The 115,343-nt window shown below is 39.6% G+C and carries 111 protein-coding genes and 2 riboswitches (1 of these 113 running past the window's edge); of the genes, 11 read left to right on the forward strand and 100 right to left on the reverse strand.

The genetic code is table 11. The annotated features are described in order from the left end of the window. Positions 1-70: 70 nt before the first annotated feature. From QSJ81_RS21375 to QSJ81_RS21460, 18 genes are all read right to left on the reverse strand, one after another. The gene (locus tag QSJ81_RS21375; RefSeq protein ID WP_285719380.1) at positions 71-1,804 is read right to left on the reverse strand and encodes an ABC transporter ATP-binding protein/permease; all 1,734 of its coding nucleotides are present in this window, start codon (positions 1,802-1,804) and stop codon (positions 71-73) included. A 167-nt stretch (positions 1,805-1,971) separates the two neighbouring features. After that, entirely contained in the window at positions 1,972-2,688 is a 717-nt protein-coding gene (locus QSJ81_RS21380) for a zinc dependent phospholipase C family protein (RefSeq protein WP_285719381.1), read from the reverse strand. Beyond that, positions 2,682-3,869, reverse strand: coding sequence for an MGDG synthase family glycosyltransferase (locus QSJ81_RS21385; RefSeq protein WP_285719382.1), 1,188 nt, complete (start codon positions 3,867-3,869; stop codon positions 2,682-2,684). The genes QSJ81_RS21380 and QSJ81_RS21385 overlap by 7 nt, the downstream gene beginning before the upstream one ends. A 152-nt stretch (positions 3,870-4,021) precedes the next feature. Next, positions 4,022-4,756, reverse strand: coding sequence for a nucleotidyltransferase family protein (locus QSJ81_RS21390; RefSeq protein ID WP_285719383.1), 735 nt, complete (start codon positions 4,754-4,756; stop codon positions 4,022-4,024). Further along, positions 4,753-5,952, reverse strand: coding sequence for a glycosyltransferase (locus QSJ81_RS21395; RefSeq protein ID WP_285719384.1), 1,200 nt, complete (start codon positions 5,950-5,952; stop codon positions 4,753-4,755). Before QSJ81_RS21395 ends, QSJ81_RS21390 begins: the two co-directional genes overlap by 4 nt. Then, the gene (locus QSJ81_RS21400) at positions 5,846-6,964 is read right to left on the reverse strand and encodes a carbohydrate kinase family protein (RefSeq protein WP_285719385.1); all 1,119 of its coding nucleotides are present in this window, start codon (positions 6,962-6,964) and stop codon (positions 5,846-5,848) included. The genes QSJ81_RS21395 and QSJ81_RS21400 overlap by 107 nt, the downstream gene beginning before the upstream one ends. A 184-nt stretch (positions 6,965-7,148) precedes the next feature. Then, the gene (locus QSJ81_RS21405) at positions 7,149-8,360 is read right to left on the reverse strand and encodes an ABC transporter permease (RefSeq protein WP_285719386.1); all 1,212 of its coding nucleotides are present in this window, start codon (positions 8,358-8,360) and stop codon (positions 7,149-7,151) included. A gap of 4 nt (positions 8,361-8,364) precedes the next feature. Continuing rightward, positions 8,365-9,048, reverse strand: coding sequence for an ABC transporter ATP-binding protein (locus tag QSJ81_RS21410; protein ID WP_285719387.1), 684 nt, complete (start codon positions 9,046-9,048; stop codon positions 8,365-8,367). A 14-nt stretch (positions 9,049-9,062) separates the two neighbouring features. Then, the gene (locus QSJ81_RS21415) at positions 9,063-10,157 is read right to left on the reverse strand and encodes an efflux RND transporter periplasmic adaptor subunit (protein ID WP_285719388.1); all 1,095 of its coding nucleotides are present in this window, start codon (positions 10,155-10,157) and stop codon (positions 9,063-9,065) included. Between the two features lie 22 nt (positions 10,158-10,179). Then, entirely contained in the window at positions 10,180-11,460 is a 1,281-nt protein-coding gene (locus QSJ81_RS21420; protein ID WP_285719389.1) for a TolC family protein, read from the reverse strand. 186 nt (positions 11,461-11,646) lie between these two features. Then, positions 11,647-12,915, reverse strand: coding sequence for a sensor histidine kinase (locus QSJ81_RS21425; RefSeq protein WP_285719390.1), 1,269 nt, complete (start codon positions 12,913-12,915; stop codon positions 11,647-11,649). Between the two features lie 2 nt (positions 12,916-12,917). Beyond that, positions 12,918-13,643 carry a response regulator transcription factor gene (locus QSJ81_RS21430; protein WP_502929677.1) on the reverse strand — a complete coding sequence of 242 codons (726 nt, stop codon included), beginning with the start codon at positions 13,641-13,643 and terminating at the stop codon, positions 12,918-12,920. An 88-nt stretch (positions 13,644-13,731) separates the two neighbouring features. Then, positions 13,732-14,982 (reverse strand): SGNH/GDSL hydrolase family protein, encoded by a 1,251-nt coding sequence (locus QSJ81_RS21435; RefSeq protein WP_285719391.1) that lies wholly within the window; start codon positions 14,980-14,982, stop codon positions 13,732-13,734. An 85-nt stretch (positions 14,983-15,067) separates the two neighbouring features. Further along, positions 15,068-15,385: a pyrimidine/purine nucleoside phosphorylase gene (gene ppnP, locus QSJ81_RS21440; RefSeq protein ID WP_285719392.1), complete on the reverse strand. Its 318-nt coding sequence runs from the start codon at positions 15,383-15,385 to the stop codon at positions 15,068-15,070. A gap of 90 nt (positions 15,386-15,475) precedes the next feature. Beyond that, positions 15,476-16,192 (reverse strand): aspartate/glutamate racemase family protein, encoded by a 717-nt coding sequence (locus QSJ81_RS21445; protein ID WP_285719393.1) that lies wholly within the window; start codon positions 16,190-16,192, stop codon positions 15,476-15,478. A gap of 36 nt (positions 16,193-16,228) precedes the next feature. Beyond that, a complete protein-coding gene (locus QSJ81_RS21450; RefSeq protein WP_285719394.1) occupies positions 16,229-16,921 on the reverse strand; it encodes a GNAT family N-acetyltransferase in 693 nt (230 codons plus the stop codon). Next, positions 16,918-18,786 (reverse strand): ATP-binding protein, encoded by a 1,869-nt coding sequence (locus tag QSJ81_RS21455; protein WP_285719395.1) that lies wholly within the window; start codon positions 18,784-18,786, stop codon positions 16,918-16,920. Before QSJ81_RS21455 ends, QSJ81_RS21450 begins: the two co-directional genes overlap by 4 nt. 304 nt (positions 18,787-19,090) lie before the next feature. Beyond that, entirely contained in the window at positions 19,091-21,283 is a 2,193-nt protein-coding gene (locus QSJ81_RS21460) for a DNA topoisomerase III (protein WP_285719396.1), read from the reverse strand. A 160-nt stretch (positions 21,284-21,443) separates the two neighbouring features. Here QSJ81_RS21460 and QSJ81_RS21465 point away from each other — a divergent pair, with 160 nt between their 5' ends. Together QSJ81_RS21465 and QSJ81_RS21470 are read left to right on the forward strand one after the other, a co-directional pair. Further along, a complete protein-coding gene (locus QSJ81_RS21465; protein ID WP_285719397.1) occupies positions 21,444-21,950 on the forward strand; it encodes a hypothetical protein in 507 nt (168 codons plus the stop codon). Between the two features lie 117 nt (positions 21,951-22,067). After that, a complete protein-coding gene (locus QSJ81_RS21470) occupies positions 22,068-22,298 on the forward strand; it encodes a (2Fe-2S)-binding protein (protein WP_285719398.1) in 231 nt (76 codons plus the stop codon). A 210-nt stretch (positions 22,299-22,508) separates the two neighbouring features. Here the strand turns inward: QSJ81_RS21470 and QSJ81_RS21475 are convergent, their stop codons facing one another. From QSJ81_RS21475 to QSJ81_RS21490, 4 genes are all read right to left on the reverse strand, one after another. Beyond that, the gene (locus tag QSJ81_RS21475; protein WP_285719399.1) at positions 22,509-23,420 is read right to left on the reverse strand and encodes a TIGR01777 family oxidoreductase; all 912 of its coding nucleotides are present in this window, start codon (positions 23,418-23,420) and stop codon (positions 22,509-22,511) included. Positions 23,421-23,477: 57 nt separating this feature from the next. After that, a complete protein-coding gene (locus QSJ81_RS21480; RefSeq protein ID WP_285719400.1) occupies positions 23,478-23,762 on the reverse strand; it encodes a CC/Se motif family (seleno)protein in 285 nt (94 codons plus the stop codon). A gap of 484 nt (positions 23,763-24,246) precedes the next feature. Then, positions 24,247-24,399 (reverse strand): hypothetical protein, encoded by a 153-nt coding sequence (locus QSJ81_RS21485; protein ID WP_285719401.1) that lies wholly within the window; start codon positions 24,397-24,399, stop codon positions 24,247-24,249. A gap of 133 nt (positions 24,400-24,532) precedes the next feature. Next, a complete protein-coding gene (locus QSJ81_RS21490) occupies positions 24,533-25,156 on the reverse strand; it encodes a TetR/AcrR family transcriptional regulator (RefSeq protein WP_285719402.1) in 624 nt (207 codons plus the stop codon). A gap of 206 nt (positions 25,157-25,362) precedes the next feature. Between QSJ81_RS21490 and QSJ81_RS21495 the strand changes: the two genes are divergently transcribed. The 4 genes from QSJ81_RS21495 (at position 25,363) to QSJ81_RS21510 (ending at position 29,222) form a co-directional block, all read left to right on the forward strand. Next, positions 25,363-25,974: a hypothetical protein gene (locus QSJ81_RS21495; protein WP_285719403.1), complete on the forward strand. Its 612-nt coding sequence runs from the start codon at positions 25,363-25,365 to the stop codon at positions 25,972-25,974. A gap of 310 nt (positions 25,975-26,284) precedes the next feature. Continuing rightward, positions 26,285-27,052, forward strand: coding sequence for a hypothetical protein (locus tag QSJ81_RS21500; protein WP_285719404.1), 768 nt, complete (start codon positions 26,285-26,287; stop codon positions 27,050-27,052). 130 nt (positions 27,053-27,182) lie between these two features. After that, positions 27,183-28,244 carry an AbrB family transcriptional regulator gene (locus tag QSJ81_RS21505; RefSeq protein ID WP_285719405.1) on the forward strand — a complete coding sequence of 354 codons (1,062 nt, stop codon included), beginning with the start codon at positions 27,183-27,185 and terminating at the stop codon, positions 28,242-28,244. A 30-nt stretch (positions 28,245-28,274) separates the two neighbouring features. Continuing rightward, positions 28,275-29,222, forward strand: coding sequence for a DMT family transporter (locus QSJ81_RS21510; protein WP_285719538.1), 948 nt, complete (start codon positions 28,275-28,277; stop codon positions 29,220-29,222). Between the two features lie 151 nt (positions 29,223-29,373). Here QSJ81_RS21510 and QSJ81_RS21515 read toward each other — a convergent pair whose 3' ends face one another. From QSJ81_RS21515 to QSJ81_RS21570, 12 genes are all read right to left on the reverse strand, one after another. Beyond that, on the reverse strand, positions 29,374-30,120 hold the full coding sequence (locus QSJ81_RS21515; RefSeq protein WP_285719406.1) for an SDR family NAD(P)-dependent oxidoreductase: 747 nt from the start codon (positions 30,118-30,120) through the stop codon (positions 29,374-29,376). 26 nt (positions 30,121-30,146) lie between these two features. After that, the gene (locus QSJ81_RS21520) at positions 30,147-30,620 is read right to left on the reverse strand and encodes a NanQ anomerase/TabA/YiaL family protein (RefSeq protein ID WP_285719407.1); all 474 of its coding nucleotides are present in this window, start codon (positions 30,618-30,620) and stop codon (positions 30,147-30,149) included. A gap of 114 nt (positions 30,621-30,734) precedes the next feature. Continuing rightward, positions 30,735-31,943: a sialidase family protein gene (locus QSJ81_RS21525; protein ID WP_285719408.1), complete on the reverse strand. Its 1,209-nt coding sequence runs from the start codon at positions 31,941-31,943 to the stop codon at positions 30,735-30,737. A 54-nt stretch (positions 31,944-31,997) separates the two neighbouring features. Beyond that, positions 31,998-33,395 (reverse strand): sodium:solute symporter family protein, encoded by a 1,398-nt coding sequence (locus QSJ81_RS21530; RefSeq protein WP_285719409.1) that lies wholly within the window; start codon positions 33,393-33,395, stop codon positions 31,998-32,000. Between the two features lie 133 nt (positions 33,396-33,528). Continuing rightward, positions 33,529-34,689 (reverse strand): iron-containing alcohol dehydrogenase, encoded by a 1,161-nt coding sequence (locus QSJ81_RS21535; RefSeq protein ID WP_285719410.1) that lies wholly within the window; start codon positions 34,687-34,689, stop codon positions 33,529-33,531. A 66-nt stretch (positions 34,690-34,755) separates the two neighbouring features. Further along, positions 34,756-35,631, reverse strand: a complete 876-nt coding sequence (dapA, locus tag QSJ81_RS21540; protein ID WP_285719411.1) for a 4-hydroxy-tetrahydrodipicolinate synthase — start codon at positions 35,629-35,631, stop codon at positions 34,756-34,758. 43 nt (positions 35,632-35,674) lie between these two features. After that, positions 35,675-36,676, reverse strand: a complete 1,002-nt coding sequence (gene pdxA / locus QSJ81_RS21545; protein WP_285719412.1) for a 4-hydroxythreonine-4-phosphate dehydrogenase PdxA — start codon at positions 36,674-36,676, stop codon at positions 35,675-35,677. Positions 36,677-36,702: 26 nt separating this feature from the next. Further along, positions 36,703-38,028 (reverse strand): four-carbon acid sugar kinase family protein, encoded by a 1,326-nt coding sequence (locus tag QSJ81_RS21550; protein WP_285719413.1) that lies wholly within the window; start codon positions 38,026-38,028, stop codon positions 36,703-36,705. Between the two features lie 147 nt (positions 38,029-38,175). Beyond that, positions 38,176-40,080 (reverse strand): sigma 54-interacting transcriptional regulator, encoded by a 1,905-nt coding sequence (locus QSJ81_RS21555; protein WP_285719414.1) that lies wholly within the window; start codon positions 40,078-40,080, stop codon positions 38,176-38,178. A gap of 301 nt (positions 40,081-40,381) precedes the next feature. Beyond that, complete coding sequence (locus tag QSJ81_RS21560) at positions 40,382-41,866, reverse strand: phosphoglucose isomerase-related protein (protein ID WP_285719415.1); 1,485 nt, start codon at positions 41,864-41,866, stop codon at positions 40,382-40,384. Positions 41,867-41,973: 107 nt separating this feature from the next. Further along, entirely contained in the window at positions 41,974-42,903 is a 930-nt protein-coding gene (fba, locus tag QSJ81_RS21565) for a class II fructose-1,6-bisphosphate aldolase (RefSeq protein ID WP_285719416.1), read from the reverse strand. 381 nt (positions 42,904-43,284) lie between these two features. Further along, entirely contained in the window at positions 43,285-44,034 is a 750-nt protein-coding gene (locus QSJ81_RS21570) for a sulfite exporter TauE/SafE family protein (protein WP_285719417.1), read from the reverse strand. Positions 44,035-44,379: 345 nt separating this feature from the next. On the opposite strand from QSJ81_RS21570, the gene QSJ81_RS21575 reads away from it, so the two are divergent. Continuing rightward, positions 44,380-45,123: a 3D domain-containing protein gene (locus QSJ81_RS21575; protein WP_285719418.1), complete on the forward strand. Its 744-nt coding sequence runs from the start codon at positions 44,380-44,382 to the stop codon at positions 45,121-45,123. Between the two features lie 134 nt (positions 45,124-45,257). On the opposite strand, the gene QSJ81_RS21580 is transcribed toward QSJ81_RS21575, so the two are convergent. The 11 genes from QSJ81_RS21580 to galE all read right to left on the reverse strand — a co-directional run bounded on the left by QSJ81_RS21580 (position 45,258) and on the right by galE (position 59,871). Continuing rightward, a complete protein-coding gene (locus QSJ81_RS21580; RefSeq protein WP_285719419.1) occupies positions 45,258-45,794 on the reverse strand; it encodes an ECF transporter S component in 537 nt (178 codons plus the stop codon). 31 nt (positions 45,795-45,825) lie between these two features. Further along, entirely contained in the window at positions 45,826-46,680 is an 855-nt protein-coding gene (locus tag QSJ81_RS21585) for a pyridoxamine kinase (protein ID WP_285719420.1), read from the reverse strand. Positions 46,681-47,091: 411 nt separating this feature from the next. Next, on the reverse strand, positions 47,092-47,337 hold the full coding sequence (locus tag QSJ81_RS21590; RefSeq protein WP_285719421.1) for a hypothetical protein: 246 nt from the start codon (positions 47,335-47,337) through the stop codon (positions 47,092-47,094). An 11-nt stretch (positions 47,338-47,348) separates the two neighbouring features. Continuing rightward, positions 47,349-50,441, reverse strand: a complete 3,093-nt coding sequence (locus tag QSJ81_RS21595) for an efflux RND transporter permease subunit (RefSeq protein WP_285719422.1) — start codon at positions 50,439-50,441, stop codon at positions 47,349-47,351. Next, positions 50,438-51,550, reverse strand: a complete 1,113-nt coding sequence (locus QSJ81_RS21600; RefSeq protein WP_285719423.1) for an efflux RND transporter periplasmic adaptor subunit — start codon at positions 51,548-51,550, stop codon at positions 50,438-50,440. The genes QSJ81_RS21595 and QSJ81_RS21600 overlap by 4 nt, the downstream gene beginning before the upstream one ends. 440 nt (positions 51,551-51,990) lie before the next feature. Beyond that, positions 51,991-53,496, reverse strand: coding sequence for an L-arabinose isomerase (gene araA, locus QSJ81_RS21605; RefSeq protein ID WP_285719424.1), 1,506 nt, complete (start codon positions 53,494-53,496; stop codon positions 51,991-51,993). A 57-nt stretch (positions 53,497-53,553) separates the two neighbouring features. Next, complete coding sequence (locus QSJ81_RS21610) at positions 53,554-55,230, reverse strand: ribulokinase (protein ID WP_285719425.1); 1,677 nt, start codon at positions 55,228-55,230, stop codon at positions 53,554-53,556. A 313-nt stretch (positions 55,231-55,543) separates the two neighbouring features. Continuing rightward, positions 55,544-56,746 carry an ROK family protein gene (locus QSJ81_RS21615; protein ID WP_285719426.1) on the reverse strand — a complete coding sequence of 401 codons (1,203 nt, stop codon included), beginning with the start codon at positions 56,744-56,746 and terminating at the stop codon, positions 55,544-55,546. 243 nt (positions 56,747-56,989) lie between these two features. Beyond that, a complete protein-coding gene (locus QSJ81_RS21620; protein ID WP_285719427.1) occupies positions 56,990-57,199 on the reverse strand; it encodes a 3D domain-containing protein in 210 nt (69 codons plus the stop codon). 173 nt (positions 57,200-57,372) lie between these two features. Continuing rightward, on the reverse strand, positions 57,373-58,866 hold the full coding sequence (gene galT / locus QSJ81_RS21625; RefSeq protein WP_285719428.1) for a UDP-glucose--hexose-1-phosphate uridylyltransferase: 1,494 nt from the start codon (positions 58,864-58,866) through the stop codon (positions 57,373-57,375). A gap of 12 nt (positions 58,867-58,878) precedes the next feature. Then, complete coding sequence (galE, locus tag QSJ81_RS21630; RefSeq protein WP_285719429.1) at positions 58,879-59,871, reverse strand: UDP-glucose 4-epimerase GalE; 993 nt, start codon at positions 59,869-59,871, stop codon at positions 58,879-58,881. Between the two features lie 234 nt (positions 59,872-60,105). Here galE and QSJ81_RS21635 point away from each other — a divergent pair, with 234 nt between their 5' ends. Next, complete coding sequence (locus QSJ81_RS21635) at positions 60,106-60,450, forward strand: DUF4870 domain-containing protein (RefSeq protein ID WP_285719430.1); 345 nt, start codon at positions 60,106-60,108, stop codon at positions 60,448-60,450. A 75-nt stretch (positions 60,451-60,525) separates the two neighbouring features. On the opposite strand, the gene QSJ81_RS21640 is transcribed toward QSJ81_RS21635, so the two are convergent. Continuing rightward, positions 60,526-60,876, reverse strand: a complete 351-nt coding sequence (locus QSJ81_RS21640) for an ASCH domain-containing protein (protein ID WP_285719431.1) — start codon at positions 60,874-60,876, stop codon at positions 60,526-60,528. A gap of 548 nt (positions 60,877-61,424) precedes the next feature. On the opposite strand from QSJ81_RS21640, the gene lepB reads away from it, so the two are divergent. Together lepB and QSJ81_RS21650 are read left to right on the forward strand one after the other, a co-directional pair. Further along, positions 61,425-61,994, forward strand: a complete 570-nt coding sequence (gene lepB, locus QSJ81_RS21645) for a signal peptidase I (protein WP_285719432.1) — start codon at positions 61,425-61,427, stop codon at positions 61,992-61,994. 330 nt (positions 61,995-62,324) lie between these two features. Next, positions 62,325-62,957, forward strand: a complete 633-nt coding sequence (locus tag QSJ81_RS21650) for a hypothetical protein (protein ID WP_285719433.1) — start codon at positions 62,325-62,327, stop codon at positions 62,955-62,957. Positions 62,958-63,190: 233 nt separating this feature from the next. On the opposite strand, the gene QSJ81_RS21655 is transcribed toward QSJ81_RS21650, so the two are convergent. From QSJ81_RS21655 to QSJ81_RS21920, 54 genes are all read right to left on the reverse strand, one after another. After that, positions 63,191-63,754: a C40 family peptidase gene (locus QSJ81_RS21655; protein WP_285719434.1), complete on the reverse strand. Its 564-nt coding sequence runs from the start codon at positions 63,752-63,754 to the stop codon at positions 63,191-63,193. Between the two features lie 27 nt (positions 63,755-63,781). Next, a complete protein-coding gene (locus QSJ81_RS21660) occupies positions 63,782-64,261 on the reverse strand; it encodes a hypothetical protein (protein ID WP_285719435.1) in 480 nt (159 codons plus the stop codon). Positions 64,262-64,287: 26 nt separating this feature from the next. Continuing rightward, entirely contained in the window at positions 64,288-67,464 is a 3,177-nt protein-coding gene (locus QSJ81_RS21665; protein ID WP_285719436.1) for an efflux RND transporter permease subunit, read from the reverse strand. Between the two features lie 10 nt (positions 67,465-67,474). Continuing rightward, positions 67,475-68,644 (reverse strand): efflux RND transporter periplasmic adaptor subunit, encoded by a 1,170-nt coding sequence (locus QSJ81_RS21670; RefSeq protein ID WP_285719437.1) that lies wholly within the window; start codon positions 68,642-68,644, stop codon positions 67,475-67,477. Positions 68,645-68,674: 30 nt separating this feature from the next. Then, positions 68,675-69,973 carry a TolC family protein gene (locus tag QSJ81_RS21675; RefSeq protein ID WP_285719438.1) on the reverse strand — a complete coding sequence of 433 codons (1,299 nt, stop codon included), beginning with the start codon at positions 69,971-69,973 and terminating at the stop codon, positions 68,675-68,677. A gap of 608 nt (positions 69,974-70,581) precedes the next feature. Further along, a complete protein-coding gene (locus QSJ81_RS21680; RefSeq protein WP_285719439.1) occupies positions 70,582-71,754 on the reverse strand; it encodes a sensor histidine kinase in 1,173 nt (390 codons plus the stop codon). Beyond that, complete coding sequence (locus QSJ81_RS21685) at positions 71,747-72,442, reverse strand: response regulator (RefSeq protein ID WP_285719440.1); 696 nt, start codon at positions 72,440-72,442, stop codon at positions 71,747-71,749. The genes QSJ81_RS21680 and QSJ81_RS21685 overlap by 8 nt, the downstream gene beginning before the upstream one ends. An 85-nt stretch (positions 72,443-72,527) precedes the next feature. Then, positions 72,528-73,082, reverse strand: coding sequence for a LemA family protein (locus QSJ81_RS21690; RefSeq protein ID WP_352230924.1), 555 nt, complete (start codon positions 73,080-73,082; stop codon positions 72,528-72,530). Positions 73,083-73,233: 151 nt separating this feature from the next. Further along, complete coding sequence (locus QSJ81_RS21695; protein ID WP_236639251.1) at positions 73,234-73,434, reverse strand: hypothetical protein; 201 nt, start codon at positions 73,432-73,434, stop codon at positions 73,234-73,236. Positions 73,435-73,722: 288 nt separating this feature from the next. Next, positions 73,723-74,400, reverse strand: coding sequence for a TVP38/TMEM64 family protein (locus QSJ81_RS21700; RefSeq protein ID WP_285719442.1), 678 nt, complete (start codon positions 74,398-74,400; stop codon positions 73,723-73,725). Between the two features lie 135 nt (positions 74,401-74,535). Further along, positions 74,536-74,835: a YncE family protein gene (locus QSJ81_RS21705; protein ID WP_285719443.1), complete on the reverse strand. Its 300-nt coding sequence runs from the start codon at positions 74,833-74,835 to the stop codon at positions 74,536-74,538. A gap of 23 nt (positions 74,836-74,858) precedes the next feature. Next, a complete protein-coding gene (locus QSJ81_RS21710; RefSeq protein WP_285719444.1) occupies positions 74,859-75,158 on the reverse strand; it encodes a CC/Se motif family (seleno)protein in 300 nt (99 codons plus the stop codon). Between the two features lie 183 nt (positions 75,159-75,341). Continuing rightward, the gene (locus QSJ81_RS21715; protein WP_285719445.1) at positions 75,342-76,784 is read right to left on the reverse strand and encodes a multicopper oxidase family protein; all 1,443 of its coding nucleotides are present in this window, start codon (positions 76,782-76,784) and stop codon (positions 75,342-75,344) included. 513 nt (positions 76,785-77,297) lie between these two features. After that, positions 77,298-77,987 carry a C40 family peptidase gene (locus QSJ81_RS21720; RefSeq protein WP_285719446.1) on the reverse strand — a complete coding sequence of 230 codons (690 nt, stop codon included), beginning with the start codon at positions 77,985-77,987 and terminating at the stop codon, positions 77,298-77,300. 3 nt (positions 77,988-77,990) lie between these two features. Further along, positions 77,991-78,119, reverse strand: a riboswitch (cyclic di-AMP (ydaO/yuaA leader). Positions 78,120-79,037: 918 nt separating this feature from the next. Further along, positions 79,038-80,180, reverse strand: a complete 1,143-nt coding sequence (locus QSJ81_RS21725) for an S-layer homology domain-containing protein (RefSeq protein ID WP_285719447.1) — start codon at positions 80,178-80,180, stop codon at positions 79,038-79,040. A gap of 401 nt (positions 80,181-80,581) precedes the next feature. Beyond that, the gene (gene cysK / locus QSJ81_RS21730; protein WP_285719448.1) at positions 80,582-81,514 is read right to left on the reverse strand and encodes a cysteine synthase A; all 933 of its coding nucleotides are present in this window, start codon (positions 81,512-81,514) and stop codon (positions 80,582-80,584) included. 410 nt (positions 81,515-81,924) lie between these two features. After that, a complete protein-coding gene (locus tag QSJ81_RS21735; RefSeq protein WP_285719449.1) occupies positions 81,925-82,092 on the reverse strand; it encodes a hypothetical protein in 168 nt (55 codons plus the stop codon). 183 nt (positions 82,093-82,275) lie between these two features. Then, positions 82,276-83,958 (reverse strand): ABC1 kinase family protein, encoded by a 1,683-nt coding sequence (locus QSJ81_RS21740; protein WP_285719450.1) that lies wholly within the window; start codon positions 83,956-83,958, stop codon positions 82,276-82,278. 159 nt (positions 83,959-84,117) lie between these two features. Continuing rightward, positions 84,118-84,843 (reverse strand): TPM domain-containing protein, encoded by a 726-nt coding sequence (locus QSJ81_RS21745; RefSeq protein ID WP_285719451.1) that lies wholly within the window; start codon positions 84,841-84,843, stop codon positions 84,118-84,120. Positions 84,844-85,194: 351 nt separating this feature from the next. Beyond that, the gene (locus QSJ81_RS21750; RefSeq protein WP_285719452.1) at positions 85,195-86,088 is read right to left on the reverse strand and encodes a multicopper oxidase family protein; all 894 of its coding nucleotides are present in this window, start codon (positions 86,086-86,088) and stop codon (positions 85,195-85,197) included. 130 nt (positions 86,089-86,218) lie between these two features. Beyond that, on the reverse strand, positions 86,219-86,461 hold the full coding sequence (locus QSJ81_RS21755) for an SHOCT domain-containing protein (protein WP_285719453.1): 243 nt from the start codon (positions 86,459-86,461) through the stop codon (positions 86,219-86,221). Positions 86,462-86,515: 54 nt separating this feature from the next. Beyond that, positions 86,516-86,725, reverse strand: a complete 210-nt coding sequence (locus tag QSJ81_RS21760; RefSeq protein WP_285719454.1) for an N-acetylmuramoyl-L-alanine amidase family protein — start codon at positions 86,723-86,725, stop codon at positions 86,516-86,518. A 54-nt stretch (positions 86,726-86,779) separates the two neighbouring features. Further along, complete coding sequence (locus QSJ81_RS21765; RefSeq protein ID WP_038673386.1) at positions 86,780-87,289, reverse strand: DUF6803 family protein; 510 nt, start codon at positions 87,287-87,289, stop codon at positions 86,780-86,782. Positions 87,290-87,556: 267 nt separating this feature from the next. After that, positions 87,557-87,766 carry a CopZ family metallochaperone gene (locus QSJ81_RS21770; RefSeq protein ID WP_038673389.1) on the reverse strand — a complete coding sequence of 70 codons (210 nt, stop codon included), beginning with the start codon at positions 87,764-87,766 and terminating at the stop codon, positions 87,557-87,559. Between the two features lie 31 nt (positions 87,767-87,797). After that, on the reverse strand, positions 87,798-88,547 hold the full coding sequence (locus QSJ81_RS21775) for a HoxN/HupN/NixA family nickel/cobalt transporter (protein ID WP_285719455.1): 750 nt from the start codon (positions 88,545-88,547) through the stop codon (positions 87,798-87,800). Between the two features lie 74 nt (positions 88,548-88,621). Next, a complete protein-coding gene (locus tag QSJ81_RS21780; RefSeq protein ID WP_285719456.1) occupies positions 88,622-89,488 on the reverse strand; it encodes a sirohydrochlorin cobaltochelatase in 867 nt (288 codons plus the stop codon). Positions 89,489-89,745: 257 nt separating this feature from the next. Further along, positions 89,746-89,924: riboswitch (cobalamin riboswitch) on the reverse strand. A gap of 81 nt (positions 89,925-90,005) precedes the next feature. Next, the gene (locus QSJ81_RS21785) at positions 90,006-90,659 is read right to left on the reverse strand and encodes a methyltransferase family protein (protein WP_285719457.1); all 654 of its coding nucleotides are present in this window, start codon (positions 90,657-90,659) and stop codon (positions 90,006-90,008) included. Position 90,660: 1 nt separating this feature from the next. Further along, positions 90,661-91,422: a prolipoprotein diacylglyceryl transferase gene (gene lgt / locus QSJ81_RS21790; protein WP_285719458.1), complete on the reverse strand. Its 762-nt coding sequence runs from the start codon at positions 91,420-91,422 to the stop codon at positions 90,661-90,663. Between the two features lie 242 nt (positions 91,423-91,664). Next, positions 91,665-92,096: a hypothetical protein gene (locus tag QSJ81_RS21795; RefSeq protein ID WP_285719459.1), complete on the reverse strand. Its 432-nt coding sequence runs from the start codon at positions 92,094-92,096 to the stop codon at positions 91,665-91,667. A 77-nt stretch (positions 92,097-92,173) separates the two neighbouring features. After that, on the reverse strand, positions 92,174-92,368 hold the full coding sequence (locus QSJ81_RS21800; protein ID WP_285719460.1) for a hypothetical protein: 195 nt from the start codon (positions 92,366-92,368) through the stop codon (positions 92,174-92,176). Between the two features lie 49 nt (positions 92,369-92,417). Next, positions 92,418-92,678 carry a DUF2933 domain-containing protein gene (locus QSJ81_RS21805; protein ID WP_285719461.1) on the reverse strand — a complete coding sequence of 87 codons (261 nt, stop codon included), beginning with the start codon at positions 92,676-92,678 and terminating at the stop codon, positions 92,418-92,420. An 18-nt stretch (positions 92,679-92,696) separates the two neighbouring features. Beyond that, positions 92,697-92,837, reverse strand: a complete 141-nt coding sequence (locus tag QSJ81_RS21810) for a hypothetical protein (protein WP_285719462.1) — start codon at positions 92,835-92,837, stop codon at positions 92,697-92,699. A 227-nt stretch (positions 92,838-93,064) separates the two neighbouring features. After that, positions 93,065-94,843 carry an urease accessory protein UreH domain-containing protein gene (locus tag QSJ81_RS21815; RefSeq protein WP_285719463.1) on the reverse strand — a complete coding sequence of 593 codons (1,779 nt, stop codon included), beginning with the start codon at positions 94,841-94,843 and terminating at the stop codon, positions 93,065-93,067. A 342-nt stretch (positions 94,844-95,185) separates the two neighbouring features. Continuing rightward, the gene (locus tag QSJ81_RS21820; protein ID WP_285719464.1) at positions 95,186-95,944 is read right to left on the reverse strand and encodes a hypothetical protein; all 759 of its coding nucleotides are present in this window, start codon (positions 95,942-95,944) and stop codon (positions 95,186-95,188) included. Positions 95,945-95,979: 35 nt separating this feature from the next. Further along, positions 95,980-97,449 (reverse strand): FTR1 family iron permease, encoded by a 1,470-nt coding sequence (locus QSJ81_RS21825; protein ID WP_285719465.1) that lies wholly within the window; start codon positions 97,447-97,449, stop codon positions 95,980-95,982. A 461-nt stretch (positions 97,450-97,910) separates the two neighbouring features. Further along, positions 97,911-98,027: a hypothetical protein gene (locus QSJ81_RS21830; protein ID WP_071842035.1), complete on the reverse strand. Its 117-nt coding sequence runs from the start codon at positions 98,025-98,027 to the stop codon at positions 97,911-97,913. Between the two features lie 31 nt (positions 98,028-98,058). Continuing rightward, positions 98,059-98,475, reverse strand: a complete 417-nt coding sequence (locus QSJ81_RS21835; RefSeq protein ID WP_285719466.1) for a DoxX family protein — start codon at positions 98,473-98,475, stop codon at positions 98,059-98,061. A gap of 78 nt (positions 98,476-98,553) precedes the next feature. After that, positions 98,554-99,195 (reverse strand): RNA polymerase sigma factor, encoded by a 642-nt coding sequence (locus QSJ81_RS21840; protein WP_285719467.1) that lies wholly within the window; start codon positions 99,193-99,195, stop codon positions 98,554-98,556. Between the two features lie 21 nt (positions 99,196-99,216). Next, positions 99,217-100,062: a DODA-type extradiol aromatic ring-opening family dioxygenase gene (locus tag QSJ81_RS21845; protein ID WP_285719468.1), complete on the reverse strand. Its 846-nt coding sequence runs from the start codon at positions 100,060-100,062 to the stop codon at positions 99,217-99,219. Between the two features lie 215 nt (positions 100,063-100,277). Continuing rightward, positions 100,278-101,012, reverse strand: a complete 735-nt coding sequence (locus QSJ81_RS21850) for a HesA/MoeB/ThiF family protein (RefSeq protein ID WP_285719469.1) — start codon at positions 101,010-101,012, stop codon at positions 100,278-100,280. Further along, positions 101,013-101,249 (reverse strand): MoaD/ThiS family protein, encoded by a 237-nt coding sequence (locus QSJ81_RS21855; RefSeq protein ID WP_285719470.1) that lies wholly within the window; start codon positions 101,247-101,249, stop codon positions 101,013-101,015. Positions 101,250-101,266: 17 nt separating this feature from the next. Continuing rightward, complete coding sequence (locus QSJ81_RS21860) at positions 101,267-101,551, reverse strand: ubiquitin family protein (RefSeq protein WP_285719471.1); 285 nt, start codon at positions 101,549-101,551, stop codon at positions 101,267-101,269. A 179-nt stretch (positions 101,552-101,730) separates the two neighbouring features. Then, positions 101,731-103,452 (reverse strand): aldehyde ferredoxin oxidoreductase family protein, encoded by a 1,722-nt coding sequence (locus QSJ81_RS21865; RefSeq protein ID WP_285719472.1) that lies wholly within the window; start codon positions 103,450-103,452, stop codon positions 101,731-101,733. Positions 103,453-103,778: 326 nt separating this feature from the next. Continuing rightward, a complete protein-coding gene (locus QSJ81_RS21870) occupies positions 103,779-105,779 on the reverse strand; it encodes a sigma-54-dependent Fis family transcriptional regulator (protein ID WP_285719473.1) in 2,001 nt (666 codons plus the stop codon). Positions 105,780-106,057: 278 nt separating this feature from the next. After that, positions 106,058-106,825, reverse strand: coding sequence for an IclR family transcriptional regulator (locus QSJ81_RS21875; protein ID WP_285719474.1), 768 nt, complete (start codon positions 106,823-106,825; stop codon positions 106,058-106,060). A gap of 139 nt (positions 106,826-106,964) precedes the next feature. Continuing rightward, positions 106,965-107,615, reverse strand: coding sequence for a bifunctional 2-keto-4-hydroxyglutarate aldolase/2-keto-3-deoxy-6-phosphogluconate aldolase (locus QSJ81_RS21880; protein WP_285719475.1), 651 nt, complete (start codon positions 107,613-107,615; stop codon positions 106,965-106,967). An 18-nt stretch (positions 107,616-107,633) separates the two neighbouring features. Next, positions 107,634-108,572 carry a sugar kinase gene (locus QSJ81_RS21885; protein WP_285719476.1) on the reverse strand — a complete coding sequence of 313 codons (939 nt, stop codon included), beginning with the start codon at positions 108,570-108,572 and terminating at the stop codon, positions 107,634-107,636. A 28-nt stretch (positions 108,573-108,600) separates the two neighbouring features. Then, positions 108,601-109,359 (reverse strand): sugar phosphate isomerase/epimerase family protein, encoded by a 759-nt coding sequence (locus QSJ81_RS21890; protein ID WP_285719477.1) that lies wholly within the window; start codon positions 109,357-109,359, stop codon positions 108,601-108,603. A gap of 91 nt (positions 109,360-109,450) precedes the next feature. Then, the gene (gene kdgT / locus QSJ81_RS21895) at positions 109,451-110,422 is read right to left on the reverse strand and encodes a 2-keto-3-deoxygluconate transporter (protein WP_285719478.1); all 972 of its coding nucleotides are present in this window, start codon (positions 110,420-110,422) and stop codon (positions 109,451-109,453) included. 150 nt (positions 110,423-110,572) lie between these two features. Beyond that, positions 110,573-111,328 carry a 2-dehydro-3-deoxy-D-gluconate 5-dehydrogenase KduD gene (kduD, locus tag QSJ81_RS21900; protein ID WP_285719479.1) on the reverse strand — a complete coding sequence of 252 codons (756 nt, stop codon included), beginning with the start codon at positions 111,326-111,328 and terminating at the stop codon, positions 110,573-110,575. A 54-nt stretch (positions 111,329-111,382) separates the two neighbouring features. Continuing rightward, a complete protein-coding gene (kduI, locus tag QSJ81_RS21905; protein ID WP_285719480.1) occupies positions 111,383-112,210 on the reverse strand; it encodes a 5-dehydro-4-deoxy-D-glucuronate isomerase in 828 nt (275 codons plus the stop codon). A gap of 390 nt (positions 112,211-112,600) precedes the next feature. Then, positions 112,601-112,843 (reverse strand): hypothetical protein, encoded by a 243-nt coding sequence (locus tag QSJ81_RS21910; RefSeq protein ID WP_285719481.1) that lies wholly within the window; start codon positions 112,841-112,843, stop codon positions 112,601-112,603. Between the two features lie 187 nt (positions 112,844-113,030). Further along, the gene (locus QSJ81_RS21915) at positions 113,031-113,456 is read right to left on the reverse strand and encodes a HutP family protein (protein WP_285719482.1); all 426 of its coding nucleotides are present in this window, start codon (positions 113,454-113,456) and stop codon (positions 113,031-113,033) included. Beyond that, positions 113,457-114,863 (reverse strand): sodium:solute symporter family protein, encoded by a 1,407-nt coding sequence (locus QSJ81_RS21920; RefSeq protein WP_285719483.1) that lies wholly within the window; start codon positions 114,861-114,863, stop codon positions 113,457-113,459. A gap of 320 nt (positions 114,864-115,183) precedes the next feature. Between QSJ81_RS21920 and QSJ81_RS21925 the strand changes: the two genes are divergently transcribed. Further along, positions 115,184-115,343, forward strand: the 5' end (the start) of a protein-coding gene (locus QSJ81_RS21925; protein ID WP_285719484.1) for an RluA family pseudouridine synthase. Its footprint extends 746 nt past the window's final position; only the first 160 of its 906 coding nucleotides appear in the window; it begins with the start codon at positions 115,184-115,186; the stop codon falls past the right edge of the window.

Here is a 115,343-nt window from a genome sequence, read left to right on the forward strand (position 1 = left end):
GTAACACAAGTATATTGTGTTACCTCTTTTGACAAATTATTCAAAGTAAAAATAGGTAATTGGTCTATTTTTACCTATTAATTTTTTTTACTGCCCAATTGCCTGCCCCATTTAGTTCTATTTTCATCTGATGGTATTTCATAAGTGTACTACGGTGTCCTACGCTGACAATAGCTGTATTTGTCATTTTATCGACAATCATTTGATAAATTGCTTGTTCTGTTTCTTCATCTAATGCAGAAGTGGCTTCATCAAGAAATAGCCAACTGGGCCTTTGTAATAACACTCGTGCAAAAGCAACCCGCTGTTGTTCCCCCAAAGATAGGGTCTGCCCCCAATCAGTTACTTTATTCAGTTTATCAACTAAATGAGGCAATTTGCACATCACCAAAATCTCTTGTATCTTTTTGTCATTATCCCCTTTAACAATCTCGGGATAAAATAAAGTTTCTCGCAAAGAACTAAAAGACAGGTAAGACTTTTGAGGAACAAACATCACTTTCTGTCCCTCGGGGACGATTATTGTTCCTGAAGCATAAGGCCAAATGCCGGCAAAGGTGCGCAACAGTGTACTTTTACCACAACCAGATGCCCCCATAATAAGTAATTTTTCAGAAGGTTTGATGGACAAAGAAAAGTCCTTTATTAAGTTTGACCCATCAGGTAAAAGAACCTGCAAATTTTTTGCCGAATAGGTAGAAAAACTTTTCCGGGAAATATCTAATTTAGATACTTTTGGTGGTTGGCTTCGCACCATTTCCATACTAAGTAAAAAGTTATTTAACCGATTCACTACTGCCCGCCACTGAGCAAGACGAGTAAAACTATCAACAACAAAAGAGAATCCTGTCTGAACATGGTTATAGGCGTCGACAATCTGAAACATTTGTCCTAAGTGAATTTGACTACTAAAATAACGAGGCGCTGCAGCGATCGATGCAAAGATTGCAGATATTTGCGTATAAGCAGATGTCAACCATGTTATGTGTTTACGTACTACCATAATATTTTGGTAAGTCGCAACTACTTTACTAAAACCTTGCCCAAAACTCCATGTTTCTTGTTTTTCTCCTCCATACAGGGCAATACTCTCTGCATTTTCCCTGAGTCGCATTAAACTAAAACGAAAATCGGCTTCATACCGTTGTAAATCAAAATCCAGTTTAACTAAGGGGCGTCCAGTCTTTACCGTCCAATAGGTACCAAAACCTGCATATAAGATTGCTACCCACACTAAATAGCCATAAATAGAAACTAGGTACCCACCAACAGAAAAGGTAACAACACCTGAAAGGTTCCATAAAATCATAATGAATGATAAAACCGTAACAAGATCCTGTAGTAAATCCAAGGAAAGTCTAAGTGTCAGCCATACAAATAATTCAATATCCTCACTAATCCTTTGATCAGGGTTATCCGTATCATGATCGGGAGATAGCTGTAATAAATAATAGGTTTTATTATATAACCAATCGGACAAATACCTCTCAGTCATCCAACGACGCCATCGGATGTGAAGCAGCATACGGGAATAGATTTGGTAGCCTCTTACCACAACCAAGCAGCCGGCTAATATACTATACTTCCCAATGGCCTCCATAAAGCCTCCATAGTCGTGACTTTGGATCACTTCATAAAAATTAACTTGCCAGGTATTAATCAACACTAAAATATATACAATTCCCAGATTCAAAGAAATTACCGTAAGTAATAATCTCCAAGCGGACCACTTTTCCTCCGAGAACCAATAAGCCCTAGCAATTTTCCAACTCGTTAATAGTAGGGCTGCTTTCCCTTTCCTCATTTTACTCTATCACCTCTCTACGTTATATTCAATTACTACAAATTGCATAACAAAAAACAAAAAAACAAGACACAGCCTGTCAATTTAGGCTTAATCTTGTTACTTTTACAATTAAATATATAGATAAATTAAAGAATTATCTTCTTATTAGAAATTCTTCATAAGCTTTATTTAAACTCCTCCAAAGAGGACACACCCATAATCTTTTTTACCCTAGCAAAAAAATAACAAAATTGATTGGCGGTACTCTGATTGGCTAGGGGTAATAATATCTCAGTCGCCTTCTGATATTGATCATTTCTAGCATCTGCATTTACATAATTATATAATTCTAGGGCAGTCTCGGCATTCTTTAATAACACTCCCACAGGATTTACCATAGGTATATTAGCATATTGCGTAAATGATAGTTCACGCAAGTGCCTCTCCACCCATATTTCATATTTTTTATGCCCATCAAATAACTGGCACTTTGCATGATGAGGTACACACATATCTTGCACTAAGTGAGCCGCAGCACCTAAATAAAAAATTGCTTCCTTCATACTGCCCTGTCTTACAAATTTTATAGCCGTATTAAAAAATTCTAAATAATCACCAGCTGCATTTGAAAAATGCCAAAATCCACGACGAGTTTTTGGATGCAAAAAATGGTGGATGTTCTTCCAATTTAAATCCGCCCAGATGACACCATCTTGAAGCTGCTTATAATAGTTTCTTAATAATACAGTCTCTTGCATAAAGCCATTGTATTGCAAAATGTTCAATGCCTGCTCATTGCAATATTGATGAGTAGTGCAACAAGATGAGTCAATGCTTTGTAATAGTGGATTTTCAAGCAAAGCAACTGCTTTCAAGCTAGTTCCAACAACCCCTTTTAGCATGATTGCCCACCTACTCCTTGCCAATATCCTGAATCAAAGAATGCTTCTTTCTTATTCACATCAGCAAGCGAACTAATTTTTTCAACGATATGACAAGTAGCAAATTCTGGGCTAATTGCAGCACACTTTACTTGCATCTCCTGCAGCCATTTTTGATTTCCAAACAAAAGTGCCGCGGTTTTTCCTGCAATTTCCCATTCATCTTGAATCCAAATAGCAGAGCCTTGTTCGTTAAGATAATAGGCATTTTCTTCTTCTTGCCCTGGTAAAGGATTCAATAAAATCATAGGTAAATTTACAGCTAACGCTTCACTACAAGTAATGCCTCCAGGTTTAGTAATTAATAAATCTGCCTGTTTCATCATTGTTGCAATGTGGGGAGAAAAAGGTAATACGGTAACTTTGTTGTGTAATGTTCTTGCTAAAATCCTAGCTCGCTCTTCGAATTCTTGATTTTTCCCAGCTACAACTGTCACTTCTATAGGACTTGGTAATTTCTCTAATTCTTGAAGCGTTGACTCCATTCGGCCAAATCCTAATCCCCCACCCATTACCAAAACATGGGGAACCTGCTTTCTAGCTTTCTTACCAACTGGTGTAAAGCTTTTCCCTACGGGAATACCTGCGCAGGTGATCTGACTAGCAGAAATAGCATGTTCTTGTAATTCGCTAGCCATAACTTCATTGGCAACAAAATAATGATCCACTCCATCTCCAAGCCACCAGGAATGTACCGCAAAATCAGTAATCACACCCACAAGGGTGAAATCTCTTTTTTTCTTACACCGCAACTCAGATGCAGCTCCGAGAGGAAAAGGATGCGTACAGATTACAATATGAGGACGATAACTAGCAATAAGATTAGCCATCGTTTTTTGATTCGCTGCATTAATAAAATCAATCACTTTGCGTGTGTGCTGTTTTTCCGTTATTTTGTAAATTTCCTTATACACATGAGGCGCAACCTTCAATATTCCATAATAAGATGATTTCATTAGATTCATCAATTCTATTTGCAGCCGGTTTAATTTTGAATAACGAAATTGTCCAACTTGTAAAAAATCAACTATTTCTAAATTACAACTAGTACTTTCCCTCAGCTTATCACATATAGCGGAGGCTGCCTGCATATGCCCATTTCCAATTGATGCTGAGACAATGAGAATCCTCTTTGATTTCATAGCCGCACCTCTTATTATTTAATATCTGTACCTTGACAATACCACATCGGTTGTAAAAATAAATTAGGATTACATTAACATTTTGTTAATTATACGTCCTGTTCCATAAAAAAACTGCCCAATATCGGCAGTTTTTAGTGTTATCCTTCCTTCTATTTCATCACAAGTATCTCAAGTGCTCTTTCTTTGGGCATTTTCACTAATTTTTCATAATCAGCAAGACGCCCTACATCCCACCAAGGGAAATCTTGAACGAAACCATAAATAGGAACGCCTTGTTCTAATAAAAAAGGAAAGACTTCCCCTGGTAAATCCACTTCATTGTCTTCAGGGTCAAACTTCTCGATATAAGGGAAAATACCTTCATCTAAAACATAAGAACCCATACTAACTGGTTCATTGAGATTTGTTTTTTCAAGAAACTTTATAATTCTTTGCTTTTTGTCCACCTCTGCTAATCCCACTTCTAAACGATATTGAGTGGAAAATACCACAGAAGACCCTCCATTATGTTTCTGGTGAAAGGCAAATACATCTTGATATTTTAGATGGCAAAGGGTATCACCTGGCACAACCAAAAAGCTTTCTTTATCAATTTCTAACAAGCTTCGAGCCCGCCATATTTCTCCAGCCTTGCCAGCAGGCAAAGCTCCATAACTATACTTGATTTTCACGCCCCATTTTTCTCCCCGGCCAAAATAATTTTCGATCTGTTCAGCTAAGTAACTTACAGCGACAACAAATTCTTCTACCCCACAGGAGATTAGATGAAGTAATACCCATTCCATTAACGGTTTTCCCTGTAAAGGAATCATAGGTTTCGGTATATAATCTGTGATCGGTCGTAGCCTAGTTCCTTTTCCAGCAGCCAAAATTAAGGCTTTCACAATTGCACCTCTCTTTTAGTAACTAAATTCTCAATCATGGATGCTGCTGCCCCTGCACCTCCATATACCCTACATAAATCTCTAAGATTCTCAGCCTTCTCCTGATAAGTAATGCTGGATAAGATTTTTTCTATAGCTTGCGCTAAGATAATCGGTGTTAAAATAGCCTTTTCTAAAACAATTCCTGCTCCATGCTTAGATAAAACAGCACCATTATCTTCTTGCTCTCCCATGGAGGGAATAACGACGGCTGGTTTACCACAGGCGAGACAATTCATAAGGGTAGAAGACCCGCCATGAAAAACCGTCACATCACTTGCTCGTATCATTTCAGTTCCTGGTACAAAATTAAAAATAGAAACGTGATCTGGTGGATTATACGATGAAAACTCCTCTGCTGAAAGCTCTAAACCAGCAGAAATTACCCCTCTTACGTTTGGCATCAACTGAAAAGTTTCTAGTACTAACTTTAAAAACTCCTCACCAATGAGTTTCGAGCCGCCACCAATGGTTACATATACCATTTTAGAATGACTTCCACCAATATGTTTCCTCTTCAGCTCCTCCTGCCCTGGTAACAATTCAGGATCTTCTAATAATAGGGGACCTGTATAGCGAACTTTCTCTTTTATAATGGATGCCCACTCCAACCCTTTTGCTAACTTTGCTTCTACCCCTAATTCTGGTATGCCCTCAAGTAAAATAAGATCAGCTGCCTCTAGTACTTCACGAAAAATTACCTTTATACTAGAATTATCTTTTACACCTTTTGAAAACATAGCAAGGGTTTTTTCTCCATGGGGTTGCAAGCAGGTAAATACAGAAGGAATACCAAGTATTTGCGCTGCCTGTACTCCTGTAAGGGTTCCACAGAGCATAATATCTGGGCGTTCCGTATTACCAACTTCAACCTCTTTTGTTTTTATCTTATCGATTACTTCCTTAATTTTTTTCATTTTTTCTTCTTGATTGTTTTTGTCCTCTCTTAATGCATCCGAAAAAGCTTCTATCTGAGGCATATCTTTAAACTCAATGACCTCTAAACCATAGCCACGAATCACCGGAATTAACTTACCACCTGCCAAAAACTTAATGTCGTGACCCCGGTGTTGAAGTTCCTTGGCGATTGCTACCACTCTCATGGTTTGTCCCATTATCGTACCAGTGCCCATCTGGGTGGAACACAAAACTTTCATCTTCAGTACCCTCCTTACTCTCGTGAATCATAACTTGACTTTTGGAAAGAAAATCATCTAGTAAATTATGAAGATAGTCTCGATAGTGCTGATGAATAATGCCTCTCACCTCAGGCTGAGAGGGAAATCCATTCAAACCTTGAAACGAAGCCTTTAAAGAACCAAAGGTATTTCCCAGTATGACCCCTAATAAGGGATTTTTAATTTTTGCATAGGAATACAAAAAACCTGCAGATGCCGAGTCACCACATCCAGTCGTATCGACTACTGGACCAAAATCCTTAACCACAGGTACATTTGCCCATAAGATACGCTCATCCCTTTTCCAAGCAACAAGAGAAGATTGATCCCCAAAGGTGATCCAACAGGCAGTTAGTCCCTCTTTCACTACGCTAGTGGCATACTCCACATATTCTTTGTAATGACCCATTTCATGACCAGCAACCCATTGGGCTTCTTTCGCATTCATCTTCAGAATATCGATACACCCTAACCATTCCCTTGGGTTCTCCCAATATTTATTAAATCGTTTCCCTTCTTTAGTGACACCTGTTACTAAACCATGAACATCAAGAAAAATGGTACCATGGGAAACACGCCGCCATTCTTTAGCACAAGCTAAGGGTATATCTGTTTCATTTAAAGGCATGAGCAAAATACACTGACAATCAGCAAGTAGCTTTACTTCCTTTAGAGCAATCGGGGACATTGATCGAATCTGCTGACTTACCCGCTCCTGTGAATTCAGATAAGTTAATTGGATTTCGGTGCCTTCTTCTCTTCCGACGTGCATATGTGACAATATGATATTAGGATCATTTAATAAGGCATAAATACTCGGTGCATCAGCCAAAGAGATATGAGATAAACAGACAACCTCATCCTTTGTACCTTCGAAAAGTTTAGCTAAGGCCAATACACTATAAGCCACAGCACCATATTTCTCAACCTTATCCCCTGTTGGTAAGGTTACATGGTCTTTTGAAATCGGTCCAACTACACCAACCTTCATCGCTTTACCTCCTTCCTAGGCATATCGTTCCTCTAACTTAACAATCTACATTCAATATGTAGTGTGACCCATATTAGTATCTACTATGAACATAAAAAAAGAGTTAGCACTAATGAAAGGTAGTAAAAGTATCCAGCAGTAATGAAAAAAGGCAGCTTCCATCAAGGAAGTTGCCTTTTTTTTGTTATTCATATCGTAATGCTTCAATTGGATCTAACAATGCAGCTTTGCGAGCCGGATATATCCCAAAAAACAAGCCGATCATAACCGAGAATCCAAATGCTGCAATTATTGAAAGTGACGAAATAATGGTTTTCCAACCAGCAACTGTTGATACAGCATAAGAGGAAACTATACCTAGTCCAATCCCTAGTACACCACCAGCCACACTAATTACCACTGCTTCTATCAGAAATTGTAATAAAATATTGTGATATCTGGCTCCTAAGGCTTTGCGGATACCAATTTCCCTAGTTCGCTCAGTAACCGATACCAGCATAATATTCATGATACCAATACCACCGACCAAAAGAGATAATCCGGCAACAACGCCTAACAATAATGTGATCATACTTGTTGTTGCATCCGCGGTAGCCATTACGGCAACCATATTACGCACCGTAAAATCATCGGGTGTAGTAGGTGCTAATTTATGACGTGCCCTTAGGAGAGCCTGAACATCTTCTTGGGCCTGATTAATGACATCTGTACCCGATGCTTGTATATTAATGCTTTGGACATATGTTATCCCCATCAAACGTTCCTGAGCTGTCTTTAAAGGAATGATAATGGTATCATCTTGATTTCCCCCAACAGACTCGCCTTTGGCTTCTAATACACCAATTACTTGAAATGGTGCATTATTAATCCGAATGGTTTGTCCAATAGGAGTTCCACCGTTAAACAAGTTCTCTGCCACTGTTTTTCCCAGCACGGCTACCCGTGCCCTAGTTTCAACATCCTGATTGGTAAAAAAGGTACCTTCCTCCATAGTATAACTACGTACTCCAAGGATATCAGGTGTTGTTCCCTGAACGCTTGTCGTCCAGTTTTGGTTACCGAATACAACTTGATAAGAGCGACTTACTGCAGGCGCAACTAGATTGACACCTCCAATTTCCTGAGCAATGGCTACGGCATCCTTCTCATTTAGGGTAATACCTGACCCAGCGGCTTGGCGAGAACCACCAGAAGAAGCAGCTCCAGGGGTGACGACAAGTAGATTACTACCTAATCCAGCAATGGAACTTTCTACTTTATCTCGGACGCCCATACCGATAGACACCATAGCAATTACTGCGCCAACGCCAATAATAATTCCTAACATGGTAAGCATTGCCCTTAATTTATTCGCTTTAAGCCCTGCGAAGGCAATTAGAATACTTTCGCTGAACATAGACTCACCTCACTTTCCATTCGTCTCGCTCAATAAGTCCGTCCCGGACATGTACAACTCGTCCGGCATAATCAGCGATTTCAGGTTCATGAGTAACCAAAATAATGGTCCGGCCATGGGAATTGAGTTCGGAGAAAATCGCCATAACTTCGTCACCTGATTTCGTATCAAGATTGCCCGTCGGTTCATCGGCCATGATAATAGTTGGATCATTTACTAGTGCCCGCGCAATGGCAACCCGTTGCCGCTGCCCACCAGAAAGTTCATTTGGTTGATGATTCATCCGCTCTTCTAGTCCAACCATTGTTAAGACTTCTCTTGCTCGTGCTAGACGAGCCTTTTTTTCTACCCCAGCATACACCATAGGTAGTGCCACATTTTCTAATGTAGACATTCTTGGTAACAAATTAAAGCTTTGAAAGACAAAACCTATTTTTTTATTCCTTGTAATGGCCAGTTGGTCATCATTTAAGGTAGCTACCTCTTGACCATCTAGCATATAAGAGCCGCTGTTTGGCCGATCAAGGCAGCCTAGTATATTCATCAACGTGGATTTACCGGAACCAGAAGGTCCCATAATAGCGGTAAATTCGCCTGGACTGATACTCAGTGTTAGTCCCGCAAGGGCATGCACGGTTTCGCCACCTAGCTTGTACACTTTCGTGACTTCAGATAGTAAGATTGACAACCTAACCCTCTCCTTTACATCCCTCGTGGGCCACCAGGAATTATACCACCGCCGCCCTTGGTATTATTTGTTGATTGTGTTTTAGCCGAACTGGCTAACACTTGGTCACCTTCTGCTAATCCGCTCAATATTTCGACTTTGGAGTCACTAGTGATTCCAGTTGTAACTGGTGTATTTTGTGTTTTGCCATTTTTTACAACAACCACGTACTGTTCACCGTTATTTGATTTAACAGCAGCCAAAGGTACGACCAAAGTATTATTACTATCTGCCACATGAATCGAAACTCTAGCCGTCATGGTAGGTTTTAATAAATTCTCTGCAGCGTCTACATCAACTAGCACTTTATAATAAACGACATTGGATACGACCGTGGCTTTTTGAGAAACGTTTGCTACAACACCACTAAAAGTCTTCGTTGGATATGCATCCACTGTAAACGTCACTTTCTGTCCTACTTGCATTTTCCCAATGTCCGACTCATCAACTTGTGTTTCAATCTGCATTTTGGACATGTCAGCGATTGTCAGCAAGACCATTGGTGTGGATACACCTGGCGCTACTGCTTGGCCAGCTGGCGTTGGTTTACCAATAACCCGCCCATTGATAGGAGAACGAATCACCGTGTCATTTAATTGAGAGATTGCATCATCATAGGATGCCTGCGCTACACTGTAGTCACTGCGACTTGTATCAAGCTGCTGCGCTGTTACTGCCCCAACTGCTTCTAAGCGCTGAGTACGTTCATAGATACTGGCAGTATTGGCTAACCTAGCCTTTGCTTGGTTTACAAGTGCCTGTAGATGGGTATCGTCTAATACTAACAATACTTGTCCCACTGTAACTTGGTCATTTTCCTTCACCTTTACTTCTTCAATCAAACCAGAAATTTTTGAACTTACGTCAACTAGATTAACAGGTGAAATCGTTCCTGTGGCGGAAACCGCGGAAACAATATTGCCACGCTCAACCTGTACCGTCGCCCCCACTGGAGTGGGCACCGTTCTCCCTTTGTATAAATACATCGCAACTCCAGCCACTATCAATAGAATCACCAGAGTAATAATCCATATTTTATAACGTACTATTTTTCCCCATACTAAGGACATACCTTTACCTCCTGCTGCTCTATTATTCCACGCCGATACCTACAGCTTTTTCTAGCTTGGCTTTATTCACATTGTAGTCATATAGTGCCTGAATTGAATTGGTATCAGCTTGCGTTAGAGACATCTGAGCATCAATAACATCCAAGTTTGTTCCTACACCAGCATAATATTTTGCTTGAGAAGCTTTTAGATCTTCTGTTGCTTTACCTACTGCCACTTTGGAAGTTTCAATACGAGCTTCTGCTTCCTTCATGCTGGAATAAGCTTGACGAACTTCTAACTCTACTCCTGTGCGAGTTTGAAGGTCCCCTTCATTTACCTTATCCATAGCTGCTTTGGCCTGTTTAATTTTAGAATTGGTAACTCCGGCATCAAATACATTCCAGTTGGCTGAAACCCCAACAGACCAATTACTCTTGTCGCCTGGGAAATTAGAGCCATTCCAGCCTTGCGTCCCACTAACAGCTACTGTTGGCATTTTTCCACTATCGGCAACTTTCATGCCTGCTTTGGCTGCATCTATCGTCTCCTGAGATTGAATAATTTCAGGTCTCTTTTGTAATGCCATTTGAATACTATCATCTAGAGTCATTCCATATTGAACATAAGCGAGATCATCTTTCATCGTGTTTTGGCTATCAAGTGGCATACCGATTATATTGTTAAAACTTGCAACAGATACATCATAGGCATTCTGTGCTTTGGTTAAGTTCTGCTGAGCGTTCGCCAGTTCTACTTCAGAACGCAGCACATCGGACTTTGCAACGGTTCCGACTTCAAATTGTGCTCTCACATTTTTTAAATGCTCTGTCAGGCTGTTCACTGTTTCTTGATTTACTTTTATCAAATTATTATTTTGCAACACACTAAAATAAGCAGTTGTTGTATCTAACTTTACCTGTTCCTTTACCTTCTCTACACCAACACTGGCTATGTTGGCATTGGATTTCGCTTGATCAACTAAGCCTTCCACTCTTCCTCCCGTATATAAAGGCCAGTTTACCTTGAGAGACGTATTAAAACTATCGTTGGATGCTGCTCCCTCTGCACCAGAACGGTTGCCGCTACTGCCTAAAGATACGGTTGGCAAATTCCCTGCTTCTGTTTCTTTTATGCCCCAGAAGGCTTTATCCTTATCAGCAAGGGCCATCTTAATGGAAGGGTTATTTTGTAATGCCAACGCAATACTTTCATCTAATGATAGTTCTGACGTAGCAGCGAAGGATATTGCTGTATTTAACACCAGCAATCCAGTTGCTAGTAACGAAACAACAGGTTTTACTCGAATTTTCTTTTGTAACATGTAATGTATCCTCCTTAATTTTTTGCCTATACAATAGTCCTAACTATTGATTTCATTCTACGTTCTTATTTTTTGATTTTCTTTAGATTCTAATTGGTAAGTACTGTATGATATCAGCATTTATCTCAAAGTAATTGCCATGTATATAAAAAAAGAAAGGCACCTTTTGAAGGCGTCTTTCCATTCTTATGACTTTTCTATTGGTAATGAAACATAAACTTCTGTACCCATTCCAATTTCGCTTTTTATCCAAATTTTTCCACAATGTTTTTCCACAATCCATTGGGCGATAGCTAGCCCTAACCCAACCCCTCCTTTTTCTCGGGTACGAACTTTATCAGCACGAAAAAAGCGATTAAAAACATAAGGTAAATCTTTTGACTCAATTCCAATCCCTGTATCTATCACTTTGATCACAACCTGACTCGATTGCTTGCGGCAACTAATACTGATACAACCAAACTCGGAAGTATATTTGATCGCATTATCCATTAGAATAACAAAAAGTTGCTGCAGACGTTCTTTATCAGCTACTAAAGATATCAATTCACTACAATCAACCTTTAACTTCATTTTTTGCATTTGTACTAATGGCTCAAATTGCTCCACAACATTTTGTATTACTTCATTTAAAATAACAGGCACGGCTTGAATCTCTATTTCATCAGCATCGGCCCTAGCTAAGGTAAGCAGGGTTGAAACCAGTTTACTCATGCGTATCGTTTCTCGAATAACATTTCTGATACGAATCGTTTCTAGTTCAATTGTGTGCTCTGGGTAACGCAATAATAGCTCCGCATTGCTTTTAATTACGGTGAGAGGAGTACGTAATTCATGAGATGCGTCTGCCACAAATTGATATTGCTTTTCCCAGGCAGCCTGAATTGGCACCAAGGCCCGACGAGCTAAAAAGTATCCTGCTAATATAATTGCAGTCATACCAATGATCTGCCCCGTTACGATGACTAATAAAAAACGGTGTAACATAGTTACCTCAAAGTCAACAATACTAACACCTAGCAATTCTTTAATTCGATATTCCTTCCTGTCTTTTATCAAGACATTATCCTGATTAGAATAGGGAAAGGTTCGCAGTCGATAAGCGTGATCTTGTATTTTCCTTGTTTGCCATTGACTTCCCCCATCAGCTAGAGAAGTAAGAATCTCCGAGGAAATTCCTTCAATCGGAAAGGGGTATGGATTTATAACATTCCCTTCTACATCCTGTAAAAAAATTAGAATCCGAGAGTCAAATAATGGAGTTTGCGCTCCCCCTAACCTTGGGCGTCCATTTACAAGACGAAAAGCCTCCACTTTTTCTTCCATTGACTCATCAATATCATCAAATAACTGCCGTGCTATATATCCATAGAGCATTCCACCAAAAACAATGAATATTAATAAAAATACTATGGAATTTAAAACAGTCAATTTTCGCAGAGTTTTTTGGAACATATTTATTTCTCCCTCATCATAAAACCCGCTCCCCGAATTGTCTGAATTAGATTTTCTCCTCCATGAGATGCCATTTTTTTGCGAAGATAATGAATATATAAATCAACAATTCCAATTGTAGTTTCCGACTCAAAGCCCCATATGCGATCAAAGATTTGTTCCCTTGTTAAAATATGTCCTTGGTTTAATATAAGATATTCTAATAGTTCATACTCCTTACTGGTTAATTGCAAAGCCTGCTTTCCTATAAAACCGTCTTTTAGCTTCGGATTTATTGAAACATCGCCATAACCTAGCTCCCCTTCCTTGCTCCCCATGCCTGTCCTTCTTAATAGAGCATGAATTCTCGCTAATAATTCTGGAATGGCAAAGGGTTTTATCAAATAATCATCGGCACCGCTATTTAAACCCACTACTCTATCTTGCACACTATCTTTGGCTGTAAATAACAAAATAGGTACAGCATTACCTTGTGACCGTAAATTTTTCACAATTTCTAATCCATTAATCTCCGGCAACATAATATCAAGTAGTAGCAGATCATAGACACCTTGCAATGCTAAATATAATCCTTCTTCACCGCTGCCTGTTTCATCAATCAGATACTTTTCTTCTTTGAGAACGTCAACAACTACCTCTCTGAGCATCTGATCATCTTCCACAACTAAAATTCTCACCATGACCTCCCCAATACCACATTCATTACCATTTACAGATAGTTTATCCAAGTAAAGCATCGCCTATAAAAAAATTTTACAACATAGAAAATACCGCTAGCACGTCTTATTTGACGTACTAGCGGCATCAATGTGTATATTATTTAAAAGAGGGGTGGTTTTTTAGAAATTCTTGAATGGAGCGAGCCATGATTTTTTTACCCGAAATATCTGGATGCAGTCCATCTTGTCCATATTTTACAGGTAGATTTCCCGCTTCATTTGCTAACAATGCATAGGTTTCAATGGCATAAGGTTGATTCCTAACAAAATTATTGACCTTTTCTATTTCTACTTGCCAGTTATCAGCTGTAGGTTGGCCAAATACTCGTTGTATTCTTTCTGGATTAATCGGAGGAAGTGTTAAAAAGATAGGGGTGATTCCGTTCTCTTCACATTTCTGACGAATTGTTTCTAAGTTTGCAATAACTGCCTCCCCTGAGGTACCACCACGAATGCTGTTTGAACCACCTAAAATAAACATATATTGAGGCTGAAAAGGAAGTACGTCCTCTTCAAAACGCTCTACCATCATCTCACTGGTATCGCCACTTCTGCCTAAATTCTTCACTGGGAAAGGCAAATAAGACACATATTCAAAGCGTTCATCTGATGGAGGATTAGAGATAGCTCCACCACCATGGGTAATACTATCACCAAACACGGCCCATTTTGTTCTGCCTGTTTTCACAGTAAAGGAAGTGACATCCGAATATTTTCCGATTGCTCTTCCTTTCTCATCACGGGCGAGGACACGATAATAATATGTTCCGGGTTCCACATAAGAATGAGTATCATAACAATCAAATCCAGATCCGCCATCTATTGTATAAGAACGTATTCTATACTGGGATGCTTCGGTTCCATTTGGGTTTTCTGGGCGATTGTTGAGAATTTCCACTTCATAAGAAGCAGCCCCTAACACAGGAATCCAGGAATACACCGGGTACAGCGGGACAGGATGATTCTTCTTTAATACGGAAGTAATCGTAGGTTTGTCTACATTAAGAGCGCCCTTATTGATAGGAACTGGAGCAGAAAAAGCCGCAATGGGATTTTTATCTAAATCCAAAGGGCGAACCCGATAATATAGCTTATTTAATTTTTCTCCATTAAAAGAAGATAAATTCAACTCCACACCAGGAGTCGAAATGTTGGTTTTAGTAAAAACAGTTTGCTTACTTGATGCCTTTTGATTATTTTTGATCGGCGCATTGGCAACTTCTAATTCGTACATAACGGCATCTTCTGCATTCCGCCAAGTTAATTGTATTTTGCCTTCTTGAGCATACCCAATTCCAGTTATGAGTAAAATTGTTAAAACAATCGTCATAATTTTAAATTTCTTCAACAATCCAATCCTCCTATATACAAAAATAATTGTCACAAGCCAAGCCTGTGACAACTGTCAGCCTATCTTATTCTCTATTGAGAGTTTACTTCTCTTCGTAAGAACAACAGTAATCGACTACGGTAGTTACCTTGAGCTTAAATTTAGAATTAGCATCTACGCTAAAGCTGTCTCCACCCTTATAAGTATGCCATTTTTCGTCGCCAGAAAACTGAACCTCCATATCACCTGCTACAATTTCCATTATTTCAGCAGCAGCCGTACCAAATTCGTATTCACCAGGCAGCATAATTCCCAGGGTCTTTTTACTTCCATCAGCAAAAATGACAGTCCGGCTAGTTACTTTTCCCTCAAAATATACATTTGCCTGCTTTACGATTGAAACATTTTCAAATTGTTCCATATATTTCTCCTTATTTTATATTCAAATACAATTATCGCATTTACTTTAATTTTATCATAACAACGTAAAAATGCCAAAAAATAATATCGCTTATGCAGTACTTAATGTATTGCTAACATTATATTCACCGATTATTGCATTTTTAGCGACTTCCGCTAATATATCCATGGTATCAATCAGGGGAAAGCTAGTATCACTTTGGGAAAGCAAAATAGGTAAATCCGTACAGGCTAATATTACACATTCAGCATCCATTTGTTTTAGGTTCTCAATAATAGCAAGTAATGCCATTTTATCAGATTCCAATTTTTCTCCCTTTACCAGTCGGCATATTATTTCTGATACTACAGCTTGCTGATAAGTCGAAGGTAATATAGATGCTATATTATTTTCATATAATGGTCTTGTATATAAATGGCTCTCGATAGTTGCCGCTGTGGCTAAAATTCCTACTTTTTTTATTTTATGGGCTGCTAGATGCCTGCACGTCTCCTCTACAATGCTAAAAAGCGGAACTTTAGAAACTTCGCGTATTTCATGAATATAAATATGAGCTGTATTACAAGGAATTACACAAAAATCAACCTTATTTTGTATAATTTGAATGCCTTCCAGAACAAGTTCTCGCAGTAAGTGTCCGCCCTGATTACATTGTAAGAAACTATCAGCAACTTGAAAGGGCTCAGGGACACTATACATGAGAATGGGAGGATATCCTTTGGTATGCGTAAATTGCTTAATAAGCTTCATATAAAATAATGCGGTAGCTTCTGGCCCCATACCACCAACAACGCCACAAATTTTCAAAATAGCTCCTCCTCCTATCAAAATTAATTAGTACAATTATGCTTTGATTTCATCATAACCAAAAATAAGGTCAAATCCATTATCATTTTTTACAACATCATAGCCATAAAATCCTAAGCTCATAATAAATTTTTGAGAATCAATATCAAAATTTGTTACTCTCACACTATACTGGGGCTGTATCAGGCCTTTGTCAAAGTCTAAATGTAATATATAGCGAAGTACATTGTTATATTTTAATTTCAACTGTTTAATGAAAAAACCATGATTCGTGAAAACTTTTATAGTAGGATAATTATTAGGGGCAACTGTAAGATAGACGTGCCTATATCCCATTTCTTTAATAACTTGAATATGCCTTTTTGCAACCTGGTCCAAAATCCCTTTCTTTCTATGTTCTGGGTGAACAGCAGCTGGTCCAATTTGAGCAACTTTCAAAAGTTCATCGTCTGGAAGGTCAAATTCCACACCTAGGTTATCTTCACCTAAACCTGGAAATGTAACCATGTTAAAACCTAATAATTGATCCTTATTAAAAAGACCTATTGCACTTTTTTCAATAGCAAGCTGCTTACAAAAAAATTCAGCTGGCTCCACATAATAAATTGTAGGATCTACTAAAGTTTTTGCAATAATATCTTGTAAACAGAGGACTTGTTCTAAGTGAGTAGCATTTAAGAACTTAATCTTATATTCAGAGGTAACGTCAATTTCTTCTAGATTTATCATGACTGCATCCCCTCATTTTTTGAATTATTTTGAACTATTGCAAACTTAACAAAAAACTCCGTTCCACCAGATCCTGTTTCCACACTGATTTTGGCATTATGTCTAGCGGCAATACTATAACAAACGGGTAAGCCTAATCCTGTACCATTATCCTTTGTCGTTTGAAATGGGATACCAATATTCTCTAAAATCTCAGCTTTAATACCTGTACCTTGATCGGCAATTGCCATAATCACTAAGTTGTCTTCGCAATAAGTCCTTATTCTTACCTCCCCTTTTTCTTTCATTGCTTCTAGCCCATTTCGTACCATATTGAGAATAATTTGTCTGATCTCTTTTTCATCAATAAACAACTCAGGAATCTCACTTAATTCTAGTACTATCTTCTTATTACTTACTGTTGCATCTGCTTGAAGGAGAGGTAAAAGAGCTGTTATTATATCATTTAAATTAGCATATTTAGGATTGACAGCCTTATTTTTTGCCAAGGATAAAAACTCGGATATAATCCCATTGGCCCGATCTAATTCTTCCATCATAATGCCGTAAAAAGACGCATGGGGAGAATCATGCTCTTTTTTAGCAAGTATTTGCAAAAAACCCCGGACCGTTGTCATGGGATTGCGAACTTCATGAGCAATCCCTGCTGCCATTTCTCCAATTATATTTAATTGATCCAGCCTGGCAATTTGTTTTTCGATTTCTTTTTGTTTTATGGTATTCCATAAAATCATTTCATTTTGCTGTTGAATTTTTTTAAAATTTTCTTTTAATTTCCTTGCCATTTCATTGAAGGCTTCAGCTAAGATGCCAAACTCATTCTTGTCCTCAATGGCTACTCGATACTCTAAATCACCATTAGCTAGAGCTGCAACTCCCTCTGTTAGTCCACTAATTGGTTTTATCACATATTTTTTTGTTATTAAAAATATAGAACTTAAAATTAACGTTAACATAATAAAGCATGCAATAAAGATTGGCGTCATTATTTGATTCCCTTTTTGTGTTAATTCTTTTTCATCTATAATTGCAATTGCCTTCCATCCAGATATATTAGAAGTATTAACGGACGCTAATTTTTCTTTGCCTTCAATAGTAATGTGTTGGATTTTCCCATCATCTGTTAAATCCATTAATTGAGGAATTCCAATTTCTTGTGGAGTCTTCATTAACCATTCACTATGCTTAGGGCAAACAATAATTTTATTATTTTGGCTTAACATGATTACATAGCCGCTTGTTCCAATTTTGAATTCTTCTATTTCTTTTTCCAGTTCTTGTACATTCCAGCCCGCAACTACAACACCCAGTATTTTATCATCACGTTCAACTGTGCGTGCAACTGCTACAACCAGTTCTTCCGTTGTTTGCATAAAATAAGGATCTGTCAAATAAGCCTTTCCCCTATGATTTAGCGCTTCTTGATACCATATTCGTGATCTTGGTTCATATCCTTCTGTTGAGAAAAAACTGGGATACTCAAAATATCCGCCTTGATCTGTTCCTATCGCAATAGCCATCATGCGAGGGAATATGTTTTGAGAGTTAGTAAAAAATCGATATATCTTAGAATCAATCATTTCTGGCATTGTTATTTGTCGATCTCCAACACTATTGGCTAGTTCTGCTGTTCGATCATCCATGGCTAAAAGTGATATGGCTTCATATGCTGGTTTAATCGACCCATCATTAATCTTATTATGTATTTTGCTTAATATCTCATAGGTGTAATATTCGAAATTCTCCTGTACCTGTTTCGTAATCACTTTCTCAATATACAATCCGCCAAAAACAAAAGGCAGCACACACACTAATAACGTCCATATTATAAATTGATTTCCAATCGATTGTTTTTTTACATTCATAATGATCTCAAAACAAATATAGGAATCATTTGTCGCCTCTTTCATCTAAATATCGTTATATGTAACTTTTTGTAATCTTCTCCATTAAAACTTATTTTCCTTGTTTAGAAGGCCAACAAAAAATCAAGATGTAAGCGACTATTAAAAAGCAGTCTCCATACAAGGAAAGACTTCAGTACTTACTTTGCATTTGAAAAATAAGAAAAAGGAAAGTCAGTACCTTTGCAGGATCCGACCTTCCTTTTCTGTGACTTACTCTAATTCATCTATTTCTGTAGGATTTATAAGAATCTCATAATAAAGTCTACTTCAACTGCAATTTTGACAGAGCTTCCGCCATAGCAGAGTTAAAAGGTCCATCATCTGCCTGTTTCTGTTCCCTCAAAAATTTGGCAACTTCTCCCTTCGAACTCTTAGTACTTTCTTTCTTTTTTCGCTCATTAAAGGCAGAAAGTTTTTCTCGATAACCACAGCTGCAGACAAAGATTTGCCCTTCTCCTTCACCCCGCAGTTCTAACTTTTTATGACAAGTAGAACATCTGGCGTTGGTCAATATAGAAAGGTTTTTGCGATGACCACATTCTCGATCTTGGCAAACCAGCATTTTACCTTTCTTTCCATTGACCTCCAACATAAATTTTCCGCATTCAGGACATTTCGTTCTAGTAAGATTATCATGCCTGAACTTATCTTGACTATTTTTAATGTCAGTCACTACGGCTTGGGCATACTTCTTCATATCATTAATAAAAAGATTTTTGTTAAGGGAGCCTTTAGAGATATAGCCTAACTTTTGCTCCCATTGGGCAGTAAGAGCAGGGGATTTTAACTCCTCAGGAACTAAGGACAGCAATTGTTTCCCCTTAGCTGTAATAAAAATATTTTTACCATTCTTTTCGATTAAGAAACTGTTAAACAATTTCTCAATTACGTCGGCCCTGGTAGCGACTGTGCCAAGTCCTCCTGTTTCGCCAATTGTTTTTTTCAAAGCTTCGCTTTCATTGCTCATATATCTGACCGGGTTCTCCATCGCCGATAATAAGGTTCCTTCATTAAATGGTGCTGGCGGTTTCGTTTCCCCCTTAGTCAGAACGACACTAGAAATAGGTAATACATCACCCTTTTGAATGCTGGGTAATAGTTGTTCTACCATGTCTTCTTTCCCATCTTCCTCTTCTATAGCATGCTCATACACTTCTTTCCAACCTTGCGCCAGGATCGTTTTGCCTGTAGCAACAAAGAATTCACTCCCAATTTGCGCTTTTAAGGTAATTTGCTCATATTCAAAGGGTGGATATAAGGCTGCTAAAAAACGTTTTACTACTAAATCATATATTTTTCTTTCCATATCATTCATGGAACTCAGCATTGGCATCTGTTCGGTAGGAATGATGGCGTGGTGATCTGACACTTTACTATTATCAACGAAAGATGAATTGCCTTTAATCGGTTTTCGTAAAATAGCAGCAGCCATTTTGGAATAAGGGCCAACAGCACAAGCCTTTACTCTATCTTTTAACGTATCGACGATATCGGTAGAAATGTACCTTGAATCGGTTCTAGGATAAGTTAATACTTTATAGTTCTCATAGAGCCTTTGCATGATTGAGGTGGTTTCTTTTGGTGAATAACCGAATAAGCGGTTACCATCTCTTTGCAGCTCTGTTAAGTCATATAAGGAGGGCGAAAATTTCTTTTTATAAGCTTTATCAACTTCGATGACTTCCGCATTTTTGTTTTTGACTGTGGCGAGAAGTTTTTCACAACTCTCTTTATCGAAGGTTCGCGTATTTTTTGTTTTTTTATCTTGCCACATTAGCTTTAAATTGTTAGCCCCATTGGCTGTTATTCCATAAAACTCTCTTGGTTTAAAGGTCTTAATTTCTTCTTCTCTGGCTGCAATGATCGCCAAGGTTGGTGTCTGTACCCTACCACAAGAAAGTTGGGCATTGTATTTACAAGTTAGAGCCCGAGTGGCATTTATACCAACAAGCCAATCCACTTCGGCCCTAGCAACGGCGGAGGCATAAAGGTTTTCATATTCTTTACCTGGTCTTAGTTTACTAAACCCTTCCTTAATTGCTTTATCGGTAACGGAAGAAATCCATAAGCGTTTGATTGGCTTATTTACATTCGCCTTCTCAATGATCCATCTAGCAACAAGCTCCCCTTCTCGCCCCGCATCCGTAGCGATCACAATCTCACTTACATCTTTTCGCGCCAATTGTGCTTTTACTGTATGAAATTGCTTCCCGGTTTGCTTAATGATAACAAGCTTTAACTGGGGAGGCAGCATAGGTAAATCTTCTAATTTCCAAGTTTTATATTTCTCATCATATATTTCAGGATCTGCCAAGGTTACTAAATGACCTAATGCCCAAGTAACAATGTGCCTATCCCCTTCAAAATAACCGTTTTCTTTGCGATTACAATGTAAAACCCTCGCTAAATCTCTACCAACGGAAGGTTTTTCTGCTAACACTACTACTTTACTCATAATACAATCCCTTTCAAGTAAATATTTTTATTAAAAATAATTTAGTTTTTAATAACATTTACAATTATCATTTATTTTGCAGGATTTTATTCCCATTTCATCCAATATACTCTTTACATACTCCATAATAACACTAAACAATCACAAGGAGATGTCGTCTTTGAAAATTGCGACTTTATTTTTCACTTTATTTTCTATCCCTATGCTGGCCTTTGCTGCATCGCAAAAACCAGGAAATTTATCCCTTTCCAAAATAGTTGGTGGACTCTCGGGAAACATTATACTAATCTTAATAGGTGCTACTCTGTTACGTTTTGGGGCTAAAAGATATCTTAAAGCATTTCATGACCGCCAGCATTCGTCTTTAAAAGAAGTGGCCCAAAAAGTTATACGCTATCATCAATATCTTGCCCTTTCTGCTCTAGTCCTAATTTCCATTCATGGTATTGCTATGTATATTTCTAGAAACTTCTGGAATACGCAAATGCTACTAGGCGTCATTTCTATCTCCTTATTTGCGTTAACTTCTTATTTTGGTTTCCTAATAAATAAAAGAAGACAACATCGTCAATTATTCTACACCTTACATATGAGCACTATCGTACTAGCCATTTGCGTAGGAGTAATTCATATACAATACAAACCATTTATCCGCTTATTTCTATAAAAAAAATAATCTTCTTATTATTACTGACTTGCCAAGCTTTCACTGTCAATAGACCCTAATTATACCTTTATCATTGAAAATAAGTCAACAAATGGAAACTTTGTAAAGTGAGGTGATATGATGAGCGACAATGTAAGTCAAGAAATTTTGGATAAATTGACGAAAGTATGCCTGTGCAAAGCTATCAGTAAAGCTTCCATAAAAAAAATCATTGCCAGCGGTGCTAACACTCTTGAAAAAGTACAGCAGGAATGTGGTGCGGGATCAGGTCCTTGTGGTGGCAAGCGGTGTACACCAAAAATAATCGAACTATTAGAGAACCAAGAAAAACGCTACACGCCCTTTTAAAAGATAGAAGTTTTGAAAGCCGCCTTGCGGACACGGAGAACACAAAGGGGTAGAATAACAATATCTCTGTGTTTAACGTACTCTTTTGTGTGCTGCATCGTGGCATTGTGTCTTTAATCTTTTTAAGTAGAACTTATAAATTCTGATACCACAAGCATAATAATAAGATAAGACTCCTACTTGAGAAGGTGGGAGTCTTATCTTATTAATTTATCGGTAAATATCTGCTAAGGCTTCTGAAAGTTGACTATATCGAAAACGATAACCTTGTTGTAATAAACGTTTAGGGTATACCTTTTGCCCTTTTAATAAAACTTCTTCTGCCATTTCACCAAACAGTATTCTTGCTAGAAATGCAGGGATACAAATGCGACTTTTACTCCCTAGAGTTGTCCCTAACACTTCCATAAAGTCTTTCATTGTCACAGCATAGGGCGTGCAGGCATTATAGACTCCCTGCCAAGCCTCATTGTCTAGTGCCTGGATAATTATATCGACAAGGTCTTTACGATGAATCCAGGACATCCATTGCTGACCATCACCAAGATAACCACCCATACCAAAAGAAAAAGGCATAGCCACTCTAGGCAGCATACCACCATCCCCTTCTAGGACATGCCCTAGTCGCAGACGAACAACACGTATTCCTAGACTTTCCCCCTTTACAGCTTCTAATTCCCAAGCTCGGCATACATCCGCTAAAAAACCATAGCCACTTCCACTACGCTCTGTGAATCTCTGCTGCGGATGAGTACCATAATAACCGATAGCAGAAGCATTCACCAATACTTTAGGGAAGGGTAAGCCTCGTTCCTGATTCCGGCGAATACTGTCTACAATACAGGAAGTGGCTGCAACCCGGCTATTTAGAATTCTTTGGCGTATGGTAGCATCCCAGCGACTGCCAGCAATACTTTCACCAGCTAAATTAATAATGCCATCTAAACTAGCAATCACCTTTTCTGAGAACAATGCACCTGCTGCAGGCATTTGAACCAAGCTCGCCTCTTGCTTTTTCCTAGTGTTACGAGAAACGATCTGTATACAATCGCCTCGCTGAAGAAGTTGCTCAGCCACTGCACTGCCAACAAAGCCCGTCCCTCCTACGATTAGTAGATTCACAGAAACGCCCTCCCCTACCAGTCCTCTTTTCTCCTTCTGTCTCTAATGTAAAACCTGTTACATTAGCTTCCATCCTTCTATATATAAGCTTTTTATTCCCAAGAAACTTCCTACGTGAATCATTAGGGGTATTCTAAGATAAAAATTATTAGGTACATATACAGCAATTTTGTTAATCTCTTTTATACAATACTCTGTATCATTTGGCGGTTTACCTAGATACACAGAGGGTCCTAAATCAAAATTGCCACAGCATGCCCCTGCTCTCCCATTATCAATTACGTGTATAGTTCCTTTCTTGCTTAGAATATAATCTCTGGCTTCATTACTCACAGTTAGCACAATATCCCTCCCATTCTACGAAAAACATCCGATATCGCCCGCTAAAATTTTCTTTTTCTTCGACAAGAAAAGACGAAAAACCTTTATCCGATGACTAAACCGCTCTAAGACTCCCATCTTCATCTCGTTAACAGCCTATAATATCCTGCCCTCTGGTCCGGATAACAGTCTGTAAACTCGAAGTAAGTTCGCTCTAAGGATTTTCGAATCCAAGGCTCACTTATCTCGTTAACATCCTGTAATATCCTACCCTCTGGTTAGGATAACAGTCTGTAAAACTCGAAGTAAGTTCGCTCTAAGGATTTTCGAATCCAAGGCTCACTTATATAAGTGGGAGTTGAGAGCGGCTAAGTCCCTGGATAAGTGCGACTAAGATTCAGATGGAGTTAAAACTCCATCTGAATCAAGTCTTCTTTATCTATTTTAAATCCCCGCCCATGCTTCCTTAGCAACGGTACGGGGATTTAGTCATGCAATCACTCCTCTAAAGATTTACAACCGTGGGCCCAATAAACCAAAGAGCAAAACTAATAATTACAATCCATACTATATTCCCAAAATTAAAAAACAATAAGAGTAATACTAACAAAATAATCGTGATTATATAGTGTTCTAAGGCCAAATTTATCCAATCCATACCATCCCTCCTCTACACTATTCTTACTGTACTATATGCTTAGTAATCTTATTATGTTATTCTAGGACAAAATAACGCGTTAGTCGACTCCCAAGAGGCAACTAACGCGTTTAATAAGAACTCTTTCTATTTTTTAAAGATTACTTGGAACCAATACTCCATGCAAATAGGTCTCAACAGCCTGATTAATATAATATTCTGCCTGATTTTCCCTAGGCGGCAAAATTTCTTTAGATAGATTCTGTGTAAAAAAGTAGAAATTCACAATACCCGATAGAGATAACGCTGCATATTCTGGATCTAAATCCGCGCGAAATTGCCCTACCTTAATTGCCTCTCGAATACAGTCACTAAGAAAATTATTTAATTGGGAGAGCTCCTTTTTCACAATGGTATCAAAGGATGCTGTCGGATTAATAAATTCCCCATAGACCAGATGACTTGTATAGGGACATTTAACATGAGACTGGGCTACTAATTGTCCAAAGAGGCGTATTTTTTCCGCAGGATTCAAGTGATCTTTCTTACGAATCACATCAATCGTTTCTGCAATAACTACAAATTGAGTTTGCAAGACGGCGGCATATAGATTTTCCTTGCCACCAAAATAATAAGAAATTAAAGCAATGTTTACACCAGCAGCTTCCGCTAGCTCTTTGACGGATACGGCCGCGTAACCTTTCATAGCAAACAATGGGATGGCCGCATCCAAGATTTTGTCCATTGTGGACTTTTCTGTTACGTTTTCTTTTTTCATTTGCGTACCCCTTATTATATTAGCTGTGACTTGTGATTTACAGCTAAACTAAAATACCTATTTAAATATAGCATATGGCAACTTTGCCTATTTGTCCACAGAAAATAGCTCAATCTATCCCCTTACACTCTTTGTTATTTGTCTAGATTTATCACCACCCTTTGTGCTATCCTATATTTGGAAGAAACTTTATCGGAGGTGTTATTATGATTCTCTTAAAAAAAATTTGCATCTTGTTTGTCCTGTTACAATTCTCATCCTTACTAATCCCGCTGCCTGCTTTTGCTTTTAAAACTTATCATGTTGCCGTTCTGCCATTGATCAATAGTGCACACTGTTCAGATCAAGAAGTACTACAGTTAGTGCAGACTAAAATTAACGATAAGTTTAAGTATCCTTTTTACGAAATCATACCCCTATCGGCAGACATGCAGAAAAGCATATCTGAAAAGACAAGGAATAAAGCCAATATGATACAACTTACCGATGCCCTTTCTGCTGACATTGTGATTGCTGTAGAACTTGTTCGTACCGAATCTGTAATAGTACATCCTTCTATATGGAATTTCTCTTCTAATAATGATGATACTTATGTTGACACGAATGTATTACTTAAATGTTATACTTATTCTGCAGCGGATGATCGCTATCTATCTTTTAAGGCCTCTACATATGGTGTAGAACCTATGACAGCTGATACAGACCTATATCACTCTGTAGAAAAAACCATGGATCAGCTTACTAGCAAATTACCCTACAAAAGAGTTCCTCAGGATGCCGTAACAACTAGTAATAACAATTTTTCAGAAAAACAGTAACAAACATTAAGAAAAACAGTAACAAACATTAAGAAAAACGCTACGCGTCCTTTTTGAACCACAAAGACACAAAGGTCACAAAGGGGTTCTATCCATTTCATTCCCATCTTTTTTGTGTGCCGCGATAGCGGCATTGTGTCTTTGTGGTTCAATCTTTTTAACTAGAAACTTATAAATTCTGATACCATAAGAAAAGACTTGGCTTAGGCCAAGTCCTCAGACGCAGGCAGAGAAGCCTTAGTCGTTCTCTCGGAATCAAGGAAGTGTTATACTTTCTGATTCCGTAAAAAAACAATAATCGAGGTGCTATATGAATACTATTATGAAACAATATTTATCTTTACTTATCCTAGTAATTACTCTATTTACCCCAAATGTATGGGCTGCTGAAAACCCTTCTAACCCCAAAATATCGAATACCTTTCATCTCACAGGACAGGTCGTATTCTCTAATTTAGAAGGAGGTTTCTATGGCATTACTGGTGATGATGGTAAAAAATATCAACCCACCAACTTACCAAGGAAGCTCAAAAAAGACGGGATAGCCATACAGTTTGATGCAAAAATCAAAGACAACGGCATGAGTACCTTTCAGTGGGGCACTATTGTTGAGCTTTCTAATGTTGCACCAATTACAACTGCCATTTCAGCAGAAGAACGCCGGGCTATTTATGTGTTACTCAAACGAATGGATGCCTTTAATACGAAGGATCTAAATAAACTCCAACAAATAGATACTGTTGCACGAAAGTTGACGAAGGAGCAATTCGATAACTGGGTTAATAAATATAATAATTTTACCCTCCAATATGTAGATATCTCTTACAGCGATTCCACTTCCATTACTGGTTCCTGCTACTATACCCGAGAACTTGTAAATGGTATGACTCTGCATGGTAATACGGATTTAACGGGTATGACTTTTACCCTCTCACAAACGCAAAATGGCTGGAAACTCACCGAATCCGGAGCTCTTACCAATCCTATCAACCCCTACAATCCAGATGTTCTTGCCGAACTCAAACAAAAAGCCCGTGAAAAGTATAAGACCGATTCTTTGGCATCTCTTTGGCAGTAATATAAAGTTATACATACCCTTAAGCAAATAAATTACCATGAAATAGTTGACCACGCAACTATCTCATGGTAATTTATACTTATATAGAAATGGATCGATCTTTATTGACTCCATTAGAAAGGGTAAACTTATGAAAGATAACATTCTTATTTTCCTTCTAGCCGCTATGGGAGGCTTTCTCTTTTTTACAATACATTCTCCTCTTCCCTGGACCTTAGGACCGCTAGTCATCACTCTGCTATGGAAGTCATTTAGAAAAAAATCAGTCCATTGGCCAAGGTCTATCCGAAATACGGGGCTTATTTTCCTCGGCTACGCCATGGGCAGTCCCTTTACCATTCAGGTAGGCCAGCAAATCCTCGGACAGCTTCCTGGAATGCTTATGGCTACCTTTGCCACTATGACCATAAGTCTTTTAGTCGGATGGTTTACCAGCCGTCGTACTGGAGTCGGAATGATTAATGGACTGATTGGCAGCGTACCTGGAGGACTTTCCCAAATGGCAGTGATCTGCGAAGAAATTGATGGCGCCGATGTAGCAGTCGTTACTCTTATGCAAATTACTAGAGTACTAACAGTTGTTTTCATTGTACCAATGCTGGCAATATACGGCCTTTCAAATAATTCTACCCCCATTCCCCTCTTCGCTGCCGGTGCCCCCCTTAATTACGTAGCATTTTTACCCTTTGCAGTCGTATGCGTCCTTTCCCCTCAGTTGGCCAAATTGCTAAAAGTCCCCACCCCCTACCTAATGGGCCCTACCCTTGGAACTATTTCACTGATTATTGGAGGATACGATGCACCTCATCTTCCTCAATATCTCACCGCATTAGCCCAAATCGCCATTGGGATACGGATGGGAGCTGACATTACTTTTGATGGCTTAAAAAATTGGAAATCTATTGTTTTATATACCTTTGGAGGCGTTCTCCTTGTAATTACTATGTCCTTAGGTGTTGACTATGCATTAACCAAATTCTATTCCATTTCTTTTCTAACGGCTTTTATCAGTACGGCTCCAGGAGGAATCACAGAAATGGGACTTACAGCAATGACAGTTCACGCTGATGTCTCCCTCGTTGTTGCCTACCAGCTTTTCAGGCTTTTATCTATGCTTATCCTTGGAATACCTGTGATAAGATGGTGGCTAATGAGAAAAACAGTTAGAAATGTAGTGGAAACGAATATCTAATTTAAACTGGAGGTACCAAGCCCTGTGGAAATGGTTTTAAAGAAAAGCAACTCAAAATCTATACTCTCAACCAAAGTCTTAGCCAATTTGGCTATGCTAATCACTGTAACCTTATGGGGCATGTCCTTTGTTAGCATAAAGTTAGCAGTCAGTGAAGTACCACCTGTTACATTGGCCCTTTTACGGTTTCTAATCGCAAGTACAATCCTCTTTCTTATCTTGAAAAAGGTTGAACCTACTGCCAAATTGCAACGAAGTGATTTGAAGAAAATGATGCTAACGGGCTTCTTAGGAATCACATTGTATTTCTTCTTTGAAAATACGGGAGTTAGGTTAACTACGGCTTCTAGTGCCTCCCTTATCACGTCTATCATTCCGATTATCGCAATTACAATGGATATTATCGTGTTTAAAACCAAAGTCCCCCTGATTCAAATCATTGGGATTTTAGTAGCGATGTGTGGCGCTTACTTATCTATCACAGCCAATGGACAAATTAATTTCTCATCGGAAACTTTTATTGGCAACCTTTACGTCGTTGGTGCCATGCTTTCCTGGACAGCCTATACCTTACTTAATAAATCCTTTAAGGGCAAATATTCTGGTCTTTTTTTAACAACCTATCAAACCTTATTTGGGACACTTTTTTTACTCCCTCTTTCCTTCTTTGAACATAACCAATGGCATATTTTTTCACTACATGCTTTCGGAAATATACTATACCTGGCAATTTGTTGTTCTGCTCTCGGATACTTTTTATACATCTATGCATTAAGTCATTTGGACGTTACCATAACTACCTTATATTTAAATCTTATGTCTATTGTTGGGGTTATCGGTGGCTGTATTATTCTTTCAGAAACAGTGTTTCCTGCTCAACTTTTAGGCGGTATTATGATTATTATCAGTATAGTTATGATTAATTTTGCACCTTCTCTTAAAAACATGTTTGCGTCCCCTCGAACAGACGCGAAATAGAAAAAAATAACGCAACAATTTAAGCAAAGGGATTTATTAATCATGTTGCCATGCAAAAAGGCCCACGGATCGTGGGCCTTTTTGCATGGCAGTTTTGAACAAATTCAGGGTAGAGCTTCCGTTCAGATCAAAATAATAAACTTAGTATCTTTTAATTCATATATGTTCCACCATTAATATTAATTGTCTCGCCGGTTATAAAATCAGACATACTTGAAGCCAAAAATAAAACTGCATCAGCCACGTTCTGAGATTGTCCTAGCTTACCTAAGGGTATTCTCGACAGTACTTGTTGGCGATATTCATCAGTCCACTGCGTACTCATATCAGTTTCGATCGGACCAGGACAAACTCCATTCACATAAATATTATACTTAGCCATTTCTAAAGCTAGATGCTGTGTAAGGTAATTCACACCTGCTTTTGATGCGCCATAAGAAGGAGATGCATTTCTATGAGGAGTTTTGGCAGTAGAAGAAGATACATTTACAATTTTACCGTATTTCTGTTGTATCATAAATGGTAAAACAGCCATGCAACAATACAGTGTCCCGTTTAAATTAACATTGATCACTTTTTGCCAATCATCTAATTTCATCTCTAATGTTGGAGTACGCATATTAATCCCCGCATTATTTACAAGAACATCAATATTACCAAAATGATCAATGGCTGTTTTTACAATCTTAGTGGCAATAACAGGATCTGAAATATCTCCTACCTCCACTAAACATCTTTTTCCAAGTTTCTCAATCTCTAGAGCCAATTGGTTTAATAAGTCTGCATTATTGCCATTGATCACCAACGAAGCTCCTTGTTTCGCTAAGGTTAAAGCAATTGATTTTCCAATGCCTCTGGTTGCACCGGTTACAATTGCTACTTTCTTTTCCAAAAGCATTTTCTTATCTCCTTATGATTTCAGAATCATAAAACATCTATTCTTATTTTCACCACTACTTTTCGGACCTTACATGGTTTTTCCCCCACACTGCAATTCGGTCTATGAGCATCCCACGGAAAATACACTGCGAACATTCCTTGCGATAGAACTATTTCTGTCTCTGCTGCAATACCTTTGTAAAATATAACATCCCGTGCTTTAAGACAATCTTCATCGATTTCAGAAACTGCCGCTAATGGACCAGAGCCTATCATCTCTTGTCCTGAACAAATATATTGTATGTCTAAATATTTTTCATGAGCTTCAGGTCTACGTTGTTCTTTCGGCTGAGTCTCATATTCTGCAACCATGGCGTAAATTTTGTTATCTTGAACCTCATGCCGCCCCAATGCTAATAGTGAAAGATCTGTTTCTAATAGAAACTTTAATCCTTGTTGTAATGCTACTGGATACAAACTCATTTCATTTTTCATGTTTAATAAATGTCCAACAATCATTTTAATCAACCATCCTTTTAATAACATAATTGATCCTATATCGTTAGTTGTTCAGAAAATGCCTTTGCTGATAGCAAAGGCATTTTCTTTCAATTAATTGATAATGACAAATTCTTAACCCTTAACCCACTTTTCTGTAACTTGTACATATTTTATTGTCTGTCTGAAATACGTAAAAGTAATATGGATTTTTCCGTCAGAGGTTTGTTTAATTGAGGGATAAGAATATTCTCTGTTTAATTTTTCCTTAGAATTATTCGTCATGCAATAGCCATCGCCGACTTCAATATCTCTCCTATAAGGCCATGTTTTTCCGTTATTTTCTGAAATGGCAATGGTCATGGGAGCCCTCGGCGTTCCCCAAAATGCTGTCTTTTTATTCGGATCTATCTCTTCAACAACAGCTGTGTTTTCTTCCGTCGTTATTTCACTATCATCCTCGTCCTCAATTTCATCATACAGAGAAAGTCTACGTTCTTTGGAACTTGCAGCACTTATATTATTGAATACAATTGCCAAATGTCCGTTATTCAGTTTTGTAAACTGAATGGACGAATTATTGTTGGGAAGTTCTGTCGGAACCGGTTCTGTCCATGTCCTACCATTATCTAGCGAGCGACTCATGTAAATATTGTCTGCCCAGCGACTTCTGTACAGGGCCAACAGTGTTCCATCCTCAAGTTTTTCAATATTCATGTGGACACATCCAGTACTGTTGGGCACTTGATACTCTGTCCATGTCCTTCCACTATCAGCTGAAATTTTCACTGCACTAGTATCGTCATCACCAACCCACTTCTTACCTGGTGTAACACGACAATAGAAGATAGGAATAATCCATTCTCCGTTATCTAAAACGACAATTGGTTGACGAATGAAAGTACCAGGAGTATCAAATAAAGTTTGGATTTCTCCCCAAGTATAGCCATTATCTGCAGATATACGATATCTAACAATGGCTGTATCTTGATTTCCTGATTTTTGAGCCGTATATAATAACCATAGTTTCCCATCTGGGGCAGGAAATAGTATAGGGTTTTGTTCGGATCTTGTAGAATCATCAGAAATTTTTACTGGTTCTGTCCACTCAGATTCCCCTTTGTTTAGTCTAGATATATAAATGGAGATATCTGCAATTCCTTCTTGACTTCCTGCAAACCAAACACATAAAAAATCTCCATTTTCTAGTGGCATAATATTCGATGCGTGACTCTGCACGCAATGATTTGGCAATAATGCCTCAATTCTTTCAGAATCATTTGCTACTTGATATAGTTTACCTTGGGTGGTCACAAAACTTGTTTTTCCTATATTACTCAACATCATCGCCTCCGTTTTTTAATTTACATTAACTCTTCTTAGATAATCCTTACTAAACTATTTACGATCTGCTGTATGAACATTATTATTCCAATGGAACATTTTTTCAATAAACATGACGATTGCTGGAGAAATTAAAGCAATATAAATATTGTCTACGCCATATGGATCGCCCATTAGATACCAAGCACTAGTAGTTACGGCTGCACCTAACAGTCCTAGATTCGCACCGCGGGTACTATTAAAGAAAGGTAAATAAAAGGCAATCATTGCCACTACTGAAATTGATAAACGGATGGCACGAGTAAAGAAAGACAACTTCAAAATTTCCGGCACGAAGAAAACGAAGATTAAAGGTATAACCCCAATAATTACAGAGAAGATACGAGTCATTTGAAATTCTTTTTCTGGAGTCGGTTTATACAAAGGCACATAGAAATCTTTGACTGCTAATGAGGCAATAGCCAAAGCGACGGTACTTACGCTGACAAATACGGAAGCCACAAGAGAGGTCGCCACCATTCCAGCTAAATATGGATTCATACTTTGCATAAAGATTGGCAATGCGTAAAGGGCGTTCATCTCTGGATATAGATATTTAGCGGCTACACCGATAAGAGCCAACGCAAAACCCAAAGGCAAGCAGAACAGGGCTGCATACAGGGTTGATTTCTTTGCTTCTTCAGCACTTTTATTTGAAGAAATAGCTTGCACTACAAACTGGGTGGAGAAAATAGCACCTACTGTACCGATGACCCAAGCAAGAATGGTCGTTACACCAATTTTACCATCCCAAGTAAAGTAGAATGCTGGCATTTTTTCTACCATGGGACTAATTCCACCAGTCAAAGATAAGGCAGTTACTAACACAGCCGCTATTCCCACATACTTAAAGAAACTGTGTAAGACAGTCACATAGGCGACCCCCTTAAGACCACCATACACAAAATAAAAGGTACTGACTACTGCAATAATACACATGGAGATTGGTAAACTCATTTTTAGCACAGTCGACAAGGCTGCTGCACCACTAATGTAGTTACCAACATTTACGAGAAGTAAGGCATACATCATAACAATGGATACAGCATACTTAGTTGATTTACCATATTTTTGAGCGATAGCCCCAGAAATAGTAAACTCCCCTGATCCATATAATCGTTTAACCATGAAAAGGCTATACAACCAATAACCAATAGATGCTCCAAGAACAGACCACGCTGCCGCCATACCATATTTAAAAGCGGACTCGGCTGTTCCCACTGTTGACTTAGCACCAATAAATTCTGACATTAGCAGAACACCAACAACAAGGGCTGGCATAGCCCGAGATGCGACCATAAACTGCTCGGAATTCTTACTACGTAACTTCATGGTCAACCAAGAAGTACCAATAATATACAAAACCATCATGGCTACAATAATAAAGGTATCTGCTGAACTAAATTCTTTCATGATAACACTCCTCTTATTTAGATATAAAAACAAGATGATTCCAAATGATTACAACACTCTGACAATTTCACTTAGTCTCGATTGTTTCTAGAATCTTTATTCCAGAAACAATCGATAACTATTTTTCAAACTCTTATAATAGTTTCTTATATATCTCGCGAATATCATCTTTAGTCATTACTTTAGGATTATTATCTAAAAGTCTTGTTACTTTCGAAGCTGATTCCACCATCAAATCTAAGTCATCTTCCGTTATCCCTTTATCGCGCAAATTAGCGTGAATGTCTAGATCACTGATTAATGAGTATAGATTATCAATCATTTTTTCAGCAGCTTCTCTTGTTGAAATTCCAACAACATTGATACCCATGGCAATGGCAATATCTTTGAACTTTTCTTCGGTAGCATCCAGGTTAAATTTCATAACATGAGCTAATAAGATGGCATTTGATAATCCATGGGGAATTCTGTACTTTCCACCAAGAGGATAAGCCAGCGCATGTACGGCAGTCGTACTTGATGTTGCAATAGAAATACCACCAAACATTGCTCCTAAAAGCATATCTTCACGTGCCGCTAAATTCTGCCCCTCATTATATGCAATGCGAATACTACGAGAAATCAGGGTAATTGCTTTTAATGCAAACGTATCACTAAATGGATTTGCCTTTTTAGAAATGTAACATTCAATTGCATGACATAACGCATCCATACCCGTATTTGCCGTAATATGCTTTGGCAAATTAATTGTCATAGTTGGGTCTAAAATAACACAATCTGGTACCATTTTATCGCTGACAATGCCCACTTTTAATTCTTCTTCTGGCACTAAAACAATAGCATTTGGTGTTGCTTCGGCACCAGTACCTGCCGTAGTTGGAATCATAAGTGTTGGAACACCGCGGTGTATTATTTGCACTTTTCCTTTGACCAAGTCTCGTAAATTTACATGATTAGTAAGCAGCAAAGAAACAATTTTTGCTGTGTCGATTGAACTACCGCCACCGATGCCAATAATCATTTCACATGCAAACTCGTTTGCAGCTTGAAATATATCATTTACCTGGTCTACCGTTGGCTCAGGTGGTGTGTCATTGATTATATGGACATTAACACCTGCTCCTTCAAGCAATGTTTTTGGTTTTTCTACTAGCCCAGAATTCCAGACCCCCTGGTCAGTAATGATAACTACATTTTTAGCTTGATAATCAGCTACAATATCTTTTATCTGTTCAATGCAACCTGCTCCCGCTACAATTTTCCCAATATTTAATAATGAATATGCTTTACTCATAAAAATCTCCGATCTTGTTTATTTAAGTCACATGCTATAGCTAAAAATTCCACCATCCACCGTTTGTTATTTGTACAATTCAAAAACTTTGAGTAATGCTGCATCAATTTCAGGCTTATTGCAATTTGAAGGCTCACGACCGGGACCAACTGGGTGACCAAGTAAATTGACCGCACGTTTGACAACGGAATTTGGATTTCCCATTTGCATCACATTACGAAATGGTCTAATTTTCTTTTGTGCTTCATTCGCCGCTTCGATGTTACCTTGTGACCATAATTCATAGATACTTACCATTAATTCAGGAAATACATTGGAACAACCAGAAATTGCACCAGTACCGCCTGCCATTAATGTCCATAAGATCAATGAATCGCTGCCAGCTAATACACTTAAACGTGGATCAGTATTTTCGATATATTTTAATGTATTATCAAAATTACCACTGCTGTCTTTAATACCGATAATGTTTTGGTATTTTGCTAACTTTTTCACCGTGGTGTAGTCAATGTTATTGCCTGTTCTTGCTGGGATGTTATACAGTAAGATGGGTAAATCAACTGCTTCTGCTACACTGCTAAAATGACGATATAAATCATCTTGTGAAAGACCAGCAAAGTATGGCGATATAATAGATAATACATCTACACCTAAATCTTCAGCAATTTTTGATAACTCAATTGTTTCTTGAGTTGTTATACAACCAGTACCAGCATAAACAGGCACTCTTCCTTTTACTTCATCAACAGTAACCTTAATGATTTCAATCTTTTCTTCTTGAGAAAATGCGTAAAATTCACCATTTGTTCCTAAAGCAAAAATACCACTAACTCCTGCCTTAATTAAGCGATTAATTTGACTGCGCATTTCCTTTTCATTGAATTTTTCCTCTGCTGTCAATGGGGTAAGAATTGGAGCAATAATTCCTTGTGGTTTAAACATAATAATCATCCTTTCCGCTTGCCTATTTTCGAGATAATGTATTTTAGCGATCGGCAAATTTCACTTTTGCCATCTGCGCACCAAGTAATAATGATTCTGTCATACTTTTGCTGTCTGCAATCCCTTTTCCAGCAATATTAAATGCTGTACCATGATCAACAGATGTTCTAATGCAAGGCAAGCCAACTGTGACATTAACGCCTGTTTCAAATCCTAATACTTTGATTGGAATATGCCCTTGATCATGATACATAACCACTACAATATCAAACTCTTTTTTAATGGCCGCTTGATAAAATACGGTATCTGGCGGAACTGGTCCAGTTACGTTCATTCCCATTGCTTTTGCTTCATTAACCGCTGGTGTAATTTCTAATTCATCTTCGGTACCAAACAAGCCGTGTTCACCAGAATGTGGATTAAGTCCAGCTACTGCAATTCGTGGCTCTAGAATTCCCATCATTTTTAGCGTATCATCTGCTAAGCGAATTACGCGAAGTACCCGATCTTTTTTGACAAGATCGCAAGCTTGTCTCAGGGGTACATGAGTTGTTACATGTATGACTTTCAGGGCGCCACTAACTAGCATCATGGAATAATCTTTTTGTCCGGATAAAGCACCGAGTATCTCTGTATGTCCTGGATAATGATTACCCCCAAGATTTAATGCTTCTTTATTCAAAGGAGCAGTAACAATTGCGTGGATTTCGTTTTTTAACGCATAGTCAACCGCTTTTTCAATATACTCATACGCTGCTTTACCAGCTCTTCCATCTACTTGTGCAAAAGGCAAATCTAGAGGCAAATTATCCAAATCAATGATATCAATCGTTCCATGATTTTTACCTGCTTGACTCGGATCTTGGACAGCCTGGCATTTTAAATCAGTACCAATAATTTCGATTGCACGTTCCATTATTTTTTTATCGCCAAAAACTACAGGCCTTGCAATTTCATATATGTTTTTTTCTGCTAATGCTTTGACAATAATCTCTGGGCCAATTCCCGCTGCATCCCCCATTGTAATTCCTAATATCGGTTTCATTCGTGCTTCCTCCTTATCTTGTTTATTTAAGACACAACTCTCTTTGCATCATTTAAGTTTATTTCTTTATTGATTTGCCGCATTGCCTGTATCGATAGAACAAACGCATCATCTTGACCAAAAGCACCGGCTTTGGTTACCACTTGTAATCCGTTACAACGTCCGCCGACCAATCGTCCCAGGGGAATTCCAACTGCAACTTCTTCCAATACTTCAATGGCTTCCGCACCTAAAGATCGGCACACATGAATTGCTGTATCACCGCCAGTAAGCACCATACCAGCCAATTGAAAATCTGTTAACTGAGCGACAATATCACCTAAAGCAACTGCCGTTCCTTCGCTGACTTCCGTAATACTAAGCCCGCAATTTTCTCCCGCTGCCACCGCAGCTAAAACGTCACAATCATCGACTGCACTGGCAATTAATATATCTTTTCCCTGCTCCAATAAAATTTCCGCTTGCTTAGTACATCGTGTTATTTCTAGCTCTTTATCCTGGATGAGATTGGCTACATCCATTTTTACCAATTGAATATTCGGTAATTTTAACGCTGCACTGATCTGTGCTTGGGTGACCTTACTCACACTGCCGGCAACCACTAACACAGCTCCTTTTGCTGAGATTACGATGTTTTCTTGTTTGGCTGACCATTGATAAAGATCAGCTAACTGCTCTGCTAATCCCGCCGACCCTACCCACAAGACTTTCTGGTAGTCTTGGGTAGCCTTGACAATAAGCTCTAAATGCTCATCTAGTACCGCATCAAAGACAATCCATCTTTCACTACGCTCTATACAATGTTTGACTGCTTGCTTCACCGCTTCTAGCCCTGACATAATAACACTTAGTGAAATTAAACCAATTTTAACATCAGTTTGTTTATTTAATAATTCCACGATACGCGATTCATTCACCGGACTTTTTGGTGCACGAGCAATTTCCGTTAATTCGATTGGTATATGATTTAATAAATGATACCCTCCAACCGTAATACGATTATTACTAGGAAAAGCAGGTGCTATTACAACTATCTCTGGTTTGAAGACCACTGCCGTCGCTTCAATTTCAGCACCAAGATTTCCTCTAAGGGTTGAATCAACTTTTTTGTAGATATTTTTCACACCACTATTTTGTAACGTTTCGCAAACTTCATTGACCCTAGCATAAGCTGCCGCTGGTGCAATATCCCTGCTATCCGTATCTATAACCACAACATCAGCTGTTTCCTTCAATAATTTTTTTTGATCAAAATCAATTCTGACACAGCTACTTATATTATGTTTAGAAAATTGTACCGCTGTATCATTTGCACCTGTTATGTCATCTGCAATAACTGCTAATTTTATCATCTGTATCACCTTCTCTCTATTGCACCTCGCTAATATATATTGCAAATTCCATGCCAACCTCTTTTTTCTTGTTAATACTGCATTCTTATGTTACTAAAAAAAGAATACGTTGCATAATGCAACGTATTCGGTGCGTAATGCAGCGTATTATTTCTTAGCTACCTTGCTATTTAATTTTCGCCATAGGGTAGTTCGATGAATACCAAGCCTTGCTGCTGCGCGACTATAATTAAATTCTTCTTCGCCCAACACACGTAATAATGTATCATATTCCACCATAGCCAAGCTATCTTTCGTCTTTCCTTTTACTTTGCTACTTTCTCCTATTGATTCACCTTCTTCATCATAGGCCTCGATAATATCTTGTTTAGTAATGGTTGGTCCGTTAGCTAAAAGCATAGCTCGTTCCATCGTATTTGCCAATTGTCTAATATTTCCCGGCCAGTCGCGCTGTTTTAAATATTCCCTGGCATCTATATGAATCCCCGCAATTTTCCCATTGATATGATTCATTTTCTTGATCATTTCTTTTGCTAACAGCGGGATATCTTCGATCCTTTCACGTAATGTCGGCATATGGATACGCAATATATTAAGTCGATAATAAAGATCTTGGCGAAAATTCTTTTCTTCTATTAATTGTGCTAAATTTTGATTCGTTGCAGCAACAATGCGCACATCTACTGGAATAACACTCTCACCACCCAAATGCATTATGGCTTTCTCCTGTAAGACACGTAGTAATCTTGATTGCAAGGATAAAGGCATTTCACCAATTTCATCTAAAAAAAGCGTTCCACCATGGGCCAATTCAAATAAGCCTTGTCGTCCACCTTTTTTTGCTCCAGTAAATGCACCTTCTGCGTAACCAAACAATTCGCTTTCCAGTAAACTTTCTGGGAATGCCGCACAATTTACGGCAACAAAGGGACCATTAGCACGTATACTCACATTATGAATACTTTGCACCAGCATTTCCTTGCCTGTACCAGATTCGCCTGTAATCAAAATAGTTGATTGAGTTAATGCATATTTAGTGGCCTTGCGCTTTAATGCATTACAAGCTGGCGATGAGCCCACGATATCAGTCATTTTTATTTTCGCTACCAAACCTTTAGCATGCAATTTTTTACGAACATTTTGTTCTAATTCTTGCAATTGTGACACATGTTGCAAATTATAAATACTGCCAATAACTTCATCTTTCACTTTGATTTCACTATGTTTAATCGTGAGTGTCTTATCACCAATGCGTTGTACATCTGCAACCTTTTCACTGGAATCATCATTTCCGGGCAGCGAGAATTGCGGAATAACGGTTTGCAAATGATTGCCGATAGCTTCTAAGTGCGATACTTGAAAAATCTTTTCTGCCATGGGATTAAAAATAGTAATTCTATCATTAATATCCGTTGCGATAATGCCTTCCACCGATGTGTCAATCACAGTACATAACAACTCAGATTTTTCCTGTTCTTCACGCCTTATACGCGCAATTAATTCCGCCTCATTGATTGCTTTATAAATCGCTTCTTTACCAGATTGAATCAAAGCTCCCTGCACACCAACACGTGCCGCTAATTTTGTCGAGATTGCATCACCAATGATGAGTTCTACACCATCTTGGACTGCAGCAGTAATTTTTTCTAGGGCCTCACCTTCATTTTTTAAAGTAATTTCTACAAAAGTTATACCTAGCAGTGTTGCTAAGTCCTCACAACCATAAATCACATTTTCAAATCCTGCTATACCAATTTTCTCAGGATATTCACCACAATTTCGTAATGCACGTAAAACATCCATTACAGTAACTTGAATATGCACAGTGGGTATATTTACACTATTTTTAATCAACGTTGCCGTACCACCGCGGCTGATGATAACTTCAACACCGTCCTCAACAGCTTGCTTAACAATAGCAATGCATTCTTGTAAATCTCCTTTTACCACCTTAATGAGATGTGCAGAATCAGCAAATCTTTCAACTACCACTTCCTCTGCTAATCTTGCTAAACTTGCAAATGGTGCTACAAATAAGATTCTTGCTTCCACGATTGGTCACCTCGCCCTTAAATCCAGTAGATTAAATATGAATTAATTATGTAAAATGAACTAATAATCATAGCGATACTTATAAATACTTTATTTAGCCTGTATCACTTTTAGAAATATCATCTAATTTTTATAAAAGCATTATACCATTATGAAACTATAAATACGTTTTTTTCTACAAAATCATATAATTTTTATTCACTGTATCTGCTAATACTAGAAAATGAGCCCTTGCGAAAAGCAAGGGCTCATTTTCTAGTATTAATCTATTTCCAACTAAACCTCAGAAATAACGAACAATTTATTTTTCTCTGAGCGTCTTTAGTCTTGGTCCCATCAACCGTTTATAAGCTTCCACACCAGGCTGATCAAAGGCATCTACATTGGCTAATTCCCCTTCGTAGGCTATAGACAATGCTAACAGATACAGCAGCTCACCCAAATGATAGGCATTAAGCTTTGGCAAGACAAAGTTTGCATTAAAACGATCATCACTCAAAAGAGCGTCAGCATTCGCAGCCCGGGCCACCTCTAATGCCTGACTCAAATGCAAGGTGGATATTTCCGAAAGTTTAGGAGCACTAGGAAATACATCAGGAATAACAGCATCCTTATCCCACTCGGCAACCTGTAAAAACTGTACTACCTTATTTCTTTTACCATCTTGATGCTGCTGGGTCTGGGCATGCATATCAGTTGTCCCTACTGCCACAATAGGTGTCCTACCATAAAACACTTCTTTGCCTTCCCTGTCTGTCCGTTTACCAAGAGATTCTGCTAATAATTGCACATACCACTCCGCCACCGATTTCAGATAATCAGCATAGGGCATAAACACTTCAATATCACGACCATATTTTTCTGCCGCAATAAACTTTAGCACTGCATTTAGCATCGCTGGATTTTCATATATATCTGGATTTTGGCAAACTACATCCATGTCTCGTGCGCCTGATAAGAATTCATCAATATCTAACCCTACACAAGCAGCCGTTACTAGACCCACCTCGGAAAAAATACTGAATCGCCCGCCCACACCATCCGGTACACTAAAGGTAGGCCAGCCCTTTTCATCAGCCAGTTTTTTTAGCAATGTACTTTTTTCGCCCTCTGCTGGGTCAGTGACAGCCACTACTTCCACTTCAAGTTTAGGTGCATGTTGGCACAATGCCTCATAAATTACCATAAACGTAGACATGGTATCCAGAGTTCCACCTGATTTTGAAATAACCACTAATGCCACTTTATATGGATCATTTTGTCCATCAATCGCTTTCAACTGAACTTCTGCTAACAAATGTTCAATTAGTTCAGCAGTGCGACGGGGATCAATATTATTACCACTAAAATATAATTTAGGATAACCTTCCCTCTCAATTTTCGTCTTCGAATTCCAAAACTCGCCGCAGTGGACATCAAATAATACCTTGTTACCAAGATAAGAGCCACCGATTCCAAAGGATATCACGGTATCTACTCGATTTTGCAAAGACTTGCCAAAATCCTTAAGTTTAGCAATAGAATTGGGAGAATTCAGATTTCCTTCCTCCACATAAGGCAGTTGAGTAAACAATACCCTCTCTGGCGTCGCGTCTTTCGATAAATGACCACGTACCTCGCCAGTGGTACGCATATGTTCTACCGCCTGATGAGCAAGTGCGACCTGCTCAGCCAAATCACTAACGTCTCTCTCAGTCACTCGGCTCTCTCCATACAGATTGCCATACTCAAAACAAAATCCAGATTTAAGAGTAATGGACGATTGTTTCTTCTTAATATTACTCATCCCTTTCTTCTCCAATGCAATTTAACATCTAAACTACATAAAGAGTCCAAGTTATTATAAATGGGTTATCACCGCCGCGACTCTTACCCAATTACGATTTCTGCTTTTTATAAACGGTTGCTACAATTTAGCACATTTTTCATTTTATGCTGCACCATATTTTTAATGGCATCACGGGCTGGTGCTAAATATTGACGCGGGTCAAAATCCCCAGGATTTTTTGTAAAATGTTCACGGATTGAAGCCGTCATCGCCAATCGTAAGTCAGTATCAATGTTAATTTTACATACCCCGAATTTACTAGCTTTAAGCAACATGTCTTCAGGTACACCTTGGGCTCCTGGAATGTGTCCACCATATTCATTGCATTTTGCCACAAATTCAGGTAATACAGTCGAGGCGCCGTGCAGTACTAGCGGGAAACCAGGTAATAGATTAGAAATCTTTTCTAATCTTTCATAATCAAGGCTAGGATCACCTTTGAACTTGTAAGCACCGTGGCTAGTTCCAATCGCAATAGCCAAGGAGTCACATCCTGTGCGCTCCACAAATTCTACTGCTTCATCAGGATCCGTATATGTAGCATCTTTAGCACTTACTTTTACAGCATCTTCAACACCAGCTAATTTGCCTAACTCAGCTTCGACAACTACACCATGAGCGTGGGCATATTCTACAACTTTTTTAGTCAAAGCAATGTTTTCTTCAAAAGAATACTTTGATCCATCAATCATGACAGAGCTAAAACCACCATCAATACAAGACTTACAAATTTCAAAATCATCACCATGATCAAGGTGTAGGACAATAGGCAGACCAGAGTCTTCGATTGCCGCCTCTACTAATTTAGTAAGATAAATATGTTTTGCATATTTACGAGCACCCGCAGATACCTGCAGAATAAGTGGAGCTTGTTCTAATTTGGCAGCATCAACAATCCCTTGAATAATTTCCATGTTGTTAACATTAAAAGCACCAACTGCATATTGTCCTTCATAGGCTTTTTTAAACATTTCTTTCGAACTGACTAGTGACATGATAATTCCTCCTCAATAATTTTAATAATATGTAAGTTTTACGTTTGGATCAATTGAAATAACATTTTTTTACCTAGTGAATTTATAATGCAAATTTCATGCCAATACACATCGAAAACAGGTTCTTCATTTTGTAGTGAGTAGATACTAGGATACATAGGACACGCAAGGAGTATATTTCAGTATTATTCCACTTGTTTAAAACTAAAATAAAACAACTCATCGGTCAATCCGATGAGTTGTTTTATTTTTCTCTTAAACCACTGCTGTCTTGTATCGATCTCCATAACCTATCGGTAAAATCATATTAATGAGTATTTATTTATTCTTCAATTAATACTCATTGCTTTCCCTCTATTCTAGTGGAGCTGGAATGAACAGCTAAGACCCATGTGCTTTCAAGAAAAGTCCAATTGCCAATCCAAAACCAAGGATAATAATACAAATACGCAATCGCTTTTCATTCACCCGTTTTAGCGCATAAGCTCCTACTTGCCCACCTGCAATAGAAGCAATGGAAGCCACCATAACTTGCGTCCAGGCAACATCACTCGAAAAAAGAAAAATCAGAACAGCAGAAGCATTCATCACTCCACCCAATACATTTTTGGTCGCTCCTGCCGTGCGTACATCTAACCCCGCAATGGTCAAGGCCGCTAACATTAAGATGCCAATGCCACCACCAAAATAACCTCCATAGATAGAGATAGCAAACTGTGCCATTATAGCCTTTAAAGGCCCTAATGGCTTAGGGTTTTCATGGATTTTACGAAAAAAACTCCCCCACAAGAATACAAGTGTGGCAAATAAAACTAACCAGGGTACTAGGAATTCAAAGACGGAAACAGGCGTTATTAATAGAAGAATAGCCCCCAAAACTCCACCAATCAGGCTAATAATAAACAAAGCCTTAAAGGATAATTGGGGTAAATCTGAAATATTTTTTCGTCCGGCAAAACCTGTTGTAATCTGCCCGGGGAAAAGTGCGACAGTAGAAGTAATATTTGCGGCCCGTGCATCCAATCCTGTAAGCATCAATGCAGGAAAAGTAAGAAACGATCCTCCACCTGCTAAGGCATTTTGTACACCAGCACAAAATGCTGCAATAAAAAGAACAGCGAATGTTATCATATTTTAAAGTACCACCTTACCTATTTGTTTTAACAAGTCCACACTTTATAACGTTCATAAGACTAGTATTGGTTTGAACTAGTCAACTTTTTTTACTTTCATTAGACCATTATACATAACTCTTAATGGAATTACATTATTACTATAATTTACCTCCTTAAATTTGTCAAAATAGGATATTAGTACTATTAGTTCTTATGTTAATTAGCACGATAAGATTATGGTAGAACTTAGTCTTCTCAATTTTCTATTTTTTCTAGAAAGGAGCTATGTGTAACTTATTAAAACAGCTAGTTCATTGTTTCTAAATACGCACTAATTTCTTTAGCAAAGGAAGTATCATTCATGCAAAATAAAATTCTGATTACAGTCCTTCTACTATTCACTATTACTGTGTTTCAACCCATTTCCGCTCATGCAAGTTTCTTTTTATTCAACATTGTTCGTGATATCTTCGGCGGTGGTAAGCACCATGATTCACCTACCTCTAAACCCAATTCTTCAAATAACAGCAACAGTTCTCTTATTAAGTTCGGCATGCAAAATAGCCAAGTCGCGGAAATACAGCAATATCTAATCAAAGGTAAATATCTCAGCGGTAAATCAGATGGAATATTTGGCTATCAAACACTGCAAGCAGTTAAAATGTTTCAAAGAGATTCTGGGCTATCTGATGATGGTGTCGTCGGATCCAGAACAATGAATGCGTTAAAAAACTTTAAAAGTACTAAACCTAAGCGTACCTCACCACCGTCTCAGAAACCATCCTATCATCCTCCACATGACAATGGCGTCCCCCACTACTTGTATGCCACCCCCATGCTCGCAACTGCTTATACCCGTTACGACGAAGGTTGCACTGATTATACATACCGGGGCACATACCTTCGCAGAGGATTAGCTGCCGTTGATCCAGACGTAATCCCCCTTGGCACAAAACTTTACATACCTGGATATGGAGAAGCAATTGCAGACGATATCGGAGGAGCAATTATCGGAAATCATGTTGATTTAGCAATGGACACATTAGATGAAGCGTTTTCTTGGGGGAAACGTGATGTTACCGTGTACGTTTTACCTAAAGGCTAGTACTCCTTTTTATCATCTACAAGTTTAACAATAAACGAATAATCTGGAATTGGATGAGGTGAATAAAAACAGCTTTGATCTTACGAGCAAAGCTGTTTTTTATAAATATCTATTACGCTCAATAGGCCTTAGCCTTATTGACCTAGTATTTTGCGAAGTTTTGGCCCTAGGATCAAGGCAACGATAAGACCGGCGCTTGACGTCATCAAGGAGCTAGGTATATTAGCAATCGCAGTAGTCAAGCTGCCAGTCACATACCACCACGCTAAAATATAACCTGCTAATGTCCATAATGCGGCTAAAACACAAGCAAAAAAAGCACGGATCATTAATTGAGTACCTGTCATTTTACTATTTCTACTTGCTTCAGGCCAAAGTCCTTTAGCAACAAGGCCAACAATCAATCCAGCAATTCCCTTAATAGCAAAGGACCATAACGTGTAAGGAGAAAAACCCATGACTATGTCATAAAAGGCCGAACCAATGGCTCCCGCCAGTCCTGCATATACCCCGCCAAAAATGATTCCTGTTGTATATAAAAACGCAGAACCGAGATGCACCATAGCGCCCACACCAAAGGGAACTTTAATGGTTGTGGCAATAGTACACATGGCAGCCAACATACCGACAAATACAATGTCTCTCACATTTAGTTTCCGTACTACATTCATTCTAAAACCTCCATATTTTATAATAGCTATCTTATTTTTCCCAAACCTCTCGGCAAAGCCAGGGCAATACTCTTTCCACTACTACTCCTTCACGAGTAGGAGTATCGGCTTGAAAGGTAGTTTTAATTGCAAGCCCAACAAAATTCACAGCTCGCTCCATAGCTACTGGCAAAGAATCTTTATGTAATAATGAACCAATCAGGACGCTAGAAAAAATATCTCCCGTTCCTGGATATTTCGCGGGTATGTGATCAGTTACAATATCAAAAAATATATCCTCTTTCTGATCATATCCGAAGGTAAGAATCTTCCCATGTTCAAAGGGAATTCCAGTCATAACTACAGTGGTAGGGCCAAACTCAGCTAATCGCAGCAGCCATTTTTTCATTTGTGCTACATCACAAACTTGCCCTTGATAGGTTTCTCCTAATAAAAAACAGGCTTCTGTGTAATTAGGTGTCAGAATATCTGCCCTTTTTACTAATTTTTTCATTTGTTCCTGCATTTGTGGTGTATAAATAGAATATAACTTCCCATCATCACCCATTACTGGGTCTACCACTACAAGTGGATGATTTGAAGAAAACTCATCAATAAATTGCTGTACCACATCGATTTGTTCCTCGGAAGCAAGAAAGCCACTATAAATACAATCAAAAGCTATGCCTTCTCTCTTCCAGTGATGAAAGAAATCAGGCATATGACTCGTAAAGTCATGGAATGCTAAGTCTGTAAAACCACCTAAATGAGTACTTAATACAGCAGTTGGCAGAGGGCATACTTGAACCCCCATAGCAGATAATATAGGCATAATCACCGTTAAGGAGCAACGTCCAAAACAGGAAATATCATGAATAGCCGCTACCCTCGGCACAAAATTTTTCATATTGCTACTCCTCTCAAAAGCTACTATGCTTTATTACTTATTAACTTTATAGAACTATATCCTTATATTACTAAACTTTACACTAAAAAACAGTATATCTTATTGAAAAGGGCTAGTCAACGAATGCTGCTTTATTGAGACGTACGAATATAACGTATATTGACCATCCTATTCTAGACGTTATACTAACGACAAATGCCGAAAGTTAATAAAATACAACCACTTTATTACAATAGAATACGCAGAAGTGTATCTTTTGGTCACGTGAATATTACGTTTATCAAGAAACACCCTTAATCTAAAAAAACTTTTCTTATCTAAGCAGATAAGAAAAGACTTGGTTGCAGTATTGCAGCCAAGTCTTTTGGTGTAATAATTACCTTACCTATACATTTTTATGGTGACGCACTGTTATCGCTGAAACTGGATACAATACCCTAACTTCTCCATAATTAGATAAGCATCAAGCATAGTTACTTCCATCATAGATAATCCCGTTGCGGCTATGATTGGCTGCTTTAGAGGAAAAAACTTTCCATTAATTTTGACCATATACATATTTCTAGGTCGTTTTTGCGGTTCAATATTCCTCATGTTTTCTTCAATATCATTCATCGTAATATCAAACTCTTGGCTTTTTATTATAAATTTTGGCATAATCTACCTCATTACTTTACTAACGTTTGTTGCAATTTTTCATCTTGTAAAATAGAATTGGGTTCTACCTTATACCAAGCTGCATACATAGTTGGTAAAACTAATAATGTCAAAATTGTAGCACCAAATAAACCAGCAGCAATAGCTACTGCCATAGGTCCCCAAAACACGCTTGATACCAAAGGAATCATCGCCAAGATTGCAGCTGCTGCCGTTAATAAAATTGGCCGAAAGCGAATAATAGTTGCATTAATAATGGCATTCCACATAGATTCTCCGCTCAAAAGCAGTTGTTCAATTTGGTCTATCAAGATAACAGAATTACGCATAATAATCCCTGATAAAGCTAAGATACCCATCTGTACGACAAAACCCATAGGACTTCCCGTAAGTAATAAACCAACTACTACCCCAATGATACCAAGAGGTGCTGTTAATAAGGTTAATACCATCTTGGGCACATTTTGTAGTTGAATCATCAAGAGAATCATAATAGCCCCTATCATCATGGGTACAGGCTCCGTCATGAATTTAGCAGCTTTTATACTATCTTCTAGTGATCCATCTAATTCAATGGTATAACCAAAAGGCAAATCACCACGTAACTCTTTCAGATTCTCATAAACCTCTTGCGCAACATTGTTACCCATATAGCCTGGATTTACTTCACCTTGCACAATAACCATGGACTTTAGACCTCGTCTCCAGAGAAGTCCATCTTCCGCATCATAACTTATCTTTGCAATCTGATCTACAGGAAGGTATTTTCCATTGCCAATGTGTACATTTAAATCTTTAATGTGGGTTATGTCATTTCTATCTTGTGGCGCAACCCGAAATAACATACTGATGGTTCTATCTTGCACACGAAAATCTGCAATGGTCGCACCCGATAATTGAGTTTGTAGGGACGTTGCTAATGAGTTGGTATCTATCCCCAACGTTCTTGCCTTGTCTTGATCAATCTCAAAATGCATGACTTTACTCTTCTCATCCCAATTAAGGTTTACATTCTTTGCCCCTGGATGGGCAGCCATGGTGTCTCGCATCTTTTGCGCAATTTCTCTTACTTTTTCAGGATCATAACCTCGAACTCTTAGCATAATAGGATAATCCGCAGAAGGACCATTGGCAATGACCTTGGTATGACCCCTTACGCTGCTAAATTCTTCATTTATTATCTTATTAACTTTTTGCGCTAAAGCCTCGCGAGCCTTTGCATCTTTCGCAACTATAATAAACTCTGTAAAGTTTGATTTATTAAAAGTTGGTTCAAAACTTAAAACAAAGCGAGGGGCCCCTTCCCCTACATGATAAGTGTAATACTCAATATCAGAATCACCTTCGATGCTTTTGGCAAATTGGTCTGCAATGTCTTGTGTGGCTTGTAATGAAGCCCCCTCAGGCAACTTCATTTGCACAATTAATTCTGGCCGTGTTGAAGAGGGAAAGAATTCCTGCTTTACTAGGCCCATTAATAATACAGCACCAACAAAGCATGCTACCGTCCCAGATAACACCTGCTTCTTATGACTTAAGCACCAAATTAAAACGTTCTTAAATAATCGATAAAATTTAGTGTCATGTACATTATGCTCTTGTCCTTCAACGCCTTTCGATTCCACTTTAATGAATATAAACCCTAATAAAGGGGTAACCGTACCGGCAGCGATCCAAGATAATAATAAAGACATAGCCACTACTGTGAAAATACTGCCGCAAAACTCAGCGGCACTTCCTTTTGCAAAACCAACAGGAATAAACCCAGCGCAAGTTACTAAGGCACCAGTCAAACGAGGATAAGCCGTTGCCGTATAGGCATAACAGGCAGCATTAAAACGGGTCCAGCCTTGTTCCATTTTGACGACCATCATTTCAATCGTGATAATGGCATCATCTACCAAGAGACCTAAAGCAATAATAAGTGCACCTAAAGAGATTTTATGTAAATCAATCCCCATAAAATTCATAAAAGTAAAAACAGCAGCAATGACTAACGGAATACATAGAGCCACAATGATCCCTGAACGCATTCCTAAGCTAAGGAAGCTTACCAATAATACAATGACAACTGCTTCTCCTAAAGATTCTACAAATTCGTCGATGGATGTTTCTACTACTTTGGGCTGGTTAACAGTCTGATTCAGTTCTAGACCTAGAGGCAATTCTTTTTTAACTTGTTCTATCGTACTCTTTAGATTTTCACCGAGAGTCAGTATATTGCCGCCAGGTTCCATCGCTAAGGCAATACCTATAGCTGGCTTACCATTAAAAAACATTTTCGGATCAGCAGGTTCAGCATACCCTCTGCTTACTTTAGCAATGTCCCCTAACCGAAAGGTACGTCCATTCGCCTGAATCGGTACATTACGAACTGCCTCTATATCTTCAAACATCCCTGTAACCCTTACATAAACATTATCAGAAGTTGTTTCAAGCATCCCTCCAGAGGCCATAGCATTTTGCCCTTGTAACGTAGTGGCGATGATACTAGGATCAATTCCGAGTTGAGATAGTTTGCTATTTTCCACTTCAATATAAATTTTCTCTGTTTGCACCCCAAGGAGGGTAACCTTTTTAACACTAGGAATATCCAAGAGCAGACGGCGAATTTTTTCCGCTTTTTCCCGCATTTCCTCATAAGAAAATCCATCACCAGTAAGGGTATACACAACACCATATACCTCATCAAATCGATCATTAAAATTGGGATCTAAGGCACCTTGCGGAAGAGTGCCTTTCATATCATTAATCATATTGCGAGCTTCTAACCAGGTGGACCTAACATCCTTTTTGAGAACTGTGTCTTTTAAAATTACGTAGGTAATGGTTTGCCCTGGAGTTGAATAACTTTTTACATAATCAAGCCCAGGCAAATCCTGAAGCTTTTTTTCAATCTTATCTGTGACCTGTTCTTCCATTTGACGGGCTGTAGCTCCTGGCCAGGAAACTTGAACAATCATTTGCTTTATTGTAAAATCGGGATCCTCCATACGACCCAGCTTATGGTATGATACAATCCCCATAATAAAAAACAATACGATAAAGAAATAAATAAATTGCTTATGGTTTAAAGACCATTCGGTAAGATTAAACTGTTTCATAAGGCACCACTAGCAATTCGAACTTTTTGTCCTTCTTTTAGCTTGTGCACTCCTGCTGTGACAATCTGATCCCCATTTTGAAGACCTTCAAGGACTTGTATTTTCCCATCACCAAACGCTCCTACTTTAACAGCACGTAGCGTTACAGTATCATTATCAATCACCCACACTCCTGGAGTATTACCATTTTGATAAATCGCCGCTAACGGAATGTAAGTAGCCATTTGTTGATTGCTGCCTTTATTGATTACCGTTACCGTAGAAGTCATCCCAAGCTTTACTTCTTGAGGAGGATTCATCAAACTTACTCGTACTTTGTAAGTGCGAGAGACTTTATCGGCCATAGGAGCTATTTCTCGAATCATAGCATCCAAAGAAATCGTGGGCAATGCCCAGAAAGTAACCTTAAGCTGCTGGGCGTTGCGCAGTTCATCAATACGATTTTCTGGAACATTGATTTCAACTTCTCGTTCCCCATCTTGTACGACCGTAATAACTGTTATTCCAGAACTAATCACTTGCCCTACTTCCGCTGTAATACTAGAGACAACACCTGGTTTATCTGCATATAACATACTATAATCCAGTTGATTCGAACCTTGGGAATATTGGGCTGAAGCCTGATGAGTAGCAGCTACTGCCACATCATAAGCATTTTCGTATTGATCTAACGTAGCACGGCTAACCGCATTTTGTTCATATAACTGACGATAGCGATTCAGGTTACTTTCTGCTAGGCGTAATTGAGACCCGGCAGAGTAAACTTGGGCTGAATTGCTGTAAACCGTTTGTTGAATATCCTTTGCATCAATTTGCATCAATACATCACCTGGTTTGACAGTGCTTCCTAACTCAACGTTCCTTTTAACAATTTTCCCATTGACTTGAAAAGCTAATTGACTTTCATATCTTCCACGGACTTCTCCAGAATATAGAAATGTTTGTTGTGCTCCAGTGGTTCCTACAACCGCTGTTTTAACGAAAGGAATCTCTTCTGCAACAAATTTCGTCTGAGCATGGCTTTTCCAGATGAATCCTACCATAACACTTACTAATACGGCGCCTGCAGCTATACTCAAATATAACTTTCTCTTACCAGACTGCTTCATTCTCTCACTCCTAAAAATTTAATACTGCTTTTAATAGGCAATAATTAATTAAATGTTTATTTAAAATAAATATTTAATTATAGTATATTGGTAATAACCAATTTTGTCCATAGGTGTTTTTTAAATTTTTCGAGATTTTTTATCCGATGACTAAACCGCTCTAAGACCCCCATCTTCATCTGTTTGACAGTCTGTAATTCCCTGTCCTTGACGGTCAGGGAAACAGGCTGTAAACTCGAAATAAGTTCGCCTTAAGGGTCTCCGGACCCAAGGCTCACTTATATAAGTGGGAGTTAAGAGGGGCTAAGTCCCTGGATAAGAAGGGCTAAGATTCAGATGGAGTTAAACTCCATCTGAATCAAGTCTTCTTTATATGGCCTCTGCTAATAACAAATAACCCCTGTACGATAAAGTACAGGGGTTATTTGTTGCCTTATTTTCTAGATTCCTTTTGCTAAATGGTAATAAAGGTCATTCCATTTTAGTTCCTTTTTGAATTCTGATATTTTCATTTCATTGTCAATTACTAAATACTCAATTCCTGCTATTTCAGCGAAGTCTTCCAAATGCTCTTTTGTAACAGCCTGACTAAAACCAGTATGATGACCACCACCAGCTAATATCCAGGCTTCTGCTCCTACTTTGAGATTGGGTTGTGGTGCCCAAAGAACTCTAGCTACAGGTAGTTTGGGCAAATCAAATTCAGGCGTTACCACGTCCACTTCATTAACTAACATGCGGAACCGGTTTCCCATATCTAAGATAGTGGCATTTAAGCCTCTGCCCGCTGGTACATTAAAGACTAAACGAACAGGGTCTTCTTTACCGCCAATGGACAATGGATGAATTTCCAGGGACGGCTTCTGAGCCGCGAGGGATTCACAAACCTCTAACATATGAGCTCCTAAAACCCTCATTTTACCTTCTTCTAAATGATAAGTATAGTCCTCCATGAAAGCTGTACCGCCTTCTAGACCATAAGCCATAACTTTCATAGCCCTGAGTAGAGCAGCTGTCTTCCAGTCCCCTTCAGCACCAAATCCATATCCATCTGCCATGAGACGTTGCACCGCCAGGCCTGGTAACTGATTGATACCATCAAGATTTTCAAAATTGGTAGTAAATCCTTTAAAGCCACCTTCTATAAGGAATTTTCTAATACCCAATTCAATCTTGGCAGCTTCTTCTAAAGAAGCCCGTTTCGCCCCACCTGCAAGAAGTTCTTGTTGTACTGCATAACTGTTTTCATATTCAGCAACCAGTTTCTGAATTTCAGCAGGACTTACTTTATTAATATAGGACACTAGATCACCAAGGGCATAACCATTGACAGAATACCCTAACTGGATCTGGGCTTCCACTTTATCCCCATCCGTTACTGCTACTTCCCTCATATTATCGCCAAAACGAGCAAATTTAGCACCCTGTAAATCATTCCAAGCTAAAGCTGCTCTAACCCAAACGGCTAAGCGTTCAATTACCTCTTGGTCTTGCCAAAAACCTACAATCACTTTGCGAGCTTTTTTCATTCTAGCTACAATCGAACCGAATTCCCGGTCTCCATGGGCTGACTGATTCAAATTCATAAAATCCATATCAATTTCTGACCAAGGAATGTCTCGATTATATTGGGTGTGTAAGTGGACAAAAGGTTTATTTAAGATATTAAGTCCTGCAATCCACATTTTTGCTGGGGAAAAGGTGTGCATCCAGGCAACAAGCCCAATACAATTTTGGGCACTATTAGCCTCTACGCAAAAATTATGAATGGCATTTGGTGTGGTTAATACAGATTTAAAAACAACCTTAACAGGTATTTTGCTTTGTTCTCCGAGGAAGTTGGCAATAATTTGCGAATGCTCTCCGACGATCTTTAATGTCTCTTCTCCATACAAATGTTGACTGCCAGTAATAAACCATACTTCTTTTTCTTTTAAATCAATCATTATTTACTCTCCTTTTATAACTGATCTCAACTTATACTGATTTTTGAAACATGGTTTTTAACAGGTTTTCGCTTTTCTTTTTATTTCTTTGAGTCGCTTCATAACATCGTTTGCCCCACGTCCGAAATAATCGTGGATAATTTTATACTCAGCATATAATTTTTTATATTGTGCCACATTTTTCTCAATTGGTTTATACACCTTTTTGACGAAAGTCATATGAGCTGCCGCATCCAAAATAGTATCATAACCACCACTTCCCTTACCTGCAGCCACCGCACCAAACATAGCAGCGCCTAAAGCAGGTGTTTGTAGAGAGGCTGCAATATGAATTTCTCGCCCTGTTACATCGGAGTAAATTTGCATGAGAAGATTATTTTTCTGAGATAAACCACCACAAGCATATAATTCATCAATCTTTACTCCCGCTTCCGTAAAAGTTTCCACAATCATATTCGTTCCATAGGCAGTGGCCTCAATTAATGCACGATAAATCTCCTCTGGTTTGGTAAGAAGGGTCGCTCCTAGCAGCACTCCTGTCAAATGAGTATCAACCAATACAGAACGGTTTCCATTCCACCAATCAAGAGCGATTAAGCCACTTTCTCCAGGAAATAATGCCCCGGCCTTTTCTTCTAATAATTGATGAATACTGATATTACGTGAAGCTGCTTCTTCTGTATAAGTGCCTGGAACGCAGTTTTCAACAAACCATTCAAAAATATCACCGACAGCAGATTGTCCGGCCTCGAAGCCAAAATAGCCTCCAATAACACCATCCTCTACCACACCGCACATACCATCTACTGTTTTCTCTTCCTCTCCTAAGACAATATGACAGATGGAAGTTCCCATACTCATAACCAGTTTCCCTGGTGTAACCACTCCGGCAGCAGGGACTGCCGCATGGGCATCTACATTACCTACAGCGATAGCCGTTCCTGGTTTTAAGCCCATCTTCTTTGCCATTTCCGTGGTTAATTCGCCAGCTTTGCTCCCGATAGCAACGATAGGACTATTTAACTTTTCTTCAACTAGATTTTCTAATCTAGGATCCAATGCTTTAAAAAATTCTTTGCTAGGATATCCCTCTTGTTTATGCCATATCGCCTTATAACCTGCAGTACAACTATTACGAATATCTACACCCGTCATTTGCATGATAACCCAATCTGTAGCCTCCATAAACCGATCAGCTACTTGATATATTTCGGGAGCCTCATTGGCTATTTGCCATATTTTAGGGATTAGCCATTCTGAAGATATTTTTCCACCATAACGGGCAAGAAAGTTTTCTCCCCTCGCAGCTGCTATTTCATTTAAGCGATTAGCCTCATCTTGGGCTGCATGATGCTTCCAAAGCTTTACCCATGCGTGAGGCTGATCCCGATATTCGGGAAGCTGACACAAAGCTCTTCCGTCTTTCGTCACAGGCAGCATGGTGCAAGCAGTGAAGTCAATCCCTAATCCTACTACATCTTCAGGATCTACCTGGGAGTCTTTTAACACTTTAGGAATTGCCTCATACAGCACCGTTAAATAATCCTCTGGATTTTGTAGTGCCCAATCATATTCTAACTTGATATTTGTACCTGGCAACTTCTCATCAATCACACCATCAGGATAAGCTACCACAGCAGTTGCGACCTCTTTGCCTGTCTCAACTTCAACAAGCAATGCCCTACCAGATTGGGTACCATAATCAATTCCCAAACTATACTTTTTACTTCCCATACTATCTAACCTCCATCTTATTTATGATACAAAAAAATTTTCAATCTACCAGCAGGATACTCTGCCTCTTTATTGCCATACTCTAATGTATGACATAATCCCATTAGATACCATTTAATCCCAATTAAAATACTGCTATTATTTCCGTTAATTAATTTATAAATTAATTTAATATTAAATAATATACGACATGATTTCCTTACTTCCTTCTTCAAATAGTAACTATTTTTTGAAAATTCTATTTTTGAATAATAAAGGACTGCCTACATTCCAGCACTTTCTATGGTTAGAATATAAACAGTCCTTTATATAATTATTTAAGTGAGAAAAAAATTCCCTCCATAACTAAATCAACAATTCCCTTCAAGGCTGCCCTTCTCCCTTCCGTGGAAAATTCAATACGAGTAGAAGAATAACAATTGCCCAAAGCACGTTCTTTAATGACTTCCTTCATGGTCTCTTCTATAAATTGTTGCCCTTTAACAATCCCACCACCAATGAGCACTAATTGGGGATTAAAAATATTAATAATATTAGCCGCCCCCATACCAAGATACCTGCCCACATGCTGAAGTGCTCTTATCGCAAGTAAGTCCCCATCTCCAGCTGCAGCATAAATGTGCTCAGGCTTTATCGCATTTATATTGCTTTCTACCATCTCATAAAGTAGCGAGCTTTCTCCTTCCTCTATTGCCTTAGTTACCATTACTATCAATGCTGTCTCTGATGCCATAGCTTCAAGACAGCCAAAGTTACCACAACTACATGCAGGCCCATTCACATCCACAACCGTATGACCAATTTCACCTGCACTGTCACCTAACCCTCTATATAGTTCACCATTTAAAATAATTCCAGAGCCAATTCCGCCACCGACTCCTAAAAATACTGCATTTTTAATGTCACGATATGGGCCATAGTGATAGGCTCCTAAAGCCATAGCCCGCATATCATTCTCTACAAAAACAGGAAGTCGAAACTTTTCTTCCATAATGTATTTTAACGGTACATTATGCCAACCAGTACTCGGAGAAAATAAAGAAAGTCCTTCCCTCGACATGACAGGTCCCCTCACAATAATGCCAATGGCCATTGCTAATTTTCCATTTTCAGAAGCATAACACTTCGCGATGGTGTCTTCGACTAAGGACAATATTTTATCTTTATCTATTTTCCGAATATCATGACAGATCTCTTCGGCAACTTCTAATTCCCCATTGATCAAATACCCTTTAATTTCTTTCGAACGAATGTCAACAATAATCATGTTAACCATTTCAGAATTAGCCTTAAGGAGTACAGGGCGTCTACCGCCACTATATTCACCAACCATATATTCTTGAATCAAACCGGCTTCAATGAGTTTGCCCGAAACGTTCGTTACGGTGGGTGCAGTTAAACCTGTCAATTTGGCAATATCTACACGAGATATAGGTCCACGTCTTCGAATCATATTAACAACAAGGGACTCATTAAGACCGCCCATTACTTTTACATTTGTAGTTACACCTTCCATATTACACCTACATATCACTTTCATTTATTTTTTGTCACCAGAATGTAACGCACATTCACTATGTTCATAATTATATAAATATAAAATTAAATTGTCTATACCATTTAATTTAATTCTTAATTAACAAGACAAGTATGGGCTAACTCTTCGCTATTAAGGAGAGCATGAATATGTCATGCCTTCTGATTCTAAACATATAAAAAGCACCTAATTTTCCCTAATGAAATCAGGTGCTCACTAAATCTATTCTTCTTTTGGCGTTTCTACAACATACACTTTCACTGACTTAATACCAAAATCAATAGCTTTATCCCGATTCATAATAGCAGTATCAATGCGATTGCCTTTGATTGCGCCACCGGTACCTTCTGCTATCTTATACTCACCATGACCATCAGGATACTCAACGTATAACGAGAACCTAAGGGATTTACCATGATTTATATGTTTCACATGGATTTCCTCCTTTACGAGGTTATTATCCATAGTATCTACTAATTTATTTTGGTATTCTAGGTAATTTTTAGAGATAATTAAAATATTGAACCACAAAAACACAAAGACCACTATGGAACGTCTCCTTGTGTGACGCGATAGCGGCATTGTGCCTTAGTGGTCAAAACTGATTATATTCTATTTACAGTTTGTATAAATTTTTTAAAACCTGCCATACCTTGTTCATTTCTTTTGAAAACACCAGCATCTTCTAAAACTCGGAGGAATTTAGCTGCTGTCTCTTTTTTTATAAGTTCTTCTACATTCCCCTGATTTGCGATTTCTTTGTATTTTTCAGAAAGTTCTTCAGCCCATACTTGATGATATTCTGCTACATTACACTCTTCACCTAGTATCTGCTTTTTCACTTCTTCTAATTCTTGAATCAGTCTTGCTGGCAGCACGGCCAATCCCATGACTTCAATGAGGCCAATATTTTCTTTTTTAATATGCTGTACATCTTTGTGAGGATGGAAAATTCCCAGCGAATGTTCCTCATTTGTGCGATTATTTCGGAGTACGAGATCAAGCTCAAATAATTCATTCCGTTTACGTGCAATGGGAGTAATTGTATTGTGTGGTGTTTCCCCTGTATAAGCTAAAATATCTAGAGATGGATCACTATACTGCCTCCAAGAATGTAAAATACAATCCCCTGCATCAACCAATTCCTTCACATCTTTACCTCGCAAGCGAAGGACAGACATAGGCCATTTCACAATGGCGCAGGTAACACCTGGAAACTGGTTTAATTGAAACGGATACTCATCTGCTGCCCGCTCCATGGCAAATTCATAGCGCCCTCCTTGGTAATGATCATGAGATAAAATCGAACCTCCAACAATTGGTAAATCTGCATTGGAACCAACAAAATAATGGGGAAACTTCTCAACAAAAGACACTAAGCGCACCAGTCCTTGACGATCAATTTTCATATCCCGATGCTCATTCGAAAGGACAATGCAGTGCTCATTATAATAGACATAAGGGGAATATTGAAGAAACCAAGGTTCACCGACAAGCTCGATTCGTACTAAGCGATGATTCGAGCGAGCAGGATGCCCAATTCGTCCAGCATAACCTTCATTCTCCACACACAGTAAACACTTGGGGTAATTTGTGCTTTTTACCCCTTTTTCTTTCATAATATCTTTAGGATTTTTTTCTGGCTTGGATAAATTAATTGTAATATCTAAGGTGCCGTATTCCGTTTTTGACTGATAACTTATATTTTTTGCAATCCGTTTGGTTTGTATATAGTTACTATTTTTACTCAACTTATAAAAATAATTAGTTGCCTCAATACCATTCTCTTTATATTTCTCATAGAAAATTTTATTGACCTCAGAAGGTTTTGGCATAAAGCAATTGACAATATTACTTGCAAGTATTTCTTTTTCATCAAAGAGATCTTCAATCACTTCATTCCTAACTGCATACTCTACTATCTCTTCTAATAGATCGGCTATTGTTGGTTCGCCCTGCAGCCTATCAGTTACCACAAAATCATTCATTCCAAGGAGATATAGAATTTGATTTCTTACATAGATCTCATCTTCTGATTCTATAAATTCTAAAGTAATTGCACATTCAATTAGTTGTTGAATGATTTGATATATATTCATTCTCGAATCTCCTTATTCACCTTCATATCCAGCTGGATGACTTTGATGCCATTTCCAAGCATCTGCTATAATTTGATGAATCAAAGTGCGCTTTGGTTGCCAACCTAATATTTTCTTCGCTTTATCAGAGGAAGCGATTAAGGTACTTGGATCACCAGCTCTTCTTTCTCCTATTTTTGCTGGAATTGGATGCCCCGTAACTTCCCTTGCTGCCTCGATAATCTGTCTAACTGAAAAACCTTGGCTACTACCAAGATTAAATATATTGCTGTCTCCCTGGTTCTCTAAATAATGCATCGCTAATATATGAGCTTCAATTAAATCTTCCACATGGATATAATCTCGAATACAAGTCCCATCTTCTGTATCATAATCCTCGCCGAAAACTGTAATATACTCCCGTTTGCCTAGTGGGACTTGCAATACTAACGGAATCAAGTGAGTTTCCGTAGCATGATCTTCACCAATTTCCCCCTGATCCCGAGCCCCTGCTACATTAAAATAACGCAGTGATACATATTTGATCCCATAGGCAGAGTCACACCATTTCATTAGTTTTTCCATGGTTAGCTTCGTTTCCCCGTAAGCATTCGTAGGGTTCGTGGGCATATCTTCTGTTATCGGTACTTCCTTAGGTTCGCCATAAGTTGCTGCCGTAGAAGAAAATACAATTTTGTTTACGCCAAATTCATTCATAACTTCTAAAAGTACTTGCGTTCCATACACATTATTGCCAAAGTACTTTATCGGATTTGTCATGGATTCTCCCACAATTGAATTGGCGGCAAAATGAATTACTACTTCAATCTTTTCCTTTTGGAAGACGCTTCGTAAAAACTCTTTTTCCCGGATATCCCCTTTATAAAAAACTGCCTTAGAAGGAACAGCTTGTTCATGACCTGTTTCTAAATTATCTACTACGACTACCTTATATTCCTTTTCTAGTAACTGGTGCACTGCATGAGATCCAATATAACCTGCTCCGCCTAATACTAAAATACTCATGATATGGCCTCCTAATAATTTTCTGGCTCTCTATTTTAGAATAATTAGTTTACTCTTATAGCATAAACTCTTTCAACGAAAAATCAAGAACTCCTTTTTCTGAAAAGTTAAAAAAGTAATCTGAATACTATATACCTATGACTAATCTAGGTATTCTTACTGTCAAATAAATAGGCGCAACATATAGTATAGTAAGGTATTTTTAATAGAAAATGCCCAAGAGGGGGAAATAGGATGAGTGGTCAGAATACAAGAACTTCCCTTGGTCTGAGTGAAAACATAGAAGCAATATTATCTTATGTTTTTGGTTGGTTAACTGGAGCCATATTCCTTGTATTAGAAAAGGAAAATAAGTTTGTTCGATTCCATGCCCTACAGTCCTTGGTAACTTTTCTTGGCTTATTTATTTTATCAACCGTGATACGACTTATACCCATTCTAGGGTTGTTACTTTCACCACTGATTGCCATAGCATCTATGGTTTTATGGTTAGTTTTACTCTATAAAGCATATATAGGGGAAAAATACAAATTACCAGTTATCGGTACTTGGGTGGAAAAGCAAATTGACAAAGAATGAAGGAAAACCTGAAAAGGGTATTGTACCAAGTATCAGTTGACACTTGGCACAATACCCTTCTATCTAAATATTTTTTTATTCCCCTAGCACTTCTGAAAAATAGATTACGCTTACAATATCGTTAGGTGATATTGATTTAGCATAAAGCGTTTCAAAAAACTTAATTAGTTCTTCGGTTGTCGTAATCGTAGGATTTTGATGAACTAAGTCCTCTGCCGTCAATTGAGAAAACTTTTTAATATGTACCTTATCAATAATCGCCTGGTACATTTTTTTTCTAGGACTTAATTTTTTTCCGAAAGTAATCCACACTAGAGAATTTTCTGCATATACTTCCCTTAAATCCCCTAAGCGAACCGTACAGTTCTTAATACGACTCTGTAATAACTCCTCATGATGTGACGACTGAAAATTTAATGCAAACATAATGTTTCCTCCTCGAAGTAAATATTTAGTAAATCTACATTTTATTTTCCATGAAGCAGAAGCTCCCCCTTACTATCCTAAATACATTAAACATATAGCATAGGTTATAGGATGGGTATGGAAAACACTAGGTTACACAGTAATGGCGGAGCGTGATAATTATATATAGACAAAATGACACTAAGAACTTATGTCTTTAGCGCCATTGCTTTTTTGAAATGAAGTTATAACTGCCACCGAACAATCTATTTTGTTTAAGTATATCATCCCTCTTGCTTGCCGTCTATATTATATATCATAATTCAACTACTCATTCGAATTTTTAAAAATCTTTAGGCAATTATACCGACCTGTCACATCTACGTCACACATTTAGGATACTATTACTTTAGTACTTTAGTTTTTGATTCACTTAATTACCAAAGAACGATCTCTACCAAGTAAGATGAATTCTTCCTTTGTCCGATGGCACTTTACTTCTTAAAAAACATTTGATACAATCGTATTACCTCTTTGGGCAACTTAACGTTAGAGAAGGAGACCCTATTATGAAAATAATGAATGCCATTTTTGACTGGTCCTACAGTATTATAATAGCCTTTACCTGCGCCTTACTGATTAACGCATTTTTGTTCCAGCCGACTCGCGTACAAGGCAGTTCTATGGAGCCTACCTTACAAAATGATAATTATTTATTTGTTTCTAAGGTATCCCACACTTTAAGGCAACTACCAGATTACAGCGATATTGTCATCATTGATAGTCGCGTACTAAGGGAACGAACTTGGAAAGATGATTTAGTTGATCCTATGAATACCTATTTAGGCATGCTGAAACTCGTTGACCAATCTGCTGATCACCACATTTGGGTCAAAAGAATTATTGGTAAACCAGGAGATGTACTAGAGTTTAAAGACAATAAAGTATTCAGAAATGGTATTGCTTTAGAAGAACCTTATACAAAAGAACTTATGCTTTATAGTTCTGAGAAAAAAATCACGGTTCCAGAAGACCACGTATTCGTCATGGGTGATAATCGCAACAATAGCAGTGACAGTCGTTTTATTGGCCCCGTGCCAATCAACCAAGTCTTAGGAAAAGTAGTTTTAAAACTATAATGGTTTAGCTAAAAATACCTATTATAAAGAAGAGCAGGCAACCGATTGGTTGCCTGCTCTTCTTTATAATACTCGTTTACGCCGTAATTTTCATTATTAGCAATATGAACTATATATTAAAGTATATGAACATAGATAACTTACCAGCTGAACTTATACTGTTTTATCTTTAAGGCTTCCTAAATACCTTATGTTGTTTTTTATAAAGGAACTCCCCTACCGTCTTAAATTGTACTAGAAAAATAACACAAGTTCTTCATAGGTCATTCATTAGATCTTCATATTATTTGGATATTATAGTGGTAATAAGACGTAAGGGGGAAATTAAAAATGAAAAAGACTTTAATAACCGCATCTTTATTAGTAATGAATGTAATGGGAGCAAGTATGGTTTCTGCGAATGAAATTCTTCCGGAAATAAACCCAATTAAACCTAGCATTGAGACCATCGCTAGTGGAAGCCAAAACAGTCGACAATATACCATGATTGATCACAATCCTGCACTTTACAATAAGCAGGTAGTAGATGGTCGCACAATGGAAGGCTGGGTTAAAAACGATATAGTCACTACCAGAGTTAACGGGGTTATCACTAATTCCTATCCCATCAAGGGAGATCTTGAAACGACCGTTAGTGGTAGCCAAAACAGCCGACAATACACCGTGATTGACCACAATCCTATCCACTACACCAACAAGGTAGTTGGCAAGCATGCGGTAGAATCCTGGGCTAAAAACGATGTAGTCACTACCAGAGTTGACGGCGTTGTCACTAATGCCTATCGCATCAATGAGGATTTTGAAACCATCGGTAGTGGTAGCAAAAACAGTCAGCAATATAGTGTGATTGACCACAACCCTACCCACTACAGCAAAAAAGCTATCGGCGGTCATACAGTAGAAGGCTGGATGGCAAATAACGTAGTTAACACTAGAATTGACGGTGTTCCCTCCAAATACTAAATTCAATACATAGCTGAACCACTCTATCGTGAAATATGATAGAGTGGTTCTATTATATTTATATTCATAATAAGGTCAGGAAAATCTAGGCATCTTACCATTAGTTATTTTTGAATGCCTATGCGCTGCTTTTATCGAATCTTAAATCGAACCATTTACTAAATAAGATGCTATTTTTTTCAGATGGCTACTTATAAAGAAGATCAGGCAGCCATTGGGCTGCCTGATCTTCTTTATAATACTCGTTTCGCACCATAATATCGCTGTACAAAATAACTATCATTCATATCCCCAATAGCGACTACGCCTTTGGAAAAGGAGGTATGAATAAATTTATCCCGGCCAATGTAAATCCCCACATGAGATGCACCTGGTTCATAGGTAGTAAAATACACTAAATCTCCCGGCTGCAGGGAAGCTGGCGATACGGTTCTGCCAACTAAAAACTGTAAATCAGCGGTTCGCGGCAAATTGATACCAGCTTGCCTGTACACATATTGCACTAATCCGGAACAATCAAATCCCTGAGCAGGCGAGGCTCCTCCCCACACTACTGGTTGACCAAGCATACTGCTGGCAATAGTCAATATTTGTGCCGACTGTCCAGACTGAGCAGTTGGCAGAGCAGCAGATCGAGCTGCAATCTGCTGCTCATCTGCTACTGGCATAGTAGCGCCTGTTACTATGGAATCCAAGGACTGCATAAACGCACTATAACTAGAGTTCGGAGAAGCCTGAACCACTCCTGTACCGCTAAAAAGAATCCCGGCAAATAGTATAACTATCCATCTATTCATGATCTGCTTCTCCTCCCTGGTTAGTTATCACTGGTGCTTCATGCTTTGCAAATCGGCTGTAGTTTGTTTCATAACCTCTTGCATCGTCTTCACTTTACTTTCCATGGCGCTAGGATCTATTTTACCAGAATTAACGGTATTCTTAATATCACCAGCCGCTTTACGCAAGCTGTCTTTTAGACCGTTATCCATCATGTGTGGCATGATTTTTTCTGTAGTGCTTGCCAGTTGTCCTGCGGTTTTTTGAGCTTCCATAGTCTGGCCAGCTTTCACCTGTTTCATTACATCCTGCAATTGTTGATCCATGTCTTTCATTATAGGCATAGGATCTCCTTTCGGCATTGACATATTTTCATGCCCTGACATATCCATACCCTCATGACCAGATTTTTGTTGACTAGCAGGCGGCTGAGATGCCGCTTGTTTTTCACTAGAACTGCAACCAGTTATCAGTGCCAATACCACCGTCATGGACACAATGCCTACTACGACTTTATTTTTTTTCATTTTAAAAGCCTCCTAATTATTATCAATTATTTTTCAATGGAACTTGCCGATGCCTTAGCTCCCTGCTTACGCTCACGCCATTGATGCCATACTAAGTAAATACAAGGCAATACAATTAACGTCAGAATTGTCGAGGTTACCAAACCACCAACAACTACAGTAGCCATGGGTCGTTGTACTTCCGCTCCAGTACCAGTGGAATAAATAAGGGGAAATAACCCTAAGCTAGCTACCAAAGCAGTAATCATAACTGGCCGTAGCCGTGTAATAGCTCCCTCAATAATTGCCTCTTCCAGCGATTTTTCTTCTCGAAGTGCTTTAATGTAAGTCACCATAATGACACCATTCTGCACCGCAATACCGCATAGTGCGATAAAACCTACAGCCGCTGCCACCGTCATATAGGTGCCTGTAGCATAAATGGCCACAATGCCTCCTACCAGCGAGAACGGAATATTCAGCATGATGAGAAAGGCATCATCAGCGGATTTAAAGCTCATATACAGCAAGAAGAAGGTAAGGACGATGACTGCTGGCACTACCATTCCGAGACGTGCTTTCGCCCGTTGTTGATTTTCGTACTGCCCAGTCCATTTCAGGGAATAACCTGGTGGTAAGTCGACCTTCTCTTTAATGACTTTAGAGGCTTCATCGACAAAACTGACCACATCTCTGTCCTTGGTATTCATCTGAACAATGATGCGATAAATGCCATTTTCACTGCTGATCATGGATGGACCATCGACAACTTGAAATTTGGCTACATCGCCTAATGGTACATAAGCACCGCCAGCTGCTGAAGCAGTAGCTCCTTTAGCCGCCCCACTGCTACCCATACCACTATCGGCTGCCTTAGCACCACCACCAGTCACTGGAATCAAAATGTTTTGCATGGCGTCAATTTTTTCACGATTTTCCCGGCTATAACGCACCAACACATCAAACCGCTTTTTTCCTTCTACAGTAGTAGTGGCCCTTTTACCACCTATCGCCAGTTCTATGGCGTCTTCTACGTCACCAACGTTAAGACCATAGCGGGCCACTTTTTCCCGGTCCATTTGTATTTCCAAATAAGGCGCTCCAAAAACCCGCTCAGCATACAAGTCACTCGCTCCAGGAACATCCCCTAGCGCTTTTTCAATTTCAGAAGCTTTTTGCTGTAAGACCTTCAGATCTTCCCCATACAACTTGATACCTAATTCTGTCCGCACACCTGTTGTCAACATTGACAAACGGCCGGCAATCGGTTGAGTAATAGCTAGATTTAGTCCAGGAACACTAGCTAATTTATTCGTCATTTCTTCTTTAATGGCTTCTTTGGTCATACCAGGACGCCACTGTTCTTTCGGCTTTAACGTAACAACTGTCTCAATCATATTAACCGGGGCTGGATCCAAAGCCGATTCCGCTCGCCCCACTTTCCCCACGGACATATCAATTTCCGGTATTTCCATAATTAGCTTATCCATGGTCTTAGCCGATTCTACCGCCTGCGTCAAGGATACGCTGGGCAGCATGGTCGGCATGACCAAAAAGGTTCCTTCATCCAGTTCCGGCATAAAGGTAGTTCCAATCAGTGGCAATAAGGAGAATCCAGCAATAATCACCACTACAGCCATCGTAATTGTTGCCTTTTTATACTTCATAACTTTCTTCAGCAATGGTACATATAGCTCATGCATTTTAGCTACGATCCAAGTGTCTTCTTCTTTGATTTTTCCCTTCAATAGCAAGGTGCATAATACAGGTACCACCGTGAAGGCTAATAGAAGTGACCCCGTCATGGCAAAGGATTTTGCAAAGGCCATAGGAGTATACATTTTCCCCTCTGTCCCAGTCATAGTAAACACTGGCAGGAAGGTCACAATGATAATTGTGATGGAGAAGAAGATGGGCGCAGCCACTTCTTTCGCCGCTTCCAAAGTCACATCCACAATATTTCGTCGACCGCCATTCTCCGCCAGATGCCGATAAACATTTTCGACCATAACAATAGCCGCATCGGTCATAACTCCAATTCCAATAGCAATGCCCCCCAAGGACATCAGGTTTGCTGATAAATGGATACCTTTCATTGCAATCAAAGCAATGAGGATCCCAATCGGGATGGCACTTGTTACAATAATACTTGATCGCCAATTTCCTAAAAAGGCCAGAACGATAATAGATACCAGAACAAATTCTTCAATCAATGCTCGCTTAAGAGTATTAACCGCATTTTTCACCAGCTCTGTCTGATCGTAGTAAGGAACAATGCGCATCCCCTGAGGCAGAGTTGGCTGAATTTCAGCAATTTTTCCTTTTACTTGGTCAATGACATTCAATGTATTTTCGCCCATGCGTTGAATGATAATACCACCAGCGGCCTCATAACCATCCTTAGTCAGTACACCACGGCGAAAATCTGGTCCAGTTGTTACTCTCGCCACATCTTTCACATAGATGGGGATATTATTGTTTTGAGTGATAACAATATTTTTGATATCCTCAATGGACTGCACTAACCCAAGACCACGAATGACAAATTCTTGACCATTTTGTTCCACAACTTTGGCACCAACGTTGGCATTATTGGCCCCAATCGCACCAAATACCTGGCCAACAGAAATTCTGTATGATTTCATTAAATTAGGATCTAAATTCACTTGATATTGCAGAACATAACCACCAATACTAGCCACCTCGGCTACACCAGGAACGGCACTTAATTGAGGTTTAATAAAAAAATCCTGTACCGTCCGTACATCCGCTAGATTATGACGATCACTTTCAATCGTATACATGAAGACTTGCCCCATAGGAGTACTAACAGGACCTAATGCAGGTTGCACTCCACTCGGTAGCTTAGGAATGGCTTGTTGTACCTTCTCGTTGACCACTTGCCGTGCAAAATAGGTATCTACGCCATCTTCAAAAATAACTGTTACCATGGAAAAGCCAAAGGAAGAATTAGATCGCACCTCTTTTACCTGTGGTAGCCCCCGCAAAGCCGTTTCCAAAGGATAGGTTACCTGATCTTGCACTTCCTGCGGGCCGCGTCCCATCCAGTCGGCATACACCAGTACCTGATTTTCACTTAAATCGGGAAAGGCATCTATGGGGGTATCCTGAACTGTAAAGACACCCCAAATGATAATGAGCACTGACAAAGCAATAATAATCACTCTGTTCTTCAGCGAAAACTCAATTAATTTATCTAACATATTGCACCCCCTACATCTTCATGCCGGCCATACTGCCGCTGCCTAACTGAGTCTGGGAGTCAATGAGGAAGGTAGCAGCTGTAACCACCGCTTCGCCAGGCGCAAGCCCGGAGAGGATTTGGATATAACCATCCGCTTCCTTACCAATTACTACATCCCGTTTCACAAAGGTATCTTCTCCTTGTGCCACAAATACCACCTTGCGGGTACCAGTGTCAAGTAGGCTAGATTCTGGCACAACCAGTGTTTCACCCAATGGTACGTTGATGGCGGCATTGACAAATAGATTTGGTTTCAGCCTACCACCCGGATTCCCCATAGCCACTCTAACCTTTACCGTTCGGCTGCTATCATCTAAGATTGGGTTGATAAAAGTTACCTGTCCACTAAAAACTTCACCAGGGTAGGCATTACTTGTCACAGTAACCGGCTGCCCAACCTTAATATCAGCTAGATCTTTCTCATAAAGATCAGCGTACATCCAAACAGTAGACAAATCAGATAAGCCATATAACTTTTCTCCCGGCATAATGTATGCGCCTGGCAATAGCAGTTTTTCCAAAACAGTACCACCGAATTGAGCATAAATCGTCATATGGTCATTTGCGCGGCGCGTCTGTTCCAGCTGGGCTACTGCCTCATCGGATACACCGAGTAGTTGCAATTTTCTGCGAGCTGCTTCTAATAATCGATTATTGATCTGCACCACATCTTTACCAGCTCCCTTGAGTTTCTGCACACTCTCCGAGGCCAGCAAATATTCCTCTTGCGCCGCTATATAAGTAGGACTATACACGGAGGCAATAGCCTGCCCTTCTTCAATGGTTTCACCATCAGCAGATACATACAGTTCATCTATCCTGCCTTCAACCCGAGAAGTAATATACGTTCGTCCGCTTTCATTCATCGCTATTTTACCAGTAGTCTTTATATCCTTAGCAAGGGCTTTTACTGTAGCTTGCGCTGTCTGCACTCCTGCCAACTGCCTAGCTTTTGCATCTAGTGTTACCGTATCTCCCATTGCCATAATAGAGCTGCCACTCATTTGATGAGCGGAATGATCCATCACTATTGGCTGTTTATTATGATTATAGGTATAATAACCTGCTGCACCAGCAACTAACACGCCAGCAGTCACACCAATTATCAGTTTCTTTTTGCCCCCAAATCTTTCTATCATGCTACCTCTTCCTTTCATCCAGATCATTCATTACGGCTCTAACCCGCTGTTAAATAACGGTTTACCTACGGCTTTCTCTAAATTCGCAGCCGCTTTTTCATAATTGATTCGCGCCTTATAGTAATCTAATCGCACATTACGGAGGGAATTAAGGCTATCCAGAACAGCCATGAAATCGACTTTACCGTTGGTATAGCTCACAACTCCGGCTTGATAAGTTTGCTCAGCTTGGGGAATTACTGTATTTTTATACAGATCAATCTGGCGCCAAGCAGTCTGTGCTTCGGCTAGCGCCATTTGTAAATCCAAACCGGTCATATTTTGCATATTGGTTAGTGAAGCCTGTGCTGCATCTAAGTTAGCGGAAGCGGATTTAATTTCTGCTTTGTTTTTTCCTTGCCAAATTGGCAACATCACCATAAATTCCATTTTCCAAGTATCAGGTGCTGTCTCCATTTCAGTTTGCTTTCTATCTTTATAGCCAATGCTGAGTTGATAATCTGGTAGTTGTTGCTTTTTCGCCAATTCAACACCATTCTTTGCCATTTCTACTTGCCGTTCCATGCTCACAACAGTTGGCTTACCTGTTTGGGCTTCTGTTTGCAATTTGGCCAAATCAAAATTAGGAGGCGGCGCGCTGAATTCTTCTTTCACCGCTAGTGGTGTATCGGCTTTACGGCCAATGACAGTATTAATTTTCGCTTTTGCTACTGCTGACATAGATGCCATACTTAACAAATCGGTAGTCATTTTAGAGAACTCAGTTTGGGCCCGCAAGGTATCTTGCAGAGGTACCATTCCTGTGGAATAATTAACTTGGGCAATCTGAACTAGCTGCCCCATAAGTTGCTGATTTTCCTTACCAATCTCCAGCGCTTTATCGGCATAGAGCAGGTCATAATAGGCCATTTTGGCCGTAGTATAGACCTCCATCTGCTTATCTTGGTAATTTGCTTTGGCCATTTCCGCATCACTACCAGCCATTTTACCCATGGCTTTTAATTTGCCTGGATTCATAATTTCCTGGGTTAAAGTATATTCAGTCATCATAGCATCAAAGGGATTTAAGCTGCTCTTTGGTATGTCATCTTTCATAATCCCAAACTGCGGATTTGGTAAGGCTTTAGCCAGCGGGATGCGGGCTTGTTTTTCTTCCCAGCGTTTTTGGCTCTCAATGACAGCTGGATTATTCTTGACTGCAGTATCCACCACTTGCTTTAAAGACAGCGTTTCCTGATTCTCCGCTGCCATAACTGGTGCCATCAATCCCAATACGAACACTGCGGTCAAGGGTAATGCTTTTTGTTGAAACCATTTTCTTATTTTCATATGTCCCCCTTTACGCCCCCACCTAGGGCCGTTAATGAAAAAATTATTTTTTATACTAAATTTAAAGCGCAATAATCCTGTTTACTACTATACAGATAAGTTATGAAGAAGTTGTGAAGATCTCATGAAGATCCCATGAAGATCTATATAATTTTTATCTATAGTCATGAATATCTGAAAGTCTTTATTATTTTTAGTCTTTAACCCTCTATTTCCCTGATTTGAATGATCGAAACCACACAATACTCCCTCCCTATGCGTCATGAGGCATTATTTTGATTTTTATCATTCTTCTTTGATAGATACCTCTTCAATTCGATTTAAAAGATAATACCATAAATACCCAACCACTACCGATTGGATTATAAGTAATCCCAACATTGCCCTTCACCTCGTTCTTCTTTGCTATCAATATCATATCTAACTGTTGTGAAGATCTCATGAAGAAAGTTTGAAGAACTGATGTTATTTATAATGACTTCACAACCTTCCTTATAATACAGGGAAGGTTCTTTCCTATTCGGAAATAAAAACAGAGACGCAACCGAATGCGTCTCATGATAGATTTTCTATATAGTTTTGAACTACCTGCCTCGTTCTCACATGTATTACAAGAGATTCCCCTTATCCCGACTGTTTTCTTCCAGACCAACTGGTAACAGTATTTGAAAAACACTTCCCTCTCCCAACTTACTTTTGACTGCTACCCGGCCGCCATGAATTTCCACAAGTTGTTTAACAATAGCCAATCCTAAACCCGATCCACCGCTTTTTCTATCTCGAGACTTGTCCCCTCGATAGAAATGGTCAAAGATATGAGGTATATCCTCTTGTGCAATACCAGGCCCGTTATCAGTGACTGAAACCTTAAGCCATGATCGACCTTCTATTTCTTCCTGCACTGTAACAACCTTTACAATACTCTTAGTTGGAGAATAACGAATAGCATTCACTAAAATGTTATAAAATACCTGGTTGAGCCGATCTGCATCCGCTTCAAGCTCCGGCAATTCGTCTAACATACAATTCACGCGGATGTCCTTCTCATCCGCTAGCGGTTTAAGCATGTACACTGCCCGACTAACAATTTGATTGACATTAGTGCTACTTTTTTCTAATGCCAACTGACGAACTTCGGCTAACGACAAGTCACGAAGGTCTGTAATGAGGCGATTGAGCCGGATAGCTTCTTCATGTAATGAAGAAAGTTGTTCCTGACTCGGTTCAATCACACCGTCTACCATCCCCTCTAGGTGTCCTTGAATTATGGCAAGCGGTGTCCGAAGCTCATGAGCGATATTGGCTAAAAATTGTCGGCGCAAGCTGGCATTGATTGACAACGCCTCAGCCATTCGATTAAAAATAGCAGCCAAATGCCCTACCTCATCTTTTGTTTCCACTGGCACCTTTTGGTCAAAATTACCTTGCTCAATTTGTTCAGCAGCACGACTCAGATTACGCAATGGAACAGTAATGCTGCGAGCCACTGCATAGCTAGCCGCCAAGCCGGCTGCTAATACAGCCATTCCCACCCAAATAAGAGACTTGTGGACAGAAGCCAAAAAAGTTTCTTCTGATGGTCCCATGACGAAAGCCACTGTTGAATTGCCAACATCCATATGCTTCATCATGCCATTTTGCCCCATTTCCATATTTTGCACTACTAGATATTCTTTGAAATGCTCATTCATCTGCCCGTTCGTCAAGTAGACGAGCAAAAATACCGTAAATGCCACTGCCAAAAACATCACGCCTGTAATACGGTAAGTAATGCTATTCATTTGCTTCACCAGCAAATTTGTAACCAATCCCATATACCGTTTGAATATGCTGAGGTTCCTTTGGGTTAGTCTCAATTTTGCGACGCAAGTTCTTAATATGTGCATCAATGGTCCGTTCATACCCTTCAAAGCTATACCCTTGGATTTGTTCGACAATCTGCAGGCGACTATATACCTTACCAGTATTGGCCGCTAATAGTTCCATAATTTTAAATTCGGTGGGCGTTACGTCCACAATATGGCCACCGTTGGTAACTTGGTGACGTTCTAAGTCAATGATTAGAGTTCCCACTTGAATTGGCTCGCTCCGCACCATCTCTTTATTTGCACGACGCAAAATGGCCTTGGCGCGAGCGACTACTTCTTTGGGGCTAAAAGGCTTTGTCACATAATCATCAGCACCAATTTCCAGACCGATTAATCTATCACTTTCTTCATCCCGAGCAGTAAGCATAATGATGGGGATGTCATTATCCTTTCGAATTTTCCGGCAGACATCCAATCCATCAAGACCAGGCAACATCAAATCTAACACCATAATATCTGGCTTCTTTTCCCGCACTACCTGCAATGCATCTAGCCCATCATTAGCCGAATACGTCATACAGCCTTCTTTTTCAAAATAAGTTCGCAAAAGCTTAACTAGTTTCACATCATCATCTACAATTAATACTGAATATTGGGCCATAAGAAGCCCCCCTCTCACACAACATTCACATTCTACTATTCATCGTTTGACCACTTTCTTCCTCTTTCGGCAACTTGTCTTACTGTTAAAACTTAACTTGCGGCACTTGTTTAGCTCCTTCATCGGCTTTAAAATATTCCATGGAACCAAATCCGTAATATCTAGCAAATATACTGGCCGGCAGCGAACGAATGGTTGTGTTATAAAGCTGCACACTTTCGTTATAATCCTTACGAGCCACTGCAATGCGATTTTCAGTTCCCGATAATTCATCCATCAATGCTCGGAAATTTTTATCCGCTTTCAAATTCGGATAGTTTTCCGCAATTACCAAGAGCCGGCTCAGAGCAGTATTTAATTCCCCATTCGCCTCAGCCTTGGCACTCGGTCCTTGGGCACCGCCCAGTTTCGCCCTGGCATCAGCCACCGCCTGAATCGCTTGCTGCTCATGGGCAGCATATCCCTTCACCGTACTAACGAGATTGGGGATTAAGTCAGCCCTCCGCTGAAGCTGGTTTTCAATCTGACCCCATTTGCCACCAACGTTTTCACTCATATTTATCAAACTGTTATAGCTTGAAATTCCGCCTACAACTAGCATGGTGACTATGGCTATAATGATCCACACAGTCTTATTCATCATATTTTCCTCCTTGCCTTCTTTATCTCTAGTATACAGTCATATTGTGAAGAAGTTTTGAAGATCATATGAAAAACTTATGCTAATTCACAAGGTTTTCCCAATTTCTATGGCAATCAAATAGCCCTTCCGTATGGAAGGGCTATTACTATTACATGTGATGACCAGAATGCTCGTTACCACCGTCTTTCGGAGCATCCTGGGGCGGTGCTGGCTGCTCTTGGTTTGTCTCTTCGGCGGCAAATACCGTAGCCGTGGTCGGCAGCAAAACCGTACCCGATATAAATACTGCTGTTAACGCAGCAAAAATGATTCCTGTTACTTTTTTATTCATTGTCATTATTCTCCCCATTCCTCTTTTTGTTATTCTCTATGTACTCCTATAGCGCTATGTCCACTTTTTAAACCCCAAAGCTTATAATTCTTACTGGTTTATATAGTTTTTATTATACTAAACATATGTGAAGAACTTATGAAGAAAGTTTGAAGAACTTATGAAATTTCTTCTAATAGTATTAAAGAATCATCTTATTAAGCATCTATACCTTAATACCCTTAAAAAAGGATGGTCAATGTATCATCCTTTTTTCTCCTAGATACCATGTTTCGCTTTTACTACAACCAATGCCTATTTATTTGCTTATGCATTCCCATGTTGCACTTTGCTTCGCCTATACCACCATAAAGCTAGATATACTCCGACCACTAAAACTGCTACTACAATGAGCCGTGTCATATTTTCCCCAGCAAATACAATATCATGGCCAAGTAAGACTTTAATCACTACTGGTGGTAATTTACCAATGATTGTCGCCAGAATAAAATCCCGAAAGGACATGCGACTAATGGCTGCAACGGCTGTAATAATACCCGATGGAGCTAATGGAAGCAAACGAGCTATTAATAAAGCCTTAAAACCATTGGCTGCGCTGTAATCATCCACCTGCTTAAGATACTTACTTTTAGTAATCCATCCTTCCACTACCTGACGAAAGAAATGCCGGGCGAAAATAAACATGACTAGTGCCCCAATCACTTCTCCTGACCAAGAAATGACAATACCCCAAAATAGCCCATAGATGATGCCTGCTGCCCCAGATAAAATCATAAAGGGAAAAACAATCGTAAAAGTCATAACCACAAATAGGGCCAGTGTTATCACTACCGACCATCCGCCAAAAGAACGTAAGTAATCAGCTAAGGCAGCAATATCACCATGCTTAATGATGCCATATGCTTCTTGAAAAAACTCGGGCTGCCACAAATAGGTCAGCCCGATTGCTGCAATAATAACTAACCAGCCCCACAATTTATTCATAAATAATCTTCCTTTTTTATAATAATGATTTATTTATACTGTAGCAATAATTTATGAATAACTTATGAAGAACATTTGAAAAAGTTGTGTTTTCTTTAAGAAAGGACTTAGCCTCTACCAAGTCCTTTCGTACTACTAGGGCTTATACGTAATTCCATTGGGTATTTCACCTACTGCTACCGTTCCTATCACCTTGTTGGTATTATTGTCAATTACACTAACAGTATTCTCATACATATTGGTTACGTACACAAACTTATTGTCATTGCTGGTAACTATCCCATGGGTACCTTTACCTGTAGGAACATTTTGCACAACATTATAGGACTTTGCATCAATCACTGTCACATTATTAGACTCATTATTGGTAAGAAGCACATATTTACCATCCGGTGAGACTTGAACATTATGGACCTCACATAGTAAACTTAGCACCCAATCATTGTATCTTGAATCAATTAGATTCCCAAAGCCAACAGTTGCTTATAAAAAAATATTCCTTCCACTTTCACAGTAACTTTTTTAAATGAGCTTGTCATAGAGTCTGGATAATACGCTTCAATACCATTAATATTTATTTTGTTATACGTGTCAATGTCAAAAGGGCTAACACCTAGTTTTACCAACGGGAAGACTCCTCCCCCTACGCTACACCCGCAATTCGCGCCTTCTCTTTTGCCAACACCGAGAGTAATAGCTTTATCCTGATTTTTCTTTGCAATATAGTCACAAGCCGTTGGTTCAATATAAATTTCCATATGCAATAACCTCACTTATAAAGTAGACTTGATTCAGATGGAGTTCTATTCTTAGTCGCACTTATCCAGGACTTAGCCGCTCTTAACTCCTACTTGTATAAGATGGGAGTCTTAGAGTGGTTTAGTCATCGGATAAAATTAACCCTATCTCGCATAAAAACGTCCTGACCTATAGGTAAAATATCATTTCGCTACGATACTTGTCATCATTCCGCCATCCTCATGGTCAAGTATATGACAATGCAACATCCACGTTCCCGGATTAGTCATGGTAAAGGCAATATCCACATACTCGCCAGCAGGCACATTAACTGTATCCTTCCAGGTTTCCCGGTCAGGTTTTCTACCATTCAGAGAAACAATCTGAAACGCTGTTCCATGAATGTGAATGGGATGGTCCATTTTTTCCGCTGTAGTTACATCCTTGTTCCATAAACGGATTTTAACAACTTGGTCCAATTTTACCTGTAAAGGCTCGGTATCAGGATAGGACTTGCCGTTGATCGTCCAGCGCATCATGCTAGCCATAGAACCTGACTCGTTGGCTGGCATTACTGGCATGGACATAGCCGCCATATCATGCCCACCGCCATGGCTCATTGGTGCGTTTGCGGCATTACTAGATTGTTCTTTAGCTGTCATATCCATAACCGAGTTAAGTTCCAGTGTAAAATCAGGGGTACGGTTATCGATCCCTGGTATACTTCTTGATTGCGGGGGAACATAAGGTGATCCTACCGTTGCAACCTGACCCGCTTGATAATTTATCGGAATTTTAATCCCCAGTTCGCTACGCTCACTTTCAATAACATAACTTTTTCCTTCCTCTCCTGTTGCCGCTACTTCGGCATCAATACGTTCACCTGGTGAAAGGGTGATAGCATCGGTTTCATAAGGTTCTACCAATGGATGACCGTCGGTATGAGTTACACAGAACTTATGACCACTAATTTTAATTGTATGCACGGCAGCGGTAGATGCATTGATAAAACGCAGCTTGTGTAATTCCCCTTTATGAAACACTAATGGCTCAACAGCCGGGCTCGCTTTTCCGTTCACTGTCTCAACATTGCCGAATCTCTCCATATCCCCTCTAGCCGTACCTTGTAAGCGGTTACCATTGACATCAAGATACCAGTCATCCAAAACTAGTACATGATCGCCACTATATAAGTCATCCTCCGGCGCTTTAACAATAAACGGGGCATATAGACCATTGTCAACTTGGTCTAGTACCGGACGGTAGTGGGAATGATACCAGTATGTTCCAGACTCATTCACCTTAAAAGAATAGTTAAAGCTCTCGCCTGGTTTAATGGTTTTTCCTGGCCCGTCCTGATCATTAGGAACAGTTAGGCCATGCCAGTGAATATTCGTTGCATTTGGCAGATTGTTAGTGCCGGAAATACGAACAGTATCGCCTTTCTTCACTACTATTGGCATACCTGGAACACTGCCCCCATAACTCCAAACTTTTGTGGTCAATCCTGGCCGTATTTCCCACTCAACTTCCTTTATATCTACTTTAAATTCCGCCGCTTTTGCTTGTAGTGTAGAAAAGTAAAAAGCTCCACCTACAACTGACAATACAACAGCAAACAAAATACCTTTTTTTATGGAAATCATTCTTCTCGCCTCCTTTTTCCTCTTCGTTTGTTAGATCATATTAATTGTCTCTAGTAATTAAGCAAATAAAGTTTTTATTCTTAGCATACAATAATAATGTGAATAACTGATGAAGATCTCTTGAAGAACTGATAAAACTTCTGATAATCTGCTTATCATTGAAAAATCCATCAATAATAACAAAAGAAATGGTTAGAATCTTTGTGAAGAATCCTGAGCACTCCATTAATAATCGCCTGTAATAAATTTACGATCCATAAATCGAATGGAGTTAACCGACTTCCGACTTTCTGTCAGTGTGCAGTTAATCTGAATCTACGGGTACTTTTTTGATTGAAATTTCAGTGATGGGTAGGCAATACATTGATCTTATTCTTCGCTGCCATCGTCGAATTTTATAGCCAGTCCCAACCTTAGCACATTAGTTACCACCGCTACAGAGCAAATATCTCAACGGCCTTACAATCATGGGCATAAAAAAGCTGCCGGAGTTATCCGACAGCTTTTTTAAAATTAACGTAGTATTCGTTTCGCCCCAATATATCTTGGTGCCCAGTAGGAATTGTCCATGCGAGCAATCGATACACCTTGGCTTGATGACGAATTAATAAACAGGCCATTACCAATGTAGATACCATTGTGTGATGGTCCTGGTGCATATGTAGTAAAAAACACCATATCTCCCGGCTGCAGGTTGTCATAGCTAACAGGAACACCTAATTCGTACTGCTCATCGGCAGTGCGTGGCAGGTTTATGCCATTTAGCCTGAAAACATACTGGGTGAAGCCCGAACAATCGAATCCTTCCGGAGTATCTCCGCCCCACAAATATGGAATTCCTTGAAGCCTTTTACTTGTTTGAATGATGTTGTCTATAAGGTACCGGCTTCTCTGGCCCCGGCTAACTTGGCTGTTGCCGCTCCGCAAGGCATCCCATGTCTGATAACCAACGATACCGTCAGCATCTAGTCCGCTATTTGTTTGAAAGTTTTCAACAGCTGCCTCAGTCAAATTCCCATAAACGCCATCGGCACTCGGAATGTTATAGCCGAGACTTTGTAACCGTTCCTGAAGAAAAGTTACCTCAGATCCCCTATCTCCAGGCCGAAGAATATCTGCTGCTTGAACTCCTACCGGAGTTAACAAAGCAAATGAAATCGCTACTGCAATGGATGCGATGACTTTTGGTATAAACGTATTCACTCTTGTTCCGCCTTTCTTCGCCTCCGGAGTTAGCTGTCGGGTTAGGGTCAGGCAATGCAACCCTGCGATAAAACGCTTCACCCCAAAAACTTGGGTCCTCCGTACCTATACAGGATTCGGCGTATGTACTGTAAGCCTCTAAATTCACCTCCTTAAATATAAACACCACCAGTCACCCCAGCGAAGTGTATATACACTGGCTTCTAAGAGGAAATTACTCCACCAGGGCCAAACTGCAAGTGGGTGTATTCCAAGTGGGATATAACTACTATACCAAAAAAGTATGAATTTTTTATGAAGATCATGTGAAATTTTATGGACTGGTTAATATTTCAGTTAACAAAAGGCATGCTTATAATAATAACAATAAGGAGGACTAATCTTGGACGGAAAGGGGCCTATCTCTACTTATTTTCATTGCAACAATTATGCGTACCATACCGGCATCATATCTTAAAAATAAACTAAGAGAGATGACACTTAACTACAATGCCAAAAAAGTCTCCCTACAAGTTTCCTTCTATAACAGGAGTGATATCATTTGGAAGGTTTCAGACAAAGTATTAAACGAGTGGAAAGATGTTTTAGCCAACGGCCCAAATAAGGTTTCCTTGCATGATACTTCAATGAACAAAAACATGCACGCTATGTTTTTGGTACAATTGTAGACGCTGCAAACTAAAAAAGCCCCCGAACAGTCCGGCTCGGGGCCTTTTTTAAGTTTGGAAATAGTATTGATGGATCCTCCTTATTAGCCACAAAAGCATATTTGTTATCCTACTCCAGACCTAGTAGTCACGTTACCCATGCCATGGTCTTCATCGGAGCCTATTCATGCGGCCATTCTAACAGCAACTAAGATCAAAATACCTAAAAATCAATACAAGCGATAGCTATTAGAACTCATTATTTTTATCTGTCTAACTTATTATCCATCAGTCATACCTCACTATACCCGCAATATCTACTATAAAAATAACCAGGAGCCAACTCGCCCCTGGTTATTTTTATAGTAGTTTTATTATCGCATTTAGCCGGATCCTTTTGTCGTTAGAATTTAACATTCAAAGTAGCTTTTGTTTGATCGCCAGCCATATCTAGATTCTTATAGTCAAGGACAACATCTACGTTCTTCGCTAAATTTTTACCATAGGTAACTTGGATCCCTTTGTCCGACTGGCTGTTACTGCCAAAACCGGTAGAAGTAGCACCAGCAAAATTAAAGCCTGATTGTTCAGGTAGTGCATATGCATCATAATTAATATAACTTACTTGAGCACCTAAGATATCCGTGCCTACGCGGTAAGCATTCGCTTTTTGCGAAGTATTGCGCACATACTCCCCACTTATTTTCTTTCCAAACACTTTGACATCCGTATTCAAAGCAGCATACTTATTGGTGTCAACTGTCGTATCTAGTTTGAGATAATCAGCACCTACGTTCACGCCATAAAGATGCGTCTTATATTCTGCTGCTTGTACTTTACTGTCGCCACTATTATCATATGCTAAAGTGAGTTTGCCATAATTTGCTTTTAGTCCCGTAATTCCAGCGCCATCCACTTCGTAAGAATTGTAAAGCAGGCCCTTCCCAAGCACTAAGTCTTGTTTACCCAAAACAGTACTTACACTTCCAACTTTAGCATCCACGTTAAACCGATCAATAATGGGTGAACCAAAACTATCAATAGAAGTTTTATCGATGCCATTATCATCAGCTGTAGTTAAACGGACATTGATTTTGGCATCATCGTTAATTTTTCCAGTTGCGCCAAGGCGCAGACGATATGTAGTGTCTTTTGTTGCATTATCATATTGGACTCGAGTTTCTCCATTGAATTTAATTTGGTTATCTAGTTGTTTTTGAATACCGTCAACTCTAACTCCTAGACTATTCAGCTCAGTACTAAATTCAACTGCTAATTTATCTACGATAACCTTTTGATCAACGGTAGAAACCTTCCCCATTGCCTTAGAAACAATCTGCGCCATCTCATAACGAGTAAGCGTTTTATCACCTTTAAAGGTACCATCGCCATAGCCATCTATAATACCAGATGCAGCCAGTTTATTTACTGCATCATAAGCCCAGTGCTTTTGAGGCACATCGGCGAAAGGATTTGCAAATGCAGGTACCGCAAAAGCCACGGTTAAGGCAGTAGAAATTGCAGTTGTTAAGAGTTTCTTTTTCATTTTTATTCCTCCAGATATAATAGTTGTAAACTCAAGCCGCACTATTCTAGGCTTACCTTCCGCCTTGCGGAATGCATGTTTACAAATGCACCTCAGGTTCACATCCCCTTAATGTGAATGAAAGCTTCACTCTCTTCCTCACTCACAACGACCATAAGGGTCTAAGATTCTCCCGAGCGGTTCTCTGTTATAATATCAAATAGTTTTGAAAATCCGATGAATAACCTATGTTGTTTCTATGAAAAACCTATGAATTTCTTCCCCTGATAGAAAAAAGCCTTCTTTATGATTAAGATACAAATCAAAAATATCCTGTAGAGAGTCTCTACAGGATATTCCATAACATACTATTATTCTTTGAGATTCTTTATAGCTCAGACCAAGTACTCTCTTTTTTTCACTTATTGCTCAAACAGGGCGGTGGATAAGTATCGTTCACCCGTATCCGGCAACAATACTACAATAGTTTTGCCTGCGTTTTCTGGACGAAGTGCCAACTCAGTAGCAGCAGCTAAGGCAGCACCACTAGAGATGCCGACAAGGAGGCCTTCTGTGCGGGCCACCTCCCGCGCTGCACCAAATGCCGCTTCATTTTTTACCGGAATGATTTCATCAATGACACTGGTATCTAGAATTTCGGGCACAAAGCCTGCTCCAATTCCTTGGATTTTATGTGGTCCAGGATTTCCTCCGGATAATACCGGAGAATCAAATGGTTCCACCGCTACAATCTTTACGCTTGGTTTACGCTTTTTTAACACTTCCCCCACACCGGTCACAGTCCCACCTGTCCCAACTCCGGCAACAAAAATGTCCACTTGTCCGTCAGTATCCCGCCAAATTTCTTCTGCAGTCGTTCGCCTGTGTATTTCAGGATTCGCCAGATTCTTAAATTGTTGCGGAAGATAAGAATTCGGATTTTCTGCCGCCAGTTCTTCGGCTTTTTTAATAGCACCTTTCATCCCTTTCTCGCCTGGTGTCAGCACAAGTTCAGCCCCAAGCGCCTTTAGCACATTGCGGCGTTCCATACTCATCGTATCTGGCATGGTTAAAATTAACCGGTAACCTTTAGCAGCCGCCACAAAAGCTAGTCCAATACCTGTATTGCCGCTGGTCGGCTCGATGATGACCGTTTCGTTATTAATTAAACCTGTTTCCTCAGCATCACGAATCATAGCATAACCTACTCGATCTTTTACACTTCCCAAGGGGTTAAAAGATTCTAGTTTGACCACCACCGTAGCGGCAAGGTTTTGCTTTTTGTTATAATTGGTTAACTCGAGTAACGGTGTATTACCAATCAGTTCTGTTAAATTTTTTGCTATCTTGTTCATTTAACATATCTCCTTATACATATAATTAACTATCGTTTCACCTAACGATACTACTGGATTCTAGTCAATCCGCTAGTACATACTAGTTTCTCTAGTCCTCCCAATTTATTGATTATAGCGTGTAACTATGTAAAACTAATGAAGAACTAGCGAAGAAGTGATGAATTTTTTGCCATCTTTGTCCCCTATTAAAAACTACCGATATTCTAATTCCCAATCCTGCTCGCGTTATACCAAAAACTCGAAGAGGCCAGCAAACTCATGCAGGCCTCCTTTCGATTGCAATTCGCCTTTGATATTCTTACTTTGCACTGCATCCAAATAACCAGTTTGGAAGGATAGATTATAGTCGTATCTTCTCATCCTAGCACAAGAATTCATACAATGAATAATCGCTGTCACGCGTCGGACTATGAATGTAAAGAAAGCATGTTCTTGTTATTCAGTATCTCCTCCACCCACTGATACTCCTCGATGGTAATTTCACCATGGTAAATGCCTGCTTTCAATAGTTCCATTCTGTCAACTTTATCGTCTGGGTTGTACCGAAAAATCGCTTTATACATCCAGGCCATCATTATCTTTGTTCACTTCCTTAAATTTATTTTCCATTACATCATATAATACCGAATTCATATGAATTTCTAATGAAAAACATATGAATTTCTTGTGATTTTTAAAATATGGGCCCTTATATTACCAAAAGAAGGTGAATAATTTATGAATATCTTTTCTAAAACTCATTAAAGATTCCTATGAAACTATTTTTTCATCTGACGAAAAATGCGAAAGAATAAATATAGCGTGCCTCCGAGTGCTACCAATAGCAGATAATAGCCAGTGTGATGGATCTGCGCTTGAATTGGCCCCGCTCCTGAATGCATCATAATAGCCGATGTGAGAAACATACTGGCAATGATCAAGCTATAGGAAATACGATTAATAGACTTGTCCAGCTTTTCTCCGATAAATTCAATACCACTAATGGTCAAGGGAATTTTCTTTTCGCCGCGGATCATCCCCGAAAGAAAAGATGGTAACTCGCTGAACACAATCCGTAACTTTTTCTTCGCGGCAAGGGCGTTTGCCAAAACTACCGTCTCACTAGGCCGCGCCAGGAGATTGTTATGTAAAAACTCTTCAATAATCGGCCGGGAAATCTCTAGAAAATTGACGTCTGGGTCAATTCTTCGCGCATTCCCTTCCGCCTGAGCAAAAGCTTTGCCCAGTAGCAGTAGCCGTTCCGGCATGCGGATGCCATGCTTTTGCGAAACTTGCATCATGCCGAAAATCATTTTTCCAATCTCCAGCTTGCCCTGGGTCATCCCCTGAGACACGAAAAGCAGTTCAGCCATATCTTCATAATAATTTTGCCAATTGGTATGTCCTGAAGATTGCCCCATCTCAAGCGCCACATTCATCAATGCTTCTACATCGCTATTTTGTATTGCAGTGAAGTTTTCCACTAATCGTTCGGTCATACGTGGATCGGTACGTCCAACAATACCAAAATCCAGATATACAATTTCACCAGCAGGGGTCAGACGAATATTCCCGGAATGAGGGTCGCCATGAAAGACACCATACAATAATACCTGACGCAGAAAACTTTCTAAAAATTTGCTGGCTAGTTTCCTTCGAGCCGCCAGATCTTGTTTCTCTGCTGCTTCCTCGATACTTATGCCATCAATAAATTCCATCGTTAAAATATTCTCATTACTGAGGCTCCATTCCACCTGTGGCGTACGAGCTAAACCCGCCCCGGACAACAACCCGCTGAACAACTGGATATTACCGGCTTCCACAGTAAAATCAAATTCCTTGCGGAGAGAATGGGAAAAAAGTGCGAAACTATTTTCAATATCCAGCAGTTTATACACTTCCGGCTGTTCGGCTAAAAATCCAACGATTTTTTGCAACACCATTAAGTCCAGTTCGATCTGATTGATAACCTCTGGCTTACGAACTTTGATCGCAACTTTACGACCATCTTGTAAGGTGGCCAAATGAGTCTGAGCAATGGACGCTACCCCTAATGGCTCCGGATCAATCGATACAAACCATTCTTTATAGTCCGGCAAGTTCTCCGCGATTATTTCTTGTATATGCGCAAACGGTACTGGCGTCACTTGCTCCTGCAGCCGCTGTAAGGCATCGGTTACAAATACTGGCACAAAATCAGGCCGACTACTTAGAAATTGGCCGAGCTTAATAAACGTCGGCCCCAATTCTTCCAACATCAACGGTAATTTTTGTGCCAATCGCCGGAACTCTTCACTTTTAATTGTCTTGTCCAAAGCACCCGCCCGCCCCCAGGAACCGAAGGCAAAAAACCGTCGCAATCCCAAATCTCTTACCAAAAAACCAAAACCGTACCGGATAAATACACTCGCAATATGACGGGTTCTCGCCCGCACCGCATCCTCTCTATGCCATGTTGCCATTCCCACACCGCCTACAAAACATTATATAGTATCATTATAGCCTTATGATTGAGTTTTCAAACGCAGTCCCCCGTTGCAATGCTCCCTGCCGACTCACTAACCACCACTTTAGCAAGCCTGTCTAGATGAAAGGTAAGTATAATGTTTAAGCACGATAATCTACCATTTCCGGTCCGCTCCGCCGCCGCCCCCCGATCCACCACCATATCCTCCGCCCCCACTACCGCGCAATCTGAGCAATGATAACAGGAAAAAGGTAATGCTGCCGCCGAAGAGTAGCCAATCTGCGATAAATAGGAGAAAAAATCCTAAAACAGCCGCCCCTTGCACCCACCATGGCAAGCCATCCCACCATACCAGAACAAGGTCGCCACTTATTTTTGCAGTTCCCCGGGAATCTTGTGGTGCTGCTATACCATATTCGGCAGAGACCACCCGCATGATAGCCTTATAGCTGTTCCATATTCCCTGATCATAGTTGCCACGCCCGGCGTATGGTATTAGATATTCATCTTGAATTTGCCCGACCTTGGCATCGTTTAACGCCCCTTCCAGACCATACCCCACCTCAATACGAGACTTCCGATCACCAACAGCTACCAACAGCAACACTCCGTTATTCAGCGATTTATCACCGATTTTCCACTGCCTGAGCATCGCCAGTGAATAATCCTGAATGGGTTCCTCATTCAATGAATTGACAGTAACCACTACTACTTGTGCCTTGGTCTGTCCGGAAATCTTTGCTCCCAGTTTATTGATCTTCGCCTTGGTTTCTGCGGTCAATACACCAGCGTAATCCTGCACATATATACTGCCCGCAGGGGCAGGCGGTATGGCAGGCTCCGCCGAAGCTACCGTACCAATGGCTATATATATTGCCATCAGCAGCCACACCAACCATTTCTTCATAGCCACCCCTCACCTTCTCATCTATTACCATCATTGTACAATGTCCATGTGAAGAACTCATGAATATCCTATGAATATCTCCTACTTTTTCTTAAATTGTCTACATCCGATTCAGCCAAAAATGTCCGACACCCTATGTGCCGGAATACCATTACAAAAATGACCTACTCAGGTATAAAAAACCTACCTATAAGGAATCCAAAAACAAATTTTGAGGAGTAACTTTGTAAATTTGCCATGATTTCTTCCAGTAATCCATCTACACTCGAATAAAAAAATTCTTACTCTAGTTGTCTACCATATTTTGCATACACTTTTACTTTTTTAAAACCATCGGTATTGAACTACCGTAAACATTCCACCCATTTCTTTCGTCATATTATTGGCAGTATGGTGAGGAATATGGCAGTGGAATGGCCAATTCCCCGGATTGTTCGCCATAAATTCAATGTCCCAGGTTTCCCCCGATGCCACAGGTATGGTATTTTTCCGCATACGAGTGCAGGGTGCAAGCATATTGCCATCCGCAGCCACCACAGTAAACTGTTGTCCATGTAGATGAATTGGATGCTCCAGCATCGCTGGGTTGGCTAAGCGTATACGTACGTTTTCGCCGCAGTGCACCGCCAACGGCGAAGTGGCTGGAAAACAACGCCCGTTCATGGTGAAAAACTGCAAGTCATCGTTCATGGGATTTACTTCATAATAGCCTGGCTCCAGTACTCCCATAGGCAGGCCTTTCACCGCAAACTCTTGCAGCATGATAAAATAATCGTAATCAGTACCTGCACTATCTGGATCCAATATGACTAAGCCGCCGGCCAATCCCATCATTCCCTGCCAGCCAACATTGTAATGAGTGTGATACATATGCGTCCCCGGCGGATTGGTAACCTGGAACTGATAATCAAAGTAACTGCCTGGCTTAATCTTCGGGGAAGGCTCTACATCAGGAACTCCGTCCATGTTGTTAGGCACATCCAACCCATGCCAGTGAACACTGGTGGGCTCTGGCAGGCCATTATACACCCGAATATTAACATAATCACCGGGATACACCTGGATAGTCGGCCCGGGAATACTCCCGTTATAGCCCCAGCCACGAATCCAAATTCCCGGCAACAATTCCCGTTCCACAGGTTCAGCCACTAATTCAAAGTATTTTACACCATGCCGCATAACGTAAGGTACATTCAATAAATCCGGGCTAGTGACCATTTTCTGTCACTCTCCTCATGCATTTACCATATTCTATGCTCATAATGCTAAAACGGTATCTTTCACCAACTAGTGGAAGAGCTGCCGCTAAACCAAAAGACCAGGATTGCTCCTAGTCTTTTGTGTGCTTTTATTCCAGTTCTTTTTTCATGCGCTGATACTCATCCGTTGTAATTTCTCCTTTGGCATATCTCTGTTTCAATATCTCCAAAGCGTCAGTCCTTGGCTCATTTTGGCTGCCACTACGGAACAACGCCTTAAATAGCCAAACCGCTGCCATAATAATAAGAGCGGTAAACGCCAGATGAACGATTATGCCCATACCCATGCCCAGCCAACCGAATGGACCGCTAAAACCATACCCCATCATCATAGTTCATGCACCTCCTTTGTATTAATCCTAGTATAGCTTAACATTATGGAGTTTTTATGAAGAAACTGTGCGTTTTTGATGTAAATTGATAAAGGCCACCTCTACTAATACCGCTGGGCAGTCTGCTTCTCGGATCACCTGAAAATTTGCTTCCTTCACGCCCCAGTCAGAGGTGTTCAATTCCGCCACCAACCTAGTGTGAATGCAGGCAGCCTTTGCCCTCGTATGCTCCCCGGCACTAAAGCTGAAATGACCAAAAAGCAAAGCAGCCCTTCCTACAGGAAGGGCTGCTTTGCTTTTAACGAATTATTTTAACTTTTATTGTCCCATATGTTGCATATGTTGCATATTTCCACCAACAGCATTAGGATTCCATCCCATAATAGTTGGATCAACCATCCCAAAAATCATGGCTACGTGAGCAACAACGAGAAACACGGTCAATAGAATGAAATGGAGCTTCATCTTTTCATCATCAGATTTGCTCTTGCCGATTACACCGAGTTCCAACAAAGCAATACCAAACAGCGGAATTACACCACTGAGATAAGCCCCTACCGCGAGTATATCAGCAATGCCGCGCCACTGAATAGTAGGAACAACAGTGGTTGTTAAGTTGAGAAAGACGCCTAGAAAGTAAAACCCTAGAAAAATACCAATCACCTTATTGGCTGTTCTCCATCCACCAGCATTGGACCCACGAAGGAAGACTGTGAAAAATTCAGTTGCAACAAGTGCTTCTGCCAGAGCCACAGGAATAACCATATACAAAATTAAATTCCAAGGCTGATTGACAGCCAGCAATTCCATATAATGTGTCATAACCATAACAATAAACACCATCCTTAATAAACTTATATTGATATTATACAAATAAAATGTGAAGATCTTGTGAAGAAACGATGAAGAACTTATGAAGTTGTGCAGATTTCATCCTGCTAACATAGATTCAGCCCCCACCCTGAGGCTGCTCTCCTTGATGATGTGACAATCACTAAAATACTTATCTAACTTACGTACGATTGATATCGCTGACGACCTCTTTTCGCGGTTGAGATATAAAAACGGATGCCATCCCTGGCATCCGCCTAACTATTAAGCAACTACAACATAGCCAGCCTCTTCTACCGCTTGATGAAGATCGGCAATCGCGGCAAAACCTGTCACCACTGCTTCTTTTCTGTCCAAATCAACATAGGCGCTTGCAACGCCTGCAACTTCTTTAAGAGCATTCTCAACGGCCATCTTACAATGACCACAAGACATTCCTTCGATTTTTATTACTGTTTCACCAGTTTGACCCATTTCATATACGTAATGTCTGCCCAGACATACATTAGGTCAGGGTTAAAGTGGGCAGTAAGTCGCTTTGGCCTATTAAGAAAATGATGCCAACTGCAATACTATATAACGCCGTAGTGCTTGCTAATATTACATAGACTTTTGGATTTTTTGCAGCTTGTGCATAACCATTTAAGAGAAGAAGGATTAACACAGTTTGCGCTATAAATAAACCAATAATAAATGCTAACACGGCTGTAAGTCCTAAAGCTACCGTACCAGCTCCTGCGGCCGCAGTAAATAATAAGATTTGTGTTCCAGTTTCTCCTCCAATTCCGTGAAGTATTCCTATACAGCAAGCACTACGAGCACCCAGGTCAACTGAAAAATCTTGCTGCACTGGAGTACTTGCTGGTTTAAATTTTGATTTTAACCAATATGATATTTTCCTTATCCCCATAAAAAGCAATGTCCATCTACTAAGTAATACTTGCTCATCCTTCCGATTAAAAAGAGCCACAATTAACCAAATGCCCAAGCCAATTAAGGTAGCCCCAACAATACGTTCTATAACTCCATCTACCCACTCTGGTAATACATTTCCGAGTAAAATTGCAGCACTACCGAATACTAAATTAACCAACGCATGACCCATTACATAGTAAAGTGATAAGAAGAAACTTTTTTTCTTCGTATCTTCTGCTCCAATAAAATCGGTGATAGCGGCGATATGATCCCAATCGATTGCATGCCTAAGCCCGAGTACAAAACCTAACCCAATTATAGCGCCAATTTCGGCATTCATCTTTTTAATCTCCTTTAATTCAGCCCACAGGCATCTATCTCATGAAATTATATTATAGTATGACCCGTTTAAAACTAGTGTTTTTTAGCTTTATGCACGATCAGTTGATCAATAGCATCTTTTAGATGCTGTACATAAATATCCTGGATAGCTAGATTTTCGCCCAAGCCGTGGAAATATATATCAACATTAAACCCAGCTTTAAGTAATTGGGATTTAGCAGAATCTTCTTCATCACCAGCCATGTCTTTAGTGGCATGGTCGCCAGCTACCAGCATAAATGGCAACAAAGTCACGTTCTTCACCTTTTTACTTTTCAATTTTTCAATAACGCTATCCAGTGCTGGGAAACCTTCGACAGTATACACAAAAATATTATTCAACCCGGCTTCTTCTAATTTTATTTGTAAAGCGGCATAAGCAGTATTAGCAGGATGTACTCCCCCATGACCCATAAGCACTATCGCTTCCTGGTATCTTAACTTAGGTAGTTGCGTTTCAACAGCCTTAATGGCAATCAGGTAATCGTCTGGGTTGCCTTTCTGTCCCATATAATAAAGCAGTGGACGGCCAAGAGTAATCTTATCAAACACTTTAGTATGAGCAAAATGTACAGAAACCTCTCTTAACTTTTCATATTCTTCAGCAGCGGCCACATATAGTGGCTGGATGAATACTTCTTTATATCCCTCAGCTTGCAATCTTTCAAGCGCTTGCTTTTCCGTATCAATTAGAATACCATCTCGCTCAGCCAATTTCTTAATGACAATACGGGAAGTAAACGCCCGACGTACCTCGTAATTAGGGAAGGTAGCTCTGATTTTGCTTTCTGTACTTTCAATGGCCATTTTCAACGTATCAAGATAAGTAGTTCCAAAGCTAACAACTAAGATAGCCCTTTTATCCGCCAAACAGTTGACGGCGCTAGCTGCTTCTTCCATTATAAATTCCTCCAATTATTATAGCTAAATACCAAATGATGAATATTGGGGTAGATTTTCATGCAACATACTAACTTCCGCTCCCCAAGATGGAATCGTCAATACACTACGTAAAAAAATAATCTCCCATCCAAGAACGGGAGACGTAATATAAGCCAGGCAAAGTTATAACGATAAAAATCCCTGCGAAAAAAACGCAACGATGAAATATTGTACAACAGCATTACTTAAATCCCCTCCCCATCGCTCGTGGGTAAACGGTGACTATTAAATAGGCAGTTCTTCTGACTTAGGATCGTAACATTCCTGCGCCTTCCCAAAACTATTATTTCAGTGACATCATGCAGGTTTGCTCCCCTTTACAGCGGCGGGACCGTGTTGGATTTACACCAACTTCCCTATTAAGCCCGTAGGCACCTATCTTACTATATTTAGTTAAGAAAATCCTATTTAAAGTTACTATCAATATCTAACGTTGTCAAGCTTTTGTTCAATACAAACCGTGTATCAAAACTTTTTACTTATCCTGCTTACTCCCAACTAGGCCCCTTCGACCTAATCTGGGGAAAAAACGTGGAGTCACTGCAGCATAGGCGGCATAGTCTTCACCAAATTGTTCCATTGCTTCCCGTTCTTCTTGCCTAGCCAACCAAATATACATCCGCACAAGAATAGGGAACATGGCCAGTGTTAACAACGTCGGCCACTGCAGCAGGAAGCCAAACAGGATCACGATAAAAGCAATGTATTGAGGATGACGCACATAGGCATAAGGCCCACTTATTGCGATTACGCCTCTACGCTGGGCGCTATGCAAAAATCTCCATGTAAAACCGAGAAAGATAAGCCCCCCAAAAATAAACCAGTTACTTAGTTCGTGAATAGGGTTATGATGTGGGTCACCTACCAGCCCCAGCAATGTATACCAAAGGTGTCCGGCATCATGAGAATAGAGATTGATTTGTGGATAGTGGCTCCCCAGCCACCCGGAAAGTAAGTAAATACTCAAAGGAAAACCATACATTTCTGCAAACAGCGCTACAATAAAAGCGGAAAAGGTACCAAAGGAACGCCAATCCCGCCCAGAACGCGGACGAGTAAAACTAAAAGCAAAAATAATAAAGATAAGCGAATTGATGACCACAATTGGCCATAGTCCATAATCTGACATGTTATTCAGTCTCTCCTTTCCGATACCACAACCATAAGCTGCTAGCAAGCATTGCCGTTAACAGCGCTGTCATTTGCGCCACTTTAAGACCGCCAAACATTAAACTATCCGTGCGTAAAAATTCCAAACCGAACCGAGCCAGGGAATAGAGAATGAAATAGGTTATTGCTACCTGTCCATCAAACTGTTTCCGACGGAATATATACAGTAGAACGGCTAGAATCATGAGATCAAACCCAGCCTCAAATAGTTCCGCTGGCACCAATGGCATTGCTCCCCATGCTTGATATGCGGGCGTTCCAGGCTGATAGACAACGCCATACCAGGCAGTTGTCGGTTTTCCATAGGCATCACCGTTTAATAAACAGCCAATACGCCCAATAGCCTGCCCTAGGATAAGACCTGGTGTACTAATATCGGCAAAACGCCGGAAGGATAAACCTTTACTTCGGAAATACCATCCCGCCAGCAATAAATTGGCTATCACCGCTCCCTGAATGGAGAGACCTCCCTGCCAAAACATCAACGCATACAAAGGATTGCTGCTATAGTCTTGCCAAGAGAAGACAACTTCCCAAACGCGTGCTCCTAAAAATCCTGCTATTACACCATATAAAACATATTCTTGCAACAGCTCTGCCGAAAACTCACTGTTTCTTGCTAGGCGTGTCGCTAGCCAGAAACCGGCAAATACTCCTAAAGATACCATAAGTCCCCAGGCGCGAAATTCAAAACTACCAATACTTAATAAGATGGGATACATGGTTCTTCCCCCCGTTCTATATCCTTCGCCTATTCTAGGCTACGTTAATTTCATCTACAACTAAGTGGAGTTATGCCCGCTTTCCAACAGGAATAACGGGCAGCTCCATGTATATAAAAGACCTCCTGGCAAACCAAGATGATCTGTCATGTCCATTACTATTAATCCATCGGTCTCATTATCCAAGCTGGCGCTCTACAACGCCAGCTTTTTGGATGAACAAGAAATTTTCAACATCCCTTTCATTGTCTGCTATATTGATCTTGATCCACGTCGGGTGCACTAGCTGGTGTACTGGACCTGGAAGACAGATTATTATTTTGCTCATTAGCGTCTACCGAATTCACTAAATCGCGCATAATCTGGCGAAGTTCTGGATCACTTGCCAGCATTTGCTTCATCGTGGCCTGCATTTCTGGATCTTTCATCATGCCTTTCATTGTCTGCTGCATATCACTGCTTTTCATCATATCTGCGCATTGTTTTTGCATTTCAGGCGAATTCATCATTTCCATGCTACCCATTTGCCCATTTTCCATCATTTTGCCTTGCATAACTGGTGGTTTCTCAACAGTTTTCTCCGCCGCACTTCCCACATTAGTACCCATTAGCAAACCAGCGGCAGAAATTGCAAATACCCCACCCATAATCCAACCTGTCATTCTTTTTTTCATAATTATTTATCCTCCTTCAAAATCTTATTATCAATTACTAAGCCTTATAGGCTTAGGGTAAGTAACTCAAATCAAAATTAAACTCCCACCAAACTATATTGAAACCAAAGGCCTCTGCGCTCTAAAATCTGCCGTACCTGTCCAGTAGTAATTAAGGTACGCGAGTCGTACAGCGAATAGCGTTTTTTCAACAAGCGCTCTAGCTTTGTTGTAATAGCGAAAAAATTCTTTGAATCTGCTTTTTCATACGCTTCAACAATCAATGCTTCCATAGCACTTCGCCTCCTTACGTCTTATATTTTAAATGTCAGTGTACTAATCCTAACTAGGTTGCTTTTCATCCTCCGCTTTTTTACCCATGCTCCTCATCATGAAAAAATGCATCAGTGGGCACATAAGAAGCACTAGGTAATTTGCTGATCCTTCATAGCCACTTTCTTTGAACAGCAGAACCAGACCGAGGGGAGCCAAGCAGCATACCATCATCATCACCATATGCTTCCAGCCACCACCACACCCCTGATGCTGCGCTTGGCTGGTATCTTGTTCCTTGGTTTGTGGCACTTGTTTATATTGATCCATCCTATTATCCTCCCCCTATTAAGAATGCATAATCATCGCTATTGCCATAAAGACTGTGCCCCAAGCACCCCATTGCAGTAATGTCAACACTCCCTTTTGCCATGGAGTATATTCTTCTATACTATCTTCGCTTATTTCCGGCGATTTATTGTTTTCCATTTTGTATCCCTCCATCTAGCTGATGAACTTTGTATTGTCCTTATCTTACCATGCTGTTGTGAAGAACCTATGAAGAACTTTTGAAGAACTTCTGATTTTTTTAAATGCTAAAAAAAACTCTGTACTTTCTTTCATAGAAAAAGCCTCGGCATTGCCGAGGCTACGTTTTTGCAAACAAAGAACCTATATTCACGAAACTCAGTACAAAACCATTCACTGACCAATATTTACAAGAATTTTGATCTGACGTTTTCCAGGTCAATCGCAGCAAGATTATCAACCACTTCGATAACACCAACAATTTTACGGTCCTTATAAATCCCAAACGTACCAACCTCATCTTGCCGAAAGTCTATCTCTTTTATTTCTTGCTTTCCTACAAATGAAGAAACGACCTTCTTCTGTTTGTAATCAACAATATTCCAGTCGCCAGTGGCATTATCAAATTCGGTGAGGTCGAATTTGATTTTTGCCAAGGCTTGTTTATTGATAACGACCACTAGTGGTTCAAATTCATACCCGATACCTTTTATCGATACGGTTTGAAGATTATTACTGATTGTGGCTTTACGAATAAGCCTTTCTGTTGAAACCTTAGCAATATCATCGCCATAGATACTTTCGACTTGCGTACCACCGGTGCTGCAGCATCCGCCTACTGATGAGGCAACAGATGTTTTATCTTTAGTAACATCAATGGCGCTGACATCATCCACCACCTTAATCACGCCTCGAATCATTCCCATCCAACAACTAAAGTTTATGTCTTGATCTTGTGGAGTAAATTCAATGATGTTTTCCCCAGAAGATAATTTTTTCTTACTATTTAAAGAAGGGATGATAATCTGGTTATTACAAGAGTTAATTTGTTCACCATCAACAATCCATTTCACTGGAATCCCCTTCTGCACATATAACACGTTTGGTGTGTAGCCTCTATTATTTGCCGACATGCGGATGGTTTGCACGCCATTATCAATTTGTGCCTTTGTTACCATAGAAGTTCCGTTAGTGCCTTTTGCTGTTAAATCCGAAAAGGGAAGATTCAGCCCCGCAATTGCTAAACCACGATTCGTCATTACTACACCTAACACAATCACAAGGACACCACTTAATTTCATAATCCGTTTCGTTGAATCTTTACTAAAAAGACTTGTCAATGTTCCAAAAGAAAGCATTAACGGCAATGTACCGAGAGCAAAAACCAGCATGGACGAAGCCCCCTGTAACACACTGCCTGTGCCCAAAGCATAAAGCTGCATCGTTTGGAGGGGACCGCAGGGCATCAATCCATTTAGGAGTCCAACCAAAAAAGGAGCCTTTACTTTCTGGTTTAACGAATATGTAGGTAATGGGATTTTTACATACTTCCTCAATATGCTAAATCCAGCCATATTGAGGCCCATAACTATCATAAAGATACCGGCAAAGATTGCAACACCAGACATAAAGCCAATTGACACAGTAAGAACCGATCCAATCCCACCGACGATACCGCCAAGTACCGTATAACCTAGTATCCGGCCCATATTATAGTGCAACGATGGTAGAAATAATTTTAAATTCCCTTTGGCTTCATTACCTATACTTTGTGACAACATGATGCCGCCACACATACCAACACAGTGTAAGGAAGTAAAAAGCCCAATCATAAACAAAACAAAATAGGTAACTTCTCCCTTGAGTTTTGACCCCATATCGAAGTTACCTGTATAGTTACCTAACAGGAGAACGGCTAGAAAGACAATTAAAATACCTGCAACGCTCTTAAACTTGCCCGCTGACTGAGTCCTATAACCAATGGTATAACCTATATTACGAATTATCTTACTAAATTCTTCAGGATTACATGTAACGGAATCATATTCTATATATACCATGTTCTCAGCATAACTGGCCCTAACTTTCTTAACCCCTTGTACATTGCGTATTACTTTTTCAATTCGTCCTTCGCAGGATGAACAATGCATATCCTGTATTGGAATCTTTTTAGCAATTGTACTCATGTAATCACCTCACTGGTTTTATAGCCACTCACTACTCTCAATCATAAATATTGTATTCTCCCTCTAACATATATAGGATGAGAGCACTTCAATTAGAACACTAGCCCTATTTTGTCCCAAATTACAACATTTAAACGGTTTAGGTTAAGTAAGAAAAGTTACCGAATAATCGGCAGCTTTTTTTGATCCGTCGTTTATTTTACGACCTTAGCCTATATATCTTGAAATAGAAGTATCAAAGAAAAAAGATTGTTTCACCTAAGCTATTTCCGTGCGTAAAGTTGAAAAACCAGAGAAGAAACCGGCTTATCCGAATTCATTCTCTGGTTTTTCATGATTTTTTTATTTTAAGTTTTGCACCAGTTTTTTCAATGATTGAGCCAAATCATCATTTAGCTTGGTCAAAGTTTCCTTGTCAATCGGACTTTTTTGTGACCCAGCTACCTCAGGGTTCAGACTTCTTTCGATTTCCTCATAAAGGTCTGCATTACGTGGCTTCACGCCATCCTCGAAGGTGCTCCAAATTTCCTCTAATTTGGGACCTACTTCTTTAATTTTAGCTTGGTCTCCCGCATCAATCGCCTTTTTCAATTCACTAGTAAGGCCAATTAACTGTGTCGCACCATTTTTAACTTGATCAGCTGGAATTAGCTTTTGTGCCAGATCATACAAATCTTGTATCAATTGGTCATTAAGTTTTGAAATAGCATCTTTATCAAAAGATGAAGCCTTTGTACCTGCCACGATTGGATTCAAACTTTTTTCAATTTTCTCGTAAATTTCAGGATATTTCGGTTTAATTCCATCCTCTATCTTAGACCAGTTCTCTTCTAATTTCGGCCCGTATTCCCTTACTTTGGCCTCATCGCCAGCTATAGCCGCTTTACGTAGCTGCCTAGCCGTCTTTAACAATTTGGTTAATCCATCTTTTACTGTGGCGTCGGAAGGAACTTTATCCGCGGTAGATTGGGTCGATTTTGTAGCGGTTGCTTCCTGTTTATCAGCAGATACACCTTTTGATCCACAACCAGTCAGCGCAAGGGTAGTGAGAAGCATAAGTATTACAAACAATGTAGCATTTTTCGAAGTAGTAGTTTTCAATGAATTGACCTCCATTTTTTTGTATTCGTTAGTTTTTAGTTCGTAGCAATCCTTTTGCCCTTTCTCTTGCGGATCTCGTTGACAATCAAGAAAGTAACAGCAAACAAGGCAATTGCCAACTGGGGAACCGCACTCTGCCAAGAAGGGAAAAATCCGAGAAAATCAATCGTTGGTAGAATCGTTGCGTTCGAAACAGGCACGATACCCGCTAACTGTAAGCCATGTACTCCAAGTCCCATAAATTTAACACATAGGTAGAATACAATTACGCTGGAAACTAGGAAGAAGGGACGAATGGGTAATTTTACGCCTACAAATAGCATCAAATAAGCAATGACAGTAAGAATGCCGCAACCGACAAAAATCCCAAACAGTAGCTCTTGTGTGCTGATTTGATTAATCATTCCAATGATGAAAAGGACTGTCTCAGTACCTTCTCGGAATACGGCCAAGAATGAAAGTACCCCTAGGGACATTACCCGTCCTGTACTCAAAGCGTTTTCGGTTTTCCCCTTAATATACCGGTTCCATTCCTCCATATTGGAATTGCTATGAAGCCAGTAACTCATATAAAGCAACATTACCGAGGCAAAAATCCCCGTCCACCCTGCTATTAGGAAATTGTTTTTCCCAAACGCACCAGAGGTAAAGACCAATTTGATGACGATTGCCAAGATCGCACTAAGAATTACCCCAGCAAGAACACCGGCCCAAACCCAACGCTTACCTTTGCCATCCTTTGATTTATTGACAAAGGCAAGCAGTGCGCCAACAACCAGTAATGCTTCCATCCCCTCTCTGAGCGGTATCATGGCTGCATCCCAAAAGGTATATGATGATTTTTGTGCCAAGGGGGTAAGATAGGCGATCATAGTCTCTACAAGGGCTGCCGCATTATCATACTTTTGATCGGCAATCATGGCATTAATGACAACCATGTCCCGTTCCGAATCGTTATAGATGGAAGAGGATTGGGCTACAACACTTCCCTCAACACTCAACCACGTTTCTCGTACTTTAGTTATCGATTCAAGCGACTTTGCCTGATCCTGCTTTTGAATATTCTCTTTCATTTGCTGTAAAAGCTCGACGAACTCAGAAAGAGTAGCGTCTTCTTCTTTCGAATCGGCGCCTTTCTCATACTGACCAAGAATATACTTTTCAGAAACTTGCTGTAAGTTTTTAAGTGCTGTCAATGCATCTTCCTGCTTATTAAGCATAAATGCATATTCAACCTGGCCCATTTGGGTTTCGATATCACGGTAAGCAAGTTTTGAATCCGCTTTTACTGTATCCTCTATATCAAGCCATTGATCGTGGAATTGATCATAAGCCTTTTTGGAAGACACCAGATCTGTTTTTGCTTTATCAAGGGCTTGATCGATATACGGTTTTGCCTTGGTCATGTTCTGAGCACCATCACTTGCAGCATTCGTAACATTTGCCCCAAAAGGCACGATGAAAATTAGTAGGAACATTATTAAAATAAAAAAACGTTTTCCCATGGACTCCCCTTTCTTTTTTGTATGTAATAATCAATACTAATAATCATTATCAATACGTTGGCGTATTTTTGCTAAATAACAATCGTTCGAATGTAGATTTAAATTTATCTTTTGTTCAATCTATACCATAGTCCCACTCGAACTTTCCTTATTTGGGAAAAATATTCACACCCTCTGATAATAGTAATGACAATAGTGATTTACATCAATACATGCTCTTTCGCCGATAATGATTTTCATTGTCATATTTGCAATTATAATGTCGAAGTTTGTCTTCGTCAAGATAAAAAATTAAAAAAACATATAAATTCATAGAATATATTTCAAAAAGATTACTAGTGATCCAAACAATCTTTTGTCTCTTTCTGTCTTGAATGAGGACTTGTAAGCAAGGTGGCCAAAGGAAAGGGCAACCAGCGAAGTTTATCTCTTCCGTTGATTGCCTTCATTTTTTCTGTTTTTTATTTTTTCTTCATTGCTTGACCGCAGCAGTGGATTTCTGGATTGCCACCAGCTTTAGTCACTGTCACTTCATTTCCACAGAGTTCACAAACTAATACTTCACCTAATTGAGCCATTAATAGAACCTCCCTATTTTTAATTTTTTTATCATCTAGCAGTTTTCTTTACAGAGGAACTTGCTTTGAATGAACTAAATAGATTTCCTAATGAATAGGTGTTACTTCCTGATAGAATCAACGCCACTGCGATAGCTAGTAACGATATATCAAACTCATACCCACCAATAAATCCTTTGCTCATTTTGACGGAAAAAATGGCTCCTAACATAACAAACATAATTCCAGCTGCTGCAGTGCGCGTAAACAATCCAAGAATCAGGAATGCGCCACCTACGGTCTCAATTGTAGTCACTACATAGGCAAGTGCGGCTGGCAATCCTATTGAGCCAAACCATTTAACAATACCCTCAAATCCAGCTATTTTTTGTAATCCATGAGCTAGAAAAATGATTCCTAAAGCGACACGGAGCACAAGCATACTCCATTCATAATAACGTTTTGACATTTTACTTCCCCCTATTTTCTATTTCATTTAGTTAGTCAACCTTTCTCCTAAAAAGGATACGGCTACTTTTATTTTTTTCTACATTATTTTATTGGAATCTTCTGCCGTAAAAATACCTACCCCTACCCCTTCCATTCCTTTGACCACAAAACCTTTGCTTATAATATTGCGCAAAGCCGCTCTGCCGCGATGAATTCTTGATTTTGCTGCATTGGTATTAATATTTAAAATACTGGCAACCTCGGGAACGGGAATTCCCTCAAGATCATGCAAAATAAGAAGTACTCGCTGAGTTTCCGGCAATTTTAAAATTGCTTGCTGAACTAGAAATTGTTTATACTTAGTTTCACACATTTTATCTGGATCTTCATTAGGACGTTCAATCGGCAGCATGACTCCTTGGAGACTTTCCTCCCACTCTATCTGATTGCTAGTTCGGCTTCTTTTTTTACGAAAATTAAAACATACGTTAGAACTCAATCGATAAACCCAAGTATATAAACTGGACTGCCCCTTAAAATTTCGCAAAGATCGATGTACTTGGAGCAGAATTTCTTGTAGGGCATCCATAGCATCGTCATGATTTCCAAGCATCCGGTAAGCCAAGGAATAGAGTTTCGTTTGATATTGATTTGTAAAAAGTTTTAATGCTCTCTCCTGATCTCCGACCTTATAAAAACGAATTATCTCCTGATCAACCGTCTTTTCATTCTCACTCATATTCTATCCTTCCTTTTATCTTCAATGAATCATGCCACTTGGCTGGCAATATTTCAAAAAATCTTCGTCCTTCTCATTATAACCTGAATCTAAAAATTCAACGATCCCCATGCCTACACCAGGCAACTTTTCATAAGCCCGAATATGCCCAGGAGTCTGTGACCCCATTACTCCTAGCAACATAAACAAGTCACGGAAATTCCCTTCAGGTTTTGCTATCTCTATTAATTCCTGATCAATCTTCAAAACGTCCATCCCTTTGCCTTCAGAAAGTAGCTTAAGCACCCGACGATCAAAGGTCTCATGCTCTAATCGCATTTTGCCATTCATAAAGCAGGTAAGGTCGTGGGAAAGGGAACCCGAAATAAGAAATAGCACTTTCCCCCCCCAATTTCTTAGTGTATGTCCTAAGGTTCTTCCCCACCGGAAAGCACAGAGCAATGAACCTGAAACAGAAAGGGGAATTACAGGAATGTTTTTCTCTGGAAACATGAAGTGTAATGGAATAGCAATGGCATGATCAGCACCATGTTTGCTACTGCTAGGAAAGATCAGATTTTTTTCACCTGCTTGTAAAAGTAAGTTAGCCAATTTAGGATTTCCCAAAACGTCATATTCAATTTTTCGGCGAAACCCGTAATAATCCATTACTGTTTCATGTTGCGATGAGTTATCTATGAAAAATTTATCGTTAGTCTGCCAATGGGTAGTGACAGCAACTACAGCCTCCACGCCCCACTCTTGCATCCTTTTGCCACTCTCTTGCAGAGCCTTTATAACAGGAGAGGATGGTTGGTCTATTTCATCTTCAAGCAAGGTTGGCGCATGAGGTACAATGATTCCATGAATATTAGACTCTATTTTCATTTTATATTTATCCTTTCTATCCCACTTTAATCTAGTAGAGTAAGTTACTATTTAGATATTGAATTCTTTCTATTATCTTAGTCACGAGAAAGCCTAAAAAAGATACGGGGATACTAAAAAAAATCTAAAATAAAAAAACTGCCGGACACCGACAGCTTTTTTATTACGGTACGTTGTTCTATATCCTATTAACTTTTGGGGAACTTGCCCTACAACTATTTCAATGTTAATACTTCAAAAAGGTTAAACTCTGTATCAAAATATAAAAGCCGATTTTGCAATACTTCACCGATGCCTGTTAAAAGTTTGACTACTTCTTGGCATTGAATTGCCGCAGCCAAAGCAGGAGTAGTTGCTGGATTTCCTAGCTGGGTCTCAATGCCTTTTTCCCCTCTACTATCTTTTTTATAGATCCTTTCCAAACCTACATCTCCAGACAACAGAGTAGTCACTTGCCCTGTGAAGCCAGCAATTGCACCATGTACAAAAGGTAAACCAAGTTCCCTTGTTATTTGGCTGAGTAGCAAGCGATCACGAATATTATCTAAAGCATCCACTACCACATCCACATCCGCCAGTAGCTCCTTGGCATTTTCCTTAGTGAGCATTTGAGGTATAGCTTCTATGATTATATCGGAATTAATAGCAGCAATCCGTTCTACTGCGGCAATTGCTTTATTTACCCCGATATTCTGTTCTGTCGCTAACAATTGGCGATTCAAATTATGAACCGCAAAGCTATCTCCATCAATCACTCTTATAAAACCTACACCCTGACGAGCCAATAATTCTATAATATTACCACCTAAACCGCCCGCCCCAACAATGACTACTTTCCCACGTAACAACTTTTGCTGCCCAGCCACTCCAATTGTGCCAATATTTCTTTGGTACCTTTCTGGGGTTTCCCCCTTCTCTAGCTTATCTAGACTACTATTACTCCCTATCATTTAACCACCACCTACAGCTGGGAAAAGTCCTACTCGATCTCCCTCTTGCAGAGCGGAGTCTAACGTACTACTAACACCATTTATCATAATAATATGAACCTCTGCCATATCAATCTTCATAGTGTTAAGTAAATCACTAACCCTACTGTCTGCCTGCACTTCAACCGATGACACCCCTGCAATCCAAGAAGGGTAATATCGCCTTAATGTAGCATATAACCGTACCTCTATGTACAATACTATCCCTCCCTATTTTACTCCTGTTTAATAAAACCTAATAGGACACGGTATGGCCCTGGCGTACCTGGGGGCACTAAAGCCACACGATCGCCAGGACAAATAATCGCATCAAAGGGGAGAAAAGCTTTTCCATTTATAAATATGATCTCAACGTCCTTCTTTGGAATATCCAATATTCCTAGTAGTTCGGGGCCTGTTACTTCTTTCTCTAAACTAAAAAAATAAGGATTTGACCAATTTCTCTTTTTAAATAAAGTAAATAGTCCCATAAACCCTCGGAGTTCAATCATATCAGGCATCAATCCCGCCCCCAGAATTCAAATAAAACGACTTATTCTCATTATTGAAATATATAAAAAACATTTTGAAACGCGAAGACGCGAGGACGGCGAAGAATAAGAACTAAAGCAATATCCCTTCGTACATCTTTGCGAGCTTCGTGTTTCAACGTTTTTCCTAGAACTTTATCACTAGATTGTTAAAAATTAAATACAGTGTCTAATTCTGCTTTTGGCACATCAAATGCTACATTATGAGGCGGTAACAGTTCTTTTCTAAAGAAGTCAGGTAAATCGTCAGCTCCACCACCAATACCTGCTGAAGCATTAAAAGCCCGTTCCTCTCTGAGCACTTGTTTACCCATTTCTAGATAATCACCAATCGTCTTATCCCACCCATAACGAGCATTGCACATCTCAACAATCCCCTCTAGACCTTCTGGAATATCCAAAATGGCAAAGGCAACAAATAGACAAAGGCCTGTGCTATCGATGAAAGCGGTAGCAATCTGAAGATTACGAGATAGCTCCACTTGTCCTTCTGGTTTTAGGGGATCTACTTTTCCACCTACACCAAGAATATTAGCTGTTACTGAATAACCAGCCGTATGATCTGCTCCCATGGTAGTCGTCGCATAGGTAACACCAACACCTTTAACAGCCCGTGGGTCGTAAGCTGGAATGGCCTGCCCTTTTACTGTTGGAACTCTACGCACACCAAATACTTTCCCCGTGATTTCTGCGCCAGCACCAAGAATCCGTCCTATAGGCGTTGCTTTTCCTAATTCGTGGATTAAGTCAATGGCAGCCTGGCTATCTCCAAATTTAATATAACCTGCTTCCATTGCCACTCCTATAGCCACCCCTGTATCAATGCTATCTACACCATAATCATCACACAAACGATTCATTAAAGCTATATCATCAAGATTATCAACACCTAAATGGGCGCCAAAGGACCAGCAGCTTTCATATTCAAAACCACCCGTCAAAACTTCTCCCTTTTTATCTTTATAGATTTGAGAACAGCGAATGATACATCCTGGCGAACAGCCATGTCCCGTTTTCCCGCCCCGTTCATGAATGGTTGCCGCCAGTGTTTCACCCCCAATGTTATTTGCCCCCTCAAATCTACCTGAGCTAAAATTCCTCGTAGGCAATCCCCCCGCCTCACTTAGTATATTTACTAATACATCAGTACCATAAGCAGGTAGTGCTTGACTTGTAACAGGATGGGTCAATAGGGCATTGGCTAATTTTTTCGCCCCCGCTCTAAAGGCCGGTTCATCTACAAAGGGCACCATTTTTGTGCCGCTATCATCAGCTATAATTGCTTTAATCCCTTTACTCCCCATTACTGCACCCATACCACCGCGGCCAGCTTGACGGGTAGGATCGCCTTCCATATCAGTAAACCCAACACAAGCTGTTGCCATCTTGCGTTCCCCTGCCGTACCAATACAGCCAATGGCGATTTTTGCACCAAATTTTTCTTGCAGTTTGGCTACCGTATCATAAATATCTAGTCCTTTTAATTCAGGCATTTCCTCTAAAAACAATCCTTCACTACAGACTCGTATAATATAGGAGATATCCTTTTTGGGTAATCCTTCTACGATGATCCCTCTAATGCCAAGCCGGCCTAGTTTATGCCCCATTGCTCCGCCTACATTGCTTTCTTTAATCCCTCCGGTTAATGGGCTCTTCGCGCCTAATGACATGCGTCCTGCATTAGGTGCTCCTGTGCCTGATAGTAAACCAGTAACAAAAACAAGCTTGTTCCCCTCTCCTAGGGCATGATCTGTAGGAGATACCTCAGTATCTATAATCCGTGAACTAAGGGCACGACCTCCTAGTCCTTGGTATGGCGCACCGTCATCTTTTTTCACCGATAGATCAGCCATATTTATACGATAAAACATCTATTTTCCCCCTCCATACTTAGTAAGAGTCTTTTTTTACCGTAACCTGAATTATCCTTTATCAAATAAGCCCCCTCTCCGTAAAATACCAACCATAACTATCTAACTGTTTTCAGTTCTTCCCCTGGATAGTTACCTCTCTAACTTATTCGAATTTTTCAGTTTACTATATGTAATCAGTAATTATGCATATACCATGCCATTCATGCACATAGAAAATAAGCCATTCCCGATAAGTTAGGAAGTGGCTTATTGATGGTTTTTGTAACAATAGTGTCACTTTTTTGTCACCTATAAGCAACACAAAAGTGACACTATTGTTCTATTTAATTTTCTACACCATATAAATGCATCTTACGATAAAGGGTATTACGAGAAATTTTCAGTTCTCGAGCTACTTCACTCACATTACCACCATGCTTTGTTAAAAACAATATAATTTGCTGTTTCTCGGCATTTTCCAATATTTTCTTTCGCTCTATACGGCCAAAATTCCCTTTTAGAACCTGAGAAAATATAGCATCTAACGCCACTGGAGGGTTTATTCCTGCACAAATCTCAATTGGCAAATGCACTGCTGTAATCATCTCAGTTCCAGACAAATTTACAGCTCGTTCTACTACATTTTGTAATTCACGCACATTACCCGGCCAATCAAACTGCTGTAAGCATTCTATTACCTGAGGATCAGCGCAAAACTTACAATTCCTTTCCCTACCAATTCGCTCTAAGAAATTAGTAAATAGTAAGGGAATATCTGCCTTACGCTCACGAAGAGGTGGAATATTGACAGTAATCACATTTAGTCGATAATAAAGATCTTGGCGAAACCTTCCTTTTTTTACCTCTTCCATCAAGTTTTTGTTTGTTGCACAAATAATCCGTGTATTAATCGGAATCATCTTATCGCTGCCAATGCGTGTTATATTTTTCTCTTGCAATACCCTCAGTAATGCGATTTGTTGTTCTAGAGGCATATCACCTATTTCATCAAGAAAAAGAGTACCACCAGAAGCAAATTCGAATTTTCCTGGTTTACCACCTCGTTTAGCACCCGTAAAGGCACCTTCGGCATAACCAAATAATTCACTGCCAATTAAATCTTTAGGTATAACACCGCAGTTCATGGCTACAAAGGGACCATTCCTTTGTTTACTCCGGTTATGAATAGCCTGAGCAAAAATCTCTTTTCCTGTACCACTCTCACCTTGCAAAAGAATGGTAGAGGCGGTAGGTGCTGCCAACGAAGCCACTCGTATGGCTTCTACTATCGCCGCGCTTTCACCAATAACATCGCCAAATTGCAACGTGACTTGATAACCATTAAATCGATTTTCTAGATTTTGCGTTGGTTTCGGACGCAAAAGAATAACTCCACCAATTACTCGGCCTTGCTCATCTAGTAAAGGGTCACCGGATGCCAGGCAGTGAAACATACTATTCTTCGTATCAACTATGCATTCAATCTCTTCATAAGACTCTTTACTATGCAGCATCAACTGGGCTATTACATTTTTGTTGCCAAATAGACGATCCATAGGCATTCCTACTATTTCATGCTCTATTGTACTTAAAATATCTTTAGCAGCTGGGTTAATTTGTTTTATAATACCACATTCATCAACCATCAATACCCCATCAGACATGGTATTAAAAAGGTTTGTTAAACGCTTATTCGCCTCTGCCAATTCTCGATTTTTTCGTTGTATGGCAAGTTGCGCAGTAATGGCTTCTGCAGCAGCAGCAACCATACCCAACGTATGCAGATGGGAAGTATAGGAGGCACCCGACATATCCAAAATTCCAATTACTTGTCCTGTAGGATTAAAAATGGGTGCTGCAGAACAAGTTAGGCAATGATGTTTTTGGCAATAGTGTTCTGCCCCTGAAACCTGAACGGCTTCTTTTATCATTAAAGCGGTTCCAATGGCATTGGTACCTTCTCTTTCGCTCCACAAAGCTCCTTGAAAAAAATTGCTCGTCATAGGATTGTTCAATGTATCTTCATCACCGAACATTTCCATTATATAGCCTCGCTCATCAGTTAAAGCAACTACAAATCCAGAGCCCTCAACAAAAGAATATAGATTCATCATAAAAGGTTTGGCTATCTCTATAAGCTCTCGTTTCTCTAAGAGCATAGAAAACATGGCTGCTTCATCTAATTTGCTATGGATTATATTGCCATAAGGGTTAACACTAGCCTCATAACAACGCATCCAGGATTCAATAATTAGCGAACGAGTAGAATACTGGCCCTTTTCTCCCATGATAAATTTTTTCCAATCGGGAAGAGTATAATCTTGATAACTATTGTTAATCGTCATAATACCCACCTTATCACAATGATAAGAGTAAATTTCGCCATTATCTTGCTGACACCTGCAACAAGATAAGAAAAACGCTAGGCGTCCTTTTTGAACCACAAAGACACAAAGGGGTTCTATCCATATCGTTCCCATCTTCTTTGTGTGCCGCGATAGCGGCATTGTGTCTTTGTGGTTCAATCTTTTTAACTAGAAACTTATAAATTCTGATAACATAAGAAGAGATCACTCTTCCTATCAGCTTTACAGCTAAATTAAAGAGTGATCTCTTTTTCTTCTTATCCCACATAACCTAAAATACGAGAAATACGCAATGTACTATCTAATAATTTATCGACTACTTCTTTTTCAATAAAATCAAGAGAGAAGCGAGTGGCAATTCCTGAGATACTAATCGCAGCAATAACCTTTCCTGCCTTATCATAAATAGGGGCGCCAATACATCTTCCTTCCATTTCGCTTTCTTGCTTATCTAAGGCATAACCTAACTTCCGAACATTTTCCATCTCTTTAAGATAATCAAGAGGTTTCGTCAGGGTATTTTCCGTCCTTTTTTCCATACCTTCTTCTTCAAGAATGGCAAGTATCTCTGCATCTGTATGATGCAACAGCAGAACTTTGCCAAGAGCAGTACAATGTACAGAATTAGTCGTTCCTAGTTTAGCAACTAAACGTGAGGGATGAGGACTTTCTACCGTATCTACATATAAAACTCGCTTTTTCTGTAAAATAGCTAAATGGATCGTTTCTTTCGTAAACTCATTCAGTGACTCTAAATACTCTTTTGCCAAGTGTTTTATCTCAAACTCTTTTTCTGCCCACTGACTCATCATCAATAGTTGGTAACCAAGTCGGTAATTCCCATTGTGATCACAGAAAGCATAGTTTCGATTCTCAAGATTATTTAACAAGCGGTAAACGGTAGATTTCGGTAGTCCCGTATCTTCAGTAATTTTTTTTATACTAATGGGATTTCGGCTATTACCAATTACCTCTAATATATCAAATGCCCTATGCAATGATTGCACTTCTATTTTTCCCGCCATATCTATGCCCCTTCCTTGTACCTTAAAAAGCAACCCTTATCATTATTGTATTATATCATTTTTACTAGAGCAAGCTCATCGTTACAATTCAGTCAGCAAGAATAGCAATAGACATACATGATTACTTTTCGTAACCAGCTTATCCTATTTCTTCTTTTGCTTTCTGGACAGCTGCTACAAAGCGGCGTGCTGTTTCTGTAACCAAGGCATAATCACCAGTAGCGGCACCTCGTGTTAAATTACCGCCAACCCCTACTGCTACACAACCAGCTTTAAGCCATTCTCCAACATTATCTATGTCCACACCACCCGTTGGCATTAGACGTGCATGAGGTAATGGCCCTTTTAATGCTTTCACAAATTTAGGCCCCATCATTTCTCCTGGGAATGCTTTTAAAATATCTGCGCCTGCTTCCATAGCTAATACTGCTTCACGCACTGTCATGATTCCCGGCATTACCGGTACACGATATTTGTTACAAAGTTTTACGGTTTCCACGTCAAGGCAAGGAGATACAACAAACTCAGCACCACTTAAAATAGCTAATCTTGCAGTTGTAGGATCTAACACTGTTCCTGCACCTATCATTACGTCCGTACCCTTATATTCCTCTGCCAGTTCAGCCATAAGCTGGTGTGCTCTCGGAATGGTAAAAGTAACTTCAATTAATTTGATGCCACCAGCAACACAAGCTGCTACTGTTTTACGCGCTTCTTCATGGTTTGCACCACGTACGACAACTACTAAACTTTCTTCGCAAAGTCTCTTTATTACAATCTCTTTATCCATTTTTACCTCACTACCTTTTTATTTTTGTGCCATAAAAGCTGATAGACCTTTTCTAGTTGGCAGTCCATCATTATCACCAGGAGACATAACTGCCAATGCACCAATTGCAGCTGCCCGTCTTACAGCTTCTTGCAAGGATAATCCTTCTAGTAAAGCGCTCACTAGGCCAACAGCAAAACCGTCGCCTGCACCTACTGTATCTACCACTTTTTCTACTCTAAAGCCCGGCGTGTAAAATTGTTGCCCCTCTGAACTTGTATAAGCACCCTCGGCACCTAACTTTATTACAACAGTCTTCACACCAGCAGCATGATAAGCATCGGCGATTTCTTGTACAGTTTCTTTACCAGTAAGCAATTTTCCTTCTTCAATACCTGGAATCACAATATCAGCAAGGCATGCTAAATCGTTAACTACACTTGCCATTTCTGCTTTATCTGGCCAAAGACCAGGACGTAAGTTGGGATCATAGGAGATTTGTACGCCTTTTTCCCGGGCTTGTTTAATCAATTCATATACTACCTGCCGGCATCCAGCTGAAAGCGCTGGAGGAATACCGGTCAAATGGATATGATCAAATCCATGCCAATTAAGTTCAGCGATTGTGTTTAAATCCATGTGAGAAGCTGCTGAATTTCTACGTAAAGAAAAAACCTGAGGGTCACCAGTCGTAACTTTCTGCTTCCACTGCATACCAGTAAAATAATTAGCATCGTAGGTAGCATAAGATGTATCAATACCATTCTGTTGTAAAAATTCTTCTATCTGTTTACCGAAAGGATCATCACCTAGTTTTGTAATATAAGTAACTTGATGCTCTAAACGCACCATACCGATAGAAAAGTTAACTTCAGCACCCGCAACAAACCGGGAAAAATGTTCTACATCTTTCAATGCACCTTCCTGCTGTGCTACAAAAAGTGCCATAGGTTCGCCAATTGTAAGTATTTTACTCATATTTTACCTCCTAAATTCAACCGTAACATTATGATTTGTTTACCTGTTGTATTTTTTCAATTGTTTTTAGTAATAATTCCTCTGGTTCTTCCCCACAAGGAAACTCAATGCCTACAGGTACATCCTTAGGCAATAGGCTAAGAGCTGCCCGCCAGTTAATATGACCACCATCTAAGCTGCGTACTTGAGGCCCTTGCAGCGTCATTTCCACGTCTTTTAAGTGAATATAGCGAACAAAAGGATATAGTTTTACAGCATTATAAAGTGGTTCTTGACCAACAAAAACAAAGTTACCTACATCATAAGTAGCATATACAGGAATATTGTTTGTACGGCACGCTTCCACCAACGCTAGAATGGTCTCAACTCTGCCATTGGCAGGAGATTGATCGCCTTCTACAGTAACAAGCACAGTATGCCCACTAAGTATATTCTTAAGATCAAACAGTTCCTTTTGAGCAGTATCATCAAATTCACCTACAGCGAATTTAACACGTGTAGCATCAAGTACTCTTGCTTCGTGAAGCACCTCGAGCAAACCACCACGATCTAATTTACCTCGTTTAAAGAGCACTGCTGGAATCGAATAATATACTTCCAGACCAAGCTCTGCTGCCTTACTGCGCATTTGTGGCAGTTCCACGGCAAAGTCCTTGATCCATTCGCGCCGCACTTCTACTTTTTTCACGCCTAAAGATGCTACTTTAGAGAAAAGTTCAACCTGTCTCGTTCCCTTACTAACAGCATCAGCAAAAACTAATAGGTTAATCACAATATCTTTCGACATATTGCTCCTCCTCTCCTTTATTGGTTAAAGTCCGAATGCTTAATAAAAGAGGCATACAGAGAATGCCTCTTTTCATTAAGCCATATCGGATTTATGCTTGTTTTACAGCTTGCTCTTTTTCTTTCATATAGTTGCTCCACCAAGCTGTCAATATTGGAACCATAACGGATGTTACAATAACTGAAGTAGCAACTAACGTAGTAGCAGCTTGTGCAACTGGTTTAAATTCTGGTAGCATTTCACCAATAATGAGAGGATTGGTAACAGCTGCTCCCGCAGTACTGGATGCCGCAAGCCCTGCTGTACCATTGCCGCCACCGATAAATTTATCAGCTAACATCAATGGAATACCTGTAACTATAATAACGGAAATCCCTAATGTAACTCCTAATAATCCAGTTTTACCAATTACATTCAAATCAATTGTATTACCTAAAGCAAACGCAAAGAAAGGAATCATAACATTAGATGCCTTACCAAAGTATTCTCTTAGTTCGCTATCTAAATTACCTAATGCAAAACCAACTAAGAAAGGAAGAACAGCACCAACAAATAAACGTGGTTCAAAGGTTGCTAAACCAGAAGTGCCCATAATAAGCATGGTCACTAAAGGACCTGATTCAATTGACATGAGGACAAACGCTCCTGCCTCTTCCTTGGAACCGTATTGTTGCATAATGGAAGCATACAAACCGCCATTGGTCATATCCATAGCTGCAATTAATGCCAGAGTGGACAATCCAGCGAAAAATCCCGTTTGTACCCCATTTCCCGGAAGGACCTTGGCTGCGATAAATGCTACAACCCAAGCAACGGCAATTTTAGTCAATACTAAAGTACCTGATTTTCTTAGCACTGTACCTGTAGCTCTAATATCAATACCAGCACCCATACAAAAAAACCACACGGCAAGGATGGGTACGGTACCAGTAATTAAACCATTCGTAAAGGATCCGAAATATTTACCCGAATCAGGGAAAAACGTGTGACATATCGCTCCCAAAAATAAAGGAACCAGCATGAGGCCACCAGGAATTCTGTCAATCGTGTGTTTGATTTTCATAGTTTACCTTCCCTCTTTTATTCAATATTTTTAAATATATATAATTGCGCACTTAAACTAAATGTTTCATCATCTGTGAAGATTCGGAATTCATTAGCCATTAGATAAGGCAGCCTTTGAGACCGGCTACCTTATCTAAATCTATTACTACTAACGAGCTAACCATCCTCCGTCAACCGCTACAGTGTAACCATTCACATAGTCAGAAGCAGGTGCTGCCAAAAACACAACAGGTCCTTCTAAATCTTGCGGCAAGCCCCAACGTCCTGCTGGAATACGATTGACAATTTCAGCATTACGTTGTTCGTCAGCGCGAATCGGAGCTGTATTGGCAGTAGCCATATAACCAGGTGCGATTGCATTGGCATTGATATTATATTTAGCCCACTCATTCGCCATCAAGCGAGTAATTCCCATTACGCCGCTTTTGCTACCAGTATAGGAAGGTACGCGAATACCACCTTGGAAGGATAACATGGAAGCGATATTAATAATTTTGCCGCCTTGACCTTGTTTAATAAATTGTTTTGCTGCTGCTTGGCTGAAAAAGAATACGGTTTTGAGGTTGAGATCCATAACATCATCCCAGTCTTTTTCCGTGAAGTCGATTGCATCGGCACGACGAATGGTACCAGCACAGTTAACTAAGATATCAAGTCTGCCAAATGCAGCAACTACTTGATCAATTACAGCAGGAATCACTTCAATGCTCATCAAGTTAGCATCTACAGCCAAAAATTTTCTACCTGTAGCTTCGATTAATGCTTTTGTTTCAGTATTATCACCTAAGCCTACACTAACAATATCTGCTCCCGCTTTTGCTAAAGCAGCAGCCATCCCTTGGCCAAGCCCCATTGCTGCACCAGTAACAATGGCCACTTTTCCCGTCAAATCAAACATACTCATATAGAACCTCCACTATCTTTTTATCTAGTATAGATTTTCATTTATCAACTAAATTTATTTCAATGTTTTCATTGCAACATGGTCCATATCATCAAAAGTTTGATTTTCTCCCGCCATACCCCAAATGAAAGTATAACATTGGGTACCTACGCCAGAATGAATTGACCAGCTAGGTGAAATAATTGCTTGTTCATTTCTCATTACTACATGTCTGGTTTCTGTTGGCTCACCCATATAGTGGAACACAACAGCATCTTCCGGAAGATTAAAGTACAAGTACACTTCCATACGACGATCATGTGTGTGACAAGGCATAGAATTCCACATATTCCCTGGCTCAAGAACTGTCATTCCCATTACTAATTGACAGCTTTTCACCCCTTGTGGATGAATATACTTATATATGTTACGGTCATTTGACTGGTTTATAGAGCCAAGATGATTCGGAGTGATTTCGGATTTTTTAATTTTCACTGTTGGATAGGTTTTATGGGCTGGTGAGCTATTAAAATAAAATTTAGCTGGTTTGCTAGCATCTGCACTTGAAAAACTAATTTCTTTTGCACCCATACCAATGTATAGGCCATCAGTTGTACTAAGGTCATGTTTCACACCATCAATGGTAACAGTACCTGGGTTACCAATATTAATAATCCCCATTTCCCGTCTTTCTAGGAAATAATCAACCCCCATTCCAGCTCCTGCTTCAAGCACTACAGGTTCAACAGGACATACACCACCAGTTATCATCCGGTCAACGTGACTGTATACCATTTTCACTTCATTCGGCACAAATAGCTCTTGGATTAAAAATCGATTTCTTAATTCCTCAGTTGTATAATGTTTTGCATCCTCTGGATGAACGTTATGTCTAACATCCATTTAAAAAGCCTCCCTTTTCTCACTATGTGGATTTATTTTTCATTTATACCACAAATATTCGCGTAATATATTCTAAATCCTCTTTTTATTCTCATAAATAAATAAATTATTCCACTATGCGGAATAATTTATTTATTATATTAATATACCCTGTAAAAATAAGAAAAACGTTACGCGTCCTTTTTGAACCACAAAGACACAAAGGTCACAAAGGGGTTATATCCATTTCATTCCCATCTTTTTTTGTGTGCCGCGATAGCGGCATTGTGTCTTTGTGGTTCAATCTTTTTAACTAGAAACTTATAAATTCTGATACCACACACAAAAAAGACACCTTACAACCAATTCTTGGTTGCAAGGTGTCTTAGTAACAAGAACTAAGAGAGAAGATTATTCGACCTCTTCCTCGTCTTCTTCGCCTGCTATAATATATTCAAAGGTATCAAGAATATTAGAATGATGTTCTTCTAACGCGTCACTCATCAATCTTAAAACTGCCCCAGTTTGCTCTTCGGGCAAGCCCATGGCAATAATAACATCCGATAAACGATCTTCGAGAAGCTCAATATCATCTGTAAACAACACTGGAATTTCATCCGTCATTTCAGGATCTTTTTCTTCACAACCGCACATAATACACACTCCTTTTTTCCTATCAATTTAATCAACTAAGCACCAATCACACTTTTAGCATTTGGTGTTTTTACTTGTCCAATACCATAGTACCACGTATTTCCAGTGATGTCTTGTAAACAATTTGTAAATCTTGTAGAAAAATAATAGTTTTTTTCTTTATTTGCGAAATTTCGCGGTCTGTAGCCTATTCTTCTACCGACGCCAGAGAACGGTGGGCCAATCCTACGGCTACTTCATTAAGATTCAAAACCCCCACACCAAAATAAACTGCTACGCAAATATGTTCACCATGACGGGCGATCCCGATCTTTCCGCCCACATTAAGCCCAACTGCTTTCGACGTAATTTGTTCTAAGGCCGCATGTGTCGCACCAGCAACAGCCCCTTCACCGACATGATTGGCACTGACCAATCCCTGACGTTCGGCGGCCACCACTGCCCGTTCAATAATTTTTTTGACGGAACCTAAATATTCCCCGCCAAAATCAACAGCAACAGAACGGATATCACGAGCGTTCAAGCGCTTCTGGATCTCTTTCTCATCCTGTCGATCCTCACTAATCGCCATATTCATTGCTGCCCTACCGACAACAATACTCGTAATTTCCACTTAGGCTGCCTCCCTCTTTTGTATGACTGTAATTTTTTCGTTATCTACGATGGCAACAATAAAGAAAGTAACAAGGCAAACCAACCACTCCATGTAGATGGGATGGGCAAAAATCTGAATTGAGGGGAACATTTGCCAAGCAAACAATGTTATCATACCTGCCAGCGTCGTATAAAAGGCAGAATTTCGACGACAGAAGTTTGGTGCAAACATAGTAAATAAAAATACCAAGGTAAAAGCTGTTGTAAGACTAAGACCAATTAGCATCGTCTTTACAATACCTACAGCATTAAAGGCAAACCACAAGGTAGCGATTCCTAATCCTAAAATAGAAGATCGATTGATGACTGTGTATTTTTCATCACTTACACTAGGATTAATGAAACGCTTGTAAATATCTTGAGAAAACAAAGTCCCTGCAGCTAGTAAAATATGGCACGCAGTGGCAACATCCGCTGCCCATAATGCTGCCAATGTCAGTCCAGAAATGATAGGGTCTAATCCCATAATCATTTGAGGAAGTGCTAATGTTGCATTCATACCTGGATGTGCAACCCTAGCTGCCATTCCCATAATGGCACACAAAAAACCTACGGGGAAAATTAAAAGTGCCCCCCACAGAAATCCCTTTTTCGCAGCCTTTCCATCTACTGCCGAACAAGCAACCTGCACAGGCCCCTGGGCCGTAATCGTTTGCGTCATCATAACAGCAAACCAACCAACAATCGTCGCTAATCCCAATCCACCAAGAGGACTAAACCAGTCTACATTAGAGGGTAAAGAGGCCGCCAGATTGGATAAACCACCTTGATTAGAAACAGTCGTCACCGTGCTAATCAGCACACCAATGTAAATTAAAGTCACACTTAAAATATTGGACAAACCTGATGACCATAAGCCACCAATCAATGTCGTGCCAATAAATACTATGGCACTGGTTATCATGCCCCCCTGGAAGGAAAATATACCAGGTAAAAGCGAAGACAAGATAGCTCCGCCCGCAAGATATTGAAGTGAGGTAATCACCAACTGAATGGTGATCATTCCTAAAACACTAATTGCTCGCCCTTTTTTATCATAATAACGTTCAAACAATTCCGGTATCGTCGTACAATCCATCTCCCGGTACTTTTCTGCTGCCACCATTGCCATCAATACAGCTCCTGCCGCCCAGGCTACATTGTACCATCCAGCAGCAATACCATATTGATAGGCATTTTCTGCAACACCAATCGTCGATGCTGCGCCAATCGCCGTACCCGCAATGTTCGTTGCCACTAGCAGTGTGGTAAGCTTGCGTCCAGCAAAGAGAAAACCGGTACTACTTTCCGTCCTGCGTTTAACATAAATACTAATCCCAAACAAAACACAAATATAAAGAATAATGATTACGAGTTGAATATTCATTTTTACCATCCTACCTTCCTACAAATAATGTACAGAAATTGGCTAAAAACAAAAAACACTCCACAAAAGGAGTGCACAATGCCCTTATAACCATCCTGCCATCCTACAAATGATACAACCATCTTACTATACTACTATTCTACGTAATAATTATATAAGTAATGGTGAGACTATGTCAAATGGTAAACACAATATAGCGTTGCACTTGTGTAGCCCTACGGCAAATCTCACTTGCCGCGAACCATTGTATTTACATAATAAATATTGTATTATTGCACTAAATCATTCCAAATTCTCATTATAGAAAGAAGGACCTACAAATGAAATCTTTTATTACCTATAAAGTATCCAAAGAGCATGCAGGTTTTACTCTTGAGGAATACCTAAAGCAAATCTTACAATATTCTGGAAGAAAAATTCAAAAGCTGACACGACAAAAGGGTATTTTTTTAAATGGTAAAAAAGTTTTTCTGCAAAAAA

The organism is Pelosinus sp. IPA-1 (assembly GCF_030269905.1).
GTDB lineage: Bacteria > Bacillota > Negativicutes > DSM-13327 > DSM-13327 > Pelosinus.

Excerpts from the sequence above, each read along its gene's own strand:
- QSJ81_RS21640 (WP_285719431.1), bottom strand. The coding sequence starts at position 60,876 with ATGTTTGCATTAAATTTTCAGTCGTCACATCATGAGGAGTTATTACAG.
- QSJ81_RS21595 (WP_285719422.1), bottom strand. The coding sequence starts at position 50,441 with ATGAAACAGTTTAATCTTACCGAATGGTCTTTAAACCATAAGCAATTT.
- QSJ81_RS21590 (WP_285719421.1), bottom strand. The coding sequence starts at position 47,337 with ATGCCAAAATTTATAATAAAAAGCCAAGAGTTTGATATTACGATGAAT.
- fba (WP_285719416.1), bottom strand. The coding sequence starts at position 42,903 with ATGTCACTAGTCAGTTCGAAAGAAATGTTTAAAAAAGCCTATGAAGGA.
- QSJ81_RS21870 (WP_285719473.1), bottom strand. The coding sequence starts at position 105,779 with ATGACGATTAACAATAGTTATCAAGATTATACTCTTCCCGATTGGAAA.
- QSJ81_RS21830 (WP_071842035.1), bottom strand. The coding sequence starts at position 98,027 with ATGGCTCAATTAGGTGAAGTATTAGTTTGTGAACTCTGTGGAAATGAA.
- QSJ81_RS21680 (WP_285719439.1), bottom strand. The coding sequence starts at position 71,754 with ATGAATAGCATTACTTACCGTATTACAGGCGTGATGTTTTTGGCAGTG.
- kdgT (WP_285719478.1), bottom strand. The coding sequence starts at position 110,422 with ATGAAAATCAAACACACGATTGACAGAATTCCTGGTGGCCTCATGCTG.
- QSJ81_RS21890 (WP_285719477.1), bottom strand. The coding sequence starts at position 109,359 with ATGTCGAAAGATATTGTGATTAACCTATTAGTTTTTGCTGATGCTGTT.
- QSJ81_RS21800 (WP_285719460.1), bottom strand. The coding sequence starts at position 92,368 with ATGGAAGCATTGATTGTTGAAGCGTATGAAAAAGCAGATTCAAAGAAT.
- QSJ81_RS21395 (WP_285719384.1), bottom strand. The coding sequence starts at position 5,952 with ATGAAAGTTTTGTGTTCCACCCAGATGGGCACTGGTACGATAATGGGA.
- QSJ81_RS21375 (WP_285719380.1), bottom strand. The coding sequence starts at position 1,804 with ATGAGGAAAGGGAAAGCAGCCCTACTATTAACGAGTTGGAAAATTGCT.
- QSJ81_RS21865 (WP_285719472.1), bottom strand. The coding sequence starts at position 103,452 with ATGTTTTATCGTATAAATATGGCTGATCTATCGGTGAAAAAAGATGAC.
- QSJ81_RS21610 (WP_285719425.1), bottom strand. The coding sequence starts at position 55,230 with ATGGGAAGTAAAAAGTATAGTTTGGGAATTGATTATGGTACCCAATCT.
- QSJ81_RS21725 (WP_285719447.1), bottom strand. The coding sequence starts at position 80,180 with ATGAAAAAGAAACTCTTAACAACTGCAATTTCTACTGCCTTAACCGTG.
- QSJ81_RS21785 (WP_285719457.1), bottom strand. The coding sequence starts at position 90,659 with ATGTCAGATTATGGACTATGGCCAATTGTGGTCATCAATTCGCTTATC.
- QSJ81_RS21675 (WP_285719438.1), bottom strand. The coding sequence starts at position 69,973 with ATGAAAATAAGAAAATGGTTTCAACAAAAAGCATTACCCTTGACCGCA.
- QSJ81_RS21655 (WP_285719434.1), bottom strand. The coding sequence starts at position 63,754 with ATGAATAGATGGATAGTTATACTATTTGCCGGGATTCTTTTTAGCGGT.
- QSJ81_RS21850 (WP_285719469.1), bottom strand. The coding sequence starts at position 101,012 with ATGATAGGGAGTAATAGTAGTCTAGATAAGCTAGAGAAGGGGGAAACC.
- QSJ81_RS21780 (WP_285719456.1), bottom strand. The coding sequence starts at position 89,488 with ATGGAAGAAGCAGCTAGCGCCGTCAACTGTTTGGCGGATAAAAGGGCT.
- QSJ81_RS21810 (WP_285719462.1), bottom strand. The coding sequence starts at position 92,837 with ATGGAAAACAATAAATCGCCGGAAATAAGCGAAGATAGTATAGAAGAA.
- QSJ81_RS21735 (WP_285719449.1), bottom strand. The coding sequence starts at position 82,092 with ATGATGGCCTGGATGTATAAAGCGATTTTTCGGTACAACCCAGACGAT.
- QSJ81_RS21525 (WP_285719408.1), bottom strand. The coding sequence starts at position 31,943 with ATGTTGAGTAATATAGGAAAAACAAGTTTTGTGACCACCCAAGGTAAA.
- kduI (WP_285719480.1), bottom strand. The coding sequence starts at position 112,210 with ATGGATGTTAGACATAACGTTCATCCAGAGGATGCAAAACATTATACA.
- QSJ81_RS21510 (WP_285719538.1), top strand. The coding sequence starts at position 28,275 with ATGGTTTTAAAGAAAAGCAACTCAAAATCTATACTCTCAACCAAAGTC.
- QSJ81_RS21515 (WP_285719406.1), bottom strand. The coding sequence starts at position 30,120 with ATGCTTTTGGAAAAGAAAGTAGCAATTGTAACCGGTGCAACCAGAGGC.
- QSJ81_RS21715 (WP_285719445.1), bottom strand. The coding sequence starts at position 76,784 with ATGATTTCCATAAAAAAAGGTATTTTGTTTGCTGTTGTATTGTCAGTT.
- QSJ81_RS21560 (WP_285719415.1), bottom strand. The coding sequence starts at position 41,866 with ATGAGTAATATTAAGAAGAAACAATCGTCCATTACTCTTAAATCTGGA.
- QSJ81_RS21710 (WP_285719444.1), bottom strand. The coding sequence starts at position 75,158 with ATGGAAATTTATATTGAACCAACGGCTTGTGACTATATTGCAAAGAAA.
- QSJ81_RS21490 (WP_285719402.1), bottom strand. The coding sequence starts at position 25,156 with ATGAAAAAAGAAAACGTAACAGAAAAGTCCACAATGGACAAAATCTTG.
- QSJ81_RS21450 (WP_285719394.1), bottom strand. The coding sequence starts at position 16,921 with ATGATAAATCTAGAAGAAATTGACGTTACCTCTGAATATAAGATTAAG.
- QSJ81_RS21650 (WP_285719433.1), top strand. The coding sequence starts at position 62,325 with ATGAAAAAGACTTTAATAACCGCATCTTTATTAGTAATGAATGTAATG.
- QSJ81_RS21880 (WP_285719475.1), bottom strand. The coding sequence starts at position 107,615 with ATGGATAAAGAGATTGTAATAAAGAGACTTTGCGAAGAAAGTTTAGTA.
- QSJ81_RS21570 (WP_285719417.1), bottom strand. The coding sequence starts at position 44,034 with ATGATAACATTCGCTGTTCTTTTTATTGCAGCATTTTGTGCTGGTGTA.
- QSJ81_RS21755 (WP_285719453.1), bottom strand. The coding sequence starts at position 86,461 with ATGATGATGGGGTATGGTTTTAGCGGTCCATTCGGTTGGCTGGGCATG.
- QSJ81_RS21585 (WP_285719420.1), bottom strand. The coding sequence starts at position 46,680 with ATGAAAAATTTTGTGCCGAGGGTAGCGGCTATTCATGATATTTCCTGT.
- QSJ81_RS21805 (WP_285719461.1), bottom strand. The coding sequence starts at position 92,678 with ATGGATCAATATAAACAAGTGCCACAAACCAAGGAACAAGATACCAGC.
- QSJ81_RS21575 (WP_285719418.1), top strand. The coding sequence starts at position 44,380 with ATGCAAAATAAAATTCTGATTACAGTCCTTCTACTATTCACTATTACT.
- QSJ81_RS21775 (WP_285719455.1), bottom strand. The coding sequence starts at position 88,547 with ATGAATGCCGAAATTGGCGCTATAATTGGGTTAGGTTTTGTACTCGGG.
- QSJ81_RS21795 (WP_285719459.1), bottom strand. The coding sequence starts at position 92,096 with ATGAAAAAAAGAATGACAGGTTGGATTATGGGTGGGGTATTTGCAATT.
- QSJ81_RS21405 (WP_285719386.1), bottom strand. The coding sequence starts at position 8,360 with ATGTTCAGCGAAAGTATTCTAATTGCCTTCGCAGGGCTTAAAGCGAAT.
- QSJ81_RS21420 (WP_285719389.1), bottom strand. The coding sequence starts at position 11,460 with ATGTTACAAAAGAAAATTCGAGTAAAACCTGTTGTTTCGTTACTAGCA.
- QSJ81_RS21745 (WP_285719451.1), bottom strand. The coding sequence starts at position 84,843 with ATGGCAATATATATAGCCATTGGTACGGTAGCTTCGGCGGAGCCTGCC.
- QSJ81_RS21825 (WP_285719465.1), bottom strand. The coding sequence starts at position 97,449 with ATGGGAAAACGTTTTTTTATTTTAATAATGTTCCTACTAATTTTCATC.
- QSJ81_RS21535 (WP_285719410.1), bottom strand. The coding sequence starts at position 34,689 with ATGAGTAAAGCATATTCATTATTAAATATTGGGAAAATTGTAGCGGGA.
- galE (WP_285719429.1), bottom strand. The coding sequence starts at position 59,871 with ATGAGTATTTTAGTATTAGGCGGAGCAGGTTATATTGGATCTCATGCA.
- ppnP (WP_285719392.1), bottom strand. The coding sequence starts at position 15,385 with ATGGAACAATTTGAAAATGTTTCAATCGTAAAGCAGGCAAATGTATAT.
- lepB (WP_285719432.1), top strand. The coding sequence starts at position 61,425 with ATGAAAATAATGAATGCCATTTTTGACTGGTCCTACAGTATTATAATA.
- QSJ81_RS21750 (WP_285719452.1), bottom strand. The coding sequence starts at position 86,088 with ATGGTCACTAGCCCGGATTTATTGAATGTACCTTACGTTATGCGGCAT.
- QSJ81_RS21840 (WP_285719467.1), bottom strand. The coding sequence starts at position 99,195 with ATGAGTGAGAATGAAAAGACGGTTGATCAGGAGATAATTCGTTTTTAT.
- QSJ81_RS21740 (WP_285719450.1), bottom strand. The coding sequence starts at position 83,958 with ATGGCAACATGGCATAGAGAGGATGCGGTGCGGGCGAGAACCCGTCAT.
- QSJ81_RS21860 (WP_285719471.1), bottom strand. The coding sequence starts at position 101,551 with ATGCCTGATATGATTGAACTCCGAGGGTTTATGGGACTATTTACTTTA.
- galT (WP_285719428.1), bottom strand. The coding sequence starts at position 58,866 with ATGAATATATATCAAATCATTCAACAACTAATTGAATGTGCAATTACT.
- QSJ81_RS21815 (WP_285719463.1), bottom strand. The coding sequence starts at position 94,843 with ATGAGTACAATTGCTAAAAAGATTCCAATACAGGATATGCATTGTTCA.
- QSJ81_RS21670 (WP_285719437.1), bottom strand. The coding sequence starts at position 68,644 with ATGATAGAAAGATTTGGGGGCAAAAAGAAACTGATAATTGGTGTGACT.
- QSJ81_RS21685 (WP_285719440.1), bottom strand. The coding sequence starts at position 72,442 with ATGGCCCAATATTCAGTATTAATTGTAGATGATGATGTGAAACTAGTT.
- QSJ81_RS21455 (WP_285719395.1), bottom strand. The coding sequence starts at position 18,786 with ATGAATGTAAAAAAACAATCGATTGGAAATCAATTTATAATATGGACG.
- cysK (WP_285719448.1), bottom strand. The coding sequence starts at position 81,514 with ATGAACAAGATAGCAAAAAATTTAACAGAACTGATTGGTAATACACCG.
- QSJ81_RS21505 (WP_285719405.1), top strand. The coding sequence starts at position 27,183 with ATGAAAGATAACATTCTTATTTTCCTTCTAGCCGCTATGGGAGGCTTT.
- lgt (WP_285719458.1), bottom strand. The coding sequence starts at position 91,422 with ATGTATCCCATCTTATTAAGTATTGGTAGTTTTGAATTTCGCGCCTGG.
- QSJ81_RS21835 (WP_285719466.1), bottom strand. The coding sequence starts at position 98,475 with ATGTCAAAACGTTATTATGAATGGAGTATGCTTGTGCTCCGTGTCGCT.
- QSJ81_RS21770 (WP_038673389.1), bottom strand. The coding sequence starts at position 87,766 with ATGGGTCAAACTGGTGAAACAGTAATAAAAATCGAAGGAATGTCTTGT.
- QSJ81_RS21425 (WP_285719390.1), bottom strand. The coding sequence starts at position 12,915 with ATGTTCCAAAAAACTCTGCGAAAATTGACTGTTTTAAATTCCATAGTA.
- QSJ81_RS21380 (WP_285719381.1), bottom strand. The coding sequence starts at position 2,688 with ATGCTAAAAGGGGTTGTTGGAACTAGCTTGAAAGCAGTTGCTTTGCTT.
- QSJ81_RS21665 (WP_285719436.1), bottom strand. The coding sequence starts at position 67,464 with ATGTTAGATAAATTAATTGAGTTTTCGCTGAAGAACAGAGTGATTATT.
- QSJ81_RS21695 (WP_236639251.1), bottom strand. The coding sequence starts at position 73,434 with ATGGGGAGAATAATGACAATGAATAAAAAAGTAACAGGAATCATTTTT.
- QSJ81_RS21920 (WP_285719483.1), bottom strand. The coding sequence starts at position 114,863 with ATGAATATTCAACTCGTAATCATTATTCTTTATATTTGTGTTTTGTTT.
- QSJ81_RS21765 (WP_038673386.1), bottom strand. The coding sequence starts at position 87,289 with ATGGTTATGACACATTATATGGAATTGCTGGCTGTCAATCAGCCTTGG.
- QSJ81_RS21485 (WP_285719401.1), bottom strand. The coding sequence starts at position 24,399 with ATGGATTGGATAAATTTGGCCTTAGAACACTATATAATCACGATTATT.
- pdxA (WP_285719412.1), bottom strand. The coding sequence starts at position 36,676 with ATGAAACCGATATTAGGAATTACAATGGGGGATGCAGCGGGAATTGGC.
- QSJ81_RS21690 (WP_352230924.1), bottom strand. The coding sequence starts at position 73,082 with ATGAATAAGACTGTGTGGATCATTATAGCCATAGTCACCATGCTAGTT.
- QSJ81_RS21845 (WP_285719468.1), bottom strand. The coding sequence starts at position 100,062 with ATGAAAATAGAGTCTAATATTCATGGAATCATTGTACCTCATGCGCCA.
- QSJ81_RS21885 (WP_285719476.1), bottom strand. The coding sequence starts at position 108,572 with ATGAGTAAAATACTTACAATTGGCGAACCTATGGCACTTTTTGTAGCA.
- QSJ81_RS21415 (WP_285719388.1), bottom strand. The coding sequence starts at position 10,157 with ATGTCCTTAGTATGGGGAAAAATAGTACGTTATAAAATATGGATTATT.
- araA (WP_285719424.1), bottom strand. The coding sequence starts at position 53,496 with ATGATTGATTTAAAAGAAAAAGAAGTATGGTTTATTACTGGCAGTCAA.
- QSJ81_RS21875 (WP_285719474.1), bottom strand. The coding sequence starts at position 106,825 with ATGGCGGGAAAAATAGAAGTGCAATCATTGCATAGGGCATTTGATATA.
- QSJ81_RS21550 (WP_285719413.1), bottom strand. The coding sequence starts at position 38,028 with ATGATAAAATTAGCAGTTATTGCAGATGACATAACAGGTGCAAATGAT.
- kduD (WP_285719479.1), bottom strand. The coding sequence starts at position 111,328 with ATGAGTATGTTTGATTTGACGGGAAAAGTGGCCATTGTTACTGGTGCA.
- QSJ81_RS21635 (WP_285719430.1), top strand. The coding sequence starts at position 60,106 with ATGAGTGGTCAGAATACAAGAACTTCCCTTGGTCTGAGTGAAAACATA.
- QSJ81_RS21470 (WP_285719398.1), top strand. The coding sequence starts at position 22,068 with ATGATGAGCGACAATGTAAGTCAAGAAATTTTGGATAAATTGACGAAA.
- QSJ81_RS21385 (WP_285719382.1), bottom strand. The coding sequence starts at position 3,869 with ATGAAATCAAAGAGGATTCTCATTGTCTCAGCATCAATTGGAAATGGG.
- QSJ81_RS21700 (WP_285719442.1), bottom strand. The coding sequence starts at position 74,400 with ATGAATAAATTGTGGGGCTGGTTAGTTATTATTGCAGCAATCGGGCTG.
- QSJ81_RS21400 (WP_285719385.1), bottom strand. The coding sequence starts at position 6,964 with ATGAAGGTTGGTGTAGTTGGACCGATTTCAAAAGACCATGTAACCTTA.
- QSJ81_RS21910 (WP_285719481.1), bottom strand. The coding sequence starts at position 112,843 with ATGTGCGGTTGTGAAGAAAAAGATCCTGAAATGACGGATGAAATTCCA.
- QSJ81_RS21660 (WP_285719435.1), bottom strand. The coding sequence starts at position 64,261 with ATGAAAAAAAATAAAGTCGTAGTAGGCATTGTGTCCATGACGGTGGTA.
- QSJ81_RS21615 (WP_285719426.1), bottom strand. The coding sequence starts at position 56,746 with ATGGAAGGTGTAACTACAAATGTAAAAGTAATGGGCGGTCTTAATGAG.
- QSJ81_RS21530 (WP_285719409.1), bottom strand. The coding sequence starts at position 33,395 with ATGAAAGAATTTAGTTCAGCAGATACCTTTATTATTGTAGCCATGATG.
- QSJ81_RS21600 (WP_285719423.1), bottom strand. The coding sequence starts at position 51,550 with ATGAAGCAGTCTGGTAAGAGAAAGTTATATTTGAGTATAGCTGCAGGC.
- QSJ81_RS21580 (WP_285719419.1), bottom strand. The coding sequence starts at position 45,794 with ATGAATGTAGTACGGAAACTAAATGTGAGAGACATTGTATTTGTCGGT.
- QSJ81_RS21500 (WP_285719404.1), top strand. The coding sequence starts at position 26,285 with ATGAATACTATTATGAAACAATATTTATCTTTACTTATCCTAGTAATT.
- QSJ81_RS21495 (WP_285719403.1), top strand. The coding sequence starts at position 25,363 with ATGATTCTCTTAAAAAAAATTTGCATCTTGTTTGTCCTGTTACAATTC.
- QSJ81_RS21520 (WP_285719407.1), bottom strand. The coding sequence starts at position 30,620 with ATGATTGTTGGACATTTATTAAACATGAAAAATGAAATGAGTTTGTAT.
- dapA (WP_285719411.1), bottom strand. The coding sequence starts at position 35,631 with ATGTTTAAACCACAAGGAATTATTGCTCCAATTCTTACCCCATTGACA.
- QSJ81_RS21460 (WP_285719396.1), bottom strand. The coding sequence starts at position 21,283 with ATGAGTAAAGTAGTAGTGTTAGCAGAAAAACCTTCCGTTGGTAGAGAT.